We start from the raw sequence: 115,343 nt of genomic DNA, 5'->3' as shown, positions 1-115,343 counted from the left end.
TTTCAGCGAAATCGAGTTCACGATGCTCTTGCCCTGCACGCACTTCAGGCCGGCCTCCAGCACGCTCCACTTCGAGGAGTCAATCATCAGCGGCACCCGCGAAATGTCGGGCTCCGAGGCAATCAGGTTCAGGAAAGTCGTCATGGCCTGCTCCGAGTCGAGCATGCCCTCGTCCATGTTGATGTCGAGCACCTGGGCCCCGCCCTCCACCTGGGCGCGGGCCACGGCCAGGGCCTCCTCGTAGGCCCCCGTGCGAATGAGCCGCGCGAAGGCCCGCGAGCCCGTCACGTTGCACCGCTCGCCCACGTTCACAAACAGCGTTTCCCGGGTGATGCCGAAGGGCTCCAAGCCGCTCAGGCGCGTAGCCGGTACAATTTCGGGCAGCGGGCGCGGCCGGTACTGCCGGGCCAGGCGGCTCAGCTCGGCGATGTGCTGGGGCGTGGTGCCGCAGCAGCCGCCCACCACCGTCACGATGCCGTCCTTCAGGTAATCCTCCACCAGGGCCGCAAACTCCTGGGCCGACTCGTCGTAGCCGCCGAAGGCGTTGGGCAGGCCGGCGTTGGGGTAGGCCGAAATATGCACGTCGGAAATGCGGCTCAGCTCCTCCACGTACTGCTTGAGCTGGTTGGCCCCCAGGGCGCAGTTCAGGCCCACGCTCAGCAGCGGCAGGTGGCGGATGGAGTTCCAGAACGCCCCCACCGTTTGGCCCGAGAGCGTGCGGCCCGAGGCGTCGGTGATGGTGCCCGAAATCATGATGGGCACCTGGCGTCCGCCGTCGTCAAAGAATTTCTGCACCGCGTACAGTGCGGCCTTGGCGTTGAGCGTGTCGAAGATGGTTTCGATGAGCAGCGTGTCCACGCCGCCGTCCACGAGCCCGCGCACCTGCTCCAGGTAGGCGGCGGCCAGCTCGTCAAACGTCACGGCGCGGTAGCCGGGCCGGTTCACGTCGGGCGAGAGCGAGGCGGTGCGGTTGGTGGGCCCCACGGCCCCGGCCACGAAGCGCGGCTGCTCGGGCGTCAGCGCCGAATACTCGTCGGCCGCGTCGCGGGCCAGCCGCGCCGACTCGTAGTTCAACTCATACACCACGTGCTCCAGGCCGTAGTCGGCCTGGGCGATGGTGGTGCCCGAGAACGTATTGGTTTCCACCATGTCGGCCCCGGCGGCAAAATACTCGGCGTGGATGCCGCGAATAATATCGGGCCGCGTCAGGCTCAGCAGGTCGTTGTTGCCGCGCAGGGGCTTGGGGTGGTCGGCGAAGCGGGCCCCGCGGAAGTCCTCCTCCGTGAGCGGGTGGCGCTGAATCATGGTGCCCATGGCGCCGTCGAGCACCAGCAGGCGCTGGCGCAAAATGGCGGGCAACGGGCTACAACCCGTGGCGTCGGCCACGGTCGTTTCGGGAGCGGTAAGGGCGGTAGCAGACATTCTAACCAGATAAAAAACGACGGAAACCCGTGCCTATCCAGAAAGAAACCCGGGCCCCAGGGGCGCGGTTCCGGCTGTCATCTTCTTCGGCCAAACGCGTTGGCAGAACGGGAGTTGGCACCTACTCAAAGCAGGTTGCCAAGACGTCACAGGGCCCAGTCCCTCGGTCTTTCTGGATAGCAGCTACGGCGAAGATACGCACGAAAAAGAAGTGCTGGCCTTGGGGGCCGCGCTACAACGGCCAAGCCGGCCACGCGGTGCCGGGGGCAAAGTCCGTCAGCTCGGCCGGCAATTCCAGAAACGCATCGGCCCCGAGCAGGCCGGCCAAATCGCCGGAGCCGCCCACAACCACCGGCGTGGCGCGGCGCACGCCCAGCGCGTCCACGGCAATGGCCACCGGCAGCAGGTGCGCCAGCGCGGGCCGGAACTGCACGGCCGCCGTGAGCACGGCCGGCGTGGGGCCCGGGGGCCCGGCCGCCGGCTGCTGGCGGGCCAGCAGCCAGGGCCGCACGTAGCGGGCGGCGGTGAGCAGCGTCGAGACCGGGTTGCCGGGCAGGCCGAACACCACGGGGCCCCCGCCGGCCCGGGCCCCAAACCACATGGGCTTGCCGGGGCGCTGGTTCACTTCGTGGAAAATTTCTTCCACGCCCAACTCGCGCAGCAGCGTGGGCAGGTGGTCGGCGCGGCCCTTGCTCACGGCCCCGCTCAGCACCACGGCATCGAAGCCGGCGGCGAGGATGTTCGTCAGGCCCTGGCGCAGCGTGGGCAGGTCGTCGGGCAAATGAAACAGGTGCACGTCGGCCCCGGCGGGGGCCAGCAGGGCCTGCACGGCGTAGGCGTTGGAGCGCCGGATTTGGTGGGGCAGGGGCGTGGCGGCCACCTCCACCAGCTCGTCGCCGGTGCTCACCACCGCCACCCGGGCGAGGCGCGCCACGCGCACTTCGGCGGCCCCCACGGTGGCGGCCACGGCCAGGGCGGCGGGCGTGAGGCGGGTGCCGGCGGGCAGCAGCAGGTCGCCGCGGCGGCGGTCGGTGGCCCGGGCGTGGATGTTCACGCCGGCCCGGGCGGCTGGCTGTATGTTAATGGTCGCCTGGTGGTTATCGATGGTAACGTCCTCGTAGCGCACCACCGCGTCGGCCCCGGGGGGCAGCACGGCGCCGGTCATCACCTCCACGGCCACGCCCGGGCCGGGCAGCGGCCGGGCGGGGGCCCCGGCAAACTGCGCGTGCGCCACCGGAAACACCGTTTGGCCGCCGGCCCAGGCGGCGTGGGCCACGGCGATGCCGTCCATCGCCACCCGGTCGAAGGGCGGGAAGTCGCGGTCGGCGGCCAGGTCTTCGGCCAGGACACGGCCGGCGGCTTCGGGCAGGGGCAGGGTTTCGGGCGGCAGCGGGCGGGCGGTGGCCAGCACGCGGGCGTAGGCTTCGGCGACGGAAATCATTTTATTTAACATTTATCAGTTAACATTTAGCACCAGTACGGCTTTTTTGGAGCACCAGGAGCCACTTGCTGGGGCCCCTGGTCGCGGCATTCTGGGGGATATTAACTGATGTTACGCAGCGCTCCGTAGCGCGAACTACAAAGTTCGCGCTACTCCCCTGGGCCCCCTTGGCTGAAGAACTGCGTAACATCAGATAATTAAGTACGGGATGCTACTGGCGTTACCCCCGCCGCAAAGAACCTGACTGCGGGCAATCCGTTCTTCGCGTTGCAAGAACAACCCGCTGCGGATTGTTAAATGTTAATTGATAATTGCTAAATGACCAGAATGGACTTCACCCACGTCAACGCCGCCAACCAGCCCACGATGGTCGACGTCGGCCAGAAAGCGCCCACCCGCCGCCTGGCCCGCGCCCACTGCCGCGTGGTGCTGGGCGCCGAGCTGCTGGGCCGCGTGCGGGCCGGCGAGCTGCCCAGCCACAAGGGCCCCGTCATGCATACGGCCATCCTGGCGGGCATCATGGGGGCCAAAAAAACGGCCGACCTCATCCCGCTCTGTCACCCGCTGGGCCTGGATGATTGCCAAATCACCATCGAGCCCGACGGCCCCGACGCCCTGCGCGTGGTGTGCACGGCCGTCGTCACGGGCCGCACCGGCGTCGAAATGGAGGCCCTGACCGGCGCCAGCGTGGCCGCCCTCACCATCTACGACATGTGCAAGGCCTTCTCGCACGACATCACCATCACGGGCGTGCAGCTGATTGAAAAAACCGGCGGCAAGCGCGACTTTCTGCGGTCCACCAATTCGTAATCCCCATGGAAACCCAACCCGACAACGCCCCGAAGCGCCCCAAGCACGCCGCCCTGGCCCGCCCCGACGTGGGTGAATTCAGCCGGCACGAGCTGGCCATCCTGGGGGCCCCCTGCGCCGACATTCAAGCCCTGGTGGCGCGGCTGCTGCCCCACCTGGCCCCGGCCCTGCGCGTGGCCTACGTGGACGCCGACCACGCCGCCGGCGACGCGGCCCTGGCCGCCGGGGCCCCGGCGGGGCTGGTGCCGGCGGGGCTGGTGCCGGCGCGGGGCGAGAACGGCCTGTTCAGCGTGTTGACGGATAAAATAACGTATACCCAGCTGAACACCAGCCGGGCCCTGGACAAGTTTTCGCAGCCCGAGCTGCTGGCCCACAACAGCCTGGTGCTGGTGAACGGCAACCATTTCCGCGCCCGCCAGCAAATCGTCGTCGTCGACCCGCGCAAGCCGCTGGACAAGAAGCTCGACCGCCTCACCGACGTGCGCCTCGTGCTGCTGGCCGACGGCCAAACCGAGTTGCCACCGGTGCTGCTGGCGCACCTGGCCGGGGCCCCGCTGCCGCTTGTGCTGCCGCTGGCCGATGCGGCCGGCATCACCGCTTTCGTGCAAAAATGGTACGCCGCGGCGCGGCCCGTGCTGCGCGGCCTGGTGCTGGCCGGCGGCCGCAGCGAGCGGATGCGCACCGACAAAGGGGCCCTGCGCTACCACGGCGCGGCCGACCAGCGCCAGCACACCGCCGCGCTGCTGCACGAGTTTTGCGCCGGCGTGCGCGTGTCCGTCCGCCCCGACCAGGCCGATGAATTGCCCGCCGGGCTGGTGCCGCTGCCCGACACTTTTCTGGGCCTGGGGCCCCTGGGCGGGCTGCTCTCGGCGTTCCGGGCCGACCCCGACGCCGCGTGGCTGGTATTGGCCTGCGACCTGCCGCTGCTCACCCGTACCACGCTGGAGTTTCTGGTAGCAAACCGCCAGCCCGGCCGCTTCGCCACCGCCCTGCAAAGCCCCTGGAACGACTTCCCCGAGCCGCTCGTCACCATCTGGGAGCCCAGGGCCTACGGCGAGCTGCTGCGCTTCCTCAGCCTCGGCTACTCGTGCCCGCGCAAGGCCCTCATCAACTCCGACACCGCCGTGCTGGCCCCGCCGGTGCCCGAGGAGTTGCGCAACGTGAACACGCCCCAGGAGCGGGCCGAGGCCGAGGCCGCCCTCAAAGCGTAGCCGCGCGGCTGCGGGTGGCGTGGGGCGGTGGGGTGAAAAGCAAGCCAAAGCTGGGCCGCAACAGGCCGGAAGTTTTACCTTGCGCGGCGGGTTGGCTTTCCGGAAAGGGCTCCTGCCCGCGTCCCCATCCGGGGCCCTCGCTGCTTCTTCTCCCACCCGCCCCATGCTCAACTCCTTTGCCGCGTGTGCCCTGCTGGCCCTGGCCGCCGGCTCCGCGGTGGCGCAAGCCCCCGCCGCTACCGCCGCCGACCTCGACCCCGTGCAGTGGGTGAACCCGCTCATGGGCACCGATTCCAAGCCCAGCCTGTCGAACGGCAACACCTACCCGGCCATTTGCCGGCCCTGGGGCATGAACTGCTGGCTGCCGCAAACCGGTAAGATGGGCGACGGCTGGGCCTACCAGTACGGGGCCGACAAAATCCGGGGCTTCAAGCAGACGCACCAGCCTTCGCCGTGGATGAACGACTACGGCCAGTTTGCCCTGATGCCCACCACCGGCCGGCGCGTGTTCGCGGAAGACGACCGCGCCAGCTGGTACTCGCACAAGGCCGAAGTGGCCACGCCCTACTACTACCGCGTGTACCTGGCCGACTACGACGTGACGACGGAAATTGCGCCCACCGAGCGGGCGGCCCGCTTCCGCTTCACGTTCCCGAAAACCGACAGCGCCTACGTGGTGCTCGACGCCCTGGACAAGGGCTCCTGCGCCCGGGTGCTGCCCCGGGAGCGCAAAATCGTGGGCTACACCACCCGCAACAGCGGCGGCGTGCCGAAGAACTTCCGCAACTACTTCGTGGTCGAGTTCGACCACGACTTCGCCAGCACGGCCATCTACCAAAACAACACCCTGGTCGCCGGGGCCCTGGAGGCCACGGCCGACCACGCCGGGGCCGTGGTGGGCTTCCGCACCCGCAAGGGCGAGCAGGTGAACGCGCGGGTGGCCTCGTCGTTCATCAGCCCCGAGCAGGCCGAACTGAACCTGAAGGAAATCGGCGGGAGCGACTTTGAGGCCGTGCAGCAGCAGGGCCGCGCCGCCTGGAACCGGGCCCTGGGCCGCGTGGAGGTGGCGGGCGGCACCGCCGACCAGCGCCGCACGTTCTACTCCTGCCTGTACCGGACGCTGCTGTTCCCGCGCAAGCTCTACGAGCTGGACGCCGCCGGTAAGGTCGTGCACTACAGCCCGTTCAACGGGCAGACGCTGCCGGGCTTTATGTACACCGACACCGGGTTTTGGGACACCTTCCGGGCCTTGTTTCCGTTCCTGAACCTGCTCTACCCCGACGTGAACGCCGAGATGCAGCAGGGCTTGGTGAACGACTATAAAGAAAGTGGCTGGCTGCCCGAGTGGGCCAGCCCGGGCTTGCGCAACGTGATGGTGGGCAACAACTCGGCCGCGGTGGTGGCCGACGCCTACCTCAAGGGCGTGCGCGGCCAGGACATGCAGGTGCTCTACGAAGCCCTGTTGCACGGGGCCAACAACGCGGGGCCCCTCGACGCGGTGGGCCGCACCGGGGTGCAGTACTACAACCGGCTGGGCTACGTGCCCTACGACGTGAAAATCAACGAAAACGCGGCCCGCACGCTGGAGTACGCCTACGACGACTTTGCCATCTACCAGCTGGCCAAGGCCCTGAAGCGGCCGAAGCAGGAAATTGCCCTGTACGCCCGGCGCAGCCAGAATTACCGCAAGCTGTTCGATAAGGAAACCGGCCTAATGCGGGGCCGCAACCAGGACGGCACGTTTCAGCGGCCCTTCAATCCCTTCAAGTGGGGCGATGCCTTCACCGAAGGCAACGGCTGGCACTACACCTGGTCGGTGTTCCACGACGTGCAGGGGCTGGTGGATTTGATGGGCGGCCGGCAAAAATTCGTGGCCGCGCTCGACACGGTGTTCACGCTGCCGCCGGTGTTCGACGCGTCGTACTACGGCTCGGTCATCCACGAAATCCGGGAGATGCAGCTTGCCCACATGGGCCAGTACGCCCACGGCAACCAGCCCGTCCAGCACATGATTTACCTGTACAACTACGCCGGCCAGCCCTGGAAAGCGCAGTACTGGGTGCGCGAAGTGCTGGACCGCCTCTACCTGCCCACGCCCGACGGCTACTGCGGCGACGAAGACAACGGCCAAACCTCGGCCTGGTACGTGTTTTCGGCCCTGGGCTTCTACCCCGTGTGCCCCGCCACCGACCAGTACGTGCTCGGGGCCCCGCTCTTCCCCAAGGCCACCCTGCACCTGCCCTCGGGCAAAGACATCGTGCTGAACGCGCCCCAAAACTCGGCCGCCAACCGCTACGTGCACGGCTTAACCCTCAACGGCCAGGCCTACGACAAGAACTGGCTCAGCCACGAGGAACTGCTGAAAGGTGCCGTGCTCGATTTTGACATGAGTGCCATACCTAACAAACAGCGCGGCACGGCGGCGGATGCCGCGCCGTACTCGTTTTCCAAAGCCAAATAGCGCAACCCCTACCCTGGCCCCTACGGGTGGGCGGCCACCCATTCGGTGCCGTCCTCGTACTCCTCGCGCTTCCAAATGGTGACGACCTGCTTGAGCGTGTCGATGATGAACTGGCAGGCGGCGAAGCTCTCGGCGCGGTGGGGCGTGGCCACGGCCACCACCACGGCCACGTCGCCGAGGGCCAGGGTGCCCTTGCGGTGCACCACGGCCACCTTTTCCAGCATCGGCCATTTGGCGTAGGCCTGCGCCACCACGTGGCCCAGCTGCGTGAGGGCCATGCTGTCGTACGATTCGTAGTGCAGCCGGCGCACCCGCCGGCCCCCGCTCTGGTTGCGCACCGTGCCAATGAACGAGTTGACGGCCCCGGCGGCCTCGGTTTGCACCGCGGCCAGGGCGGCGGCCACGTCAATGGGCTGGTCGGTGATGGAAAGGTGGGGCGTCATTCTTCGGTTAGCAGTTAGCAGTGGGCAGTTAATATTCATTGAAGCTGTTTAGAAAGGATAAGTGAACGTCATGCTGAGCGCAGCCGAAGCAGCTCTACTGCTTCGTTGAATCGCCCAAACGGCGCGGTAGAGCTGCTTCGGCTGCGCTCAGCATGACGTTCTACTTAATTTCGACGACTTCCCAAACAGCTCCAATAAATATTAATTGCTTACTGATAACTGTTCACCGAGACGTTACCCGCCGGCTACGGGCGGAATCAGGGCAATTTCGTCGTTGGGGCCCAGGGCCTGGTCGGCGGGGGCGTATTCGTTGTTCACGGCCACGGCGCAGCTGCGCAACTGGCCCAGGGCCGGGTAGTTGGCCCGCAGGTGGTCGAGCAGGGCCCCCACGGTGGCGGGGGCGGGCGCGGGCAGCTCCAGCGTGGGCTGGCCCACGATGTCGCGCGTGATGCCAAAGAGTGCGATTTTCAAAGCCATAATTTTCGGTAAATTTACCCCAGCGGAAGCGCCCGCCGGGGCCGCCCTTACGGCCGCCCTGGAACACCCGCCGCCGATTGGAGGTTTAGCGAAACCCGGCCGGCTTACGTACCCACGGGCAAATCTAGGGATTGAATATGCTAACTTCCGCGCTTTTGCCGGCCCCCGCCGCGCCCGCCGCCACCCTCCTCGACCAGCACGGCCGGCCGTTGGAGTACGTGCGCCTGGCCGTGACGGACCGCTGCAACCTGCGCTGCTTCTACTGCATGCCCGAGCAAGGCATCCAGTACATGCCCAAGCACGAGCTGCTCAGCTACGAAGAAATGCTGCGCCTGGTGGGCGTGCTGGCCGGCCTGGGCGTGCGCAAGGTGCGCCTCACCGGCGGCGAGCCCTTCGTGCGGCGTGACTTGGTGCCCTTTATGGAGCGCCTGGCCCAGCTGCCCGGCATCGACGACATTAGCCTGACCACCAACGGCGTGCTCACCGCGCCCCACGTGCCGGCCCTGGCCCGGATGGGCGTCAAGGCCGTCAACCTAAGCCTGGACACGCTGGACCGGGAGCGGTTTTTCGCCATCACCCGGCGCGACGAGCTGCCGCGGGTGATGGAAACGTTTTACGCCCTGCTCGACGCCGGCATTCAGGTGAAAATCAACGCCGTGGTGATGGACGGCCGCAACATCGACGACCTGGTGCCGCTGGCCGACCTCAGCCGCGAGCTGCCCGTGGACGTGCGCTTCATCGAGGAGATGCCCTTTAACGGCGGCAGCCACGTGGCCACGCCGGCCTCGCTGCCCTGGCACCACGGCCGCATCCGCCAGCACCTGGAGGCCCACTTCGGGGCCCTCGCGCCGGTGGCCACGGCGGCCGGGGCCACGGCCTCGGAGTACCGCGTGGCCGGGCACCGGGGCACGGTGGGCATCATCGCGGCGTATTCGCGCACCTTCTGCGGCACCTGCAACCGCCTGCGCCTCACGGCCGAAGGCGGCATCAAAACCTGCCTCTACGACCAGGGCGTGCTCGACGTGCGGGCCCTGCTGCGCGGCGGAGCCACCGACGCCGACGTGGCAGCCGCCCTGGCCCACGCCTTCCGCCACCGCGCCGCCAACGGCTTCGAGGCCGAAAGCCAGCGCCCGCTGCACCAGCTCAGCTTCGAGAGCATGGCCACCATTGGGGGGTAATTTTTTGAATGAGGAATTGTCAATGAGGAATGAGGAATTTCAGTTTTGAGCCAATTCTTCATTCCTCATTGATAATTCCTCATTATCCTCATTCCTCATTCCTCATTCCTCATTAATTAAGCTCGTCTTCGTGCAGCGCCACCAAGTTGGCCAGCAACTGCTCCAGTAGCAGCCGGCCTTTCCAGACGGACTTGAGCCGGGCCCGAATCTGGGCGGCGGTTTGCACGAATTCCTGCTCCTCGGCCGTCTCGTGGCCTTCGAACCGCAGGAGCTGCTCCACCATTTCGCGGGTCATTTCGGGGTGGAATTGCAGGCCGATGAGGCCGTCGCCCCACACGAAGCCCTGCGCCGCGCACCCCGCCGACATGCCCACCCGCAGGGCCCCCGGCGGCACCGTGAACGTGTCGTGGTGCCAGTGCAGCACGGCGGCCTTCGCGGGCCAGCCGCGCAGCAGCGGGTGCGCAAGGGCCTTGGCCGAAAAGCGCACCGTCCAGAACCCGATTTCCGGGGCGGGGTTGGGGCGCACCTCGCCGCCCAGGGCCAGGGCCAGCAGCTGGGCCCCCAGGCAAATGGCCAGCGTGAGCTTGCCTGCCCGTATCGCCTCGCGCAGAAAGGCCTTCTCGTCGCGCAGCCACGGAAACACGGCCTCGTCGTGCACGCCCATGGCCCCGCCCAAAATCAGCAAGCCGTCGAACTCTTCCAGCGCGGGCAGCGCGGGGTCGGGATCAAAGAAGCGCGTGTAGCGCAGCGCGTGGCCGTGCGCGGCCAGCCAGTCGGCCGCGTGGCCGGGCCCCTCGTCGGGCAAGTGTTGGAGGCAGTGCCAGCGCATGGGCTAGAATTTGGGCAGAACAAGGTGGTGGTAAAAGTATGGTTGCCGGTGCAGGCAGTAAGTAACAGCCACCAAATGGCAGCGGGTATTTGAAGTCAATCTACGGAGTCTTCTGTACCAAAAAACGTGCACCAAGTTTATTATTTGTAAAGTTTATTTTACATTGAAGCTGTTTAAGAAGTCGTCAGAACGTCATGCTGAGCGCAGCCGAAGCATCTCTACCGCAGCAGTAATCTTGATTAGTTGAGCAGTAGAGATGCTTCGGCTGCGCTCAGCATGACGGACAATTTTGAATTTTCAGAATTCTTAAACAGCTTCATTAAGTAAAATTTACTGTGCATTTGCTTTTGTTCTCTCACCAACTTTTTCACCGTGATGACCTACGCTATGTTTGCGCCGCTGCTGCTGTTCATGCTACGGTTTCACCTGGCGCTGCGGAGCGGAGCCAAAACCGCGGCCCATGCGGAATAACTTGCGGGTGGAACGGGCCGTGCTCCGCCTCACGCAGGACGAGCTGGCCCGCCGCATCGGCGTGAGCCGCCAGACCATCAACGCGATGGAAGCCGGCAAATACGTGCCCTCCACCGCGTTGGCGCTCAAGCTGGCCCAGGTGTTTGGCAAACCAGTAGAGCAGCTATTTGCGCTGGAAGAAGGCGACTAAGCCGCGCCCCTTTAGTTCGGGCCGGGTGCGCCGGAGCAGGGCCCCGGGCGGCCCCGGGGAGGGGTTGGGGGCGGGGGCCGCTTCGGCTGCCGCGGGTGGCCGATGGCCGGCCGGTAAGGGGCTTGCCCGCAGTCGATAATAGCTGGGCAGAATCCTCTATTACGCGAAGGTTTTATTCTAATATATTATCAGATAAACCATGTTTAATTTATATTTAACTGCAAGAATCTAAGGGGGTTAGGTCGACGTATTATTGTGTAGTTATTTGTACAAAATTGGCTACCCGATTTTACTATTTTATGTTTATTTCCTCCAAAAATTTGGCTTCGCCGGTGCCGTCCACCCTTCAGCCAGACAACCCGGAAACTGGCGTAAAAAGCGAGGACCGCGTGCCCGCCGCCAAACAGATTGCCGAATTGCAGCGGGCCCTGGCCACGGCCCAGACAGAGATGCAGGCGTTGCGTGCCGGGTTTGCGGCGCTGGTCGACGGGCTGCCGGGGGGCGCAGTGCTCGCCACCTCCGAAGGCCAGCCGCTGACCCGCCAAGGCTACCGCGACCTGTTCGGGCTGGGCCCGGGGGCCACCGACGCTCCGCCGCCGGGCGCGGCGGCCGTCCAGCACCGGTTCCGGGACCCCGCCGCCCTGCTGGCCGACCAGAAGGATTTTTACGAAACCGTGCTCCACGAGCTGCGGGAGGAAGTGGTGGTGTTCGACGCCGACCACCGCTACCGGTTCGTCAACGCGCTGTGCTTCCGCGACCCCGTGGTGCGGGCGTGGGTCATCGGCAAAGACGATTTCGAGTACTGCGCCCACCGGCAGCGGCCCCGGGAGCTGGCCGTGGAGCGCCGGCGGCTGTTCGAGCAGGCGGTGCAGACGCGCGCCGAATCCTCGTGGGAGGAAACCCTGGCGGGGGCCGACGGGCCGCGGTACGTGCTGCGGCGCTTCCTGCCCGTGTTCGCGGCCGACGGCTCGCTGCGCTTCGTGGTGGGCACGGGCACCGACATCACCGAGCGCCGGCGGGCGGAAGAAAAGCTGGCCGAGCAGCGCGCCTTTTACGAGTTCACGCTCAACCAGATGCCCTGCGACGTGGCCGTGTTCGACGCCCAGCACCGCTACCTGTTCGTGAACGAGAGCGGCATCAAGGACCCGGCCGTGCGGGCCTGGGTCATCGGCAAAGACAACTTCGACTACTGCGAACGCTACCACCACCCGCGGGCCCTGGCCGAGGAGCGCCAGGCCCGCCTGGAGCAGGCCGTGCGCGAGCGCCGCCTGGTGACGTTCGAGGAAGCGTTTGTGCGGCCCGAAGGCACCCGCCACCAGTTCCGGTGCTTTCAGCCCGTGTTCCACCCCGACGGCCGCCCGTACCTCGTCGTGGCCTACAGCCTCGACATCACCGAGCGGGTGGTAATGGAGCAGGACCTGCGCCACGCCAAGCTGGCGGCCGAGTCGGCGGTGCACGCCCGCGAGCTGTTTCTGGCCAACATGAGCCACGAAATCCGCACGCCCATGAACGCCATCCTGGGCATGAGCCAGCTGCTGGCCAAAACGGCGCTCGACGCCGAGCAGGGCAACTACCGGCAGGCCATTACGGCCTCGGCCGAGCACCTGCTCGTCATCATCAACGACATCCTCGACCTCTCGAAGCTCGAAGCCGGCAAGATGAGCCTGGAGCACGTGGGCTTCGAGCCCGCGCAGCTGCTGGCCGAAGTGGAGCAAACCCTGCACTACAAGGCCGTGGAGAAAGGCCTGAGCCTGGCCACGCGGGTGGCCCCGGGCGTGCCGGCCGTGCTGCTCGGCGACCCCTACCGCATCCGGCAGGTGCTGCTGAACCTGGCCGGCAACGCCATCAAGTTCACCGAAACCGGGGGCGTCACCGTCGTGTGCGACCTGGGCGGCGCGGCGGGCACCGGCCAGGTGGTGTTCCGCGTGGTGGACACCGGCGTGGGCATCGAGCCCGAATTTCTGCACAAGATTTTCACCGAGTTCAGCCAGGAAGACTCGTCGGTCACGCGCAAGTTTGGGGGCACGGGTCTCGGGCTGAGCATCTGCCGCAACCTGCTGCAGCTGATGGGCAGCGAGGTGCAGCTGACGAGCGAAAAGAACCGGGGCACCGCCATGTACTTCGGGCTCGACCTGCCGGTGGGCGGGCCCCGCGACCTGGTGCCGACGGCCGTGCTGCCGCCCGACAGCCCCCTGCGCGAGGACCTGCGCAACAAGCACGTGCTGCTGGTGGAAGACAACCGCTTCAACCGGCAGATTGCCCAAACCTTCCTTGTCCACGCCCACGTGCGGGTAACCGAGGCCGAAAACGGGGCCGTGGCCGTGGCGCTGGCCCGCCACCAGCGCTTCGACCTGATTCTGATGGACATCCAGATGCCCGTGATGGACGGCTACGCCGCCACGGCCCTGCTGCGCCAGCAGGTGGGCCTGGACACCCCCATTGTGGCCCTCACCGCCAACGCCATCAACGGCGAGCGGGAGAAGTGCCTGGCGGCGGGCATGAACGGCTACCTGGCCAAGCCCTTCCGGGAAGAAGAGCTGCTGAAAATAGTGAGCCAGTGGGTATTGCCGCCCCAGGCGGCGGGGCCGGCCGCGCCCGAACCGGCCCCGGTGCGGGCCCCAATGCCGGTAACGGGGCCTGCGCCCGGGGCCCCGCTCTACCGGGTCGATGAGCTGCTGAAGGTGGGGCAAGGCGACCCCGCCTTCGTGGCGTTCATGCTGGAAACTTTCGTGGAAAGCTGCGGGGAAGCCGTGCAGGCCCTGGCCGACGGCATGCGGGCGGGCGACGCCGCGCTGCTGAAAACGGCGGCGCACACCCTGCGGCCCGGCCTGGTGCACCTGGGGGCCCTGCACGCGCTGCCCCCGGTCGAAGCGCTCGACCAATGGGAAGGCGGTTTCCAGCCGGAAGCGCTGGGTCCGCTGGTAGCGGCCATCACCGAGCGGCTGCGGGCCGTCAGCGCCCAAATTGCAATGGATGCGCAGGCATAGCGCCCGAGCGCCCGGCCGGCGCGGCCTCCCGGGTGGGGCCCCGCGGTGCAACAGGATAGGCCCCGGTTCGGGGGTTGCGCTTGTGGCGCGCCGGGAAAGCAGGCAGAAACCAAGTAGCGTGCCGCGCAGCGTTCCGGAGCATTTCATTACGCCCTTTGGAACACTTGCCCTGTGGAACGGCACGGGGCCCTGTTTCAGCGGGGCCCGCTACGAAGCGAAAAAGGAAAAGCGGCTGGCAAAGAGCGGCGGCGCGGCCCCGTTTCCGCCGCATGCCTCGTGGCGCGTGCCAGCGCCCGAACGGCGGGCCGCGCCGCGCGGCCGCAGCCTGGGCGGGCGGCTCCGCGGCCCCAGAGCCGCCGGTAAAACCGTAGGGCCCCGGCGGGGCACAACCCCCGGGCCCAAACGGGCGTTTGGGTTTTGAAGGCCAGCGGCCGGGCCGAGCGCAGCTTGCTGGGCCCCTCGCGGCTCCCGTGTATGATGCCACTAGCCGTTTCGCCCGATTTTGTTTCCCGCAAAAAGCACCGGGCGGCAGTAGGGGCCCTGTTTTTTCTGCTGGGACTGTGCTTTGCCAGTTGGGCCTCGCGCATCCCCAGCATCCAGCAGCGCATGGGCGTGAGCGATGCCCAGCTGGGCGGGGTGCTGTTTTCCATCCCGGCGGGGCAGCTGCTGTCGCTGCCGCTGGCGGGGTGGCTGGTGGCCAAGCAGGGCAGCCGCCGGGTGGTGCTGGCGGGCGTGCTGCTCTACGCCGGGGCCCTGGTGGCGCTGGGCTGGGCCGCCAACCTCTACCAACTGGTGCCGCTGCTGATGGTGTTCGGCATCGGGGCCAACTTCACCAACATCGCCGTCAACACCCAGGCCGTCAACGTGGAGCGCCTCTACGCCAACCCCATCATGGCCTCGTTCCACGGGCTCTGGAGCCTGGCGGGGTTTGCCGGGGCGGCCGTCGGCACGGTGATGATCGGGGCGCGGGTGCCGCCGGGGCTGCACTTTTTGCTCATCGCGCTGCTCATCACCGTGGGCTTGGTTGTGAGCGCCGGCCACGTGGTGCGCCACGACAGCGGCGTGGACCCCGGCCAGCCAGCCTTCGTGCGGCCCGACCGCCACTTGCTGGGCCTGGGGGCCATTGCCTTCTGCGCCCTCATCTGCGAAGGGGCCATGTTCGACTGGAGCGGGGTGTACTTCAAAAAGGTGCTGCAAGTCGATAAAAACTGGGTGGGCGCGGGCTACACGGCCTTCATGAGCACCATGGCCCTGGGCCGCTTCGGGGCCGACGCCCTGGCCGCCCGCTTCGGGCCGAAGCGCGTCATCCAGGGCAGCGGGCTGCTCACGGCCACGGGGCTGGCCATCGCGGTGGCGTTCCCGGTTCTGCCGGCGGCGCTGCTGGGCTTTTTGCTGGTGGGCTTCGGCACCTCGTCGGTGGTGCCGTTGGTGTACAGCGCGGCGGGGCGCTCCAAAACCATGTCGGCGGGCATGGCGCTGGCGGCGGTGTCCACCATTGGGTTTGTGGGCTTTTTGCTGGGCCCCCCGGTCATCGGCCTCGTCGCCGGGGCCAGCAGCCTGCGCGTGTCGCTGGCCCTGATTGCCGTGATGGGCGTGTGCGTATCGGCCGTGGCCACGGCGGTGATGAAGGGCGGGAGGATGGAGGTGGAAATGTGATGGAATGTGAGGATGTGGGAAGTGTAAGAATGTGGGGATGATTGAGAAAGCCTCTACCCATTTCCACATTCGCACATCTCCGCATCCTTTACTTACTTGTGCCCCCTGAGCCACGCCGTGGCTTCTTTGTACGACGGGGCCGCGTGGTCGCCGCCGGCCACCACCATCTGGAAGTAGCGCCTGGTGCCGCCGAGGTCGGCATCGGCTTCGGCCAACTTGGCCAGGTTGAAGGCCGCGCCCTGGTAGTAGCCGCCGCTGGTGTTGGCCACCGTTTCCGAAAACACGATGCAGCGCTGGTAGTAGTCGCGGGCGTCGGTCATGCGGTGGTAGCGGTACTGCATCAGGAAGCCCAGGAAGTAGGTGGCGTAGCGCCCCGAGTAGCCCTCGTAGCCGGGCATGCCCTCGTTGAGCTTGCGCAGGATGGAGCGGCTGGCCTTCTCGCACCCCGCCCAGTCGCCCTCGCGGAAGCAGAGCATGGCGTAGTTGCGCTCGAAGTAGCTGTTGTCGGGGAAGTCGGTGATGAGCTGGGTGGCCACGGCGAGGGCCGCCGTTTCCTCGTGTTCCCGCTCGCTGCCCAAGATGCGCATCAGAAAAAACCGGGCCTCCGTGGCCGTGTAGAAGCCGGTCTGGCCCACTTGGCGCAGCTGCGCGATGCCGGTGTCGCGGTTGCCCTTCGGGAAGAAAAACAGCACCGGGCGCAGCCACGGGTACTCGTCGGCAATCCACACGGCGTAATAGTTGAACAGGCCCTGGCCGAATAGAAATTCCGGGCTCAGGCCGTTGGCTTCTTTGCTTTTGTCGAGGTAGTCGAGGGCCCGCTTGCTGCTCACCGTGGCCTTGCGCCAGTCGTGGCGCTCGGCGTGCAGGCGGGCGTCGAAGGCGTAGGCGGCCGAGAGAAAAAAGCAGGCTTCGTAGTTGTGCTTGTCAGCGTCGTACATCGCCTTGGCCTTGGTGGTGGCCGTGTCCATGTAGGCAAAAAAGGTGCGGTCGTACTGGGTGGCGCTCATGTTGGTGGGCAGGATTTTCCACCACGTGCTCAGGCCCATCAGGAAGTAGGCCATGGGGTGCTGCGGGTAGCGCCGGCGCAGGGAGCGGAACTGCCGGTCGGCGCGGTCGAACTTGAAGTTGTAGAGGTTGTGCACGGCCCCGTTCAACTCCTGCTGCACGTCCTGGTCGAGCAGCAGCCAGCCCTTGGTGTCGACGGCCTGCGGGGCCACCTCCACGTCGGTCAGCTCCACCTCTTTGATGCCGCCCAAGTGCCGGGCCGTGTCGGCGACCTGGGCGGCCGCCGAAAAAAACGTCACCAAGAGCGCCAACGTTAGAAACAACCGCCGGCTGCTTGCTAAGAATTGGACAATATTCATAAAATAAGTGTATAAAGAATTATTTAAGCTATTCTGGCTTGTTATGGCCTTAAAAGTAAGATTTTAGGTTGATTTCCAACGCGTGTCGGCCCAGTTTTTACGGCCGTTCTTCTTAGAAATATTCTAAAGCCTTGCTTGCCTGCCCCGCGCGGCGGCCGGGGCCGGCGCGGCAACCGTTGGGGCGGCTGGCCAGTACATAGGCGCTTACCGGCTTTTTATTCTTCCCTTGTTTTGACCGACGCCCTCACCCACCGCCAGAAAATGCTCACGTTCGGCGGCATCCTGCTCGCCATGTTCCTGGGGTCGCTCGACCAAACCATTGTTTCCACGGCCCTGCCGCGCATCGTAGCCGACCTGCACGGCCTGGACCGCTTCACCTGGGTGGCCACGGCCTACCTGGTGGCCAGCACGGCGCTGGTGCCCATCTACGGCAAGCTCGCCGACATGTACTCGCGCCGCACCATCGAGGTGGTGGCCGTCAGCGTGTTCCTGCTGGGCTCGGGGCTGTGCGGGCTGGCCGGCGAGTTCGGGCCCCTGCCCGTGCTCGGCGACGGCATGAACCAGCTCGTGGTGTTCCGGGCGGTGCAGGGGCTGGGCGGCGCGGGGCTGTTTGCCATGGCCTTCATCATCATCGCCGACCTGTTTCCGCCCGCCGAGCGGGGGCGCTACCAGGGCTTCACGGGGGCCGTGTTCGGCGTATCGTCGGTGCTGGGGCCCCTGCTGGGCGGGTTCTTGACGGACCGGGGCAGCAACTTCCTGCCGGGCGTGGCGGGCTGGCGGCTGGTGTTCTACGTGAACCTGCCGCTGGGCCTGGTGGCCCTCTGGTTCATCCTCAGCCAGATGCCGCCGCTGCGCCCGCGCACCGCGCCCAAGCCGTTCGATTTTGTGTCGGCTCTGCTGCTGATGGTTGGCCTGGGGCCCGTGGTGGTGGCCTTGCAGCTCAACAAAGCCGTGTACGGCTGGTCCTCGCCGCTCACGCTGGGCCTGCTGGGCGGGGGGCTGGCGGCCCTGGCGCTGTTCGTGGCCCGCAGCCTGCGCCACGAAAACCCGATTCTCAACTTCGGCTTGTTCCAAAACAAGGTGTTTCGTACGGCCAACGCGGCGCTGTTTCTGATGGGCGGGGCCTTCTTGGGCGTCATCATCTTCGAGCCCCTGTTCATGGTGAACGTGCTGGGCGAGTCGGCCACGCGGGCCGGGGCCAGCCTCATCCCGCTCTCGCTGGGCGTGGTCACGGGCTCGCTGCTGGCCGGCCAGATGGTGTCGCGCTTCGGCCACTACAAGCGCTGGATGCTCGGGGGCCTGGCCCTGCTGCTCGGCGGGCTGTCGCTGCTGGCCACCATGCCGCCCACCGTGCCCTACTACCGGGTGCTGCTGTACCTGGGCACCTGCGGCCTGGGCCTGGGGCCCACCATGCCCCTGTACACCCTGGCCGTGCAGAATGCCACCGCGCCGCAGCTCATGGGCCAGGCCACCTCGGCCAGCCAGTTTTTCCGGCAAATCGGCGGGGCCATCGCGGCCTCGGTGCTGGGCGCGGTGCTCACCCTCACGCTGGCGCAAAACATGCCCGCCGCGGCCGCCCCCGTCGCCCACCAAGCCACGCTGGCCGAAGGCCCGGCGCTCGCCGCGGCCTCCACTCGGCCCACACCCGCCGTGCGCGCGGCGTTTTCCAAGGCCATCTCGCGGGTCTATCTATTCAATATTTTTCTAGTCGTGGGCGGCCTGGTGATGACGCTCTTCATTCCTGAGTTGCCGCTGCGCAAAAGCAACGACGGACCGCCGGTAAAAATAGCTGAGTAACATTGCCTGCTGCGCAACCCATTGATATTTAAGGGGGGCAGGGCGGTAGTGGTTGGGGTCGCACGGCGAATTATCTGCGGGTGGGTACTGCCGCTTCCAACACTTCTAGGTAGCGCTGGGCAATCAGGTCGGGGTGGTGAGCGGCTAAATGACCGGGCGTTTTATCGCGCAAAGCCTGCTCCAGTTCGGGATTCTTCAGCACGTGCCGAATACACTTAACCAGTGCATCGACGTCGTTGCGTTGGAAAAGCAGTCCCGCGGGGCCAATTGCATCGGCAAGCCCGCCGCCGTCCGACGCTATGGGTAGGCAGCCGCAAGCCATGCCTTCCAAAGCCACGTTGCCAAAAGGTTCTTCCCAAGCCGACGGCACGAGCAAAAATCGGTGCTGATTGAGGCATTCTGCTAACGCTTCACCGCGTAGTGCGCCTGTAAAATGAACCTGCTCTTCTAACCCTAGCTCTACCACACATTGCGCAAGGGCCCCGGCCTCGGGGCCAGTACCGATGATGGTGAGCGAGGGCTTTCGCAGTGCGAACAATTCCTCGTCCTGGCTACGCGTCAATTGGTAAAGGGCCTTTATCGCTTGGTCTGCTCCTTTGTCGGAAACAAGGCGCCCTAAAAATACGAAGTCTTTGGTTCGCTCAACGCTAGAAATCAGTCGAAACTGTCCTATTTGGTAAGGGTTTTCTATTACGGTAGCCGCCGGCCAGCTCCTGTTGCGAAGGGCCCTGCTGACGGCAATAACCCTGCGGGCTCGCTTCAGCCACCAAAGCTTTAATCGGTCTTGGTACGCGATGCTGCCGTCGAGGCGGGTAACCCATGTATTGAGTGCGATAACGGAAGGCCGGCCGATAAAAAAATTTGGCCAAGACATTCTAAGGCAAGGATTATTTTCGAATACAACATCTGCCCACAAGCAATTACTTACGAGCTGCTGAGTCGTTGGATTGCGAATAATTACATACGGTCGGTCCTCATCAACAACGTTTTTTGTCCAAGTCAGCAAGTGTACGACGTGGCCCGCTTTAGTAAAAGCCAGGGCTAGAACTTCAGAATTGCTTTCTATCCCGCCAATGTCTGGATAAAACTTATGCGACAGAAAAGATATTTTTAAAGCCATTTCAAAAAGGTGTAGTGTCTGGAGAAGAATAAATTCGAAACTAAATTTTGTGTTTAGAAATAGATGATACAATTTTTTTATAATTCGAATTATTTTCGCAAAAAGGCATGCATAAGATTGCTCTTAATAGCTGTCTGGTGCTTTTTATTGTCGCGTACGACAAGTATGGGTAGTACTATGCTGTATGTGTGCTTTTCGACAACTCAAAAATTCTAATGTATTTCTCAGCAGCCCGGCTCACGCTATAGTTATCGGAAAAGGTGTTTTCCTGGTTGATATATTGGCTCAGGTTGCCTACCTTATAGATTTCTTCAACCCAATCAATCTTTCGACCATTGGCAACGAATGAATCCCGCAGTAAGAGCACGGGCAAGCCATTGTTTAACATGGCGGCGATGCTGCCACTCTTTTCGAATAGTGCCTTGGGATAGGTGCTCAGGCCCACGTCTGAACGGCAAAAAAAGTCAGCAATATCTTGGTCATTGCATTCGCCGAATATGTGCGTTTCTAAATTAAGTAGCTCACTTAATTTAGAAAAAAAGTCGTTCACGCCAGTGGCTCTCCCCACGTGCGTAACAAAGAGAGTTTTATTTGTGCTGCAGGATAAAAACTTCAGGTTTGCGATATTTAAGTTAGAATTTTGGTCGCTAAAGGTGCCAAAAAATACTGCAAGTAAGTATTGGCTTCTATTTTGGCGCACTTTCTCGGGTAATTGGTCGTACAAATACGTCTGGAGTCCATTACCAGCCGGTAAATTGCTGAAGATATTTATTTGTCCCGCGTCAACGCCGATTTCTGCTAAACAAGTTTGGTAGAACGAATTGCTAGTTGAAATAGCGTCGAATGATAATTTATTCAATAGTAAACGAATGGATACCTTCTGGAGCCAACCTAATACGTGTTCTTTTGAGAAAAAATTGGTATCTTCGCCGGCCCACAATTCATGAGCCATGACGTGCAGTTTCCTTCCCCTACTGATAAGATTTAGGTATTTATGTAAATTAAAAATCAACCCTTTGGGGTGAAATGAAAAGCAAACAAATTGAAAGCTAATCCACTCAGGATCGAACCGGTCAATCCATTCCTTGGCAATTTTGCTTCGCTTTTGCAGGGGCCAGGCGTAAGGTAGCCGGAGAACGGCGATGCTGTTGCCCTCTAGGTGTTGCGTTTCGGCCAACTGTTGCCCCGTGTAGCCGTCGGCAAAGGCCACGGCAGCTACCTGGTGCCCCCGGTCAAGTAATTTCCCAATGAGCCGCCTAGTGTAATCGCCTACGCCGTCGCGGCCCGGCTCCATTTCACCACAAAGAAAAATGATTCTCATAAGCTAACGAAACCGGCAAAGCTGTGCAAATTGGCAATGCCGGCATGGTCTCAGGCAAAAGGTGTTTTGTAGAATCGGTAAATATACCATTTGTCAAGACAGGTAATTTTTGTCAAGACAGGTAATTTGCTTGCGAGATGCTTGCAGGATGGGCTCTCGGCCACCCATCGAATCGGAGCGAAGATAATTAACAGTGCGAAGGTTAGATACATCTTTTCGATGGACTGCCCATTTTTATCGCTCAGAGTGCATAAATTTTTGCAAAAGTAAGATTATCAAAAAGTTAACGGCCTGCCCGATGAGTCGTTTCGACTCATCGGGCAGGCCGTTAACTTTTTTAGCGCACGAACAGGGTTGCTGGTGGCTAAGGGTGAGGCTAAAGAACTGCCTTCACCTGGCAGTAGCCAAAACACAAAAAATTGTTAACCAGCAGTTTGTGCTGGTAGCAGTTGTCAGCGGTAGGCGCGGCTTTTTACGCGGGTACTCGCACCAGGCGCAGGCGCAGCACTTGGCGCACCCAGCGGGCGGGTCGCTTTTCCTGGGGTACGATGATTTGGCAGGGGCCGGCTTCCGCGGGCAAGGGCTGGCCGTCGCGGCCGGTGGCGAGAACGACGGTTTGGGTGGCGAAGGCCGCGTCCAGCTCGGGCAAGGCGAACACGACGCGGTAGCCGTCGGCGGCCTCGGCCACCAGGACCTGGGCCAGCACCGGCCCGTGGATGGCCTTGCCCTGGGGGCCCCCCACGAGGGCGAGCAAATCGGTGAGGGCCACGCCCTGGTAGGTGTGGGCGTGGCCGTCGTGGCCAGTGGCCCGCACCTCCCGGCGGGGCAGGGCGGCGAGGTCGGCGGCGGTGAGGGTACGGGCCTGCCCGTCGAGGCCGTCGAGGCGAAGGACGGTGGAGGGCGCCGCGGTTGGGGCGGGGCGGGCCCCAGGGGCCTGCGCCCGGGCCGGGGCCGCCAAGGCCAGCCAGCCGCCGAGCAGCGGCAAAACCAACCGGCCGTGAACGAGGGAGGCAGCGAAAGACATGAAAAAAAGTGATGTATTTGAACAAATATAACGGTTCGGACGCCGGAGATTGGCGGCCCGCTGGGTCCGGGGGCCAGCGGTGCCCGGCCCAGCAGGCCTGGCGGCAAGCCGGCAGGTGTTTTACCGGAAATAATGAGAGATTGTATCTTTTTAAGGGGTTGCCGTGGCGTTTCTCCGGCTTATTCGCTAAAAATGGTACCTTGCCAGGGCAAGGTTGTGCGTTTTGGATGGTTCGGGCGATGGCGCAGAAACCCAGAAAAGCAGGTGCTTTAAAAAAATTGCTAATAAAAAGCGTTTATGACAACCAGCTTCACCTCGTTTGAGCACGACGGCGCGGTGGATTACCTCGGGCAAGAGCTGCAGGTGCTGCAACAGTCGGGCGGCACGGTCCTGGATTTCATTTGGGAGTCGGCGCTGGACGGGGTTTGGTACTGGGACCTGGACGAGGCGGCGCATAAGTGGGGAAACGATAATTTCTGGCGCACGCTGGGTTACGACCCGGCGGCCCTGCCCAACCAAACCGAGGCCTGGCCCGCCGTGATAAGCCCGGACGAGGTGGCCGCGGTTCAGCGGGGCATCGCGGCGGGCGTGGCCGACGGCTCCCATACCTACCACCAGCTGGTGCAGTGCGCCCACCGGAATGGCTCGGTGGTGTGCCTGCACTGCCGGGGGCTGGTGGTGTGCGACGGGGCCGGCCGGCCCCGCCGGGCGCTCGGAGTGCTGGTGGACATCACCCAGCGGCGCAACGCGGAAGTGTACGCCCGGGAAGTGGCCGGCCACTACAGTGCCATTCTCAGCAACCAGTCGGTGTACATCGTCAAGACCGATGCCCAGGGCCTGTACACCTACGTGAACGACTTTTTTTTCGAGCGGTTCGGTGCGGATAGCAAAATCATTGGTACGCCGTCGCTGCTCACCATCGTGGAAGAAGACCGGCCGAAGTGCCTGGCGGTGGTGGGCCAGTGCTTTTTGGAGCCCGAAGTGCCCCACCAGGTGGTACTGCGCAAGCCCTGTAAAGACCACCAGGTGCGGTCCAACCACTGGGAGTTCAAGGGCTTGCTGGGGGCCGACGGGCAAGTGGCCGAAATCCTGTGCGTGGGCTACGACGTCACCCTGCTCATCGACCAGCTGGAGCAATCCAAGCGCCTGCTGACCACCACCACCCAGCAGAACGCCCGGCTCCAGAACTTCGCCTACATCATCTCCCACAACATCCGCTCGCACTCGGCCAACCTGACGGCCCTGGTGACGCTGATGCAGGCCGCTCCCGACGCGGAAAACGCCGCGCTATTTTTGCAAATGCTGAAAACCAGCACCGACAAGCTGGCCGAAACCATTGTGAACCTCAACGAAATAGTAACGGCCGACGGCCCGGTCCAGCACCTGCGGGAACCGCGCGAGTTGCGCCGGGAAGTGGACAGAACCCTCGAAGCGCTGAACGTGTTCATTTACCAGAGCGGGGTGGCCGTGGCCGTGGACATTCCGGCCGGCCTTACGGTGCCCGTCGTGCCCGCTTACCTGGACAGCATCCTGCTCAACCTGCTCAGCAACGCCATCAAGTACCGCGCCGCCGACGCGCCGCGGGTGGCCCTGGGCGGCTACCGCGAAGGCGGCTACGTGGTGCTCACCGTCGGCGACAACGGCCTGGGCATCGACCTGGCGCGGCACCGCGACAAGGTGTTCGGGATGTACAAGACGTTCCACGCCAACGCGGATGCCCGCGGGCTGGGGCTGTTCATCGCCAAAAGCCAGGTGGAGGCGATGGGGGGAAGAATTGAGCTGGAAAGCGCGGTGGGCGTCGGCTCTACTTTTAAAGTATATTTCAATGAAAGCGTTTGAGTTGGTTTACGTTGTGGAAGACGACTGGATTGCGTCCGTCGTCACGGAAATGCTGCTCGAACAGAACGAGGCTTTTGGCACGGTGCGGAAGTTTACGAACGGGCAATCCGCCCTCAACGCCCTCCGGCAGGCCACGGAAATCCCCGACTTGATTCTGCTGGACCTCAACATGCCGGTGATGGACGGCTGGGAATTTTTGGAAGGTTTTTCGGCGCTGCTGCTGCCCAAGCGGGTGCCCGTGTGCGTGCTCACGTCGTCCATCCACCCCAACGACATCGCCAAGTCGAAGTCGTACAAAGAGGTGGCTGCTTACTTTTCCAAGCCCCTCGACGACGACACGCTGGTGCAAATCGTGCGGCTGCTCGGGTAGGGGCCCCGAACCGCCGGGGCGCTTCGGCGGTTTCACGCCCACCTCCCCCTCTCGCCCATGGAACCCGCCATCCTGTTGCCCGCCGCCAGCTACGAGTACGCCACCGTACAAAAGGTGCGCGGCGAGGGCCCCGCCGAGGTGGCCTCCGACCAGCTGGCCGCCGAGGAGCCGCTGGAAATCCGGTTGGGCTACGAAGTGGAAGGCAAACGGACGCACCGCACGCTGTCCGTCACGATGCGCACGCCGGGGCAGGACGAGGAGCTGGCCGCCGGCTTTTTGCTGACGGAGGGCATCATCCAGGGCAAAGCCGACCTGCTGGGCGTGCGCCCCTGCCCCGACGTGCAGAAGCCCGAGGAAGCCGGCAACGTGGTGCGCGCCGAGCTGGCCGCCCACGTGCCCGTTGATTTCCAGGGCCTGGAGCGGCACTTTTATACCAGCTCGAGCTGCGGGGTGTGCGGCAAAACCAGCATCGACGCCATCCAAACCACCTCCTGCCCGGTGCTGCCCGCCCAGGGCCCCCACCTGGCCTACGCCACCGTGCACCAGCTGCCCGCGCGCCTGCGCGCCGCCCAGGCCGGCTTCGAGCAAACCGGCGGGCAGCACGCGGCGGCCCTGTTCTCGCCGGCCGGCGAGCTGCTGCTGCTGCGCGAAGACGTGGGCCGCCACAACGCGCTCGACAAGCTCATCGGCGCCGCGCTGCTGCAAGATTGGCTGCCGCTGCACCAGCACGTGCTGCTGGTGAGCGGCCGCGCCAGCTTCGAGCTGGTGCAGAAAGCGGCCGCCGCGGGCCTCGGCATTCTGGCCGCCGTGGGGGCCCCCAGCAGCTTGGCGGTGCAGGCCGCCGAGCGGTTTGGGATGACGGTGCTGGGCTTCGTGCGCAACGACCGGTTCAACGTCTACTCGCACCCGTGGCGGGTGGGGCCCGCGGGCGAATAGCTGGGGCCCCCGGAGCCGCCTTACAAAGCCGGTTTCACCTCGAAGGTGAAGCCGGCGCTGCCGGCCTGCCCGTTGGCGGCCACGCCCTGCACCACCACCCGGTAGCGCCCCACTTGGTCGGAGGTGTAAAACGTGGGCGCGGGGCCCGCGCCGGGGCTGATTTCCGGGTTCCAGTAGAGCAGGTTGCGGAAATCCGGCAGCCGGCTTTGACGCTGCTGGGGCGTTTCGTAGCGGGGGGCGTAAAACTCCCGCTCGCCTTGCAAGCCCTCGTATTCCTGCAACAGCGCGTGCGCGTCGAGGGGAAAGCCGGCCAGGTCGCCCTTGTAAGTGGTGTAGCTCACGATGCCGTTGAACACCTGGGGCCCCAGGACGTAGCGCTTGGTGATGACGTCCAGCTGTTGGATTTTCAGCGGGTCGAAGGCCATGATGCGGTTGGTGTTGAAAATGGGCAGGCCGTCCAGCAGCACCAGCGGGTCGTCCAGCACGCCCCGGCCGTCGTCGTTGGCCACCAAGAAATGGAAGCCGTCCTTGCGAATGCGCACCAGCACGCCCGGTACGTATTCGCGCATCACCTCCTCCAGCACCTTGAAGCGGGTGTAGTCGTCGAGGCGGTAGTGCTCGTCGGGCTTGCCGTAAAACGCCAGGCTGTCGAGGCGGGGGAGGCGGTACGCCGCGGGCGGGCCCCGGAAAAACTGGCGCTGCACTTCGGCCTGCACGTGCCGCCGCAGCAGGGCGGGGGCCAGGGCCTCGGGCAGCCCGGGGGGGCCGGGCCGCGGGGCCGCGTACTGCTGCGAAAACGGACTAAAAATTTCCACCTGGTAGAGGCTGTCGCGCCGGGTACCGGCCTGCGCCACCAGCTGCTGGGGGCCGTGCAAGTCGCCCGCTTCAAACTGCACGCTGCCATCGGCCTTGCTGATGGAATTGTAGAGCTGGATGCGGCGGCTGGGGGCGCTGAGGTAGGCCGCGACGCCCGCCGCCGGGGCCCCCGTGGCGCGGCTCACCACCCGGCCCCGCACCAGCTGGCCGCGCAGTTCGGGCAGGTAGGCCAGCGAGTCGGGCCCGTCGGCCAGCACGGCGGGCCACCGGAACCGGCTCCAGCCCTGGGTCAGCATCAGGTCGTCGGCCGCGGCGGCGGCTTCGGGGCCGGCGGCCAAGTAGTAGTCCGGGCGTTCCACGGGGCCCCGTAGGTCGGCGGTGAGCCACAGGTAGCTGGCCACGTCGGGCCCGCCGGCGGCCGACAGCGAATCGAGCTGTTCGACGGCCACCGACAGGCTGGCGGGTAGCGGGGCCCCCGCCGGCCCGGCGGCCAGCTGCAAGGTCACCTTCTGGCGGGGGCCGTACTGGGGCTGGTCGGCGCGGGCCGTCAGGGCCAGCGGGGCGGCCGGCGGCCGGAAGTACAGCCGCTCGCACACCGGCTGCCGGTGGCCGTCGAACAGCGTAAAATGCGAAACGCCGTCGGCCAGCCGTTGCTTGTCCACCACGAAGCTGGCCTGGCCGTCGCGCAGCCGGGCCCCGGCCGCCACGCCGATGTGCTGCCCGGTGTGGCCCAGCAAAAAGAGGTCCTCGTCGGCCAGGGCCGCGCCGCTGGCCTGCACCACCACGCGCAGCTGCGCGGGGCTGGCCTCCTCCAGGCGCAGCACGTAGCCCTGCTCGCGGGCCGGCGGCAGCGGGCAGGTAAGGGTTTGCCCGTTGGCGGTGATGACGGCCGTGTAGGCCGCGCCGGCCCGCGCCGGCGTGAAGGCGAAGCTGCCCAGGCCAAAGCGCCGCGTTTGGAAGCGCGCCACCACGGCCCCCGCCGCGTCCTGCACGGTGCCTTCAGCGGCCACGCCCCGGCCGGTGCCGTCCGTAATTTTGAACCCCACCCGGCTGCTGAGGCCCCGCACCAGGTAGCCGCCTTCGGGGAAAAACTGCGGGTCATAGGCCACGGCCGGGCGGGCCGGTGGGGCCCCCGCTGGCACGTTGGTGTTCACGACGGCAATGCTGGTTTGGAAGTACAGCCCGGGGTCAAAGTTGCGCATCCAGCTGGTGTAGGCCCGCACCGTGTAGCGGCCCGATGCCAGGGCCGCGGGCAGCACCAGCGCGCCGTGCCCGGTGGCGTGCCGCAGGCCAATGGCCGCTTGCAGCACGGGCTGCTGCGCGCCGTCCAGCACCTCCACGTAGGCCACCTGGCTGGCCGGAAGGGGCCGGTGGTCGGTGCCCTCCACGGCGTAAATCTTAAACCACAGCGTTTCGCCGCTCACGTAGCAGGGGCGGTCCAGGTGCAGGAACAGCTTTTCGGTGGGCGTGCGCCGGGCGTAGCGGGCCAGGCGCTGGGCGGGGCTCCGGAGCGAGTCGGCCTGCCCGAACGCCGGGCCAGCGCCCAGCAGCCCGGCCAGCCCCAGCGCAGGCAGGGTGGCCCGCCGCAGCCAGCGGCCCAGCGAAGCGGCAATCAGCAAACGACGAATGAGCATGGGGAACGCGGAGTAAAGTGCACGGTTGGAAAACAGGGCCCCCGGCCGGCTAAGGCCAAAAGCTGGGCTTTACGTTGGTGCCCCGTAAGCGGCAATCCGTGCAGCCTGCCGAGCCCCCGGCGTATCCTATCACGGCCCCGCTGCCGGGATCGTACAGCGCGTAGAGGGGCAGCGACGTGGGGTTGGTGAAGTAAGACCGAACATCGCTTAGGAGCACTTTGTCGGGCGGGGCGCACGTTTCGTAGCCGGTTTGGAACCGAATGGAGCTGGGCAGCGAATGGTTGTCGATGAACAAGCGCCGCTCCGTGACGGCGCCCGCCCCCACGTAGCCCAGCACCGGCTCGGCGGCGTCCTGGAGGCAGTGCACGTTGCCGGTGAGCTGCGTGGGCAGCGGGTCGAACAGGGTGCCAATTTCCTCGGTGTTCTTTTTCAGCTTTTCCCAGTAGGCGTATTCTTCCGGGGTCTGGGCGTACTGCTGCACCAGCACGCTGTACCCGATGCTCAGCTTTACAGAGTTTTCCGGCAACGAAATCACGGGGAAATTGGCCACTACGTCCTGGCTCAGCGCCGTGGTTTTACTCAGCGGAATGGCTGTGGAGTTGGCCGAGACCCAGCAAAGATTGATATTTTCCGTCCGCGGCTCCATGACCCCGGTGGTCCGGTTGTATACGTAAGCCGAGGGATAGGCCGACCGGAACTCCCAGGTTTCGGCGTAGGTCCAGCGGTAGTAGCGCGTGGCATTGGTGGCGTCGTGGGCGCTCACGTACACGTGCACGCCGGCATAGTCCCGGTCCCAGGTCAGGTTATCGATGGGCGGGGCTGGCTTGGCCGCCACCGGGTCCGAGTCGTAGTCGCGGCCGGCGGCGGTGTGCAGGTGCAGCTGGTACTGGCGGGCGGGGCTCAGGGTCAGAAAAGCCGAAGCGTAGGTGCCGCCCCCCACCTCGTAGAGCGGGTAGCGGGCCCCGGCGTCGTCCTGGATGTAGCCGGTAGCCCGCGTCTCGGCCGGCGGCGGCACGGGTTCGTTCAGGTTTTTGGTGCGCGAGAGCCGGATGGTGCTGACGCCCTGGAGGTTGATGTAGCCATCGACCACCAGGTAGCGGTTGGGCGCGCTGATGACGTCGGGCGCGTAGGGCTCGACGCACCCCGCCAGCCCCGCCCCCAGCGCCACGGCCAGGGCCCCCGAAAAATACTTGGTGAAACGCAGCATGGCGGCAGTTAAAACTTGAAGTTGTAGGTGACCGACGGAATGGGCTGGCCGAAGAGCGAGAGCTGGTAGCCCGAAATCTTGCCGTCCACCGATTTGAAATACACGGAGTACGGGTTCTTGCGGCCGGTCAGGTTGTACACCGAAACCGTCCAGGAGCTGCGGGCCAGCCGCTTCACCTTGTGGCCGCCTTCGATGTTGAGCCCCAAATCGACCCGGTAGAAATCGGGTACCCGGTAAGCGTTGCGGTCGGAGTAGTACACCCGCTCGGCCCCGCCGATGACGTAGGTGGCCAGCGGCAGCGTAATGGGCCGCCCCGTGGAGTAGTTGAAGTTGAGCGACGTGCTGAAGCGCTTGCTGAAGCGGTAGTTGCCCACCAGCGTCACGTCGTGCGGCTTGTCGAAGTTGCTCGGGTAGTATTCGCCCCCGTTGATGCGGTCGGCCGGCGTGCCGGGGTTCACCCGCACCAGCGAGCGGGCGTAGGTGTAGCTCAGCCAGCCGTTGATTTTGCCCGTTATCTTTTTGATGGACAGCTCCACCCCGTAGGCCTTGCCCTCGGCGTTCACCAGGTCGGTTTCGAGGTGGTGGTTGAGCAGCAGCGAGGCCCCGCTTTTGTAGTCCACGAAGTCGTGCACGGCCTTGTAGTAGGTCTCAACCGACGTCTCAATGGTGTTGTGTTTGAAGTTGTGGTAGTAGCCCAGCGCCACCTGGTCGCCCACCTGGGGCCGGATGTAGGCGTCGCTCAGCTTCCAGATGTCGGTGGGCGACACCGTGGCCGTGTTCGACAACTGGCTGATGTACTGGCGCGTGCGGTTGTAGCTGGCCTTCACCGAGGCGTTGTCGGCCAGTGCGTACCGCACCGACACCCGGTACTCGGGGCCGTGGTAGGTGGCCACGGCGGCCCCCGCGCCGTAGTGCAGCGTGTCGCGGGCCCCGCCGGGCGAGGGCGGCTCGCCGGGGGCGTACTGGGCCACGTCGCGGGGGCCCAGCGCCTGGTAGAGCGAGTAGCGCAGGCCCAGGTACACGGCCAGCCGGGGCGTCAAATTGATTTGGTCCGAGGCGTAAAGCGCGCTTTCCTGGGCCTGCTCGCGGGGCAGCGCGTCGGGCACCACCAGCGAGGCGCTGCCCAGCGGGGCCAGCGTGCCGGGCGCGGTGCGGTAGCGCAGGGTGCTGCCCCCAAACTCGACGGTGTGCGTGGCGTTGTGGAAGTAGCTGAAATCGGCCTGGAGGCCCACCTGCCCGATGCCAAAGGTCAGGGCCGAGGCGTTTACCGGGTTCTTGTCGTTGGTGATGCGGTACTGGTACTCGCTGCCGGTACCGGTGAGCACGCCGTACAGCTTGTTGCCAAAAATGTGCTTCCACTTCAGGCTGGCGGCCCGGTTGTCGTAGGCATACGCCGTGTCGGTGGCCAGCTTAAACCGGTCGTGGCTGAGGTAGCCGGTGGCGTACACGGTGTTGTGCTCGTTGAACTCGTGCGTGATGTGGGCGCTCAGGTCGTAAAACGAAGCCGCGCTCTGGCGCAGCGCCTGGCTCGGCAGCGTGTGCAGCAGCCAGTCGGAGTACGAGGTGCGGCCCCCGACGAGGAACGAGCTTTTGCCTTTGGCCAGGGGCCCCTCCAAGGTGAGGTGGCTGGTGAGCAGCCCGATGCCGCCCGTGCCGGCAAACTGCTTGTTGTTGCCGTCGCGGGTGGCAATGTCGAGCACCGACGAGATGCGCCCGCCGTAGCGGGCCGGAATGGCACTTTTGTACAGCTCCACCGATTTGAGCAGGTCGGAGTTGAAGGCCGAGAAGAAGCCAAACAAGTGCGAGGGGTTGTAAATCGTCGCGTCGTTGAAGAGAATCAGGTTCTGGTCGGTGGCCCCGCCGCGCACGCTAATGCCGGTGCTGCCCTCGCCGATGGTTTTCACGCCGGGCAGCAGCATCACCACCCGCAGCACGTCGGTTTCGCCGAAGGCCGTGGGCACCTGGCGCAGGGTTTTGAGGTCGAGCCGCTCCAGGCCCATCTGCATACCGGCCACGTTCTTGTCTTTTTCCGCCTCAATCAGCACTTCCTTCAGGGCGGTGATGTCCTCGGCCACCTCCACGTCCAGTTGGCCGTCGGCATGCAGCACAATCCGGCGCTGGGTATTTTTGATGCCAATGCCCCGGATGTTGAGCACGTGGGGCCCCACGGGCAGCGTAAGGGCGTAGTACCCAAACTGGTCGGTAGAAGCCCCGATGGCCGGCGACTCGATGTACACCGCCGCGCCCAGCACCGGTTCGCCCGATTTGGCCTCCCGGACGTGGCCCGCCAGGGTGGCCCGGCCGGTGCCCGCCGCGCCCGCCGCCCCAATTTCGTAGAGCCGCGCCGGGCTGTCGGTTCCGCGGGCCGCGGCCGGGGCAGCGGGGCCCACCGGCCCAGCGGCGGGGGCGTTGCCGGCCGCGGCGGCCCCCGGGGCCCCGCGGAAGTAGCTCTCCAGCAGGGCGGTGGACACGGCCGTGCCGGCCGTGATGAACACGTTGTGCTCCTCGTCGATGGCGAACCGCAGCGCCGTGGGTGCCAGGGCCTGCTGCAACACGCTGGCCAGCGGCTGGCCCTGCGCCTGCACCGTCAGCAGCACGCCCCGCACGGCCACCGAATCGAAGAAAAAGCGGTACGGGGTCTGGGCTTCGAGCCGCCGCGCAAACGCTTCTACGCTCAGGCCCTGGAAGTTACCGCTGACCAAGGGCTCCGGGGCCTGGCCGTAGCTACGGAAGCTGCTGGCCCCCAACAGGACCAGCAGGATAAGCGCATAGAAGTGTTTCATGCAAGCAAACCGGGTAGAGGATGCTGGGGGGCGGTGGGCGAATTAGGGGGTGTTGGCCGCGGGGGGCGGGGCCAGGGTGGCGTAGTAGCGCACCACAGCCGCGATGGAAGGCTCGCGGCTGGCGGCTTTAAATGTGAGCTTCTGCGCTCTAATATAGGCCCGCAGGGCCCCCTTGCTCTCCGGAAACAAGCGCAGCAATTCCTTGGCATTGCCGACGAGGTAGTATTGGCGGTCCTTGTAAATAAAGACCTCGTTTATCTGCGATATTTCGCCCTGCATGCCCTCGAAGGTGGCGCGCGTCTGCACGTTTTTGCGGCGGGCGGCCAACACCCGCACGGGGCCCTCCACCAGCAGGTCGTAGAAGCCCGTCGGCACGGACGCGCCGGCGGAGTCGGTTACCAGGCGAATGAATGTGTGGCCCGCCAGGGTAAAACGCGCCACCTTTTCGTTCAGCAGGTGCATTTCCGTGAAGCCCGGCGGTACCTGTAGCACCAGCTGGCCCAGTACCAGGTCGTAGTGCAGGGGCACGCCGGTGTACGTGTGGCCGTCGTAGTCCACGGTGGCCGGCTGCGCCGCACTGGACTCAAAAAACGGCTGCCCTTTCACAAAAGGCTCGATGTGGCCCGCGTAGGCGGGGCCGTTGTACAGGCGCGACTCGGCCCCCCGGGCCGCCGCATAGCGCTGGCCCAGGGCCGCCAGGGCGCTGGAATCGGGGCCCACGGCTTGGCCCAAGGCCTTGTTGCTCAGCAGCAATGCGAAACACAGGCAGCAAAGCAGCGGGGTTTTCATGCGAAATAGCTGGGCCGGGCCCGTGGGTTGAAATGTGGGCGCAAGCCCTCAAAACTATATCAATGCCGGAATATACAGGATGCCCACGGTGCAGCTATGGTTGCACGGGCCCGGGCCGTTGGTAAAATGGTAAAATTCAAATGCCGGGAATCTTCAAACCTCCGCTACCGCTTGGGGCTTATTGCCTTGCCCAGGCGAACGAGGGCTGGAAAGCCGGCGGAAATTTGTGCGGGCCACCAAGGCGTCGTATGGGCCCCGGGGGCAAATATTTTTGTCCCGCGGGTTATTTTCTGTGCGTGCCCGCTGTTCGTTCTGTTCCGAAGCCCGTAGAATCAAGTCATTATCTTTAAACCACCCCATGAAGCTCCGCATCGAAGACGACACCCTCCGCCTGCGCTTGTCCGATGCCGAAGTGCGGGAATTCGCCGATACGGGCCGGGTGGGGGGGGCGGTGCATTTCGGGGCCAGCATTGGGCAGCAGCTCACCTACAGCCTCGAGCGCCTGGCCACCGACGAGGCGGCCCCGGCCGTGCGGGTGCGCTACGCCCCGGGGGCCCTCACGGTGCTGGTGCCCGGGGCCCTGGCCGACGCCTGGACCGGGACCGACCAGAACGGATTTTCGGAGCATGTGGCCTTGGCTGATGCCCGGCAGCTGCGTATCTTGGTCGAGAAAGATTTGGATTGCCGCCACTAGAAAAATAGGCTTGGCACCCGGGAAAGCCGGCCTCGCCTTTGGGCCCCGGCCGGTAAAAAATTCGGGTCGCTGCCCGTTTTTCCCCAGCGCTTGCTTCGAAACCCGCATATTTTTATACCATAACTCATTCGCAATTCCCACCACCGCATGGAAGATTCCCCCGTAGCCGACGACAGCAAAGCCGGCAAGCTCCACCAGCAGAAAGCCGCCCAGGCCCCCGTGAGCGGCACCCGGCCCGACCAGGGCGAGGCCCCGGTGGCCGATTATGAGATTCCGGCCGCCGCCCACCCCACCAAGGCCGGCCACGAGGCCAACGCCGGGGCCCCGCCCGCCCACGCGCACATTCCGGCCCCGCCCACGGCCGAGGCCAAGTACCTGCACCCGGTGCTGGCCCAGCCGCCCGAAGCCCTCACCGGCCTCCGGCTGGAGGCCCGCGCCAAGGTTGCGGCCGGCGTCACGGCCGTCATCAAGTCCATGCAGTTCAGCTGGGGCGAGGACGGCGTGGGCCGCGGCACCAAGGCCCTGCTGGGCCTCAACCAGAAGGACGGCTTCGACTGCTCGAGCTGCGCCTGGCCCGACCCCGACGAGCACCGCTCGGTGGCCGAGTTCTGCGAGAACGGGGCCAAGGCCACGGCCTCCGATGCCGACGACAAGGCCGCTGGCCCCGAGTTCTTCGCCCAGCACAGCCTGGCCGAGCTGTCGCGCATGACCGACCGCGACCAGAACAACGCCGGCCGCCTCACGCACCCGCTGGTGAAGCGCCCCGGCGGCACCCACTACGAGCCCATTTCCTGGCCCGACGCCTTCCAGGTGGTGGCCGACGAGCTGAACGCGCTGGCCTCGCCCGACGAGGCCGTGTTCTACACCTCGGGCAAGGTGCCCAATGAGCCGGCCTTTTTGTTCCAGCTCTTCGTGCGCCAGTTCGGTACCAACAACCTGCCCGACTGCTCCAACATGTGCCACGAGAGCAGCGGCTCGGCGTTGAGTCCTACTTTGGGTTTGGGCAAGGGCTCGGTCACGCTCAACGACTTTTACGAGGCCGAGGTCATCCTCATCATCGGCCAGAACCCGGGCACCAACCACCCGCGGATGCTCTCGGCCCTGCAAAAGGCCAAGCGCAACGGGGCCAAAATCATCAGCGTGAACCCGCTGCTGGAGGCCGGCCTCAACCACTTCAAGAACCCGCAGGACTTCATGAACCCGCTGCGGGCCCTGGGGGCCCTGCTCGGCGACGGCACCCCGATTACCGACGTGTTCCTGCAAGTGCGCGTGGACGGCGACATGGCCGTGCTGCGCGGCATCATGAAGCACTTGCTGGAGGCCGAAAAGCTGAACCCCGGCCAGGTGCTCGACCAGGCGTTCATCGGCGAATTCACCACCGGCTACGACGCCGTGGTGGAAACGCTGCACAACACGAGCTGGGAGGACATCGAGGAAATCAGCGGCCTCAGCCGCGCCCAGCTGCTGGAGGCCGCCAACCTCCTCGCCCACAAGCAGAAAATCATCACCTGCTGGGCCATGGGCGTTACGCAGCAGCGCCAGGGCGTGCAGACGATTCAGGAAATCGTGAACCTGCACCTGCTGAAGGGGGCCATCGGCAAGCCCGGCGCGGGCACCTGCCCGGTGCGCGGCCACTCCAACGTGCAGGGCGACCGCACGATGGGCATCTGGGAGCGGATGCACGCGCCCTTCCTCGACGCGCTGGACAAGGAATTCGCCTTCAAGTCGCCCCGCAAGGACGGCTTCGACGTGGTGGAGAGCCTGAAGATGATGAACGCCGGCAAAACCAAGGTGTACTTCAGCCTGGGCGGCAATCTGCTGGCCGCCGGCCCCGACACTGAGTTCATCGCCGAGGGCATGCGCAAGCAGAAGCTCACCGTGTTCGTGGGCACCAAGCTGAACCGCGGCCACCTCGTGACCGGCGAAACCAGCCTGCTGCTGCCCTGCTTCGCGCACGTGGACATCGACCGGCAAAAATCGGGGCACCAGATGACCAGCTGCGAGAACTCGATGGGCGTGGTGAGCCAGAACAAGGGCATCCTGGTGCCGCTGGCGGGCGAAATGCTGAGCGAGGTGGCCATCATCAGCGGCGTGGCCATTGCCACGCTGGGCCCCGACCGCACCAACGTGGCCGACTGGGTGGCCATGACGGAGAACTACGACGTCATCCGCGACCACATTGCGCGGGTGATTCCGGGGTTCGAGAAGTTCAACGAGGGGCTGCGGCAGCCCGGCGGCTTCTACCTGCCCAACGGGCCCCGCGAGCGCAAGTTCACGACCGCCAACGGCAAAGCCAACTTCACCGCTACCACCCTGGAGAAGTACCCGCTGGAGCCGGGCCAGCTCGTGATGATGACCGTGCGCAGCCACGACCAGTTCAACACGACCATCTACGAGTACAACGACCGGTACCGCGGCATCCACAACGAGCGCCGGGTGCTGTTCATGCACCCGGCCGACATGGCCGAGCGCGGCCTCAAGGCCAAGGACCTGCTCGACATCACGAGCCACTACGAGGGCGAGCAGCGCACGGTGGAGAAGTTCGTGGCCGTGCCCTACGAGATTCCGAAGGGCAACGTGGCCGCCTACTTCCCCGAGGCCAACCCGCTGGTGCCCATCACGAGCGTGGCCAAGGTGAGCAACACGCCCACCTCGAAGTACGTGGTGGTGACGGTGGTGCCCGCCAAGGTGGGTGCCGCGCCGCAGGCGCAAAAGCAGCGCGCAGAAGCCGTACCCGCGTAACTTTTTGAGCCCTTAGCTGCTGGCTGTTAGCCGTTAGCTTTTAGCTTCTGACTAGACGCAAAAGGGGCCTGCTACACCGGTAGCAGGCCCCTTTTGCGTTACGAACGACTGTAATTGAACGTGGGCTAACAGCTAATGGCCAGCAGCTAACAGCTCAAAACGGGTAGCCGATGGCCAGGTTCAGGCGGCCGGTGCGGCTGGGGTTGCCGGCGTCGTCGGTGGGGGTGCCGTAGCCGGCGCGGAGGGGCACGGCGTAGTCGAAGCGGATGACGAAGAACTGCACGTCGATGCGGATGCCGGCCCCGGCCCCTACGGCCAGCTGGTTGAGGAAGGAGCCGGCCTTGAACTGCCCGCCGGGCCGGGCGGGGTCGTCGTTCACGAGCCAGATGTTGCCCGCGTCCATGAACAGGGCCCCCTTCACGTAGGGAAACAGGTCCTGGCGGTACTCCACGTTGCCCTCCAGGCGGATGTCGCCCACCTGGTCGTAGAAGCTGTTGGCGACGTCGGCCCCGGTGGGCTTGTACGTGCCCGGGCCGATGCCCCGGGCGGCGAAGGCCCGGACGGAGTTGGGGCCCCCAATGCCGTACTGCTTGATGTAGGGCAGCACGTCGGAGTTGCCGTAGGGGCGGCCCACGCCGGCCAGTAGGCGGCCCACGAGGCGGTTGCCCTTGGCGGGGTCGTCGGAGAGGCGGTAGTACTCGCGAATTTCCAGGTCGAGCTTGGCGTACTGGCTGAACACCTGGTTGCCGATGGTGTACTTGCCGTCGTCGTTCTTGGTGCCCACCTTGCTGGAAACCAGCGCGGCCAGGTTGCCGCTGGTTTCGAGGCCGCCCTGGAAATAGATTTGCTGGCGGCGCTGCTCCAGCACCTGCTGGTTGTAGGTGTAGCGGTAGCTGCTGGCCAGGATGAACTGCTCGCGGAAGGAGTTCTGCAGAAACGTCTTCTGAGCCAGCAGCGCGGTAAACGCGTCGCTGACGTTCGAAAGCCGCACGTAGGACACGTCGATGGGCGTAATCTGCTGCTCGTTGGTAATCTTGGTTTTGAAGCTGTAGCCGTAGTTCGCGTTGAAGAGCTGCTCGCTGAAAAAGCCCGCCCGCGTCACCAGCTTGGCCCCCGCCCCGAAGGTGGTGCGGGGCTGGAAATCGGAGTTCACCAGGCGCGGGTTGAAGAACGGCAGGTTGGGCACGATGAGGCGCGGCACCAGTAGCTGGGCGTCCAGGCCCAGCTCGTAGCTGGTCAGGCCCAGGGCCCCCTCGCCGCCGGACTGGCTCTGCGTTTCGGTCGAGGCCACGGCGTTCAGCAGCAGCTGCTCGGCCCCGTGGAAGGCCGAGTGGTTGCGGTACGTCACCTTCAGGCCGGGGCCCACGAAGCCGTTGCTCTTGCTCACCAAGCCCAGCTCGGCCCGCAGGCTTTTCTTTTTGAGCTGGGTCATGAGCACGTCGGCGTCGAGGCGGCCCAGGCCCGGGGGCCCGCTCAGGGCCGGGAAGGGCAGGGTAGTGCCCAGGGCGGTGGAGTCGGCCCGCAGGCTGGCCGGGGCGTTGGCGCGGTAGCGGGCCGTGGGGCCCGCCGAGTCGCCGGCGGCCACGGGCCGGAAGCGAATCTCGACGAACTTGAACGTGCCCAGGCTCATGAGGCGGCTCAGGGTCTGGTCGCGCCGCTTGCGCCGGTACAGGCTGTCGGGGAACAGGAACGTGGCCCGGGTAATGGCCTTGGCCCGGAACATGGTTTCGTCGGGGAAGTACCGGAAGCCGTCGGCCATGATGGGGGGCCGGCTGGTGGTGTCGGTGAGCACGTAGTTGGTGTTCAGCGTCACCTGGCGCAGCTTGTAGGGCTGGCGCGAGCGGGCCGGGGTGCTGCCCTTCACCGTTACGAACACGTTCAGCTCCTTGTGGTAGGTGCTGTCCACCTGAAACAGCAGGGCGTCGGCCGAGAAGTAGTAGTAGCCCTGGTTCTTGAGGGCCTCGTCGATGCGCAGCCGCTCGTTGGTGAGCACGTTGAGGTCGTAGGGGTCGCCCACCTTCAGCAGCGTGCCCGGCTGGGTGGCCCGGATGGCGGCGTTGAGCAGCGTGTCGCCGGGCGGAAACGTGAGGCTGCGGATGGTGTAGGCCCGGCTCACGGTGGCGGTGTAGTTCACCTGGGCCGTCTTTTCCTGCTCCTTCACCTCGTGGGCCACCTTGCCTTCAAAAAAGCCGTGGTTGTAGAGGCGGTTGAGCATCAGGTTTTCGGTGGCCGGAATCTTCACCTGCGAGAGCAGCACCGGGGCCTCGCCCAGCTTGCCGGCCAAAAAGTGGCCGAACCCCTTGGTTTTGCCCACCCCCAGGTGCCAGAAAAACAGCTTGGGCCGCAGCCCCAGAAACGAGAAGTTGGGCTTGGGCCGCACCACCGACTCCAGCTCGGTTTGCAGGGCCGATTCGTTCTTGGGCTTTTGCTGAGCCTCAATTTTCACCGTCGAGCCGGTGTAAAGCTTCTCTTTGGCTGGCACGTACTTCAGCCCCGAGCAGGCCGACAGCAGCAGGAGCAGCGCCAGGGCACTGGCGTGTGGCAGGGAAAGAAAAGGGGTGTGGTAGGCTTTCAAGCGGAGGACTTTCGCAGTGGTGGAGGAAACGGGGGGCAAACTGCCCGGGGGCAACCTCACGAGACCCCCACGGGGCGGCCCCTCTCCTGCGGAGGGGGCCGCCCCGTGGGGGTCTCGTGAGGTTGCCCATTGACGCGGCATGTTATTCAAAGCGGCCCTCATTTCACACGGGCGCTGTCGGCCCGCGGGGCCGTGGTTTTCACCGAGTCGCGGGCGGCTTTCTTGTCGGCTTTCTGCTGCTGGCGGCTGTTTTTGCGCTGCTGCTTCACGCTCTCGCTCACCTTGGCAAACAGGTCGGCGAGGTTGTTATAGTCGCGCTGGAACACCAGGGCGGCCCCCGTGCGGATGATGGCCCCGTCGATGTCTTCGTAGCCGTTCTGGCGGTAGGCCCGCAGGCGCAGGCGGCCGTCGGCCAGCAGCGAGTACTCCAGGCTCACGTCGCCCACCAGGTTGCTGGGGGCGTTGGAGCCGGTGGTGGACTGCGTGCCGTTGCCGCCCGAAAGGGCAATGTCGGTGCCCACGCGCACGGTGAGGCGGTTGTTGAGCAGCTGGCGGCGCACGGCCACGTTCAGGTCGGTGCGGCTGCCCTGGCTGCCGTCGGTGCCGTAGGTGGCCTGGTTGGTCACGCCCAGGTCGAGGCCCAGGCCGGAGAGGTACTTGCCGGTCAGGCTCTGGAGCTGGTCGGTGAGCACGGCGCTGGCCGAGCCGCGCAGCTGCCCGGCCACGAAGCCTTCGCCGCTGCTGCTCTGGAAGGGGTTCTGGGCCACGAAGCGCCCCAGAATGAGCAGCGAAAACACCTGCTTGCTCAGCTCCGAAGTTTGGTTGGGCTGGCGCAGGGCCGCCAGGCGGGCCTCCACCTGCCCGCCCAGGGCCCCGCGCTGGTCCTCGGGCAGCGTGATGTCGAAGCCGATGGTGGGCTTGCTGAGCTGGTCGGTCACGTTCAGCAGCACGCTAAAGGGCAGCGGGTTGCGGGCAATGCTGTTGTTGGCCGGGTCGTCGGTTCCCTGGCCGGCAATCAGCTCCGAGGGCGGGGCCTTCACCTTGTACACGGCCGTGATGTTGAGGTCGGCGTTGTAGGGGTCGCCGGTCCAGTTGATGGTCGAGCCCCGGCGGATGAGGAAGTCGCGGGTGGCCAGGTCGTAGAGCGAGAGGTGGTACTTGCCCCGGGCCACGGCCAGCCGCCCGCTCAGGGTAATGGTGCCGGCCGGGTCAATCTCGGTGTCGAGGGTGCCGGCGGCCCGCACCTGCAGGTTGTCGCCGCTCACCGGGTCGATGACGATGGTGAACGGGGTGCGGTCGGTGATGGTGACCTGGGCCTTGATGTCATAGCCCGAGGTAGTGGTTTGCACGGTGTCGAGCCGCACCTTGCGGGCCAGGGCCGGGTCGAGCCGGGCCCGCTTGTCCACGAACTGCACGATGCCGTCGCGGGCCACCGCGGCCGGGTCGTCGGACGGCGACTCCACCGTGAGGCGCGAGCCGTCGGCCACGGTCACCTTCGTGTTCACGGCAATCAGCGACAGGGGCCCCGTGATGCGGGTGTCCGAATCCAGAATCAGCTTGCCGTAGAACAGCTGGCTGTCCTTGCGGGTGTTGTTCACGGCCACGAAGTCGTTGGTGGTGGCCCGCAGGTCGAAGGTGTAGTCGGTGAAGTTCTTGGTGCGCAGGTAGCCGTTGGCCACCGCCTTGTTGGAGGCCGAGTCCAGCACCGTGAAGTTGTCGAACTTGATGCCCTGGTCGTCAAACGTCAGCGCCTGGCCGGGCAGGCGGTAGGGGGCCCCCAGGATGGGCACCACGAAGCTGGCGTCGTCGGTGGTCGTCAGCCGGCCGCGCACCACCGGCGCGGCGGGCGTGCCCGCCACCGTGAGCTGCCCGGTGAGGGCCCCGGTGGCTTTGCGCACCTGCCCGACCGAGAACGGCTCCACTAGCTTCAGGTTGAGGCGCTGGGCATCGAGCGTAAAGTTGAGCGGGCTGGTGCTGCCCGTGGTGGTGAGGTAGTAGCCGCTCAGGCGCACGTCGTTGGGCGCGGCCCCGGGCGTGCCGCCGGTCAGGCGGGCGTCCACGTCGTAGCGGTCGGCGCTGGGGTTGGTGGCCCGCACGGTCAGGTCGCCCAAGTTAGCTTTCTGGAACACGAGGCCCTTCACGTTGGCGTCGGCCACGAAGGCCAGGCGCGGGGTGCCCAGCCCGCGCAGCTCGGCGGTGCCGTTGAGGGTGCCGGCCACCAGCGAGTCCTGCTGCTGCACGGCCTTGGCCAGCTCGGCCAGGTCGAAGTTGGTGAAGGTGACGTCGAGCGGCGAGGCGGGCTGGGCGGGGTCGCGGCTCTGCACGGCCAGGGCGCTGCGGCCGTTGGTGAGGTTGAGCTTGTCGGCCACCACGGCCCCGCTGGGGTAGTAGCGCACGAAGTTGCCCGCGCCCGCCGTCCAGTTTTCGTAGTTGAGGATCTGGGCCGGCGCGGCTTCGAACTGGTAAACGACGGCCCCCGGGGCCTGCCCGCGGCGGGCCGGGGCGTCCAGCGTTTGCAGGACGCCGGCCAGGGCCAGCCGCTCGCGGTTGGCCGAGTCGCCAAGAATAGAGGCGCGGGCGTGCACCTTGTTGTCGTTGATGAAGCCCGCGATGGTGGGCCGGCGCAGGCGCAGCGTCGAGTCCTGCCGGGCCTGGGCCAGCTTCAGCGAGTAGTCCAGCCCGCGCGGGTCCGAGCCCACGAGCAGGTTCAGCGAATCGAGCCGGTAGTTCTGGTAGCGGATGACGGGGATGCTGGTGGTGGCCGTCAGCTTGGCCTGCGGGCGGCTGTACTCGCCGGCCAGCGTGAAGGGCGAAATCTCCTTTAGGCCCGGCACCAGCTTGGTGGCCAGCTTGGGGTCTTTCAGCACCAGCGAGTAGGTGAAGTGGCGGTCGGCCCCGGTGGCCACGTAGCGCACCCCGGGCAGCTTGAGGTAGCGGGCCAGGTGCTGCTGCAACTCGGGGGCCAGGTTGCCGAGGTGAACATTGCCATCGAGCTGCACCCCCACCAAGTCCGAATCAAACGTTACCGCCGTGCGCGCCGCCGTCTGCACGATGCGGCCCTGCAAGGTTTTGAAGGCAAACGGCTGGTTGTCGCGCACCACCACCACGTTGTCGCCCCCAAACGTGCCCTGAATCGTGTTCAGGCTGTTACCGCTCAGGTCGGCTTTCAGGTCGCCCTGGAGGCGCAGGTCGCCGGCGTACAGCTTCAGGGCTTTCAGGTTCACGCTTTTTAAGTTGACGTCGAAGGCGTAGGCCGGCACGTTGGCGTTGCGCAGGTTCACCACGCCGTTCAGGCCAAAGGCCAGGTTGGGGTCCTGCCGGCTGTCGGCCCGGATGGTGTACTTATTGCGGTCGATGTCCACCGTCGCGGCGATGCCGTGGTAGCGGTAGCCGCCGTAGTCGGCGCGCTGCACGGTGGCGTTCACGCGGCCCACCAGCGTGGCGGGGTCTTGCAAATTGCCGCGGGCATTGATGCGGCCCGTGGCCGTGAGCAGGCCCAGGGAAGGGTTTTTCAGCAGCTTGCGCAGGTTCAGGTCCGAGGCGGCGAAGGTGCCCACCAGCGGCTGCCGGCCCTGGGCCACCGCCGGCCCCAGGTCGCCGCTGAAGGCCACGTCGCCGTAGGTCGAGCGCAGCTTCAGGTTGGTGGCGAACTGCAAGGTCGTGGGCCGCCCCCGGAAGGTGCCGCTCAGCGCCAGGCTCGGCGGCAGGCCGATGCTGGCCGGCAAAGTGCCCTTGGGCAGGATGCTGTTTAAGTCGGCGGCGGTGGTGCTGAACTGCTGCAGGTCCACGTCGGTGTACAGCCGCCCGTCCACGTTGGGCAGGCCGGTGATGCGGGCCCGCCGCGCCTTGAGCACGGTGCCGCGCAGGGCCACCGCGTCGAGGTCGCGAATGGTCAGGTCGTCCACCCGCCCGTTCACCCGCCCGCTAATCAGCAGCGACTGGGTGGGCCCCGTGTTGAAGGGCGGCGTGCCGGCCAGGCTCGGCACCAGGTACAGGATGTCGCGGAAGCCCAGGCGCACGTTGCGCAAGTCGCCTTCCACGCGCATCTTGGCCAGCTGCTTGGGGTCGCTCAGCCCGCCCAGGCTCTGGAAGCCGATGGCCAGCGTGCGCCGGATGCGGGTGTAGGGCGTGATGAGGTCGAGGCTGTCGAGGCGCACCTGCACCGAGTCGTAGACGACGTTGGCCCGCCACGAGTCGATGCGGAAGCCGCTCTGCTCCCGGCCGGCCAGGTTGTCGACCTGGGCCGTGGTGCGGTTGGCGGAGTACGCCAGGTTGTGCGTGTTCAGCACCAGGTCCGTGAAGTGCAGGTGGTTGTAGTCCAGGGCCGGCAGCCGGGTCTTCTGCTTGGCCTCGTTGAAGTTGTCGAAGGCCACGTCCAGGCCGCTGATGTCGGACTCGCCCAGGCTCACGCGCCAGCTCAGCGGGGCGCTGGCGGGGGCCTGGGCCAGCTGGTTTTTGGCGGCGGCCTCGTTGATTTTGCGCACCGCCTCGGCCGGGTTCACCACGCGGTCTGCCACGGGCGTTTGGGCGTTCTGGGCGTAGGCGAAGTGCGTGTTTTTCAGCGTCAGCTTGGTCAGGTCCACGCGCTCCTTTTGCAGGTCGATGTTGCGGGCCGTTACGTCGGCCAGCCCGATGCGGGTGTCGATAAACTGCGCCGAGGGCCCGTTCTTGTACACGAAGCTCACGCTGTCGAGCAAAGCGTGTTTCAGGCCGAATTGCAGCGTGAGCGGTTTGGTGGGGGCGGGGTTGTCCACCTCGGGGGCCGTCTTGGTTTGGTTAATGGAAATCGACGCCCGCCGCAGCGTGGCCTCGTCCACCTTATAAATAGAGTGGTCCACGTCCACCTCGTCCATGTTCACGGCCACCTCGCCCAGCCGGGCCCGCAGGTCGGAGCCCGTAATCTGGTCGTCCTGGGTGAAGTAGATGTTGGTGAGCCGCGCCTTGCCGATGTTGTACTTCAGGCCCGACGCGGTGGTGTCCACCGGGGCCGTGGGGTCGGTGAAGGCCTTAATGATGAAGTCGTAGTTGTTCGCCGAGTCGGGCGCGGTGCGCGTCAGGCGCACGCGGCCGTCGTTCAGCTCCACGGCGCTGATGTTAATCTGCTTCTTGGCCAGCGCAAAAATATCGATGCTCACGCCCAGGTGGCCCACCGCCACCAGCGTGTCGTTTTTTTGGTCGGCCAGGTACACGTCGTCCAGGTTGAGGGCGTGCCGGAAATCGGTGCGAAACTTCCCGATGCGCACGGTAGTGTGCAGCTTGCCTTGCAGGTAGCCTTCGGCCCGCCGGGCCACAAAGTCCTGGGTGGCCGGGAATTGCAGGGCCACCACCACCACGAGCAGGAGCAGCAGGACGAGGCCAATCAGCCCCAGCAGGGCGTAAAGGGCACGGCGCAGGTAGGTAGAAACGGGGCTGATGGCGCGAACAAAAAGGGGTGAAGGTCTTCCAAACGCAAATTTACGGGCCCGGGTTGGGCCGGCCGGCGCGGAAAGGGGGCCCGCCCGCGCCGGCCCGGCCCGGCCCGCGAATTATCTTTCGCGGCCAATTCCTATGCTTTTGCTATGACGATACACTTTTCCGTGCCCTACCGCACCGCCTGGGGCCAGCGCCTGGCCGTGTGCGGGGCCGGCCCCGCGCTGGGCAACTGGCACGCCGCCGCCGCCTTCGCCCTCGACTACGACGATGTAGCCGGCTGCTGGTCCGGCGACCTGGCCGCCCCCGCCCCCGCCGGCGAGCTGGCCTACAAGTACGTGCTGCTCGACGGCGACGCCCCCACCTGGGAGGCGGGCCCCAACCGCACCCAGGCCTACGACGCCGCCCGGGCCCCCCGCCTGCACCTGGCCGACTACTGGCGCACCCCCGCCCGCCCCGAAAACGAGCTGCTCACCGCTGCCTTCACCCAGGCCCTGTTCCGCCGCCCGGCCGGGGCCCCGGGGGCCCCCAAGGCCAAGGCCCAAGCCGCCGCGCCCGCCGCCGGCGACACCGAGTTCCGGCTGCTGGCCCCGCGCGTGGCCCCGCACCTGGGCCTGTGCGTGCTGGGCTCCGACCCCGCCCTGGGGGCCTGGGACAACCGCACGTGCCTGGTGCTGTCCGACGCCGACTACCCCACCTGGGCCGGCCGCGTGCAGCTGCAAAACCCCGGCGAAGACTGCCTCTATAAATACGCCGTGTGGGACGCCGCCGCCGGGCATGCGCTGGACATGGAAGGCGGCGAGAACCGCGTGGTGCCCGCCAGCGCCGACGCCGACGCCGCCCGCGTGTTCAGCGACGAGGACTACCGCTACGCCAGCGCTTGGCGCGGGGCCGGGGTGGCCCTGCCCGTGTTTGCCCTGCGCAGCGAAAGCGGCCTGGGCGTGGGCGAGTTCGCCGACCTGAAGCTGCTCACCGACTGGGCTGTGGCCACCGGCCTGCAGCTGGTGCAGGTGCTGCCCATCAACGACACGGTGGCCACCCACACCTGGGTCGATTCGTACCCCTACGCTGCCATTTCGGTGTACGCGCTGCACCCGCAGTTCGTGCACCTTGAGGGCATCGCGAAGCTGAAGGACAAGAAAGCCGCCGCCGAGCTGGCCCGCCTCAAGCAGGAGCTGAACGCCCGCGACTTCGTGGACTACGAGCCGGTGATGGCCGCCAAGTGGAAGTTCCTGCGCCTGCTGTACAAGCAGGAGAAAAAAGCCTTCCTGGCCGACGCCGGCTACCGGCAGTTCCTGACCGAGCAGAGCAGCTGGCTGATACCCTACGCCGTGTTTTCGGCCCTGCGCGACCGGTTCGGCACCGCCGACTTTACCCAGTGGCCGGCCGACTTCCGGGCCCCGCACGCCCTGGCGGCCCTCACCGCCGAAACCGCCGCCGACTACGACGACTACGGCCTGTTTTTCTTCCTGCAATTTCACCTCGATAAGCAGCTGCGCGCGGCCGTGGCCTACGCCCGCAGCAAAGGCGTGGTGCTGAAAGGCGACCTGCCCATCGGCATCTACCGCCACTCAGTGGAGGCCTGGACGCAGCCCGAGCTGTTCCACCTGGACCAGCAGGCCGGGGCCCCGCCCGACGATTTCTCGACCACCGGCCAGAACTGGCGCTTCCCCACCTACAACTGGCCCCGCATGGCCGAGGACGGCTACGCCTGGTGGCAGCAGCGCCTGGGCCACCTGGCCCGCTACTTCGACGCCCTGCGCGTCGACCACATCCTGGGCTTCTTCCGCATCTGGGAGATGCCCGCGCACTCGGTGGAGGGCCTACTCGGGCACTTTTCGCCCGCCCTGCCCCTGCACCGCCACGAGATTGAGCAGCGCCTGGGCTGGTTCGACCACGGCCGCCTCTGCGAGCCCTACATCCGCTGGCACGTGCTGGAGGCCATTTTTGGGAAGGAAGCCCAGGGCGTGTTCGAGGAGTACCTCGACGACGCCGGCCACGGCACCTACCGCTTCAAGGCCGGCCTGGGCACCCAGCGGGAGTTGGAGGCCCACGTGGTCGAAAAGTTAAAAGTTAAAAGTGAAGAGTTAAGAGCCGGAGCCGACCCGTTAACTCTTGACGCTTCACTTGCGGAACTCACCGACTACTTCGCCTGGCTGCTGCCGGGCCTCTACCAGCTGGTGAGCGAGGTGCTGCTGGTGCCCGCCGCCACGGCCGATTTCTACCACCCGCGCATCACGCTCAACAAAACCTGGTCGTTCCGCGAGCTGGACGGCGACGAGGCCCGCCGCCGGCTCTACGACGGCATCTACGTGGACTTCTTCTTCCACCGCCACGAGGAGTTCTGGCGGCAGCAGGGCCTCACCAAGCTACCGGCCGTGCGCTACGCCACCAACCTGCTCATTTGCGGCGAAGACCTGGGCATGGTGCCCGCCGCGGTGCCCGGCGTGCTGCGGCAGCTCGGCATCCTGGGCCTGCACATCCAGCGCATGCCCGCCACGCCGGGCCTCGAATTCAGCCACCCCAACGACGCGCCCTACCTGAGCGTGGTCACGACCAGCAGCCACGACATGAGCACGCTGCGCGGCTGGTGGCAGGAAAACCGGGTGGCCACCCAGCGCTACTTCGAAACGCTGCTGGGCCACTGGCGCGAGGTGGCCCCGTACTACTGCGAGCCCTGGGTGGTGCGCGAAATCGTGGCGCAGCACCTGCATTCGCCGGCCATGTGGGCTATTTTCCCGCTACAAGACCTGCTGGGCATCGACGGCCACCTGCGCCGCCCCAACCCCGCCGACGAGCAAATCAACGTGCCCGGCAACCCCCACCACTTCTGGAAGTACCGCCTGCACCTGCCCCTCGAAGAGCTGGTGGACGCCGTGGGCTTCAACGAGCCGCTGCGGGCCCTGGTGGAAGGCAGCGGCCGCGGCTGAACTGATAAGTAAGCGCTGGCGCGATCGAAACGGGGCCCGGCCACCGGCACCGCGCCCGACCTGCGGCACCGCGCCCGACCTGCGCCTGCTACCCGCCAGCGCGTACACCAGCACGTACACCGCGAGCCTGCCTGACGTGACCGGCCAGACGGTGCTGACCAGCAAAAGCTACCCGGTGCGGGGGCGCGGCACGGCTCCCAACGGCACGGCCGTCAGCCTTACTCAGCGGTTGGCGAAAGAATAAATCTTCCGGCCCCGGCCGCCGTCGCGGCCAGCCCAAAGGCCCTTCCCCGCCCGGGGAAGGGCCTTTGGGCGTTCGGGGCCCCCGCGTGCCGGTGCGGGGGCGGCGCAGCTCGCACGCGCCAGCCCCGGCAAGGCGCCTTTCCCGCGTCTTGCCGGGGCTGGAAGGCGCTCGTTTGCTGCCTGCCCTGCCCGTTGGGCGTCAATAAATGGTATTAGGCAAAGCGAATAACAATAAATTCATAATTAGAAAATAATTTTTTTAATAATTTTGTCAACTTTGAATTGAATTATTTTTATTATTTGCATGGGGGGATTTTATAATTATTCGGGTTGTATAATGTTTCATCCAGCTTAAAAAAGCCTGTTTTAAGCGCTTTGAAAGGTTTTAGTCGTGTCTATAGCCTCTTTTATGGGGTAAATCCGGTCGTCAGTCGCGAGCGTAGGTACCCGGGTCTGGGTAATAGGAATTTGTATTAAATATTGAATTTGAAAACTATATTTGTTCATAGTTTTCCCAAAAGGACTGGAATAGTCACATTTTTTCCTGCAAAAATATTCTCCGAACCTTTTCAGCTCAACACCCTATTTTATGAGACCAATCCTACGATTATTCCTGCTCCTGCTGGCGTGGGGGGCCCTGGGCAGGGCCAGTGCCTGGGCGCAGGCCTGTACTACAGCCACCAGTACGCTTGACTACTCCGCAGCTACCAACGGCGACCGAAAGGCCACCACCGAAACGGTGGGGGGAGCCACTACCGCTACTACCAGTGCCTACAGCACCACGGTAACCGGGGGCAGGACCAATACTTTCGCGGTAGGCACCAACGGCAACATCTACCAGAAGTCGCTGGTCTGGCAGCTGAACACCCAAAGCAACGGGTCGACGGCGGGTGCAAGTTCGGGGACGGCCACTGTGACGTACACTTTCAGCCGGCCCGTTTCCAACCTGGTCATTATCGTGAACGATATCGACCAGAGCACTACGGGCGGGAGCAATTTCACCGACCGGATGACTTTCGACGGATACGTGAACGCCGCAGATGCCACCCCGATTACCCTGACTACTGCAAACGTAACGGCGGGTAGTACCAACGTTTTTGTGGGCAGTGGCTCAACCGGACTGGGGACCGTTGCGGGCAAAAACAACGCTTTCACGGGCACCACTTCCGGTAACAACACACAGAATACCAACGTCACGGTCAGGTTTCCGCAGCCTGTTACCAAGCTGGTGCTGAGCTACGAGAACATTTTGCCCTTTGTGACTGGCGTAGACCGGACGCAAACCGTTGGCATCATCAGCATGAGCCTGTGCCGGGCGGCCCCCGTGGCCGATACCAAAACCAACACCGCCACCATTCCCACCAACGCCGGGCAGGTCAATATCGATGACCTGACCAGCACCGTGGACGGCACGGTGCAACGCTACACTGTAACCGCCATTCCGCCCGCCGCGCAGGGCGTGCTTTACTATAACTCGACGGGCAGCACCTACGCGGCCGTGACCAACGGCCAAACCCTGACGCCGGCCCAGGCCACCAGCCTGCGCTTCGACCCCGCGGCCGGCGCTACCGGCACCAGCACCGCGTTCAGCTACACCGTCACCGACGACGCCAACTTAGTATCGAGCGCGGCCATTTTCACCATTCCCCTCCAGGTGGTAACCCCCTGCGTGGCCACGGCCGCGCTCGACTTTAGCACCCGCCCTGCCAACGAAGACTGGAAGGCCCATGCGGCCATCGGCGTGCCGACCGGCTCCACATTGACCACCATTGGCACCAACGGCTACGTCTCAACGGGCAACCCCAGCGTGTCGACCCTGCAGGTAAAGACGCAGAACGGTGTGCAAACGCTGGCCTGGGACAACACCTATCCAGCTGCCGGGGCTAACGACAAAGCGACGGTTACCTTCAACTTCAGCCGCCCTTTGTCCAACTTCACGATACAGGTGCAGGACATCGACTACGGCAACGACTTTACGGACCAGGTGACCTTTGTGGGCAACAACGGCGGCACGACGGTAACGCCCGTGCTAAGCCCGGTGGTCCCCAACGCCGCGTACATCTCCATCAATGGGAACGTCGCCACCGGGACAGCGGCAGGGGGTAGCAACACCAGTGCTACCGATGCCACTGTAAATGCTTATTTCGGGTCGCCCATTACGAGCCTGACAATAACGTACGCCAACGTCACTACCAGTACTGCCAGACCCACCAACAATCAGACCGTCGGCATCAACCTGATGAACTTCTGCCGGTTGGCTCCGGTGGCCAACCCCATCACCAACAACAGCGTGCCCGACGCGGCCGGCCAGACCCCGGTCAACGGCTTAAGCTCTTCCGTGGACGGCACGGTGCAGTCGTACACGCTCACCACGCTGCCCGCGGCTTCGCAGGGCGTGCTGTACGTGAACGGCACGGCCGCCACTGCTGGCCAGACCCTGACGGCCCTGCAAGCCTCGCAGCTCACGTTTGACCCGGCCGTTGGGGGCACTTCGGCGAACTTCACCTACACTGTCACGGACGACGCCGGGCAGCAGAGCGCCACGACGACCTACAACGTGCCCATAACGGCGACCGGCGGGGCCGGCACGGTGGCCGCCTGCGCCAACCCCGGCCGCGACGGCTCGCCCACGGGCCTGACCACCAACCCCAACACCTACTACCCCAGCACGGCCACCCAAACGGTGCCGGCCGGGGCTACCTCCATTGCGGTGGGCGCGGCCACGGGCACGGGCAACATTGCCGCCGGCGACCTGCTGCTGGTCATCCAGATGCAGGGGGCCGACATCGACGCCACCAACACCGATAGCTACGGCGACGGGGTGGCGGGCGGCGGAGCCAACGGCAACCTGAGCAACGCCAACTTCACGGCCGGCACCTACGAGTACGTGGTGGCCAACAGCGCCATTACGGCCACGGCCGGCGGCACCATCACGCTGGCCACCGCCCTGAAAAACGGCTACGTGAACGCGGCGGCCACTGCAACGGCCGGCCAGCGCCGCTTCCAGGTGGTGCGGGTGCCGCAGTTCGGCAACCTGACCCTGGGCGGCAACATCACCCCCACGGCCTGGAACGGCAGCGTGGGCGGCATCATCGCCATCGACGTGGCCAAGCAAACCAACCTCGCCGGCTTCACTATTGATGCCAGCGGCGCGGGCTTCCGCGGCGGCGGGGGCCGGCTGCTGTCCGGCAACAACACGGCCACCGGCACCGACTACCGTTTTTTCTCCGGTGCGGACAACCAGACGACGAGCGCCCACGGCTCAAAAGGCGAAGGCACGGCCGGCACCCCGAAGTACGTCAACATCCTGAACAGCGCCGGCACCGACGACCTTAACACGGGCTCGGACTACCCCAACGGCAGCAACGGCCGCGGGGCCCCCGGCAACGCCGGCGGCGGCGGCACCGATAACCTGGCCAGCAGCAACAACTCGCAGAACTCGGGCGGGGCCGGCGGGGCCAACGGCGGCAACGGCGGCCGCGGCGGCAACACCTGGAGCACCAACCTGGCCATCGGCGGCGAGCCGGGCGCGGCCTTCGCGGTAGCCAGCAGCAGCCGGCTGGTGCTGGGCGGCGGCGGCGGCGCGGGCTCGACCAATAACGGTTCGGGCACCCCCAACAACGGCTTTGCCAGCAGCGGCGCCACCGGCGGCGGCCTGGTGCTGCTGCGCACGGGCACCGTGAGCGGCACGGGCACCATCCTGGCCAACGGGGCGAATGCCAACAACACGGTGGCCAACGACGGCAGCGGCGGCGGCGGGGCCGGGGGCTCCATCCTGGTGACGGCCGCCACCCCGGCCGGCCTGGCCAACCTGACCCTGACCGCTAACGGCGGCACGGGCGGCACCAACACCGGCGGCGGCGTGCCCCACGGCCCCGGCGGCGGCGGCGGCGGCGGCATTATTCTAACGAATGGCTCAACGGCAACCGCTTCGGCGGCGGGCGCGGCCGCTGGTACTACCAACGGCGGTACTTCGTTCGGCGCGAACCCCGGCCTGACGGGCGACGCTAACAACCAAATCAGCAACAGCGTGGCCAACAGCGTGAGCGGGGCCAGCTGCCCGGCCGACGTGACGACCACCGTCACCGGCCCGACTACGCTGAGTGTGGGGCAGCCTGGCGGCTCTTATCCGAACTATACGGCCACGTTCACCAACAACGGCTCGGGCACGGCTTCTAACGTAACGCAAACCGTGACGCTGCCCGCCGGGGCCACCGTGACAGCTGCCAACCTGCCAAACGGCGCGACCTTCTCCACGACGGGCACTGGCGCTACGGCCGTAACGACCGTCAACTTCGGCACGGCCACGACGCTGGCCAACGGCGCAACCAACACGTTCTCGTTCAGCTTCACGGCCCCGACCACGGCTGGCTCTTACCCGCTGACCACCAACGTGGGCACGGATGCCAACCAAGGCACTACCGCGGCCCCGGACATGGCCACGCTCACCATCCAGGTGAATAATGCGCCCCCCGGTTGCGGTGTCTCCTACTACGACAATACCAATTCCTACAGCGGCTTGTCGGCATTCTACTACCAGGGAGATTATAACAACACCCCGGCTTTCTTCAGTGGTAAAACCCCCACGGATAAGGGCATCGCCTCGACCGTTAACTACCTCCGCACGGTTGCGAATACGGGTGGAACATTCCCGGTCACCACGGCTACGGTTAACGGGACCAACAACGTGTTCAGCGCCCAATACAAAGGCAACGTTTACATTACCACGGCCGGCTCTTATACATTCTCAATCAGCAACCCGGCCGTAGGCGTCGTGGATGACCGGGCTCAGCTATACCTGGACGGCAAGGCCGTGCCGGCCTCGGGTACGCCGGCAGTTGCGGACGCGAGTATCAGCGTTATCAGCTTCGGCAATGGTGCCCCCACCGTGACACTGAACTTGTCGAAGGGTACTCATAACATTTTGCTGCAATACAGCGCTACTGGTCAGCCCGATCGGATTAGCCTGAGCTACTCGGGCCCCGACAGCCCCACGCTGACGGTTATCCCAAACTCGGTGCTCTGCGCTGGCCTGGGTAACGTGCCGCCCATCGCCACCATCAACCTGAGTAACTCGCCCTCCCTGGCCAGCAACGGTGGTGCGAAGACCATTACTTCTCTAGCCGGCACCGACCAGGACGGCACAGTGACCAACTACGTCATCACCACGCTGCCCTTGGCATCGCAGGGCGTGCTGAGCCTGGGTGGAAGCCCGGTGACGGCCGGCCAGGTGATTACCGCCGCCCAGGCGGCCCAGCTCCAGTTCAACCCGGTGGCCACGTTCAGCGGCAACGCCACGTTCACCTTCCAGGCCGTCGACAACACCGGCCAGTACTCGAACGACGCGGCCACCTACACCATTCCGGTGACCCTGGCAACGAGCATTGCCGGTACCGTGTTTGAAGACGCCAACTACGGCGGCGGCAACGGCCGCAACCTGGGCACCACCGGCACGGTGGGCCGCCCCGGGGCCACGGTGGAGCTGTACGACGCGAGCGGCAACTTCGTCTCCTCGACCACCACGGCCGCCAACGGCACTTACTCCCTGGTTGGGGCTACCGCTGCTGGCAACTACACCGTGCGGGTAGTGAACTCGACGGTGACCAGCGCCCGCACGGGTGCTGTAGCCGGCCTGTTACCGGTGCAAACCTTCGTGCGCAACGGCACCGCCGACAACGTGAACCGCGTGGGCGGCGAAGCTCCTGAAAAGCAGGACGCCGCCGCCAACACCGGCAGCCAGACCCTGGCGGCCCTCACGGCCGGCACCCTCACGCCCGAGTCCATCACGACGGTGAGCGTGGCCAACACCAGCACCCCGGTTTCGACCGTGGACTTCGGCTACAACTTCGACGTGGTGACCAACACCAACGACGCGGGTCAGGGCTCGCTGCGCCAGTTCATCACGAACAGCAACGCGTTGGGTGGCGAGGGTAGCTTGGCGCAGAGCGGCTCCCGCGTGAACGGGGCCGGGGCCACGGTGGCCTTGCCCGCGGGCCAGGAAACGAGCATCTTCATGATTCCGTCGGGCGCGGCGGTGGCCGGCCAGCGGGCGGGCTTAGTGAGCGGCCTCACCAACGGCGTGGCCGTGATTACGACCACTTCGACCCTGCCGGCCCTGACGGGCGCCAATGGCACCAACACCATCATCGACGGCTCGACCCAGACGGCCAATGTGGGCAACACCGCCACGGGTACCGTGACGGGCACCAGCACCGGTACGGTGGGCACGGATGGCTTGGCCATAGCCGCGCTGAACGTGCCGGAAGTGGAAATCAGTGGCAGCAACGTAAACAACGTGCTGGACGTGGAAGCGGCTAACACCACGATACGCGGGCTGGCCATTCACGGCGGCACCAACCAAACGATATCCATCGGCAACACGGCCTCGGCTACCGGGTACGTGATTGAGAACACGCTGGTGGGCGTGGTGGCGGCCGGCACCCGGCCCACAGTAGCGAACACCATCAGCAGTGGCTACGGCGTGCTTGCCTCCACTAACGCCGGTGCGGGCACGGTGCAGAACTCGTTCGTAGCCTACACGGGCATTTCGGGCCTCAGCATCAACAACGGTAAGACGACGACGGGCATTACCCAAATTCTGGGCAATCAGTTCCTGCAAAACGGCTACACCAACATCGGGGGCGACGCCATCACCTTCGGGGATACGCCCCAGGGTAGCGGCCCGGCCTTGGTGCAGGGCAACCTCATCACCAATCCCAACGCTACCGGCGTGCAATTCGAGACGGGCTCGACCAGCGCCACCCAGGTGCTGAACAACACCATCACCGGGGCCGGCACCGGCGGGGCCAGCGGCTCGATGGGCACCATCGAGGGCGCGGGCATTGGCTACTTGCAGCGCGACGGCACCAAGCGGGGCTCACAGCTCGACGTACTTAGCAAAAACGTCATCACCGGCTCGCAAGCGGCCGGGGTGGTCATCGCCTACGGGCAGCAGAACGTGGCCATCAGCCAGAACAGCATCTCGAACAACGGCGGCCTCGCTATTGACCTGATCAGCAACGCCAACTACTACGTGGGCGGCCCTGGCGGCGGCGCTGCTGACTACGGCAACGGCGACGGCGTGACGGTGGACGACGGCAACAACCCCGCCACCGCCGCCAATACCCTGCCCAACCGCGGCGTGGACTTCCCGGTCATCACTTCCTCCACCATTGTGGGCACGAACCTGGTGGTGCAGGGCTACTCGCGGCCGGGTGCGGCTATCGAGTTCTATAGCCCCGGTGCCACGGGCGACCCCACGGGCTTCGGCGAAGGCCAGACCTATCTGGGCACGTACACCGAGGGCAGCGCGGCCGACACCAACACCGGCACCGGCTCGTTTGCGCCCAACGTGAACGGCCTCAACCAGGGTACGGATCCCGCCGCCAGCCGCTTCACCTTCACAATCCCGCTCACCGGCAAATTTGCCGGGGTGGCGGCGGGCTCGCTGCTGAGCAGCACGGCTACGCTGAACAACTCCACCTCGGAGTTCTCGGGCAACGTGGCCGTGAACTCGGCCCCCCTGCCCCAGGACGTGACCAACGTGGCCGTGCCCAGCAACAGCGGCCCGGTGGTGCTGAACCCCAACCTGAAAGCGACGGCCAGCGGCACCGCCAACGGCGTGGCCAACACCATCGTGAGCTACACGGTGAGCCCGGCCAGCACGGGCACCCTGTACTACAACAACGTGGCCGTAACAGTCGCCACGGTAATACCAGCTGCCAACCTGGGCTTGCTGACGTACCAGCCGGTACTGGGCTCGACCACGACCGCGACCTTCACCTACACGGCCACGGACGCCAACGGCACCGCCAGCGTAGCGCACCTCGACGCCGCCGGCACGACTACGACGACGGGCCCCGCCACCTACACCATCCCGGTGACGGCGGCGGCCGACGTGACGACGACCATCGCGGGCCCGACCGTGCTGAACCCCGGCCAGCCCTCGGGCACTTACACGGCCACGTTCACCAACAACGGCCCGAACCAGGGCGCGAACGTGACCCAGCGGGTGACCCTGCCCGCCGGTGTGACCAGCGTCGTGTTCCCGACCGGGGCGACGTATAACGCCGCGACGCGCGTTATCGACTTCGGTAATGCCGCGGTGCTGAACAGCGGCGCGACCAACACGTTCACTTTCAGCTTCACGGCTCCCACCACGCCGGGCAGCGTGGCCCTGACCAGCAACGTAACCACGGCCACCGGCCAGGGCGCCGACACCGCCCCGAATTCGGCCACGCTGAACGCCACGGTGAACAGCCCCGCCGATGTGGTGGCTACCATCACCGCCGGGACTAACCCGGTGATAGCCGGCCAGTCGGCCACGTTCAACGTGAACTTCAGCAATGCGGGGCCGGCGACGGCCGCCGGGGTAGTGGCTTCGGTGCAGCTGCCCGCCGGCCTGGTGGGCGTATCGGCCACGAACGGGGGCACGTACAACAGCACGACGGGCGTGGTAACCTACGCGGGCATCACCTCGTTCGCCAGCGGCGGCAGCACGGCTTCGGTCATCACCTTCACCGCGCCGGCTTCCGGCCCGGTCACGGCCACGGCCAGCATCAGCACGACCACCAACGAAGCCGGCCAGACGGCCAACAACACGCAGAGCATCTCCCTCGCCGTCACCCCGGCCTACGACGTGGCCACCACCATCACTGGCCCGACGACGACGGCCGTGGGCGGGCAGACGACGTTCAGCGTGATGACCATCAACAACGGGCCTTCGACGGCCCCGAGCGTGGTGCAAACGGTGCAGCTGCCCACGGGCCTGACGAACGTGTACGTCTCGAACGGCGGCACTTACGACCCGACCACGGGCGTGGTGACCTTCCCGGCCCTGGCCGCGCTGGCCAACGGGGCGAAGGTGGACAACACCATCAGCTTCACGCCGGTGGCAACCACCGGCTTCACGGCTTCGGCCACGGCCACGGCCGGCGCCAACAACGCGGGCGACTCGAACACGGCCAACAACTCGGCTTTGGCCGCGGCCACGACCGTGAACGCCGCCCCGGCCGCCGCGACCAACGCGAACATCTACACGACCATCACCTCGCCGAGCGCCAACGTGGCCCCGGGCGCGACGACGACCTTCACGGTGACCTCGGGCAACCGCGGGCCCGCGACGGCCGCCGCCGTGGCCCAGCAAACGACGCTGCCCGCCGGCCTGAGCAACGTGGTGGTGAAGGACGCCAACGGCACCGTGGTGCCCAACACCACCACCACCGGCTACAACGCCGCCACTGGCGTGGTCATCGTGCCGGCCGTGGGCAGCGTGGTAAGCGGGGCCACTACCTCGTACACCATCTCGCTGACGGCCCCGGCCGCGGGCGTGGTGGCGGCCGTGGCCACCATCTCCTCGAACAACGCCGACCCGATGCCGAGCGACAACATTGCCACGGCCGACGTGACGGTGAGCCCGGCCACGGACGTAGCCATTGCCTTGACGGGCCCGACCGCGGCCCTGGCCGGCCAGAGCCTGACCTACACCGCCACCACCACCAACTACGGCCCGGTAACGGCCACCAACGTGGTGCAGACGGTCGCCATTCCGGCGGGCCTGACGGGCGTGGTGGTGAGGGACGGCAACGGCAACGTGGTGGCCAACACCGCCACTACGGGCTACAACAGCGCCACCGGCGTGGTGACCTTCCCGACCATCGCCAGCCAGGCCGTGGGCAACTCGGTGTCGAACACCATTACGTACACCGCCCCCGCCAGCGGAACCCTGCTGAACGTGGCCTCGGTGGCCTCGGCTACCCTGGAAACGAATGCGGCCAACAACGGCTCGACGGTGACGACGGCCGTGCAGCGCAGCTCCGACGTGGTGGTGTACCTGAACGGCCCGGCTACCCAGGTGGCCGGCAACACCGCCACCTACACCGTGACGACGACCAACAACGGGCCCTCGCCGGCCGCCAGCGAAACCACGACGGTGCAACTGGTCCCCGGCCTGGCGAACGTAGTGGTGCGCGACGCCAGCGGCAACGCCATTGCCAACGCCTACAACGCTACCACCGGCGTGGTAACGCTGGCCACCCTGACCGACCAATTGCCCGGCGCGGCCGGCACGGTGTCGAACACCATCACGTACACCGTGCCCGCGGGCACGGCGGAGCTGACGGCTTCGGCCAACGCCGCCGTCTCGGGGGCTACCAACGACTCCAACCTGGCCAACAACTCGGCCGTGGCCGTGGCCATGGTGAGCCCGGCCACGACGAGCACGACCGACGAGCAGACGACGGTGACGTCGAACGTGGCCACGCAGGCGGCCGGCTCGCCGGTGGTCTTCACGGTGAGCAGCATCAACAGCGGCCCCAACGCGGCGGCCAACGTGGTGCAGACCCTGACGCTGCCCGCCGGCCTGACCGGCGTGACGGTGAGCAACAGCGGTACCTACGATGCCAACACTGGCCTCGTGACCTTCCCGACGGTAGCCAGCCAGGCCAGCGGCAACACCACGCCTTATACGGTGACGGTGAACGCCCCCGGCGCGGGCCCCCTGACGGCGGTGGCCAGCGTATCGTCGGCCACCAGCGACCCCACCCCGGCCAACAATTTGAATAGCGTGAGCGTGGCCGTGACGACCCGGACGGACGTGGCCGTGACGCTCGCCGGCCCCACCACGGTGGTGGGCGGCCAGTCGGCCACCTACGCGGTGTCGGTCATCAACAACGGCCCCTCGCTGGCGACGAGCACCACCACGGTGCAGTTCCCGGCCGGCCTGACGGTGGTGAGCGTATCGAACGGCGGCACGTATAATTCCGGCACCGGCGTGGTGACCTTCCCGGCCATTACCAACCAGCCGAGCGGAGCCGCCGGCGAAGTCACGTACTCCATCACGGCGCAAGCCCCGGCGACTATTCCAAATGGCGCCAGCTTCAACCTGGTGGCAACGACGACGCCCACTGCCGGCACCAATGACCAGGTGACCGCCAACAACTCGGCCAGCCTATTGGTGAGCAAAGGCAACCTGGCCCCGGTGGCCAACGCCGTGACCAACGTGCTGACAGGGCCGCAGGGCAACACGGCCAACCCGCTGACCATCTCGCCGCTGAGCGGGACGGATGCCGATGGCAACCTTGCTTCGTATACCATCACCGGCATCCCCGACGCCACCAGCCAAGGGGTACTGGCCCTGAACGGCGTTGCCGTAAAGGTTGGGGATTCCCTCACGCCCGCCCAGGCGGCGCAGCTCACCTTCGATCCGGTGGCCACCTTCGTGGGCAACGCCTTCTTCACCTACACGGCCACGGATGCCGCGGGTGCTGTTTCGACCCCGGCCATCTACACCATCCCGGTGGGCCAGGACCTGGACGCGGTGTACACGCTGACGGCCCCCAAAGGCGGGGTGAACCCCTACCAGAACGGTGACGTCATCGCCAACGTGTTCGACGCCAACAGCGGGGTGTACAACAACGCCGCGCCGCAGGCCGTGACCGACACCGGGGTGCGCACCGCCACCCTGGTGAGCGGCCCGCTGCCCGCCGGCACCAGCCTCAACCCCGTGACGGGCGTCATCACGGTGACCGACCGCACGAAGCTGGTGAGCGGCAGCTACCCCGTAACCATCACGACGGTGGACGCCAACGGCGGGGTGACCACGAAAACCTTCACCATCACCATCGGGGCCCTCCCGCTGCCGGTGGAGCTGGTGGCCTTCACGGCCAAAGCCGTAGCCAACCGCGACGCCCTGCTGAACTGGGCCACGGCCTCGGAGAAAAACAGCGCCTACTTCGACGTGGAGCGCAGCTTCGACGGCACGGCCGGCAGCTTTGCGAAGATTGGGCAAGTGGCCGGCCAAGGCAGCAAGACCAGCCGCACGGACTACGCCCTGACCGACGCCAACGTGGCCCCGAAAGCGACGGGCCCGGTGTACTACCGCCTCAAGCAGGTGGACGCCGACGGCACGACGAGCTACTCGCCCGTGCAGAGTGTGGCCTTCACCAAGGTGACGGTGGCGGCCGAGGCCACGCTGTACCCCAACCCGGCCACCACGGCCAGCGGCACCACGCTCGACCTGAGCATGCTGCCCGCCGGTACCTACCAGGTGAACCTGGTGGACGCTACGGGCCGCTCCGTGGCCACCTACCAGCTGGCCGGGGGCCAGGCGCACAAGCTCGATTTGCAGTACTTCGCTTCGGGCACCTACGTGGTGCTGGTGCACGGCACCAACCTGCACCAGAACCTGCGCTTGGTGAAAGAATAGCGCAACCCGCTCCTTCCTGAAAAAGCCCCGCCGGAATCCGGCGGGGCTTTTTTTATGCCCGGGGCGCGGGCCCGGCGCGGGCGTGGCCGCCCCCCGGCAAGCCGGGCAGAAGCATGGCCGGCCCCGCGCGAAGCGTAGCCGGGGTCGCTTGCCCGGCCCAGAGCTGCCCGGTGCCTTGCTGCTTCCAGGAGCATACCCGAATGGGCGCAAAAAAGAACGGTCATGCTCATCTGGCGTCTGCGTAGCCGAATCATCTCTCCCGCGTAGCTGATCCAATCGGCTGGGTTACCGGCGCGGGAGAAATGCTCCCACCACGCAAACGCTAGATGAGTACGACCGCCCGTTCAAATAGGCGCTAAGGGGAAAGTTAAGCCGAAATTTTTATTAATCTTGTTATAATACAAATAAAGGATTTATAAAAATACTTGCTTAGGTGCTAAAATGATTCCCAAATTGGGAATGGTAATTGGACAAAACATCTTTGGCTACCCGTGTATAATTAATGAAAAAACGTTGCAAGCCGGTGAAATAATGACAAATGGACATAATTTAAGCGGTATTATCTGATTGCTGTCGGAATTCCCAAACCGAGACGAAATTTCCCAATTTGATTTTTTTACGTCGTGCCATTTTCATTTGTTCACCGGGCAATAAGGGAGTTTTACCGAGAAAGTACTAATTGATTTCAGGATGCAGATTAGGTTTGGGGTACCGTTCGGCTGAATTAGGACGGATTGCCTTTCCACTATCTGCTCTATTCCATGAAACCATTATTACGATTATTTATCCTGGGGTGGCTGCTGCTCGGGGCCCTCGGGGCCCGGGCCCAAACGCGGTTGTCGTACAACTGCGACGGCACCTTCTATCAGACCCGGCAGGTGGGCACCACTTCCCACCTGTACCGCGTGAACCGCAACACGACGCCTTATACCACCACGGATTTGAGGGATTTGGGCGTGCTGGTGAACTCGCTGGCCTATAACCCGCTTGACGCTTACCTGTACGCGTTGTCGTACGTGCCGGACGCGGGCCCCGGGGCTCCCGTCCATATGTACAAGATTGGCCAGGATGGCTTTCTGGACCTGGGGGTGACCAACCTGCCCCAGGTTCAGTTCGCCGGGGGCGCCATCGACCGGCTGGGCCACTACTACGTGACGGTGCAGGGTACCAACAACGGCAACATCGCCAACAGCACGAGCTACAACAACAACCTCTACCGGTTCGACCTGGCCAAAACGGGGGCGGCCCAGCTCAATGCCCTGACGCTGACTTACCAAAACCGGCCCACCGCCAACGGGCAGGGCCTGTTTTTCGATATTGCCATCAACCCGGTTGACCAAGCAATCTACGGCGTGGAGGTACCGGGCCTGCTCTACAAAATAGTGCCGGACGCCGCGGTTGCCCCCGCTACCGACCCGGCCACGGCCACCGTGACGACGCTCACCAGCGGCACCGTGCAGGCTTCAGAAGTTTTGGGTACGGCGTTTTTTGACTTCACGGGCAACTTGTTTGCCTATTCCAACGGGGCCACCAACACGGCCGGCTCGGGTAAATTTTACCAGCTGAACGCGGCTACCGGGGCTTACTTGCCAATAGGCACCGTGGACCCGGCCCCCATCAGCGACGGGGCCAGCTGCGTGGACCCCGACCAGCGCATCGACATCCTGAAAACGGTGGGAACAGTGGCCTCGGTGACGACGGGCAACACCACGGTGGCGTTCGACGTGCCCTACACTATTCAGATTCGTAACACGGGCACCATCCTGGACCCCCGCGTGCAAATCAGCGAGTTCCTGACCGGCAGCACCACGGGCAACGACGCCAACGATACTGGCACTTCCTTCCCAACGGCTCAGTCGATTACGATACGCAACCCGGCACTGACCAACAACGGCGGCGCGGCGCTGGTCCTGAACGGCGGCTTCACGGGCGTGAACACCGGCACGGGCACCGCCACCAATCTGCTCAGCGGCTTGGTGGACCTGGTCGCGGGCCAAGGGGCCACCATTACTTTCACCGCCCGGGTGGTGTACGCCAACGCGGGAGCCGTGCCCAGCACCATCCAAAACAACACGGCCTACGCCACCGGCGTGAGCACCCCGATGGCCGGCGTGGCCAACCCGGGCTACTTGCTGGTAAGCGGTACCCTGGTACCCCCCGGCGACATGGTGGCCGAAGACCGGTCGAACAACAGCTCAGATTTTCCCCCCATCGCGGAGAGCGACGCGGCGGTGCCCACGCCCGTCCAGCTGCAACCGGCCATCCAGGGCACGGTGTACGAAGACGTGAACTACGGCGGCGGCACGGGCCGCAGCTTCGGCACGGCCAACGGCGTAGGGCGCGGCGGGGCCCGGGTCGAGCTGTACAACTCGACCACCGGCATGTATGTAAGCGCCACCACCACGGCTACAGACGGCACGTATTCGTTTACGGGCCTCAACAGCGCCACTACCTACGCCGTGCGCGTAGTGAACAACTCGGTGACCAGCAGCCGCAGCGGCTACGTGAGCACCCTGGTGCCCGTGCAGACCTACGTGAACGGCAACGGCAGCCGCGTGGGTGGCCAAAATCCGAAGCTGCCGGACGCGGGCCCCAACACCGCCAGCGCTTTGCTGACCGTGCTTCAGGCGAGCACCACCAGTACGCCGCAGTCCATCGCGACGGTGGCCCTGAACGGCGCGGGCGATGCCGGCGTAGACTTCGGCTACAACTTCGACACCGTGGTGAATACTAACGATAGCGGCCAGGGCTCGCTCCGGCAGTTTGTGCTCAACGCCAATGCCCTGGGCGACGAGGCGACCCTGGCCCAGGCCGGCTTCAACCGCTCGACGGTGGGCACCACCAACACGGCCCTGCCCGCCGGGCAGGAAACGTCCATCTTTATGATTGCCGACGGCCAGGCTCACCCCGGCCTTACGGCCAGCGCCAACGGCGGCCCCGCCAGCCAGCTCACCGCCCAGGGCGGCCAGAGCATTGCCGCCATCAACCTGGCCTCGACCCTCACGCTGTCGGGCCCGAAAACGAGCATCGACGCCACCACCCAGACGGTGAACATCGGCGACACCAACGCCCCGCAGCTGGGCACCGGCGGCACGGTGGGCACGGCCAGCACCCTCGACAAAGTGAACGGCCCGGAAGTGCAGCTCAAGGGCACCAGCGCCGTGGCGATAGGCATTAAAGTGAACGACGTAGCCACCAACAACGTCCTCCGCGGCCTGGCCATTTACGGCTTCGGCAACGCCGCGAACGACGACAACAACGCCGACATCCTGGTGGCCAGCCCGAACACCGAAATCAGCCAGAACGTCGTCGGCACGACGGCCACCAGCTTTACCGACCCCAGCGCTACCACGAACCGCTCCAACGCCGACCACATCCGCATCACCGCCAACACGGCCTCGGTGAGCACGGGCTCGCTCATCGCCAACAACCTCATCGGCTTCGGCAACGGCAACGGCATCTCGGTAGGTAACCAGGTTAACAAGCTCACCATCAGCGACAACGAAATTGCCGGCAACGCCCTCAGCACCAATGGGAGCTACGACGGCATCGCCATCAAGGGCAACACCGTGGCCGTGACCGGCAACCTGGTGGCCAACAACACCGGCAACGGCATCGACGGCTTTGCCGGCACGGGCGGCAACGCCCTCAGCGGCAACACCATCCGCGGCAACGGCACCAGTAACGTGGAAACTTCCGGGGTGCGCCTCAGCGGGGCCGGCAACACGGTGGGTATGAACGTCATCAGCGGCAACTACGGGGCCGGCATCCTGGCCACTTCGGGTACCACCAACTCGGTGTTCAGCCAGAACTCCATCTTCGGCAACGGCGCGGTGCCCACCAGCACCGGCGGCGCGGCCAGCGGCGAAGTCGGCATCGACCTGCAAGCCAGCGGCGAGAGCCAGACCACGGGCACCGGCCCGTTCGTGACGCTGAACGACAGCGGCGACGGCGACAACGGGGCCAACGGCCTGACCAACATGCCCGTGCTTCAGGGCGCGACCGTGCGCAACGGCAACCTGCTGCTCACGGGCTTCGCCAAGGCCGGGGCCCTGCTGGAATTCTTCATCGCCGCGCCCAACCCGGCCAGCCCGAACGCCACGGGGGCCAACTTCGGCCAGGGCCAGACCTACCTGTTCAACCGCACCGAAGGCAGCAGCACCAGCGGCAGCGCCGACCTCGACGGCACCACTGGCACGTACAGCACCAACGTCAACGGCTTCAACCAGGGCACGGAAACGGGCCAGAACCGCTTCTCGTTCTCCATTCCGCTCGCGTCGCTGACGGCGGCCCAGCTCGCGGCCATCAACGCCACCGGCGCTAAGCTGACGGCCACGGCCACCCTGGCCACGGCCTCGGGCAACAACCAGGGCACGTCCGAATTCTCGGGCAACGCCCCGGTACTGGCCGCGCCGGTGGCTGTGAACGACCTCACCACGACCGCCCCCGGCACGGCCGTTACGCAAACCGTAACCACGAACGACACGCCCCTGAGCACGCTCGACCTGGGCTCCGTCAGCCTGAACGGGCTGGCCCCGGGCAGCACCACGGCCGTGGCCGTGACGGGCGGCAGCTTCGCCTTCACCAGCAACGGGATGGTGGTATTTACCCCCACGGCGGGCTTCGTGGGCATCGCCACGGTGCCGTACACGGTGAGCAACACCTCGGGCACGACGTCCAACACGGCCTTCATCTCGGTGGAAGTCAAGGGCACGACCTTTGACCTGGCCACGGCCATCAGCTCGCCCGCCAACGGCTCGACCGTGCTGGCCGGCGACCCGGTAACCTACGCCCTGACGGCTTCCAACCCCGGCGTGGTGGCCGCCACCAACGTGGTGGAAACGCTCCAGCTCCCCGCCGGCCTCACCAACAACGGCGGCACGGTCACCCTCACGATGGGCGGCGCGGCCAGCCCCACGTCCAGTTACAACAACGCCACCGGCCTGGTGACCTTCGCCAGCACGTCGCTGGCAGCGGGCGCTTCGCAGGCCTACGGCGTGGCCATCAGCAAAACGCCCGGCACGGGGCCCCTGACGGCCACGGCCGTGGTGAGCGGCAGCGGCGGCACCGAAACGGTGACCGCCAACAACGTGGCCGTGAACACCGTGAACCTGACGCCCCGCTACGACGTGGCCACCACCCTCACGGGCCCCATCACGGGCTCCACTGCTACCGTGACCCGGGGCAACGAGGTGACCTACACCGTGACGACCGCCAACCTGAGCACGACCGCCAACTCGGTGTCGCCGGCCCTCAACGTGGTGCAAACCGTGTCGCTGTCCGGCAACCTGACCGGCCTGTTTGTGACGAACGGCGGCACCTACGCCTACAATTCCAGCACCGGTAAGACGGTGGTGACCTTCCCGGCCCTGCCGGCCCTGCCCGTGGGGCAGTCGGTGACGAACACCATCAGCTTCGTGGCCCCGGGCGCCGACTACACCGCCCCCGTGGCGACCGTAACGGCCGGCACCGCCAGCGACAACGCCGGCGACCTGAACTCGCCCACCGCGGGCACCAACAACAACACGGCCCAGCTAAACGGCGGGGCTGCTAACACTACGGTAACCACCGCTGCCGGCATTGGCACGGCTGCCGCCGGCACCGCCACCAACGTGTACACCACCATCACCACTACCAGTGGCGCGACGGTGGCACCGGGCGGCAGTATCACGCTCACCATCACGGCCGCCAACGCGGGCCCGGTGGCAGCCGCCGGGGTGCAGGAAACCGTGGCCCTGCCCACGGGCCTGACGTTTAGCAACCAGGGCGGCGGCAGCTACAATGCCACCACGGGCGTGCTCACCTTCCCGGCCCTCAGCGGCACCCTGGCTTCGGGCGCTAGCCAGCCCTACACGATTACGTTCACGGCCCCGCAGCAAGGCTTCGTGCCGGCCACGGCTACGGTCACGACGACGACCACCGACCTGGTGCCCGCCGACAACATCGCCCAACTGAAAGTGGACGTGGGCCCCCTCACCGACGTGGCCACCACGCTGGCCGGCCCGGCCGTCGTGCTGCCCGGCGAAACTGCTACTTATACTGTGACCACGGTCGCCAACGGCCCGGCCCCCGCCGCCGGCGTGGTGCAGAAAGTGAGCCTGCCGGCCGGCCTGACGGGCGTGACGGTGAGCAACGGCGGCACCTACGACGCCACCACCGGCGTCGTGACCTTCGCCTTCGCCGGGACGCTGGCCCAGGGCTTCAGCCAGACCAGCACCATCAGCTTCGCGGCCCCGGCCGGCGCCGGCAGCTTCAGCCCGGTGGCCAGCGTGAGCACCGCCACCAACGAGACGAGCACGGCCAACAACACCGCCGCGCTGACGACCACCGTGACGCCCGCCGCCGACCTGGTGGTGCGCGCCACGGGCCCCGCCACGGCCGCCGTCGGCAACCCGGTGCTGTACGTGGTGAGTACGACCAACAACGGCCCCGCGGCCGCCAGCGGCGTGGTGCCCACCTTGCAACTGCCGGCCGGCCTCACGGTGGGCTTCCCCGGCGGCAGCGGCGCGTACAACAGCACTTCCGGCCTGGTGACCTTCGCCACCGTGGCCACCCTGGCCAGCGGGGCTAGTGTGGCCAACGAAGTAGTCGTCGCCATGCCCGACGCGGCCCGACTGACGGCCCTGGCCCAGGTGACGAGCACCGGCTACGAAACCAACTTCGACAACAACACCGCCAACGTGGTGACCATGCCCGACCAGGCGACTACCGCTTTGGCCGACCTGCAAACGACCCTGACGCCCGCCACCAGCACCGTGAACGCCGGCGCGGCCGTGGTCCTGACCGCCACCTTCACCAACGCCGGCCCGGCCGCGGCCACCAACGTGGTGCCCCAGCTGGTGTTGCAGCCCGGCCTGACGGGCGTGGTGGTGAGCGATGGCGGCACGACCAGCAACGCCGATTACGACGCCACCACCGGCGTTGTCACCTTCAAAGCCACGACGGCGGCCCTGGCCTCGCTGGCCAGCGGCGCGTCGCTGCCCGGTACCTACTCGGTGACCTTCAACGCGCCGGCTACCGGCCCGGTGGTGGGCGTGGCCAGCATCAGCTCGGCTGTTTCCGACCCGGCGCTGGCCAACAACACCGCCAAGGCCACCGTGACCGTGACGGCCCAGGCCGACGTGACCACCAGCCTCAGCGGGCCCGCCGTGGCCGCGCCCGGCGCGAAAGTGACCTACGCGGTGACGACGCTGAACAGCGCCGCCTCGGCCTCGCCGGCCACCAGCGTGGGGCAGACCCTGACCCTCCCCGGCTCGCCAGCCAACCTGAGCGTGCCCGCCGGCAGCACCACGGCCACGGTGGGCGGCAACACGGTCGTCACCTTCCCCCCCATCGCCAGCATGGCCCCGGGTGCGGCCGGTGAAGTGACCAACTACGTGTCGTTCACGGCCCCCGGCTCGGGTGCGTCCCTGGTGCTGACCGCCAGCGTGACGGCCGCCGCCGAAACCAACGCGGGCAACAACAGCGCTACCATTACCACGGTGCTCGACAACGCCCCCGTGGCCTACGACGCGGTGAACAGCCTGCAAGCCCCCACGGGCAACAGCGCCGGCCCGATGCCCATCTCGCCGCTAATCGCCACCGACGCCGACGCCGGCCAGACCCTGACCTACACCATTGACGGAACTTCGCTGCCCACGCCCGCGCAGGGCACGCTCTACGTGTACAACGGCACCGCCAACGTGGCCCTGACCACCGCCAGCTTCCCCGGCCTGGTGCTGACGGCCGCCCAGGCCCAGAACCTGCGCTTCGACCCCGCCGCGGGCTTCGTGGGCAACGCCTTCTTCCGCTACACGGCCACCGACAACGCCGCCACGCCGCTGACTTCGGTGCCGGCCCTGTACACGCTGCCCGTGGGGGCCGACAACAACTCGGCTTACAAGCAGGTGGCCCACGTCGCCGGCTATTCCTACCAAAACACCAACGTCGTGGCCAACGTCTTCGACTTGAACGGCGGCACCTACGACGCCAACGGCGCGGTGGTTAAGAACGGCCTGCCCACGACCGGCACCAACGCCGTGGTCAGCACGGCCGATGCCACCACCCTGGCCGCTAATGGCCTGTTGCTGGACGCCGCCACCGGTCAGCTTACCGTCGGCGACCGCACGAAGCTCAAGAGCGGCACCATCAGCATCAGCGTGGTGACCACCGATCTGAACGGCGGCACCAACTCCGTGCCGGTCAGCATCGTGCTGCTGAACCCGCTGCCAGTGGAGCTGGTGGCCTTCACGGCCAAGGCGGTGGCCAACCGCGACGCGGCGCTGGCCTGGGCCACGGCTTCGGAGAAAAACAGCGCCTACTTCGCCGTGGAGCGCAGCTTCGACGGGGCGGCCGGCAGCTTCGCGCAGATCGGGCAGGTGAAAGGGCAGGGCACCACGAGCAGCCGCACGGCCTACGCCCTGACCGACGCCAACGTGGCGGCCCAGGCGACGGGCCCGGTGTACTACCGCCTCCGGCAGGTGGACGCCGACGGCACCGTGGCCTACTCGCCCGTGCAGGCCGTCACGTTTGCCAAAGCGGCGACGGCCCCCGCCATTGCCCTGTACCCGAACCCGGCCGCCGGTAGCACCCGGCTCGACTTGAGCCAGCTGCCGGCCGGTACCTACCAGGTGGCGGTGCTGGACATGACGGGCCGCGCGGTGCTGACGCAAACCCTGGCGGCGGGCCTGGCCCACGGCCTGGACCTCACCGGGCTGGCCAGCGGCGGCTACCTGGTGCAGGTGCGCGGCACGGCAACTGACGGCACGGCCGTCGGCCTGACCAAGCGCCTGGTGAAGGAATAAGCGCCCGCGGGCCTTCCCCAACGGGGGCTCCGGTTAAAAAGCCCTTTCTCCCGCCGGGAGGAAGGGCTTTTTTGCAGGCGGGCGAAGTAAATCCGGGGGCGGGCCATCCCTGGGAGGCCGTCTGCCGTATGCCGGGCCATGCCTACTACCGCTGTTTCTGCCGTTCTGGCCCTGCACTACTGGGCCGGGGCCGGCCACGAGTTCGACGCCGTGCGCCCGCTGCTGCCCGCCGGCACCCAGCTTTTCGCGCCCGACTTGCCCGGCTTCGGCGGGCAACGGGCCCCGGCGGGGTTCGACTACTCGGTGGGGGCCTACGCCGACTGGGTGGCGGGCTTCATCGCCGACAACCAGCTGACCGACTACGTGCTCGTGGGCCACAGCCTGGGCGGCAAAGTGGCGCTGGCGCTGGCCGCCACCCGCCCGGCGGGCCTGCGCCGCCTGGTGCTGCTCGCGCCTTCGCCGCCCAGCCCCGAGCCCATTGCCGACGACGACCGCGCCGCCGCGCTGGCCGCCTACGGCCGGCCCGCCGAGGCCGAAGAGACGTTCCACAAAATCACCCGGGCCCCCTTGGCCGACGCCGTGCGCCAGCAGGTGGTGGCCGACAACCTCCGCAGCGACCAAGTGGCCTGGGACGCCTGGCTGCTGGGCGGCTCCCTGGAAGACCTGACGGCCCTGATGGGCGAAATCGCCGTGCCCTGCCACCTGCTGGCGGGCACCGCCGACGCGGCCATCCCGCTGGCCGCCCAGCGGGCCCAAACCCTGCCGCTGCTGCCCCCCGGCACGCCCCTCACCGAGGTGCCCGGGGCCGGCCACCTGCTGCCCTACGAGGCCCCCGCGGCCGTGGCCGCGGCCATCAGGGGGTAGGCCCAGGGGCGTATCAGAACGGTACGCCCGGCGGCCGGGCCGTAGCGCGAGCGTTGTGGTTCGCGTCGCTCGCTTTGTCCTGCCGATTGTTCGTTGGGCCACCCTGTAGCGACTCAAGCAACGGGGTTCGCGCTGTGCATCGACTTGCGAACCGCCTGTAGTACGCACTAAAAAAGGCCCCGCCGAACGCCGGCGGGGCCTTTTTTAGCGGCAACAGCGGGCCGGCTATTCCAACGCCCGGCCGCGGAAGAGCAGGTAGCCCAGGTGAGCGTACACGCCGAAGTGCTCGGCGGGGTCGTCGTAGTAGCGGGCGTGCAGGGCCAGGGGCCCTACGGGCGTCATGATAACGAAGCCCGTGCTGGCCGTCAGGCGGGGGCGGTCGAAGCCGTTGGTGCGGATGGCCGTTTGGTCAGCGGCTTGCTCAAAGGGCTGGAAGTTGAGGTGCACGTACACCTCCGAGCGCCACAGCAGGCTGCCCACCACCGGCTGGCTGTAGCGCAGGCCCCCGGCCACGTAGCGCCCCGAGCGGTACTTATCGAGGAACAAGGTGCGCGCATCGGGCAGCGGCACAAACACCGGCGCGATGGCCTGCGAGGCGCGGAAGTTGCTGAACGTGCCCTGCCCCGTGGCCATCAGCTCGCCGAAGTAGCCCCAGGCGCGGCGGTCGCCCCTTAGGGCGTGGTACTGCTCCAGGGTGGCCCGGAACTGCAGCCACTGGTGGTGGCGGTCGTCGGCCGCCACCAACGACGTGGAGCCCGGCGTGTATTCCGACGAGCCCGTGACGCCGCGCAGCGTAAAAGAATAGTGGTGGCCGCCGGTAGGGTACTGCTTCTCGTTCAGGGTGTTGCGGTTGAGGCGCAGGGCCACCGTGCCGCCGTGGAAAACGGTTTTGTCGAGTACGTCGCTGCTGTTGATGTCGGTGCCGTTCGTGTAGTCGTCGCGCAGCGTGAACAGGCCCGCGTCGAGCAGCAAGCGGCTGCGGTAGTTCGGCGTCACGCCCACCTGGAAGCCGATTTTGGTGTCCTGCTGCCGGATCTGGGTGCTCAGCACGTTGCGCCCCAGCAGGCCGCCCGTGTTCTGGTAGTCCCACTGGTTGTAGGTAACGCCCGGCTCCACGTAAAACGGCACGCGGCCCGGCACGCTGACGCGAAACGAGCCGTGGGCCCCGTTGTAGAAGCGCCCCAGGCTCACGTCGGCCGACGTGGTGTAGAGCAGCCGCCGCAGCCGCCGGTATTCTACGCCCAGGTAAAAGTTGTCGACGGGCCGGCTGCTGAGCACGAAGCCCACCTCGGCCGTCACGTTGTTGTTGCGCTGCGCGTCGAGGCTGAAAATGTAGCCCTTGCGGGCCGCGTCGTAGCGGATGCGCGGGTAGATGTTCTTGAAGTAGTCGTCCGACGCCAGCCGGTAGTAGCCCTCCTCGATGTCGTCGAGGCTGTACTCGCGGCCCTTGCGCTGGAAAAACTTGGCCGCGTACTCGTTCTGGTCGGCGCGCAGGCCGTGCACCTCCACCTCCAGGAAGCGCGGCGCGGGGGCCCCTTCCTGAAACGCCCGCCGCCGCGCCAGCAGGGCCGTCGAATCCTGGCGGCGCGCGATGCGCTGCTTAATAAGGGGCATTTTGAGCAGGGTGGCCGTGTCGCCCTCGGCCACCAGGTCCTTCACCCGGGCAAAGTCGCCGGCCCCGAGCGTGCCCAGCCGCGGCTGGATGAAGACGCCGTTGCGGCCCACGCTGTTGGTGTCGGCCACGCTGGTGCCCAGCGAAAGCACCGTGCCCGCCAGCAGCGCGTCGTCCTTCTTAAACGGGTAGCTTTTATACGCCACGTCGCCCACGTTCACCCCGATGATGATGTCGGGTGCGAACTCCGTTTTCATGGCCGTCGTGGGGAAGTTGTCGAACACCGCCCCGTCGTAGTAGTACTTGCCGTCGGGGTTGCGGATGGGCCGGAACGCCAGCGGGAACGTCATCGAGTTGCGCACCGCGTCGCTCAGGTTGCCCTTGCGCTGCACCACTTCCTTGCGCGTGAACACCTCCGACGTCATGCACCGAAACGGCACGAACAGCCGGTCGAAGTCGTAGCCCGCCTCGGCCCCCGCCGGGGCCATGAGCTTGGCCAGGGCCAGGTTCAGGTTCAGGTCGTTCACCAGGTTCGAGCTCACCTGCGCGTGCAGCGTCGAGTCCAGGGCCACGCCCAGGCGCAGGGCCGAGGGCGAAGGCTCGCTCGTGACGTAGTTGAACGTTTTGCTTTCCAGGGTTTTGCCCGAGGTCCAGTTTTGAAATTCCGGGCTCAGCACGATTTGCTCGATCTCGGCCGGCGAGTAGCCCGCGGCGTACATGCCCCCAATCACGGCCCCCATGCTGGTGCCCACGATGTAGTCGATGGGGATGTGGTTCTTTTCCAGCTCCTTGAGCACGCCCACGTGGGCGAGGCCCTTGGCCCCGCCGCCGCTCAGCACCAGGCCCACCCGCTGGGCGTGCGCGGCGGCAGCGGGCAGCACCAGGCCGGCCAGCAGCGCGCCCCGGCACAGTAAGTTTTTAATCATCGAATAGTATAAAATAGGTGCTGGGTAGCCCGGCGGATAACAACGGTACGCAAGGTACGGTCCAATGCGAATTGTAACCGCCCGGCCCCCGGCGCACGCCGGCGGGGCCCAAAAAAACGGTTAGGGCCGGAAGCTTCGCCCCCGGCCCTAACCGCTAAAAGTACCAGAACCGGGCCGCTACGGGGCCAGCCAGGCCCCTGCGGGCCCGGGCAGGTTGCGCAGCACCGCGAAGGCCAGCGTAAGGCCCACCGTGCCCCAGCCCAGCCAGGGCCGGTACAGCAGGGCCAGCCGCCGCGGCCGCCCCGTGAGCCAGGCCACGGCCCCGTCGGCCCCGCCCGCGGCCAGCACCGGCGCGTAGGCCACGGCCAGCAGGTTCAGGCCGGCGGCCCGGCCCACGTGCCCGTGCAGCAGCGCATGAAACGCCCGCTGCGAGCCGCACCCCGGGCAGTACAGCCCCGTGAGCCACTGCCACGGGCAGCGCGGAAACGGGTGCCGGGCCGGGTCGAAAGCGAAGTACACCGCGGCCAGGCCCAGGCCCAGCCCCAGGGCCCCCAGCAACCGCCCCGCCCCGCCGGGGCTATTGGGCACCGCGCATCCCGTTCATCATACCGGCTCCTACGCCCAGTATCATCATCAGGATGTAGAAGGCCACGACTACGCCGCCCGCGATGAGGCCGTACTTCACCCACTTGCCGGCTTCCTTGGAAGCGGCCTGGGCCCCGGCGTAGTCGCCCACGGCCAAGGAGGAATTTACTTTGGAGGCGTTGATGATGCCCACGATGCCCAGCGGCAAGCAGCAGAAAAGCGTGACTAAAATCGATTCGACCAACCAGTTTTTGGGGGGCGGGCCCATTGGGGCCGGGCCGCCGTAGGGCGGCCCGGGGGTGTACGACTGTTCTATGCGGTGGGGAGAAAATAAGGAAAGGAAAATAGAGAAAAATTGCGGTGCTAAGATTACGCCAAGCAGCGCCTCGTCCCAAATTATATTTTCCTATGCAGGTGAGACCGTGCGGGTCGGGCAGCGTGGCCACCGCCCTTGCCCGGCGGCTGCAAAGCCCGGACCCGTGCCCTAGCCCTGGAAGCAGCCGGGCCAGGCAGTAGCCCTTCCTGGTCGCCCAGGGGCTTATTTGGTGCTCGCCACTGCCTGGGGCCGCGTGCACGGCAGCCGCAACCAGGCCCCGGCGAGTATTTTTCGCCTTTCCTTCCCTCAACCCTCCCCGCATGGCTTCGCTCGACCCCGGCATTGGCGAAAAATTCTCGCAGCGCACCCAGCGGGCCATCAACCACGACGGCACGTTCAACGTGCGGCGGCGCGGCGGCCCGCCCACCCACGACCCCTACCAGCGGCTGATTCTGATGCCGTGGGGCCGGTTTTTCGGCGAAGTCAGCGTGCTGTTCCTGCTGCTGAACGGGGCGTTTGCGCTGGCCTACATGGCCCTGGGCCTGGAGAACCTGCCCGGTGTGGCGGCCCCCCACGGCTGGTGGCAGGATTTTTTGAGCGCCCTGTTTTTTTCGGTGCAGACCTTCACCAGCGTGGGCTACGGGCACGTGTACCCGGGCAGCAACGGCGCGGGGGCCCTCTCCAGCCTGGAGGCCCTGGTGGGCGTGCTCACCTTCGCCCTGGCCACGGGCTTGCTCTACGGGCGGTTTTCGCGGCCCACGGCCCGCATTTTGTTCAGCCGCGTGGCCGTTGTCAGCCGGCGGCCCGACGGCACGCCGAGCCTGCAGTTCCGGGTGGCCAACCGCCGGGCCAACATCCTGATTGAGCTGTCGGCGCAAGTCCTCGTCAAGTTCACCGACGCCGCCACCAAAAACGTGTCCTACGCCGCCCTGCCCCTCGAGCGCGAGTCCGTCAGCTTCCTGCCCCTGACCTGGACGCTGGTGCACGACCTGGGGCCCGGCAGCCCCTTGCACGGCCTGAGCGCCGCCGACTACGCCGCCCGCGACACGGAAATCATCGTCACGCTAAAAGGCTACGACGACACCTTTGCCCAGAACGTGTACTCGCGCAACTCCTACGTAGCCAGCGAAATCGCCTGGTACCACCGCTTCCGGCAAGCCTACAACGTGGGCGAGGACGGCATTGCCGAGGTGGACCTCGACGCCCTCGACGCCACGGAACCGCTGTAGCGCGGCCGGCCGCCCGCTAGTCGTTGCCAAAAAACAGGCCCCCTGGGATGGCCGTTCAGCGCTTGCCGTTTTACGATTACCGGGCCGCCGGCGAAAAGCCGGGCGCCCGGGCCGGGCCGCGGCGCTATTCCTCGTGCCCCGGCACGCTGCCCACCGCCGGGGCCGCGGCGGCATCGGCGGCTTCGCGGGCCAGGCGCAGTTCATCCACGGCCGAAGTGGTGCGGGGCAGCTTGTCCAGGTCGGGGGCCCCGGCATCGACCCAGCACGTGTACCAAAAGGCGCCGATGAGGCGGCTGGCGTAGCGCAGCTGCCGCTCCACCTGCCCGCCCAGCCGGGCGTGGTAGGCCCGGCTGAAGTCGCGCGAGTACACCCGCACCGTGGTGGCGCCGCGGGCCTCGTAGCCGTACTTGCGGTCGGCGGGGAACCTGGCCGTCAGCTCTTTCTCGAACCGCAGCACCGAATCGACGGCGGCGTGGGAGCGGGCCAGGGCCCCCCAGGCGGCGTCGCCGGGGTGCTCCAGGTACGGCGCGGGGCCCGTGAAGAGGTCGTAGTCAGCGGCCAGTAGTTCGGGCAGGCGGCTCTCCCACAGCCCGTGGATGCCGCGCTGGCCCGTCAGCTGGCCGTTGTAGTTCTGGGTGGCGTGCAGTGGCACGCAGGCGTCGGCCACGTAGTGCCCCAGGTCGGCCGAGAGGCGCAGGATGGCGTCGGCGTCCTGGCGCTGGAAGGCGGCGGTGAGCCGGTTTTTCATCTGGGCGATGTTCCAGGGCACGGTGCCGTGGCGCAGCAGCGAGTCCTCGCCGTAGCGGGCCACGGCGTCTTCGTAGCGGCGGGGCAGGCCCCGGCCGTGGGTGGTGAGGCAGCTGTCGCCGTAGCGGTCCACGTCCATGAAGTGCTTGGCCGCCTCGCCGGGCACCACCGTGCGGCGCGCGTCGGGCCGGGTGGCGTTGGCCGTCAGGTAGTCGATGTGGGCTTTATAAAAGCCCACCATCTTCGGCGGCAGCGTGTACACGGCCAGCCGGTTCAGCAGCCGGTGCCCAAAAAAGCCCCAGGCCCGCGCCGGCCGGGGGCCCAGCGCTAGCAGGAGCAGGAATAGGAATAGCGCGTAGCGTTTGGGCATGGCGAAAAAAATAGCAACCGTGGACCAAACGGTGCTTAGCCGCGGCTAAGCACTTCCACCAATTGCCTGTTGCTGTACAAATGGTATTTGCCCAACACGCTGGCCTTCACCAATCCCAACTCAACCAATTGGTTTAAATACTTGGTAGCGGTGGTGTAATGCACGCCCAGTGCCCGGGCTGCTTGGCTGGGCGTGATGATGGGCTGAGTGAATATTGCTTCAATTATTTCCTGCGGAATCTTGCGCCCGCTTTGCCGCACGGTTTCCCGAAATTGTTGTAGCAACGCCATGCTCTCGACCAAGGTGTTCTTGGTTTCGCGGGCCTGCTGGTAAAAGCCTTCCAGCATAAACAAAATAAAGGGCTCCCATTCGCCCGCGGCCGATACCTGGGCCAGCAGGTGGTAGTAGGCCGGCCGGTTGCGGTTGCTGTAGCCGCTGAGGTAGAGCGCAGGCAAATTCAGCAACTCGTGGTGCACCAGGTACAACACCATTAGTATACGCCCGGTGCGCCCGTTGCCATCGCCAAAGGGGTGGATGGCCTCGAACTGGTAGTGCATGATGGCGCAAGCCACGAGCGGATCGATGCGCTCGTCCGGGTAATGCACAAAGTTTTCCCAATTGCCCAGCAGGCGGGAGACGTCGTGCGCGGCGGGTGGCGTGTACACGGCTTGGCCAGTGGCCGAATTTACAATCTTGTTGGGGGTTTGGCGGTAGCCAGCGTAGCCCCCGGGCAGCAGCCGTTGCTGAATGCCCACGATGAGGCGCGATGATAACGACAAGGTGGGCAGTTGTTCGAAGCCCCAACGCATGGCCTGTCCGTAACGCAACACTTCTTTGTCGGCGGGCCGCTGCTCGGCTTCTGGAAATAGCTGCTGTTGGAGGGCCTGCTCCACCGTGGTGTTCACGTTTTCAATATCCGAACTGGCAATGGATTCGCGCAGGATGGCCGGTGAAAGCAATAGCAGTGGGTTGGGAAGCGCCGCAGAATAGCCTTTTAATTCGCCCAGTTCGGTGCGCGCCTTGGCTACTAACTTGCTGAATCGCACATCATCGAAATTGAGCTTGGGCGGCAGTTCGGGAAGCGCAAAAGGGTGGGCAGCAGCGAAAGGCATTGTAACAGAAAAAATTGATATGTCAAAAAAAACGAAAGAAACTGACATATCCTAGTGGATATATCAGTTTCGCCGTCATATCAATTTGAAGAACTCCGGGCTCCTACCGCCGCCCGGCGCCCGCGAACTTCATCCGGTACTCGTGGGCCACGTCGCCCTTGCCGATGCGGGCCAGCTTGCCCTTGAGCAACTGCTTTTTAAAAGACGAAAGCTTGTCGGTGAACAGGATGCCTTCCAGGTGGTCGTACTCGTGCTGGATGATGCGGGCCGCCATGCCCGAGAAGCCTTCCTCGCGCGGCTGGCGGTTTTCGTCCTCGTAGCGCAGCACGATGTCGGGGCAGCGCTGCACCAGCTCGCGCACCCCGGGAATGCTCAGGCAGCCCTCTTCGAAGCCCCACAGCTCGCCGGTTTCGCGCACCAGCACGGGGTTGAGGAAGGCCCGCTTCACGGCCGGCTCGGCCGCCACGCCCTCGGCAATGTCTTCCTCGTCCAGCTCCACCATGGGGCCCGAGTCCATCACAAACAGGCGCACGCTCTTGCCAATTTGCGGGGCGGCTAGGCCCACGCCGTGGGCGAAGTACATGGTTTCGTACATGTCGGCCACGAGCTGGGCCAGGTCGGCGGCGGGCAGGTCGGGGGGCAGGTTTTTGGCGCGGGCCTTCAGCACGGGGTCGCCGATGGCAACGATGGGGTGTATCATCTGGGGTAAAACGTTGATAAAGAAGTAAGGCAAACAGGGGCGGGGCCCCCAGGGGTTCCGGCTAGGCCACGGCCCGCCCCGCCGGCGACTCCAGAAACGACTGGAGGATGATGGCCGCGCTCACCCGGTCCACGGTGGCCTTGTCGCGGCGGGCCTTCTGGCCCAGGCCCCCGGCCAGCATGGCCGCGTGGGCCATGCGCGAGGTGAAGCGCTCGTCGATTTCGTGGACGGGCACCTCGGGCAGCTCCTTGCGCAGGCGGCGCAGCAGGCCCACCACGGCGCTCGTCACGTCGGTGGGCTCGTTGAGCAGCGTGCGGGGCATGCCCACCACGACGGCCGCCAGCGGCTCGCGCCGGTGGTAGGCCAGCACGTAGGCCAGCAGGTCCTGGCTGTGCACGGTGTCGAGCGGCGAGGCGATGAGGCGGCCGGGGTCCGTCACGGCCAGCCCCACGCGCTTGTTGCCGTAATCGATGGCGAGGATGCGGCCCACGGGAAACAATTTAAAACGAAAGCGAAAAAAGCAGCCCCCGCGCCGGGCCCGCCGCAAAGATACGGCCGGTAGCAGGGGCCGCGCCCGCGCCGTTGGGCGGGGCCCCGGCGGGCGGCTCCGCTCGCGGAACGGACGCGGCAGCGCGGAATATTGCCGACTATAATTTATTGTAAAAATTACATCCGCTTACCATCACTATTTTAGTTATTTCAATAAAAATATTCCTAAAAATATCATTTAAATCAGCTTTAAATAGGCGAAATAAGGGATTTTAGCTCGTTTGCTGGTTAAGTAGGATTGTTCGGATAATCCATTGAAACGCAGGTATTTTTCGCGGAAAAATTTAATTAGTTTTGAAAAAGTAATACGTTTCGACTGCTGATTAAATCACCATAATCTTCGCCGCCATGGCTTTCCCGTCGCTCTTCCGTGCTTCTTCGCGCCCCGCCGGGGGCCGCCGCGCCGGGCTGCGCGGGGTGGTGCTGGCCGCCCTGGCCTTCGGCAGCGGCCTGCTGGTTTCCAACAACCCGTTCCGGCCCTCCAGCACCAACCCCGACGCCACGGCCCGCGGCTACCTGCGCTTCAAGGAAGTGCTCAGCTACGTGGACCGCGACTACGTGGACTCGGTGAACACGGAGGGCCTGGCCGACTACGCCACGACCCAGATGCTGGAGCGCCTCGACCCGCACTCGGTGTACATTCCGGCCCTGGAGCGCGAGCAGAACGACGCCTTTTTGCAGGGCGACTTCGACGGCGTGGGTATTGAGTTCAACCTCTTTCGCGACACCATGACGGTGGTGGCCCCGCTCGGCGGCGGCGCGGCGGCCCAGGCCGGCCTGCTGCCCGGCGACCAGGTGCTGCGCGTGGGCGGCGCGCCCGTGTCGGGGGCCGGCCTGGCCACCGCCCGCATCACGCAGCTGCTGCGCGGGCCCCGGGGCAGCACCGTGGCCCTCGAAGTGCGCCGGCCCCAACCCACCAAAACCTTCACGCTGAACCTGGTGCGGGCCCGGGTGGCCAACTCGTCCATCGACGCCGCGTACCTGGTGGACGAGCAGACGGGCTACATCAAGCTGAGCCGTTTCGCGGCCAACACCGCCGACGAGTTCCGGGCGGCGCTGGCCGACCTGCGCCGCCAGGGCATGGCCCGCCTCGTGCTGGACCTGCGCGGCAACCCCGGCGGCTACCTCGACCGCGCCACCCGCGTGGCCGACGAGTTCGTGGCCGGCTCCCGCAAAATCGTGTCCGTGGACGGCAAGGGCGATACCTACGACGCGCAGACATACGCCAAAGTGCCCGGCGAGTTCGAGGAAGGCCCCCTGGTGGTGCTCATCGACGAGGGCAGCGCCTCGGCGGCCGAAGTGGTGGCCGGGGCCCTGCAAGACCACGACCGGGCCCTGCTGGTGGGCCGCCGCACCTTCGGCAAGGGCCTGGTGCAGCAGCCCATTGCCCTGAGCGACGGCGGCGAGCTGCGCCTCACCATTGCCCGCTACTACACGCCCAGCGGCCGCTCCATTCAGAAGCCCTACGGCGGCAGCCGCGCCGCCTACCGCCGCGAGCTAAGCGAGCGGGCCGCCCGCGGCGAGCTGGCCTCGGCCGACAGCAACCACGTGGCGGCGGGCCCGCGCTTCCGCACCGACAGCGGCCGGCCCGTGTACGGCGGCGGCGGCATCATGCCCGACGTGTTCGTGGCCCGCGACACGCTGGCTTGTTCGGCGTACTTCACCCGCTTGCAGGCCCACCACGTGCCCCGCGCCCTGGCCCTGGCGTTCTACCAGGCCCACAAAACCGAGCTGGAAGGCCTGCGCTTCGCGCAGTTTAACGCCACGTTCCGCGTGAGCGACGCGCAGCTAACGGCCCTGGCCGCCGCCGCCGCCCGCGACGGCGTGGCCCCCGACGCGGCCGCCCTGCGCCGCTGCGCCCCGCTGCTGCGCAACCAGCTCAAGGCCTACATCGCCCAGAGCGCCTACGGCACCGTGCCCTACTACACGGTGCTGCGCGAGCAGGACGCCGAGCTGCAGCGGGCCCTGCACTCCCTCGGCGACGGCAACACCCAACTCGCGCTGGCCGGCAATAAGTAACCGCCGGGGCGCGTTGGGGCCCGCGGGGCCGGCCCCGACAACCACTCAAAAAAACCGAGCACACTTGGTAATGTGCAATTATTGCTTAAATTCGCCGCCTGAATTCACCAAGCGGCTACCCCCGGGATACCGCGTATTCTCTTTCTTAATTATTTACTTACGCGCTTGTTATGCAAAAAAATATTAAACTTTTGTTCTTGCTACCGGTCCTGGCGGGTGCCTTGCTGCTGGCCGGGGGGTGCAAAAAAATCCTGGGCCTCATCCACTTCACAGTCAGCGACACCCAGAGCTTTACAGTGCCGTCGGCCTACCCGTTCGGCACGGCCCCCGGGGCGGTTCCCACCACGCTGCCGGCCGTAACGGTCAATTCGACCGCGACCACCACCTACGCCAACAACAACACCAAGGCCCAGTACGTGCAGGACGTGACCTTGCAGCAGCTCACGCTGACGGCCACCAGCCCCGCCGGCCAGACCTTTGACATCGTACAAAGTGTGCAACTGTTTATCAGCAGCGACGCCGCCGGCACCAACAAAGTGCTGCTGGCCTCGCAGGACCAGGTGCCCGCCGGGGCCACCTCCATCCAGCTCAACCCCGCCCCGGACACCAAGCTCGATATGTACCTGCAAGGCAGCAGCTACGCCCTCACCAGCGTCGTGAAGCTCAAGCAGCAGCCCAGCCAGGACGTGGTGATTCGCGTGGACAGCAAGTTCAACGTGGCCGCCAGCCTGCCGTAGCTTTCTGTTAGCTGTTAGCTGTTAGCTGTTAGCTTTCAGCTTCTGTAAGCCCTGTTCAACGAAGAAGGTCGTCTATTGGGGCGACCTTCTTCGTTGAACAGGGCTTCTTGCCATAATATAGATTGAATACCAACGAAAAAAGCTAGCAGCTAGCAGCTAACGGCTGAAAGCTAACAGCTAAAAGAAAGCTATCGGTTGCGGCCGTACTGCTCGTGGCTGCTCACCCAGTCAGAGCTGCTGATGGCGGCGGCCAGGCTCAGCTCGCCGGCCAGCACCACGCCGGCCACGATTTCGGCGAGCTTGTACACCGTGCCGGGGCCCACGCAGCCCAGCATCCGCAGGCACTCATTTTGGGTGGCCAGGCCGGTGCCGCCGCCGTGGGTGGCCACAATCAGGCTCGGGATGGTGATGTTGAGGTACAGGTCGCCCGCCGGCGTCACCTCCGAGTACAGCACCCCGGCGCTCGACTCGCTCACGTTGGCCACGTCCTGCCCGGTGGCGATGAACAGCGCCGTGATGCCGTTGGCCGAGTGGGCCCCGTTGTTGTTGGCCCCCGACAGGAAGGCCCCCACGTTGCTCACCTGCCCGTGGTAGGCCAGCTGCTCGGGCGTCACGCGCATGCGCTGCTGCAACACGTCGCGCTTCACCACGGCCTCCGCCGTTACGCGCTTGCCCCGGGTGCGCATCACGTTGATTTGCGAGGCCTTTTTGTCGGTGGCGAAGTTCGATTCGAGGTAGAAGCGTTCAATCTTGGGCCCGTCGTAGTTCGCCAAAATCCAGGAGCAGGCGGCGAAGGTGGCGCGGCCCACCATGTTCTGGCCCGCCGCGTCGCCGGTCGAGAAATTGAAGCGCAGGTAGGCGAACTTATTGGCCAGGTACGTGTCGATGTACTGGAGCTTGGCGATGCGCGAGGTGCTTTCGGCCTCCGGCCGGATGCGCTCCAGGTTGGCGGCCACCCACTGGCCAAAGTCGCGGGCCCCGCGCGCGTCGCTGAACACGAACACCGGGGCCCGCTGCATGGCGTCGCCAATCACGGTGCACTTCACGCCGCCGCACAGGTTCAGCACCTGCATGCCGCGGTTGTAGCTGGCCACGAGCGTGCCCTCGGTGGTGGCCATCGGGATGAGGAAGTCGCCCTGGGCGTGCTCGCCGTTCACGGTTAGGGGCCCCGCCAGGCCCACCGGCACCTGCGCCACGCCCACAAAATGCTCGCAGTTGCCCCGCAAGTCGTGCGCGTCGAACGAATACGCCTTCAGGTGCTTGAAGTGCTGCTGGGTGAACTCCTCGGCAAACCGCTGCCGGGCCTGGATGGCGGCCGCCGAGTAATCGTCGTCGTCGGCGCGCGGGATGCGGGCCCGGCCGGCGGCCGCGCCCGCAATGGCGTCTTCCACTTCCACGTGCAGGTCGCCGAGCGCATCGGTCGAAAACCACACCTGCACCGCGTACATGCCCTCGGGCAGCGGCGGCGTGGCCAGCGCAAACGTGAGGGCCCGGCCCACGGGCAGCGCCAGGGCCTGGCCCTCGGCGGGCCCCAGGCCGGCGGCGGGGCGGGTTTCGCCGTTGCCCAAATCGAGGGTGACCTGCGCGGCCGGCACCACCACGTCGCCCACCTGCACCTGCCGCAAGCCCGTGATGTTCACGGTGTCCAGCCGGTTCTTGATGCTGAAGGCCACGCCCTGGCCGTCGGGCAGGTTGTGCAGGCTGCCACGGGTGTAGAGCAGCTTCAGCAGCATCGGGCTGGGAGTAAAAACCATCGGGAATCGGGGTTAATAAAAGTAAGGTGCCGCTTGTACTCCAATCAGGGCCCCGGCGAAGGTGCAGGATTATGGGGTGGAAGGCTTGGGTTTTTGAAAGTAATCGGCAAGGTGTACGGTATGGCAACTGGCCGACCGCGGCTCATTCCGGGCGTAAATCCATCCATTGCCTTTATTACCCGAAGAACTTCGGCATCGGCGGCTGGCGACAAACCTTTGACTACAATAGGTTGCTGCACAAGGCCAGCCGTGTCGACGGTAAAAGTGACGAAGACTTTTCCGTCGGGGAAATTTGGTTGGTACTGAATGTTGCGCTGGATGTAATCTACTATGCCAGAACTGCCACTGTTGAACCCTTGCTTTTTGAATGTAGGCATTTGTTCTATGTAGTGCCTAGGGTAGTTCCTGGGCACTGGTTCGGTAATCTCGCCCATGGTATAAACCTGTCCATCCGCAGCGTATTGTTTCGGCTGCAGTTCTTCTAAATCTGTTGAAGATGGTTCACTGGGCTGTTTTCTATTGGGTAACTCTTTAGCATCGCCCAATAACTCCGCTGACTTCACCGCCTTCCCCCGCGCCCCCTGCCGCACCTGCGCCAGCGCCTCCTGCGCGCTCAACCCCTGGGCCACCACCAGCACCAACGCCACCACAAACCAGCGCAGCCGCCGCGTGAGGGGCGGGGGGGGCTGCACCTGGGCCCCGGCGAAGTGGCCGCACACGCGCCCGTCGGGTGCCGCGGCGCGGGCGGCGGCCAGGTCGGCGGTGGGGTTCGTGGACTGGCTGAAATCGTGCACCACGCGCTGGCAGCGGGCGCAGTGGCGGCCCTGGGCCTGGGGCGTCAGGGCGTCCCAGCTTTCGGAGCACGGCAGCAGGCGGGCGTGGAAGGCGGGCAGGAGCAACATGTTGGGCGGCGCGGTGGGGCTCGAAAAGGTACTGATTTTCCGGCCGGGGGCCGCGCAGGCAATTGATTATTGTGCGTGCCGCATAAACCGCGCTTATGGCCCGGGGCCGCCGGGCCCCGGCGCGTGCGGCCCGTCCGGCGCGGCTTGCCCCGCCCCCCCAACGGGGCGGCCCGCCGGGGCATGAGCCTATAAACGGCTGATTGGCAGCGGCCTGGTCGTTGGCCCGCGCGGCCGCGCGCCGGCGCTGCCCGGCGGCCGGTAAGCGGCCACAGGTCTTCATCTGTTTGGTTACGCCTTGCGTAAATAGCCGGCCCGCGCCGATACCAGCGGCCGGTGTTGCGCCACAGGTGCGCACCGACCCCGGCCGGCCCTGTGTTACCTTTGTGTGCTGTTGGGCTGGGGCTGCCAGTCTACCGCTTCGTCTTCATTATGTCTTCATCGTCCGAATACCCCCGCTTCACCCTTGGTGCCACCCTCACCACGGAGCAGCGGGCTTTCTTCTCCAAACACGGCTTTCTGCACTTCCGGCCGTTTGCCACGGCGGCCCAGGTGCAGGACATCCTGCACGCTACCCAGGAAGTGCAGCGCCATTGGCTGGCCGAGGGCGTGGAGAAAGTGAACGGCGTGCCCATCAAGTACGGGCAGGACGTGGACGGCTCCCGCATCGTGCAGCGCTTTGCCTTCACCTCGCAGCACCACCCGTTGCTGCACGAGTTGCTGCAAGACCCGCGCTTCAAGGCGCTGTTTCCGTTGCTCGAAGCCGAAGGCGGCCGCGTGGGCGAAAACGAGAAGGATGGCCTCGTGATGAACCACTACGTGAACATTCCCGGCTCGGAGTTCAGCCAGATGGGCTGGCACACCGACTCGCTGCGCGACGTGTTCTACGGCAAGCGCATCGGGCCCATGCTGAACGTGGGCCTGCACCTCGACCACAACCCCGCCACCAACGGCGGCCTGCGCCTGCTGCCCGGCACCCACCGCCAGGGCCTGGGCAAGATGCTGTTCCGCAAAAAATACTACAAGGACGTGTTCGACGACCCCGACGAGGTGGCCGTGGAAACCGAAGCCGGCGACCTCACCGTGCACGACGGCCGCATGTGGCACCGCGTGGCCCAGTCGCCGCTGGTGGGCGAAGCGTCGCGCCGCCGCGTGATGTACGTGCCCATCATCTCGGGCAAGTACCAGCCCAAGAGCGAAGACAGCCCCACGCCGTTCTACCTGCGCTTTTTGCACTTGGTAAAATAGATTGTTTAATGGCTTAATTGTTAAATGGTTGGCTAGGTAAGTTGCCCGGCAGCTTGCCGCGGGCCGCCACGAGGAATATTAGCAGTCCTGTTCCGCCGAAAAGCCCGGGGCCCCGAAAGCAGCTTTTGCTCTCGGGGCCCCGGGCTTTTCGGCAGAACGAATTAGTCCCGCGCCGGCGGCCATACCCGGCCCGCCAGCCAGTAGGCCAGCCAGGCGAAGAGCGGGGCCCCCAGCACGTCGTAGATATAATGCACGTGCTGCACCAGCACCAGCACGCCGACGGCCGCGGCCACCAGGCCGAGCACCAGCCGCCCCCAGCGGCCGCGCACGGCCAGCGCCAGCAGCACCACGGTGGCCGTGTGGCCCGAAAAAAACAGGTCCTTGGTGATGGGAATGGCGGTGGACACGTGGAACAGGTGCTCCGTGAACGGGTCGGGGAAGGGCAGGATGCCCGCGGGCGGCTCCAGCGGCAGTACCCAGATGGTGGCCATGCGCAGCAGCTGCAAAAACAGGTAGGCCCACACGCCGCGCACCAGCAGCTGGGGCCGCGCCAGCAGCCAGCCCACGGCCGCGATGCAGCTGCCGTACATCAGCAGGAAGATGGGGCTGGCCACGTCGTGGGCCGGCACGCGGGCCAGCAGCGGGTCGGGCAGGGGGTGGCCCGCCCGGTGCTGGATGAACTGGTAGAACGGGGCGCAGGCCGGCACCAGGGCCCCAAAAATGAGCAGCAGCGCCAGCAGCAGCCGCCCGCGGTAGCCCGGCTGGGCCCAGGCCCCGGGCCAGGTGTAGGCCGGGGCTTCGGCGGAAGTGGAGACGGCGGCGGGCAACGAAACACGCATGGTAAACGGCCGGAATAACGGAGTGTTGAGCTTGACGGAATAACAAAAATACGGCGCAAACGTGCCCCCCACCTTACATTGCCGTAACATTGGCCCCGCGCCGTAACCTCTTCGTCACAAGCTGCCATGACCTTTTTGCTACTCCACCGCCCCGCCTTGCGCGGGGCCGCTCTCGGGTTGGGGGCCCTGTTGGGGCCCCTGGCCGCCACGGCCCAAAACGCCGCCCTCGACGCCCGCATCGCCCAGCTGGCCAAGGCCGAAGAAGCCAAGGTCATTGCCTGGCGGCGCGACATCCACGAGCACCCCGAGCTGGGCAACGAGGAAACCCGCACCGCCGCCCTGGTGGCCGCGCACCTCAAAAAGCTGGGCCTGGAGGTGACCACCGGCGTGGCCCGCACCGGCGTGGTGGGCATTTTGCGCGGCGGCAAGCCGGGGCCCGTGGTGGCCCTGCGGGCCGACATGGACGGCCTGCCCCTGGTGGAAACCAGCGGCCTGGCCTTTGCCTCCACCGCGAAAACCACCTACCTGGGCCAGCCCGTGGGCGTGATGCACGCCTGCGGCCACGACACCCACGTGGCCATGCTCATGGGCACGGCCGAGGTGCTGGCCCAGGTGAAAAAAGACCTGCCCGGCACCGTCAAGTTCATCTTCCAGCCCGCCGAGGAAGGCTCGGTGCCCGGCACCGAGGGCGGGGCCAAGCTGATGGTGAAGGAAGGCGTGATGGAAAACCCCAAGGTGGACGCCGTGTTCGGCGTGCACATCAACGCCCAGACCGAGGTGGGCAAGCTGACGTACCGCCCGGGCGGCGAAATGGCCAGCTCCGACCGCTTCACCATCAAGGTGCACGGCAAGGGGGCGCACGGGGCCGCCCCCTGGAACAGCGTGGACCCGGTGGTGACGGCCGCCCAAATCATCCTGGGCCTGCAAACCATCGTGAGCCGCCAGGTGAAGCTGATCGACGACGCGGCCGTGGTGACGGTGGGCACCGTCAACGGCGGCGTGCGCTACAACGTCATCCCGCCCGACGTGGAGCTGAGCGGCACCATCCGGGCCCTGAGCCCGGCGGTGCAGCAGCAAATCTGGGCCTCGGTGCGCCGCATCGCCACCAACATCGCCGAAAGCGCCGGGGCCACGGCCGACGTCACCATCGAGCCCTACGTGCCCATCACCGTCAACAGCCCCGCCCTGACGGCCCAGATGCTGCCCACGCTGCAAGCCGTGGCGGGCGCGGCCAACGTGCGCGAAATCAAGGCCGTGACCGGGGCCGAGGACTTTTCCTTCTACGAGGAGAAGGTGCCCGGCCTGTTCCTGTTCGTGGGCGGCATGACGCCCGGCACCGACCCGGCCACCACCGCCGACCACCACACCGCCGGCTTCAAAATTGACGAGAGCGGCCTGGAATTGGGCGTAAAAACCCTGTCCACGCTGGCCGCGGATTACCTCAGCCGCAAAGTGAAATAGTTGCCTTGTAATCAAGGACTTGAATAAAGCTATAATTTTTCTGGATTCTGTATCATAATATGATATGAGCAGATTAAGATAAAATTGTATTCATGGTAACAATATTTTGTCATTGCTAAGTTTTTTACTGTCAAGGTGAAGTTAAAATTAGGAAATGGCATAAGTTGCGGATTCTTACGGCTTAACGGCCGCCTTCCCACAACCCCTTTTTCCAAACTAACCCTGCCTTACATGAGGAAAAACTACGCTGCCAAAGCAATGCTTTTGCTTGGCTCCTTCGCGGCCGCTACCGCCGCGCAGGCCCAGGACGCCCCGCGCGTCCAAAACAAAGTGGTGGGCCCCCACGGTCAGCCCGAACTGGTGCAGTTTAGCGCCGCTGGCAAGGCGGCCTACCGCGGCACCGCCGACGGCGAGCAGGTGCTGCGCCAGCAGCTGGCCCTGGGCGTGGACGACAAGATGCTGCCCACCCGCGTGGAAACCGACGCGCTGGGCTTCACCCACCAGAAGTACGCGCAGTACTACAAGGGCATTCGGGTGGAGCACGCCGCCTACACGGTGCACGCCCGGGGCGGCGCGGTGGAAAGCATCAGCGGCGACTACGAGCAGCTGGCCGGGCTGAACACCACGCCCGTGCTGGGCGTGGCCGCGGCCCTCGACAACGCCCTGGCCCGCGTGGGGGCCGCCAAGTACATGTGGCAGGACGCCGCCGCCGAGGCCGGCCTGCAAGCCGCGCAGGGCGACCCCCGCGCCACCTACCGCCCCCAGGGCGAGCTGGTAATTGTGCGCGACCTGCAAACCGACCAGCCGGTGCTGGCCTACAAGTTCAACATCTACGCCCAGCAGCCGGTGAGCCGCGCCTACGTGTACGTGGACGCCCGCAGCGGCAAAGTGGTGCTGCAAGACGCCATCATCAAGCACGCCACCGGGGCCACGGCCACCTTTGCCACCGCCTACAGCGGCACCCGCGCGCTGCCCGACGAAACGGCCACCGGCGGCTACCACCTGCGCGAGTACACCCGCGGCAACGGCATCGAAACCTACAACTGCAAGAAGAGCAACAGCTACACGTCGGCCACCGATTTCATCGACGCCGACAACAGCTGGACCGCCACGGAGTACAACAACGCCAACTACGACAACGTGGCCGGCGACGCCCACTTCGGGGCCCAGAGCACCTACGACTACTGGAAGGCCGTGCACGCCCGCAACAGCTACGACAACGCGGGCGCCAAAATCAAGAGCTACGTGCACTTCGACGACACGCCCGGCGACGGCAAGGGCTACGAAAACGCCTACTGGGACGGCACGGAGATGACCTACGGCGACGGCTACACCACCTTCAAGCCGCTGGCGGCCCTCGACGTGTGCGGCCACGAAATCGGCCACGCCGTGTGCGAAAACACCGCTAACCTCACCTACGCCAACGAGTCGGGGGCCATGAACGAGGGCCTGTCCGACATCTGGGGGGCCAGCATCGAGAAGTACACCTGCGACAAGCTGGGCCTCACCAAATCGACCTGGGACATCGGCGAGGACATCATGAAGCAGGGCGGGGCCCTGCGCTCGATGAGCAACCCCAACCTGTACGGCCAGCCGGCGCTCTACAAGGGCAAGTACTGGGTGGCCAGCACCACGTCGCCGTCCAACGCCAACGACCAGGGCGGCGTGCACACCAACTCGGGCGTGCTCAACTACTGGTACTACCTGGTGGCCGTGGGCAAGTCGGGCACCAACGAGGCCGGCACGGCCTACAGCGTGACGGGCATTGGCCTGGACGCCACGGCCAAAATCACCTTCCGCATGGAAGACGTGTACATGACGGCTTCCTCGACCTACGCCCAGGCCCGCACCTACTCCATCCAGGCGGCCACCGATTTGTACGGGGCCACGTCTGCCCAAACCACGGCCGTAACCAACGCCTGGACGGCCGTGGGCGTGGGCACCACCACCGCCCCGCCGCCCACCGGCACTTACTGCACCATCAAGGGCAGCAGCCAGGCCTACGAGTGGGTGGATTTGGTGAAGCTCGGCACGATTAACCGCACCTCGGGGGCCGACGGCGGCTACTACAACGGCACGGCCACCAGCACCACCGTGGCGGCCGGTTCCAGCCAGACCATCAGCTTCTCGGCCGGCTTCAAAAGCTCGGCCTACACCGAGTACTGGAAAATCTACATCGACTACAACCAGGACGGCGACTTTGCCGACACCGGCGAGCTGGTGGTGAGCGGCAGCAGCAGCAGCGCCGGCACCCTCACCAGCACGTTCACGGTGCCCGCCACGGCCAAAACCGGCAGCACCCGCCTGCGCGTCATCATGAGCGACGCCAGTGCCACCACCAGCTGCGGCAGCTACAGCTACGGCGAAACCGAGGACTACACCCTGAAAATCAGCGGCGGCGCGGCCATCGCCGCCGAGCCGGCCACCCTCACCGGCACCCCCCTCGGCAACGAAGTGGCCCAGACGCTCCAGGTGTACCCCAACCCGGCCACCGACGCCCTGCGCCTGGTGCTGCCCGGCCGCGCCGTGGCCGTCTCCGTGCAGGTCACCGACGTGCGCGGGGCCCGGCAGGCCGTGCCCTACGCCGACGGCGTACTGAACGTGGCGGGCCTGGCCAACGGCCTTTACACCCTCACCGTGAGCGACGGCCAGAAGGTGTTCCACGAGCGGTTCGTGAAACGCTAAGCCCGCTTGGCCCATTGGCCGGAACAACAAAGGGGCCCCCAGCACTGCTGGGGGCCCCTTTGTTGTTCCGGCCGTTGCCGGACTCAGTGCCCGAGGGCGTAGTCCAGCTTCAGCATGAGCGTGCCGAAACCGTCTTTCTGGTTGGGGTTGCCGCGTTGGCTGATGTCGTCGAGGTAGTCGGTGGAGGTGAGGTAATAATTGCCCTCCAGGGTGAGGTTGAGCTGGTCGGTGAGGGGCACCACCACGCCCGCCCCGATGGGCAGCACCGCCGCCAGGCCCGGGTAGTCGTTGCGCTCGGTGGGCAGGTACTGGGTGTTCGAGTCGGGCGACTGGGTGCCCTGGTAGGCCCGCGGGTCGTAGAGCAGCGCCCCCAGCCCGGCCTGCACAAAGGGCTGCACCCGCCGGGTAGTGCCGGGCGTGGCGTACACCGATGGGTCGCCGAGCAGGTCGTAGCGGAAAAATACCGTGCCCAGGCCGTTGTTGCTGTGGAAGGCCAGGCCCCGGCTCGGCAGGTAGTCGCGGGCCCCCATGCTGAAGTAGCCCAGCTCGCCGCCCACCCGCCAGTGGGGCCCCAGGCCGTAGAGCACGCCCAGGTTCAGGGCCGGGCCCAGGAAATCGTCGCCCAGGCTGTTGCCCAGGTCGCCGTTGTAGAAGGCCGTGCCCACCCCGGCGCTCACGCGCAGCGGCCCCAGGTAGTAGGCCCGGCCGTAGTGGTCGTGGTGCCGGCGGCGGGCCACGGCGTGCGACCGGGACGCGTCCTGGGCGTCGGCCGCCGGGCTACCGGCCAGCAAAGTCAAACCAAACAGGCCAGCGGCCAGGCAATTGCGCAAAACGGGAAGCATGAAACGGACGAATGGTGACGAAGAAACCGGCTGGTTGCCGGCGGTTAGCGGCCATGTACGGCATTGGCGGCCGCTGCGGGCGGGCGGCGGAACAGCGCCGCCGCCTTAAACGCCGGGCCGGGCCTTGTAGCCGCTGCGTAGCTTGGCGTAAATCAGCTATTTGCTGCGCCCCGTTCTGTTAGTTCAGGGCCTTTTGATGCGCTCGGAGCGGCTGCTTTTTTGTGGTTGTGGCCCCGCTGCCGGTGGCCCGGGGCCCGTTACTTGAACGTGCCTTGCGGGTCGGGCTGCTTGGCGAGCAGGTCGCTCACGAGGCTGAAATCGAGGCTGCTGGTGCTCAGGGCCTGGCCTTTGTGCACGGCTTCCCAGGCCTGGGGGTATTTTTCCTGGTAGTAGTAGCCGCGGGCCAGCTGCTGCCAGGCCACGGCGTTGGTGGCGTCGGCGGCCACGGCCCGCTGGAGCGTTTCCGTGCCCACAGCCAGGTCTTTCTTTTTCTTGCCGGTGCCGTAGCGGATGAGGTAGCTCGTGCCCAGGTCGCTCAGCACCAGGGCGTTGGTGGGGGCCAGGGCCAGGGCTTGCAGCAGCAGGGCAATGGAGGCGTCGGGGGTGGGCTGGCTGCTGGCCACCACGCCCAGGCCCCGGTAGGCGTCGGCGTTGCGGGGGTTGAGGAGCCAGGCCAGGTTGAAGCGGTACGCCGCCGTATCGGGCTGGTTTTCGGAGAGGTACTCGTAGCCTTTGGTGGCGAAAAATGCGCTGGCTTCCTCCTTCGAGGCGAAGCTTTTGGCAATGGCCGCCACCTTGTCGGCCCCGTAGGCCGCCGTGGCCTGGGCCGGCGTGAGGCCCCCGAACAGCGGCTGCAGGCGGGCGGGGCGGGCGGCCGCGGCGGGCTGCCCGCCGTCGGTGGGCTGGCGCACTTTCTGGGCGTGGGCGGCGCGGGGCGGGCCGGCCAGCAGGGCCAGCACGCAGGCGGCCGTCGTAAGCAAACGGGTTGTTGTCATAACCAATCCAATAAAAAATGCGGCCGGGGCCCGGAAGCGCAAAGGTAGCCGCCGCCCGGGGCAAACTGCGCACCCCCGGCCGGCGTAGGTAGGCGCGGCCGGCGGGCCCCGCCCGCCGCCCCGTACTTTGCTTCCCACATGAAAATTAGCCGTTTATTGCTGGTGCCCGCGGGGGCCCTGCTGGTGCTGGCCGCCGTGCTTTGCGCCACCGAATACGCCGTGGCCTACCCCAGCCGCCGCACCGCCGACGTGCCCTACGTGCCCGCCACCACGCCCGGCTTCGATGCCAAGTACAACCTGCTGGACGTGTACGCGCCCAAAAAAGCGGGCCCCGCCGCCGGCTACCCGGTGGTGCTGTTCATCCACGGCGGCAGCTGGAACAGCGGCGACAAAGACTTCTACTCCTTCGTGGGGCGGCGGCTGGCCAAGCAGGGCGTGGTGGGCGTCGTCATTAGCTACCGCCTCTCGCCGAAAGTGCACGTGCCCGAGCAGGCCGCCGACTGCGCCCGGGCCCTGGCCTGGACGGTGGCCAACATCCACGGCTACGGCGGCGACCCGGCCCGGGTGTTCGTGATGGGCCACTCGGCCGGCGGCGGCCTGGCCGCCCTGCTCGCCACCGACGACGCACTGCTGGCCCGCAACGGCCTGCCCACCAACCCCGTGCGCGGCGCCATCCTCGACGACCCCGCCGGGCTGGACATGTACGACTACCTGAAAAAGATGCAGTACCCCGGCGACGACCAGTACCTCATCCCCTTCACGAAAGACCCGGCCGTGTGGCGCGAAAACTCCGCCATCTACAAAATCCGCCCCGGCCTGCCGCCGTTCCTGTTCTTCATCGGCGGCGAAACCTACCCCAGCATCAGCAGCAGCTCGGCCCGTTTCCGCGCCAAGCTCACGGCCCTGGGGGCCCCGCCCCGCTACACCATCGAGCCCGGCAAGCACCACGTGCCCATGGTGTTGCAGCTCTACTGGCAGCACAACATCATCTACCAGGAGCTGCTGAAGCTGGTGGGCGCGTAAGCTACGGCTTCCCAAGCACTGCTTTAACGACTCACAATTCGGGTAATATGGTCTGAGTGCTCGGTGGATACGCCCCCATTTCTAGAAAGTAGCAATAGCGGCGCAAGTCCATTTCCGCTTCTCCATTTAGGTAATCAACGTAGTATTTGGTCTGCCCATCATTCATATCAATCACTTCTTTTCTGGTTAAGTCCCGAAGTAATTCGGCGCGATTCCGCCACCATTGTTTGCAAGAATCATAAGTCCAATAATCGTTTCCGTTCGATGAATAACTATCAAATACCTCTACGGCCGCCGCATTAATTACACACAGTAACTCGTAGTAGCTGGTCGGTTGCTTGAAGATGTATTCGCAGCAATAAGCATCGTTCGCCACATTAGCCGGCGCTTGTGCGATTCCCGTACCGCACGTATCAGATTCGCCGGTGTATAAGGGTCCAGGAAAGTTGAATAGGTGCTTTTTGGACCAATGGTTATGGTCTAAGAAGTTCTTGTTTTCTGTGTCTGGCTCCCAGAAAAGCAAGACTTGCTTGCGCAAAAAGAGGTCAAAATCAAGCCGGTGGAAGAAACCAGGGAATTCTCCGTATTGCTGCTCAAACTGCTGACTCGCTACTTCAGCCTGCTTGAAATCTTCCGCTAAGCGTGCATTAAAAGGTGCCATGTACGCATCGATATCAAAAGCAGACGCTTGCGCAGCAGGGATAGGGGTGGGGCTTGCTGGGCTACCGCCTCGAAAAAAGGCTTTAAGCGTTGTGAGAATACCCATTAAATTTTTGCTTTCGCACTAAAAATCACCCAAACAGCCCGCCCTGCGCCGGCTGCTCAAACGCCAGCAGCCAGCGCTTGCGCACCAGGCCGCCCGCGTAGCCGGTGAGGCTGCCGTTGGCCCCGATGACGCGGTGGCAAGGGCAGACGATGGCGATGGGGTTTTGGCCGTTGGCGGCGCCCACGGCGCGCACGGCCCCGGGGTTGCCCAGCAGCTTGGCTACTTCGAGGTACGAGGCGGTGCGGCCGTGGCCGATGCCGGCCAGGGCCCCCCACACCTGCCGCTGGAAGGCGGTGCCGGTGAGGGGCGCACACACGAGGTCGAAGTCGCGCAGCTCGCCCGCGAAGTAGGCGGCGAGCTGCGCGTGGGCCGGGCGCAGGCATGCGGCCACGTCGGCCGGGGCGGTGGGCGCGGCCGCGTCGGGGCCCTCCAGGAAGCGCACGGCGTGCAGGCCCGCATCGGAGCCGGTGAGGGCCAGCAGGCCGATGGGCGAATACAGGTGGGCGGTGGCGGGCGCGGCGGGCATGGGCAAGGTGCAGATTCGACACAAGAAACGAATTTTTACAACGTTTCTCAAGCCAGCCCATAAAGCGAGTTAAAAGTTGAGAGTTAAAAGTTAAAATCCATAGTAGACAGGATTTTAACTCTCAACTTTTAACTCGACATATGCTCGACATATGGCCTGGGCCCCGCCGGGCCACTACACCAGCGCCGGGGCCCGGCGGGGCCGTGCGGCGTTCACCACGGCCTGGGCGTCGAGCAGGGCGTCGGCGCTGGGCTGGTGCAGCACGCGGGCGGGGCCGGGGCGGCCCAGGTCGGCGTCCCACAGGCCCGAGCGGTGCCACTGGTCGAGGTGGTCCCAGTCGGGGCGGTCCACCACGGGGTAGAGGCAGGCGCCCCACAGCGGCAGGCCCTCGGCGAGCACGGCGGCGCACTCCTGGCCAATCATGCGGAGCCAGATGGGGCGGTCTTCGGCCGGGTGGCTGGTTTCGGTGATGGCGAAGGGGCGCTCGTAGCGGCGGTAGGCCTCGCGCAGCAGCTGGCGCAGGGGCCGCAGGCGCGGGTCGGGCGCGGCGTCGTTCCAGCCCATAATCCAGTGCGGGTTCAGCTGCCACTGGTTGTCGTAGTAGTAGTTAAAGCCCACAATGTCGAGCAGCGCGGGGTGGCCGCCCAACTCGGGGCACATTCGGCCGCAGAGGATGTCGGTGGCCTGAAACTGGTTGTTGTGGGCGTCGCGGGCCTCGCGGATTTCGCGGGCCGAGGCCCCAAACCGCGGCGCAATGGCAATTAGCGGCTCGGTGGTGAGGAGGCGGATGCTGGGGTCGGCCTCGCGCAGGGCGTTGGCCCCCTCGATGTAGGCGCGCATCAGCTCGTACTTCACCTGCCAGCCGTTGCCGTGGCAGTAGGGCGAGGTGCCGCGGGCGTCGCCGCCAAGCCACGAAATGAAGCTCACCTCGTTGATGGGCGTGACGATGAGGGTGCCCGTGGGCCGCTGGCTGCGGTAAAAATCCACAAACGCCCGGCACAGGGCCGCAAACCGCCGCGCAAACATGGGGTGCAGCGGCGTCAGGTCGTCGGGGTAGCCGAAGTGGCACAGGTCCCACACCTGCTGGATGCCGTGGCGCTGCCCGGCATCGAGCATGGCCTGCACGGTACTGAAATCGTACTGGTAGGGCGTTTTCTCGATGTGGGCCCAGCGGATGCCCTCGCGCACGGTGCCGATGTTGAACGGCGCCAGGGCCGCGTAGTCCTCGTCAATTAGGGGCAGGTGGCCGGTGAGGGGCAGGAAATCGACGCGGTTGCCGAAGGCGTTCAGCTGGTCGGTGCATTCGAAGCCGCCCCACCAAAAAGACTGAAACGGGCTGGCATTAAGCGTAGTAAAATCCATCGCGAAAGGGGATAGGTGCAACAAAACGGCCGCCCCCGGCCGCCGCGAGCGGGGCCGGGGCGGCCTCCTTGTACCCGGAAACTGCCGTTGAGGTTCGAAATGGGGCCCCGATGCGTTGGCTATAGTGCTGCCAAACAAGGCACTAGATTGGTTTGGGGCCCCTTGAGCGGACACCTCACCCCCGGCCCCTCTCCTGCGGAAAGGGGTGTCAGTACCTGATCGTTGTAAACTGAACGGGTATATTGAACGCACCCTTCTCCGCAGGAGAGGGGCCGGGGGTGAGGTTCCAGGGGTGAGGTTCCGGCAACCCAGCCTACGCCCCCGCCTTTAGCGACGTGGCCTCCACGAAAATACGCTTCATTTCGGGGTGCTCGGCCCGGATTTCCTCCTGGAGCTTGTCGATGGATTGCTCCACTTCGTCGGCCGTCAGCGTGTCGGCAAAGTCCACGTCGAAGGCCAGCACCACGTCGGTGGGGCCCAGGTACATGGTCAGGGGCGAGCGGATGGTTTCGACGTGGGGCTGGCGGCGGGCAATGGCTTCGAGGCTGGCCAGCGTCTCGGCGTCCACGCCCTGGCCCACGAGCAGGCCCTTGGTGCGGTACACCATGAACACGGCCACGCCCATCAGCAGCAGCCCGATGGCCACCGATGCGGCCCCGTCGAGGTAAGGGTTGTTCAGCCAATGCCCAAAAAATACGCCCAGCCCGGCAAACACCAGGCCCACCAGCGCGGCCGTATTCTCCAGCACCTGGGCAAAGGCCGAGGGGTCTTTGCTGGTGCGCAGGGCGTGGAACAGGCCGTCGGTATGGGTTTCCATGAAGGCCTTGATGGACAGGTACGCCGCGATGCCCTCGAACACCACCGAGAAGCCCAGCACGATGTAGTTCCACTTCGCGTCCTCCATCGGCTCGGGGTGGAGCATGTGCTTGATGCCCTCGTAGAACGACATGCCGCCGCCGATGGAAAACACCAGCATGGCCACAATCAACGACCAGAAGTACAGCTCTTTGCTGCGGCCAAATGGGTACTCGGGGCTGGGCGGCAGCTGGCTCTGGGCCGTGCCGTAGAGCAGCAGCCCGCCGTTGCCGGTGTCCACCAGCGAGTGGATGCCCTCGGAAAGCATGGCCGACGAGCCGGTGAAATACGCCGCCACGAACTTGCTCAGCGCGATGGCCACGTTGGTGGCGATGCCCCCGTAGAGGGAAATTTTGGAAGAATTGGAAGCCGACATGCCAGGAAAAAGTAGCTGGGGCCCCGCGCCTTCGCTCGCGAACAACTCCCGAACAACCGCCGGCCCCGCCCCAAAGAACGTGAAATGCGGGTGAACCGTTGGAGCCTGGCCAGCGGCCAGCCGAGGCCCCAGGAGCCCGCAGCGCACCCGCCAAGGGCCGGGGCCCTACTTTCGCGGCCTATGTCCCAACCCACCCTTCAGCGCCGCCTGGGCCTTGTGCAGGCCACCGCCCTCAACATGATTGACATGGTGGGCATCGGGCCCTTCGTGACGCTGCCGCTGGTGATGGGTTTCATGGGGCCCAACTTCCTGCTGGCCTGGCTGGTGGGCGCCGCCCTGGCCGCCGTGGATGGCCTGATTTGGAGCGAGCTGGGCGCGGCCTATCCCGAAGCCGGCGGCAGCTACCGCTTCCTCAAGCTGGCCTACGGCGAGCAGAAGTGGGGCCGCTACATGTCGTTCCTCTACGTGTGGCAGACGCTCATTCAGTCGCCGCTGGTGCTGGCCTCGGGGGCCATCGGCTTCGCCCAGTACTTCGGCTACCTCGTGCCGATGACCGAGTGGTGGCAGCCCAAGCTGGTGGCCGGCACGGTGGTGCTGCTGCTCATCGCGCTGCTCTACCGCCGCATCGAAGACATTGGCAAGCTGGGCGTGGCCCTGTGGGTGGGCGTGCTGAGCTTGATGGCCTGGCTGATATTTGGGGGCCTCACCCACGCCAACCACCCGGTGGCCATCCTGCCCGCGGGCGGCGTGGGGGCCCTGCCGGGCCTCCTTATTTCGGCGGCCATGGGCCAGGCGGCCGTCAAAACCATCTACTCCTACCTCGGCTACTACAACGTGTGTCACCTCGGCGCCGAAATCAAGGGCCCCGAAAAGGTCATTCCGCGCAGCATTTTCCTGAGCATCCTGGGCATCGCGGCCCTGTATCTATTGCTGAACTGGAGCGTGGGCACCGTCATCGGCTGGGAAGAGGTGCGGGGCTGGCAGGCGGGCACCTCCGACAAGTCGCAGTTCATCATCAGCGTGTTCATGGAGCGGCTGTACGGACCCGCGGCGGCCAACCTGGCCACGGGCATGGTGCTGCTGGTGGCGTTTGCCTCGCTGTTTGCGGTGCTGCTGGGCTACTCGCGCATCCCCTACGCGGCGGCGGCCGACGGCGAGTTTCTGCCCGTGTTCGCCAAGCTGCACCCCACCAAGCACTTCCCCTACGTGTCGCTGCTGCTGCTGGGCGGTGTGGGCTTCGTGTTCAGCCTGCTGTTTCGGCTGGGCGAGGTCATTTCGGCCATCCTGGCCATGCGCATTCTGGTGCAGTTTGTGGGGCAGGCCGTGGGGCTGGTGCTGCTGCGCCGCCGGCGCGGCACGGGGGCCCTGCCGTTCAAAATGCCGCTCTACCCGCTGCCCGTCGTCCTGGCCATCGTCGTGTGGCTCTTCGTGTTCGCCGGCATCGCCCCGGTGGCGGTTAGCGTGGGCGGCGTGGCGTTCAAGCTCTACTTCCAGGTGGCCGCCGTGGGCATGATGGCCCTGGGCACGGGGGCGTTTCTGCTGTGGAGCAAGCAGCAGGGCAAGTGGCCCTACGAGCGGCCGCAGTAGCCAGCCGGGCTGCCCGCCACCGCCCTAGCCCAACCACTGCATCAACCCGCCCGCCACCAGGGCCCCCGTCAGGGTGTTGAGGAAGTTGACGGCGTTGTTGCCGAGGTAGCCGCGCCGCTCCAGCGTGGCGCCCAGCACCGAGTCGGCCAGGTTGCCGGCCGTGCCCGCCGCCAGCAGCCACCCAAACGCAGGGCCCCAACCAAACCCCAGGCAGTACGCGGCCGCCAGCGCAGCGCTGCCCGCCAGCCCCAGGGCCGTGCCTTCCAGGCTCACCACGCCGTTGCGGCCGCGCGCGTCGGGCCGCCCGGTGAGGATGTTGTAGTAGCGGCGGCCGTACACATTGCCCAGCTCCGAGGCCAGCGTGTCGGCCGCGGCGGCGGCGAAGCTGCCGGCCAGCATCAGGCGGGCCAGCGGCGCGTGGGGCGGCAGCTGCCAGGCCAGCAGGCCCAGCAAGCCCGCCACGCCGGCGTTGGCCACCACCTGGCCGGCCGTGCGGCGGCCCCGGTTTTCCTCGGCCAACCCGAGGCGGCGCTTGTCGGCCACGCGCCAGCTGGACGCGGCGGTGCCTAAGCCAAAAAACAGCGCCAGCAGTGCCAGGCCAGCAAAGCCGCTGCCCAGGTAAATGAGTAGCCCCAGTCCGCCGCCCGTCCACACGGCGGCCGTGGTCAGCTTGTCCGCCCGCGCACTGTACCCCATCCCCGCGCCGAGCAGTAGCACGACCCCACCCAAGCGTACCCAATCAATCATGGCGGCAAAATACGGAGCTTGCAGGCGTTCGGGAAACGACCCGCCGCGCCCACTCACCCCAGCCACTTCTCGTAGCAAAAGAACCGTAGCCCCGGCCGAAACGCCAGCGTGATTTCGCCCGCAAACCGGTAGCCCAGCTTCGGAAACAGCCGCTGCGTGGCGGCGTTTTCCGAATTGGTGTCCACGCGCATCGTGCGCAGGCCCAGGGCCCGGGCTTCGTGCTCGGCCTGCGCCAGTAGGGCCCCGGCCACGCCGCGGCCCTGGGCTTCGGGGGCCACGGCGAGGCGGTGCACGACGAGGGCCGGCTCGGCAGCGTCCCAGTCGGCTTGGGCGTATTCGGGGTCCTGGTCCTGGGTGAGGGCCGCTGCGCCGGCCAGCTGTGGGTGGCCGAGCAGCTCGGCCACCCACAGCTGGCCGCGGGCCAGGTCGGTTTCGAAAACCGCGGCGTTGGGGTAGTCGGCCGACCACTGGAAATTGCCGGCTGCGCGCATCAGCGGCACCACCCGGTGCACGAGGGCCAGAACGGCGGGCAGGTCGGAAGCGGTGGCGCGGCGGACGGTGGGCATGAGCGGCAGGGAAAAGCAGGGAAGCAGGCGAAGAAAAGCAGGGGGATACAAAAGAAGGCCCTGGCATCGTTTGGGTCCGTGCCCGGCCCGTCGGCGGCTTACCTTGCCGCCCGCCGGCCGGGCTCCACGGGCGCGGAATCCGCTTATCGTTCAGCCCTTTTCCCTTCAATGGCTGCCAACTTCGTTTCGTCCATCCTGGCGCGGGCCGCCGCCCAGCCGCAGCAGACGCTGCTCGCCTGGCCCGCCGCTGCGGGGCCGGCGCGCACCTACACCGGCCACGACCTGGCGCAGCGCGTGGCCGGCTACCGGCAGGCGCTGGCGGGCCAGGGGGTGCGGCCCGGGCAGCGGGTGCTGCTGCTGCTGCCCGTCGGCTTCGAGCTGATTTGCGCCCTGCTGGCCGTGCTGGCGCAGGGCGGCGCGGCGGTGCTGCCGCCGGCCGGCGTTTCGGCGGGGGGCCTGCTGCGGCTGGTGCGCCGGGGGCGGGTGGCGGTGGCCATCGGCCCCCGGCCGCTGCGGGGCCCCCTGGGCTGGCTGGTGCGGGGCCTGGGGCCGAAGTGGCTGGCGGCCAGCCGCCTGCCGGCGGGCCCCTTCCCGCTGCAACCGCCGCAGCTGGTGCCCCCCGGGCAGGCCGCGCTTATCTCGCACAGTTCCGGCTCCACGGGCCCGCCCAAGCAGGTGGTGCGCAGCCACCAGGTGCTGCTGGCGCAGCACGCCGTGCTCAAGCAGATTTTTCCGCCCCGGGCCGGCCAGCGCGATTTCCCTTTGTTTCCCAACGTGCTGCTGCACAACCTTTCGGCGGGCATCGCCAGCGTGCTGCCGGCGCTGTCCTGGGCCGACCTGCCCGGCCTCGACCCGGCGCGGCTCGTGCGGCAGCTGGCCGCCGAGCAGGTGCACACGCTCACCGGCAACGTGTTCTACTTCCAGCGGCTGCTGCCCGCGCTGCGGGCCTGGCCCGGCGGCTTTCCGGCCGTGGCGGGCCTGGGCGTGGGCGGCTCGCCGGTGCCGGAGCGGCTGCTGCGCGACTTGCAGCAGGTGTTTGCGGGCGCGGCGGTGCACGCCATCTACGGCTCCTCCGAGGCCGAGCCCATCGCGGTGCGCCAGTTCACGGCCGGGGCCCCGGCAGATCCGCGCGGCGGTTACCGCGTGGGCCCGGTGCAGCCGTCGCTGGCGTGCCGGCTGCTGCCCTGCGGCGAGCTGCTACTGCCCGGCCCGCTGCGGGCCGCGGTGGGCGAAATCACCGTGCGGGGCCCCCACGTGGCCACGGCCGCCGCCGATGGCTGGCTGCGCACCGGCGACTTCGGCTACTTCGACGCGGCCGGGGAGCTGTGGCTCACCGGCCGCCAGGGCAACGCCGCCCTCCACCAGGGCGTGCAGCACTACCAGCTTGAGCACGTGTTGCAGCACCTGCCGGGCATCGGGCGGGTGGCGGCCCGGGCGGCGGTGGGCGGCTTCGTCGTGTACTTCGAGGGCCCGGCCACCGAAGCGGCCATCCGGCAAGTGCTGGCCGCGCAGTTCCCGCCGGGGCTGGTGACGGCCATTCACCGGCGGCCCCGGCTGCCCGTGGACCAGCGCCACCACTCCAAAATTCGCTACGACCAGCTTCGCTAATTCCCCGCTTTATGAAGTCAGAATTTCAGGCCCTGGTGCTGGACAGCCTGCGCTACGCGCTGGTGTGGGAGAGCAGCGCCACCTTGCACGGGGCCCTGCGCCTGGGCCCGGCCGACCACGCCCTCGTCGTCACCGGGGCGGGCTGCAACGTGCTGAACGCGCTGCTGACGCCGGCGGCCCGCGTCACGGCCATCGACCTGAACCCGGCCCAGAACGCGCTGCTGCGCCTCAAGCAGCACGTGGTTGCGCTCCACCCGTACCCGGTGTTTCGGGGGCTGCTGGGCCTGGACGGGCCCGGGGCCGTGGCGGCGGCCTGGCCGCCGGTGCGGGCCACGCTGCCCGCCCCGGAGCAAGAATACTGGGGCGCGTTTTTTGCGGCCAACCCGGCTGGTATTTTCCCGGCCGGGCGGCTGGAAAGCTACGTCACGGCCTTCCTGCCCACCCTGGCCCCGGCCCGGCAGGCGGCGCTGCGCCAGTTGCTGGCGTTCGACGCGGTGGGGGCCCAGGCGGCGTTTTTCCGGGCCGAGTTGGAGCCGACCGATTTCCGCGAGCAGTTCATTCAGTACTTCGACGACGCCAACCTGAGCAAGGGCCGCGACGCCCGGCTGTTTGCCCACGCCACGGAGTCGGGCGGGGCGGCGTTCTACGAGCGGCTGCGCCGGCACCTGGGGGCCCAGCTGGCCCGCGACAACTTCTTCTTCCGCTTCTTTTTCTTCGGCCCCGAAGGCCTGCCCCAGGCCGTGCTGCCGCCCTGCTACCAGGCGGCCAACTACTTGCGCCTGCGCGCCCGGCTGCCGGCCCTGCGCATCCGCACCGGCGAGGCCACCGATTTTTTGCTTTCGCTGGCGGGGCAGGATGTCACCAAAGCCAGCTTGTCCAACATCTTCGAGTACGTGAGCGCGGCCGAGTTCGCGCGGGTATGCCGGGCGCTGGGCCAGCGCCCGGGGCCCCTGCGGCTGGTGTTCTGGAACCTGCTGCAAGCGCAGGCCGGGGCCCCCGCGCCGGGCGTGCCGCTGCAAGCGGCGGAGTCGGCGCGGCTGTCGGCCGCCGAAGGCTGCTTCTATTTTCGGGACGTGCGCGTGCTGGCGTGGGAAGCGGCGGCAGTGCCGACGGGTGCTACGGGCGGCTAAATGAAGCCCAAAATGGTAAGGTTCTGGGAAATTAAAAAGTCTGATTATTTCCGCAACAGCAGCTTTTTTTTATTTGTCAAAATATTGATTTAAAATATGTTGGAAAAATACTGACTCATCTTTAAGCCTTAAAAAAAAGTCCTTAAAAGTAAAATATTGGCTGGTAATACTGCTATGCGCGGTGGTAGCATTGGGAAGAAATCCACTTTCCATTCCTCAACCCCCGCCCCATGCCCCGGCCCGACTACTTCTGCCCCGCTTTCCTGGAAGCCATTATGCAGCGCCACGCCCCGCAGCGGCGCATCCGGGTGGAGGCGGTGGTGCCGTTTCCCCTCGACAGCTCGGCCAGCATCCTGACGGCCCTCACGGCCGGGCGCTCCGATAAGCCGGTGGGCCTCTTCGGGTTGGCCGTGACGCTGCACGCCGACGGCCAGCGCCAGACCCGGCGGCTGGTAATGAAAATTAAGCCGGCGGGCTCCGAAATTTCCGCCATGCTGGCGGGCCTGGCCCGGGCCTGCGGGGGCGACGTGGCCGCCGTGTACCCGCAGTTCCAGGCCCTCACCGGCTTCGAGCACACCCACTGGCGCGAGCTGCACGCCTACCGGCAGGCGGGGGCCGGCATCCTGCCCGAGGTGTGGGCCACCCACGCCGACGAGGCCCACCAGACCTACCTCGTGCTGCTCGAATGCCTCGACGACGTGGAGCTGCTCAACTCCGTGATGGCCCCCGGGCAGTGGACCGACGGCCACATCCGCACGGCGCTGTTCCAGCTCGCCGGCTGGCACGCCCAGCACCTGGTGGGGCCCCAGGACCAGCCCCCGGCCCACGGGGCCGACGTGCCGTCGGGCGCGTTCATGGCGCGGCTGGCCCCGCTGTGGGCCGCGCTGCTGGCCAACGCGGCGGCCCGCTTTCCGGGCCTGTACCCGCCGGCGCGGGCGGCCCGGCTGCACGCCGCCATTGCCGAAATACCCGCGTATTGGGCGACGTTGGCCGCCATGCCCAAAACCCTGGTGCACAACGACCTGAACCCGCGCAACACCTGCTTCAAGCGCCGCGCCGATGGCCGCCTGCAATTTTGCGCCTACGACTGGGAGCTGGCCACCTACCACGTGCCCCAGTACGACGTGGTGGAGCTGCTGTGCTTCGTGCTCGACGCTGACCGCTACCACCTGCGGGCCGCGTACTTGGAGTATTACCGCCAGTGCCTGCACGCCCGCACCGGCCGCTTCGCCGACCGCGCCGCCTTCCGCACCGGCTTCGACCTGGCCGCCCTCGACTTCGGCCTGCACCGCCTGGGCCTGTACCTGATGGCCCATTCCGTGAGCGAATACCCCTACCTGCCCCGGGTGGTCAACAGCTATTTCGACACGCTGGAACACGCCGGAGAAGCGCCCGCCACGGCAGTTGAGCAGGTGCTGGAAATTGGCGGGGCCCTACGCGGCAAATCAAGCTTGGTACTGGCCTAGCCTCAGTTTTACTCACGCGCAACTAAAAAACACTTTCTTCAACCACGCCGCCCAACCGAGCCTTTCCACTTTCCCCATGAAAATCTATCCATTAGCCAGCTTAATGATTTTGTTGGGCCTGGCAGCCTGCAAAAAGGATGACCCCGAAGCCAGCTTGCCGGCCGCTACGCAGGAGGGCGAAAACACGGCTGGGTGCTTGGTAAACGGACAAGCTTTGGTGGCCCACTCGTATGGCGGCGGCATCCTGAGCGCCCCCGTGCCCGCGCTGCAAGGCGGCTTTGCCTTTGACCACAGCTACTATTTGCTTATGGATGGACAGCTTGACGGGAAGGGGGTAGAGGTAATGCTTTTTCTACAAGGCCCGCAGCCGGGAATTTACCCCGCAATGGGCACTTACCTGCTGAATATGAATACGCAATATTATCCGCGAGGCGTTTCGTCTTCTGTTCTTAACCACGCCACTTACCGCACAAATGACAGCCCAGAAGTGTATGTGACCAATGCCAGGCATACGGGCCGAGTGACACTAACCGCGACCAACAAAGCTCAGGGCTTATCGGCTGGCACCTTTGAATTCACTGCGGTCGGAACACAGGACTCCACTAAAACTATTACCATCACCAACGGCCGATTTGACCGACGTAATTAATTAATTTCTCGTCTTTAATTCCTCTACAAACAATACATTAACAAGCAAAATGCTTGTGATGCATTTCTTGGCGATACAGGCGGGCCGGGATGAGTTCCGCCAGTTCGCCTACTCTACAACAAGTGCTTTTGAAACAGCGCGTAGTGCGCCGTTTCCACCGGCATTCCCGCCGTGAATTGCAGGGAGAAATTGTCGGCCCGCATCAGGCAGAACAGCACTTCCTCGTACCAGTCGCGGAAGCCCTGCATGGCGTAGGCCGCCAGTAGCGACATGAGGCCCTGCCGCCGGAAATCGGGGTGGACGCCGACGGTTTTGGCAAGCAGCGTTTTGCGGGGCAGCCGGGCATAGTCGCGGGTAAAAACCGGGGCCTGGCCGGCGGGTAGTTGCAGGGCCGCGTAGTTGGGCTGGCACAGGCTCAGGGCCGCGAGCCGGCCCGAGTGCCGGTCGCGGAACAGCACTGAGGAGTGCGGGCAAAGCCGGGCGGCATACTCCCGGTTATACAACTGCCGGAACTGCGCCCGCGACACCGGCTTGTACGCCGGGTTTGCGCCGAATATTTGCTGAATTAAGGCGAATAGCTCGTCCTCCAGCGCGTCCCAGCTCGCGGCCGTTACGGGGATAAAATCGTAGGGAATGCGCCCCAGGTTTTCCAGCACCGGGTTTTTCTGGCGGTACACCTCGGGCACCGTAGCGGCCCGCAGCAGCCGGCTCTCGAAGGCCAGGGTGGGCGCGAAGCCGGCGCGGGCCAGCAGGGCCGGGTAGTAGGGCGGGTTCACCGGCTCGCGGTCGAACTGCTGCCAGGAGGGCCGCCCGGTGAGGCGCAGGCGGTAGCGCTGAAAAGTGTTGAAGTGGTAGGGGCCCGCCAGGGTGGCCTTGCCCCGCTGCCGCGCGTCGGCGGCCAGCAGGGCAAATGCGGCTTCGTTGAGTGGGGCATCGTCGGTGGTTTCCCAAAAGCCAAAATAGGCATCGGGCCCCGCGTGCGGGAAAATGCCCACCAGCCGCAGGTGGGCGTGGTCGGTATAGGTAATGATTTCGTGGTTAGCGGCTTGCAGCGCAAACAGCTCCCGCGTGAGGCCGGGGTTTTCCTTGGGCCGGTAGGGCAGGCCGGCGTAAATGGCGGCCGGGATGGCGAAAAACGAGGCCGGCAGCTGGCCGGCGTAGGGCAGGCGCTCAAGCGTTGTCATCGGGTGCGGCATCGGGTAGTAAAGTGATTTCGCCGGTGGCCCCGTCCATGCGCACGCGCTGGCCGGAGCGCAGCCGCGCGGGCAGGCCCGGCACGTTGATGATGGTGGGAATGCCCAGCTCGCGCAGCAGAATGACCGAGTGCGACAGCGCCGAGCCCCGCTCGATGAGCACGCCCCGGCAGGCCGGGAACAGCACCGCCCAGCCCGGGTCGGTGCGGGCGGCCACCACGATTTTGCCCGCCACCGCCAGGCTGTCGTCGGGCCCGCTGATGCACAGCACCTCGCCCGTTACCTGGCCCGCGTAGCAGCCCGTGCCCTGCCAGTGGCCGGGCGGCCGGGCCCCCGGAGCGGGGGCCGCCGGGGGCCGGGCCGGGACGGTTATCCGCGCGGGCCCCGGCTCGTGCTCGTACTGCGCGAACTCCTGCCGGCGGCCGGCGGCCCGGGCCGCCCAGGCCGGGCCGGGCGCGGCCACGGCGGCGGCTACCTCGTCTTCGGTGAGGTAGAACACGTCGGCCGCGGCGGCCAGCGCGCCCGCGCGGGCCAGGCGCTGGCCCAGCTCGCGGTACAGGGCCCGGTACATGCCGAAAAGCCGGGTGCGCTCCAGCCGCAGCTCCTCGCGCCGGCCCACGGCCGCTTGCAGCTGCCGCAAGCGCCGCCGCACGGTCCGCCGGAACCAGGCGGAGCGGGGGCGAAGCCGGGCGGCCAGCTCGGCTCCGGCCCCGGCGCGTAGGGCAGTAGTGGCCGGGGCGGCGGTTTCCTCCACCTCCTCTAGCAGATAATTGCGCAGGTAGCGGAAAAACAGCAGCGGGTCGGTGCGCATGGTGGCGGTTTCGAGCTTTAGCTCGCCGATGCTGCGGTCGCCGTAAGCGGCCAGGTAGCGCTGGATGTCCTGGTGCAGCGCGGGGGCCTGCTGTTGCACCTGCGCGGGCAAATCGGGGGGCAGGGCGAGCAGCAGCGGGCGCAGCGCCGGAAACTCCCGCCGCACCCGCTGGGCCAGCGCTTGCAGCGCGTAGGCGGGGCGGGCGCTGGCCAGCTGCTGGTCGCCGGAGAGGTAACGGCTCAGGAACTCCTCGGCGTCGGCGATACCGGCGGCGGCCAGGCGGCGCTGGGCGGCCCCGTTGGCCATCATCACCCGGAAATCGTTGACGATGGGCGTGGTCCAGTTCAGCAGCAGGCCGGCGTCGAGCCGCGCTTTTTCGGCCAGCAGCGCGGGGGCCGATAACTCATTCAGCGGTAGCTGGTAGAACCGCTCAAAATGCCCCCGGAAGTGCGCGTGGAAGGCCGCCGTGCGGCGCGGCAGCTGCCCGAAGGCCGCCAGCAGCCGCGCCAGGTTCAGGAGCAGGCGCGGGAGCAGCACGAGCTTTTCGCGGGCCGTTTTTTCGTGGCTCTGCACCAGGTCCACGGGCTCGGTCAGGCCCATCATGCGCTCCAGGTCGGCCTTGTTTTGGCGGAAGGCGGGCAGCAGCAGCAGGCCCCGGTACCAGTGGTTGACGTGGTAGTACACCCGGCCCCGCACCAGGGCCAAGAGGTTGGCCACCACGGCCTCGTGGGCCCTAATGGTGGCGGCGGGCAGGCCCAGCACCTGCATCGTTTGCCGGTACACGGTGGCGTAGGCGCGCTGCGCGAAGCTGAAGGTAAGGGGCGTCGTCACCCCGCAGTAGCTCTCCTGGATGTTGGCGTTGTCGTACACCACCACCGCCGGAATGGCCTGCGTGACGGGCCGGGCCTGCACCACCCACAGCCGCCCGGGCGTGGCCACGAACTCCACGTCCTGGGGCCCGCCGAGTTGCGCCTCGAGGCGGGCGGCCAGCGCCACCAGCTCGGCCAGCTGCGCCGGGCCCAGGCAGGGCTGCGCCTGCCGGGCGGCCGGCACCGGCGCTACGGCCGTGCCGCCGCCGGCGCCGGCCACCACCTGCTGGGTTTTCAGGGCGGTTTTCTGGTGCGTCGGGGCCCCGGTTTGCTTGTCGAAGTAAAACTCGTCGGGTTCGAGCAGGCCGCTTACCAGGCCCTCGCCGAAGCCCCACACCGCGTGGATGGCCAGCTCCTGCGGGTACTCGGGGAACGTGGTGAACAGCACGCCCGCCGCCGTGGCCGCCACCTGCCGCTGCACCACCAGGGCCGGCCGGGCCCCCAGCGCCAGGCCGTGCCGCCGCCGGTAGGCCAGGGCCCGCGCCGAGTAGGCGCTGGCCGCGCACTGCGCCACGGCCGCCCGCACCGCCGCCAGCGTGGTGAGGTGCAGCCGCGAATCCATCAGCCCCGGAAACGCCGCCGTGCGGCCGTCCTCGTCGGCCACCGAGGAGCGCACCACCACCGGCTGGCGCGGGAAATCCCAGGCCGCGAGGGTTTCGCTTAAGTGCGCTTCCACCGCCGCCGGCAGCGCGAAGGCCGCCAGCCGGCGCCGGCGCTCGGCCAGGCCCGCCGCGTCGGTGGGCAGGCCGGCCAGCAGCGGGTCGAACAGCTCGGCCGGCAGCACCGCGAAGTCGGGCACGGCCAGCCCCAGCGCCCGGAGCCGGAACAGCCCCGCCGCCTTGCCCCCGACGGTGGCCCCCGCCGGCCGCGCCGCCGCGCCGGACACCAGCCCGCTAGCGGCCGGGCGCGAATTGAATCTGGACAAGGAGGAAGAGGTAGCTGCTGAGGATGAAGAGGGAAACCAGGAGTTCGGCCCGGCGCAGGGTGGCCTCGCGGGGCCGGGCCAGGCCCGCGCCGTACAGGGCCAGCGTGGCCGCGTACAGGGCCCCCAGCCCCACGAAGGCCCAGGCCCCCGCCTGCACCTGCCGCAGCAGCCAGGCCTGCGCCGCGCCGCCGGCCAGCAGCACCAGCAGCACCGCCGCCACCGCCCGCCGCAGCCCCATGATTTGCGAGTAAGTAGCCAGGCCCGCCCGCTCGGCGGCGGGGGCGTGAATCTTGCGGGCCAGCTCGAAAGCGAAGCCGCCCAGCAAGCTCAGCAGCATCAGCAGGGGCAGCAGCGGGGAGCCCGGTGGCGCGTAGGCCAGCCACAGCCACAGAATGACCAGCGGCATAATCAGCATGTGGCTCACGGCGTACAGCACCAGCCGGGGCGCGAGGAAGGCCGGCACGAAAAACTCGCGGCGCATCAGCCCGCTGTAGGCCAGCGCCAGGGCCCAGCCGGCCAGCGCGGGCCCGCCCATCAGCCCCGCCCACGCCAGCTCCAGCGCCGCCCCTGCCCCCGCCAGCGCCCGGAGCTGCGGCAGCGTCACGCGCCCCGTTTGCAGCACCCGCCCCGGGTGGAAACGGGCGTCGCTGGCGTAGTCTTTCTGCTCGTCAAACACGCGCAGCCGGAAGAAGAACGACACCGTGGCCGCCACGCCCAGCGCCTCGCGCCAGCCCAGGTAGCGCAGCACCGGCCCGGCCCGGCCCGCCTGGTGCGCCACGGCAAACACGGTGAGGAAGAGAACGGCGAACAGCCCCATGTTCACGGGCGGAAACCGTTCCTGGAAGTAGGCGGCGAAGTGGCGGAGGTTCATGCCGTCAAAGAACGCGGGCCCCAGAGGCGCTAACCAACAGAATAGTTGCCTTTGTCGGACTTTAATAAAGCCGGAAACAAGGATATTTTATTTTGCAAATTATTGACAGATAACATTTTAACGAAAACTACTATGAGAATAAATCAGACTTAATACCGGAATGGCTATTGGCTTGAAAAAGAGCCGGATGCGCTGAGGGGGCGCGTACCTTGGCCGGCGCGCGGGCCAGGGCCCGGCCGCCGCCCGGCGGCGCACCATCGCCCACGCGGGGCCGGCCATCGTGCTCACCAGCGCCATCCTGTTCTTTGGCTACGCTTTCATGATGTTCGGCTCGCTGAAAACCGGGGCCCTGTTCGGGGCGCTCACCGCCGTGGCCATCGCCGGGGCCCTGTTCGGCGAGCTGGTCGTCTTCCCCATCGTGCTCGAACGCTTCGACCGGGAAGCACCCGCCCCGGCCGGCCGGGTGCCGGTGCCCGGTTAGGGCGGGCTAACCCTTGCGCAGCACCTCAGCCGCCTCTTTAGCGAAGTAGGTGAGGATGGCGTCGGCCCCGGCGCGCTTGATGCTCAGCAGCACTTCCATCATGGTGCGCTCGCCGTCCATCCAGCCGTTGAGGGCGGCGGCTTTCACCATGGCATACTCGCCCGATACGTTGTAGGCCGTCACGGGCAGGTGGGTGCGGTCCTTCACCTCGCGGATGATGTCGAGGTAGCTCAAAGCGGGCTTGATCATCACCATGTCCGCGCCTTCCGTCTCGTCGAGGGCCAGCTCGCGCAGGGCCTCGATGCGGTTGGCGGGGTTCATCTGGTAGCTCTTCTTGTCGCCCTTTTTGGGGGCCGAGTCCAGCGCGTCGCGGAAGGGGCCGTAGAACGCCGAGGCGTACTTGGCCGTGTAGCTCATGATGCTCACGTGCTGGAAGGCGTTGCTGTCCAGCACGTCCCGAATCCAGGCCACGCGGCCGTCCATCATGTCGGAGGGCCCGATGATGTCGGCCCCGGCGCGGGCCTGGGCCAGCGCCATCTGGCCCAGCACTTCCAGGCTGGCGTCGTTGAGGATTTCGCCCGAGTCCACGTCCACCACGCCGTCGTGGCCGTCGCTGCTGTAGGGGTCCATGGCCACGTCGGTCATCAGCACCACGTCCGGAAACTGCCGCTTGAGGTCGGCCACCGTCCTTAAGTACAGCCCGTCCATGTTGGCCGATTCGCGCGCCAGCCGGTCCTTGAGGCCGTCGCTGATGCTCGGAAACGGCGCGAACGCCTTGATGCCCAGCTCCACGCAACGCCCTACCTCTTCAATTACCGTATCGGCCGAGTAGCGGTAGATGCCGGGCATGGACTTCACCTCCAGCCGCTGGCTGTGGCCTTCGATGAGGAACAGGGGGAAGATAAAATCGTGGGCGGTGAGGCGGGTTTCCTGCACCATGTCGCGGATAACCTGCGATTTACGGTTGCGGCGGGGGCGGTCGACGGGGAGCATATTTGGGAAAATCTAAAAGCGTAATTTCAAATAAAACAGCAACGAACGAAACGGTAACAGCAGCTTGCGCGAAATGGCTTCCCGAGGACGAGCCAGCGCCGGCTCATGGGCCGATGGGTGCCTGCTCAGGCTGTGGCGGGGGGCCGGCCGTGGGGCCGAAGATCATGCCCGCCGCGCTGACCACTGCCCCCAGGCCCAGCGCCAGCAGCCCAACCCCAATTCCGACCAAGCCGCCCAAGTGCCAGCCCAGCGCCAGGCCGGCCACGGGCAGCCCCAGCCCCAGCAACGCCACGAGCGTGAACCGGGCGCGGGCCGGGCCTTGCAGGCCAATGCCAAAAGTGCCGACCATCAGCAGGAATAAACCGAGGGCCAGGCCGCCGAAGCCGGTCAGCAGGCCCCAGCCCCCGCCCAGGCCGAAGCCCAGCACCACCCCGCCCGCACCGCACAGGAGGCCGCCCAGCCAAAACAAGCGTACTGCGTTCATTTGAAGGGGGATGTTGGTAGAGCAGTCATTTGGTTGGGGGCGCAGGCACGCCCGCGCCGGGGCCCGGTTCCCCGGCCGGGGTAAGCGGGCTCGGGCAGCTAGTGCTCGTGGCGGCAAGTGCACTGGCCAACCAGCAGCGGAGTGGGCAGGAGCCAGTAGCGTTTGCCCGTGTGGTCGCGCTGGTAACAAGCCTGCCGAGCATGGTGGGTACCTGCCCCGGGAGCCGCTACCTCAGGCCTTTTTCTTCGGACTGAAAAGATTGTATAGCAGGTAGAGCACCACCAAGCCCGCCGCCGTGTAGCCCAGCGCGGTGAAGAAGCCCACTCCGAAAATCAGGTTCACCAGCGCGGCCAGGCCCGCCAGCACGCCCAGCACCACGCCCAAAATGAACAGCACCGTGCGCCCCAGCCCGGCCTCCGTGGTGCGCTGGGTGCGGGCCAGGGCCCCGGCGGCCCGGCGGTGGGACCGCAGTTGCGCCGGGGCTTCCGGCGCGGCTGCGGGTTGCTGCAAGGAACTTAGCGTCAGCAAGTGCTGCGCCTGCGCGCGTACCGAACGGCCAAAGCTTTTGCGCGGCGGGGCCCCCGTTGCAACTGCTGATTCTGGGGCCCCTGGGGCAACGGCAGTTACTTCAGCCAGGGTGGTGGTGACCAGTACTGCGGTGGGCGCGGCCGGCGCCGGCCGCGGGGTGCGCGCCCGGGCCCCGGGGCCCGCGCCAACCGGCGTACTAAAGTTGAAGGCGGTCCGCTCGCTCCGGCAGCCGGCCAGCAGGCTCAGCGTAAGTAAAAAGGCAACCGGGCGTAAGCGTACAGAAATCATGGGGGAGGGCCCCGGGCTAAAATTCCCGGATTACGTCCGCAATTACGTCGCAGGCTTCGTGTAGTTGTGCTTCGGTGATGACGAGCGGCGGCGCGAAGCGGATGATGTCGCCGTGGGTGGGCTTGGCCAGCACGCCGCGCTCCAACAGGCTCACGCACACGTCCCAGGCCGTGCGGCCGTCGGCGGCGGGCCGGATGACCACCGCGTTGAGCAGGCCCCGGCCGCGCACCAGCTCCACCGTGGCGGGGCATTCGGCCTGCACCTGGCGCATCCGCTGCCGGAAAATCTCGCCCAGCCGGGCGGCATTTTCCGCCAGCTTTTCGTCGATGAGCACGTCCAGCGCCGCCCGCAGCACGGCGCAGGCCAGCGGGTTGCCGCCAAACGTGGAGCCGTGCTGCCCGGGCTGAATCGTGAGCATGATTGCATCATCGGCCAGCACCGCCGACACGGGCAACACGCCGCCGCTCAGGGCCTTGCCCAGGATGAGAATGTCGCCGCGCACCGCCTCGTGGTCGGAGGCCAGCAGCTTGCCCGTGCGCCCCAGGCCGGTCTGGATTTCGTCGGTAATCAGCAGCACGTTGTGCTCCTTGCACAGCGCGGTGGCCTGCGCCAGGTAGCCCACGGCGGGCAGCACCACGCCGGCCTCGCCCTGGATGGGCTCAATCAGGAAGCCGCACACGTGCGGGTCTTGCAGGGCCGCGGCCAGGGCCTCGATGTCGTTGTAGGGCACCACCTGGTAGCCCGGCGCGAAGGGCCCGAAGCCGCCCGTGCTCTCGCCGTCGGTGCTGAAGGAGATGATGCCCGTGGTGCGCCCGTGGAAGTTGTGCTCGGCTACTATGATGCGTGCCTGGTTGGGCGCGATGCCTTTTTCCTGGTAGCCCCACTTGCGGGCCAGCTTGAGGGCCGTTTCCACGGCCTCGGCCCCGGAGTTCATCAGCAGCGCCTTGTCGTACTTAAACAGCTCGCACAGCTGCTGCTCGGCCGGTCCGAGTTGGTCGTTGAAAAATGCCCGCGAGGTCAGCGTCAGCGTTTGCGCCTGCGCCGCCAGGGCCCCGACGATGCGCGGGTGGCAGTGCCCCTGGTTCACAGCCGAGTAGGCGGAGAGGAAATCGTAGTAGCGCCGGCCGTCCACGTCCCACAGGTGCACGCCCTCGCCGCGGGCCAGCACCACGGGCAGCGGGTGGTAGTTGTGGGCCCCGTAGCGGTCTTCGAGGGCCATGAGCTGCTCGGCGCGGCTAGCGGTGGTGGGCAGGGCGGGGGCGGATAATTGCATGGGGGTGGGAGGGAATGAGCGGTGGGAATCTTACGAATTTCTAATTTATTTACTAGAAGAAACGCGCTGAGCAGGTGAAGTTTATTGGTTGCCGGCATCAATTAATTTCCCAACGAAGTTACCTTCCTCGGAGCCATCGGGACGGCTGATGGTCCAGTCGAATACGTCCGACGCAGAGAAAGTAATTAGTTGGTTTTGTTGGTAGGTTTTGACCACATCGAGCTGGCTGGCAATGAAGCCTTGTACCTGCGTTCCCTGCCATTGCTTAACACGCACGAATACTTGCTCGTAGGGGCCATTCGGGTCCGAGATGCGCGTGGTAACGTAAAAGGCTTGCCCGCTGGGCAGCCCTTGCAAGAAGCGTTTTTTGGCTTGGGGCAAGGTGGCCCGCGCCTTTTTTATGGCGGGGGCGATATGCTGCTCAAAGGCTGCCAAAGCAGCTTCTGCCTCCGAGTCATCGGCTACTGCTACGCTCACTGGCCGGTCGGCAGGGGCATTGGGGGCCAGCGGGGCTGAGTTGACGGGCGCATTTTGCTGGGCATTGGCCCGAAAAACGAGCAGTTGGGCAACCGAGGCAACCAATAAGAACAAGCGTAGCATGGTCCGTCAGGGTTATGCGTTAACTATCCGGCCTGCTTGGCGGGGCGGGGACGCCAGCAGGCCCGGCAAAAAGTGGTAAGCTGCTCAAAAATACAGCTAAAGCCGCGGCGGTTCGGGTGGGCGCGTCGGCTGCTTCTACCTTTGCCCCATGCAAGCCCTCCACCACCCCGACGCGCCCGCCGCCGTGGGGCCCTACGCGCAGGCCATCGTGGCCGGCGGCTTCGTGTTTTGCTCCGGCCAAACGCCGCTCGTGCCCGCCACCATGCGCATCGAGGCCCTCACCATCGAGGACCAGACCCGGCAAGTACTGGCCAACCTGGCCACGGTGCTCTCGGCCCAAGGCCTGGGCCTGGCCGACGTCGTGAAAACGTCGGTGTTCTTGAAAAACTTCGCCGACTTTGCCCGCATGAACGCCGTGTACGCCGATGTGTTCGGGGACCACCGCCCGGCCCGCACCACCGTCGAGGTGTCGCGCCTGCCACTGGAGGCCCTGGTTGAAATCGAGTGCATCGCCGTGCTGCCCCCCGATGCCCGCTGAGCCCAAGCGCCCCACCCTGGAAGAGTTTGCCGCCCGGCCCCTGCTGCCCGGCGACTACTACACCACGCCCGAGGGCTACCTCGTGTTCACGGCCCAGTACCACCAGCGGCGGGGCTACTGCTGCCGCAACGGCTGCCGCCATTGCCCCTGGAATTTTAAGCCCCCGGGGCCCGCGCCGGCAGGAAAATGAAACGGGTAGTTGGTAATTGGCAGACTTTTACCGATATTTGCGGCCCGTTTCCCTGCTTTGTAATTTCTAATCCCCCGATATCATGGCCCGAGTTTGTGATTTGACCGGCAAGCGCACCCGCGTTGGCAACAACGTGTCGCACGCTAATAACAAAACCAAGCGCAAGTTCTACCCGAATCTGCAGAAGAAGCGCTTCTATATTCCCGAGCAAGACGCCTGGGTGACGCTGAAAGTGGCCACTTCCACCCTCCGCACCATTAACAAAAACGGCATCATGGCCGTGTTGAAGAAAGCCAAAGAGCAGGGCTTCGTCGTCTATTAATCAACGATGCAATTGTGGGCCGGGCAGCCATTGTTCAACCCCGGGCCCGCCAATGCCAGCGCCGATGCACCAGCCCGCGGGCCGGGTATCGGCGCTGGCATTGGCGGGCCCGGGGGCGCCGGTGCTACGGCAACCCCCTGGCTGGCAAGTCTATAAAAAAGCAAAAGGTGCCTGGTTTTTTGCGGTTTCCCCAAAAGGCCGTACCTTTGCAATCCTAAAACCAAAAACAACCCCCGTCGAGATGGCCAAGAAAGGAAACCGGGTGCAGGTTATCATGGAATGCACCGAGCATAAAAACTCGGGGCTGCCGGGCACCTCGCGCTACATCACCACCAAGAACCGCAAGAATACCCCCGAGCGCATCGAGCTGAAGAAATTCAACCCGATCATGCGCAAAATGACTGTTCACAAAGAGATTAAATAACCTGCGTTATGGCTAAGAAAGTAGTAGCAACTCTGAAAACCACGGAGAACGCCAAGAACTGGGCAAAGGTCATTCGCGCCGTAAAATCGGAGAAGACCGGCGCTTACACCTTCAAAGAGGAAATGGTGCTCCTCGACAAAGTGCAGGAGTTCATCACCACCGGCAACAAGTAAGCCGCTGGCGCTTAGAAAGTGAAAAAGTCCCGCCTTCGTGGGACTTTTTTCGTGTAGTAGCCATCCGTTTGGCGGGGCCCCGGGGCCCCTTACCCCTTTCCTAACCGTTCCACGGGGCCCGGCCACCGCCCGGCCCCATCGCCGCACCGCATGGGCCTCTTCGATTTTTTTAAGAAAGACAAGGACAGCAAGGAACAGCAGGCCTCGCTCGACGCGGGCCTGGAAAAAACCAAAACCAGCTTTTTCAACCAGCTCAGCAAGGCCGTGGTGGGCAAAAGCACGGTGGACGAAGCCGTGCTCGACGACCTGGAGGCCCTGCTGGTGCACGCCGACGTGGGCATCGACACGACGGTGAAGGTGATTGAGCGCATCGAGCAGCGCGTGGCCCGCGACAAGTACGTGGGCACCAACGACCTCGACCGCATCCTGCGCGAAGAAATTGCCGCCTTACTCGAAGACAACAACACCGGCTCGACGGCCGTGCTCGAGCGCGGCGACGCGGCCCGTGGCGCGGGGCCCTTCGTGATTATGGTGGTGGGCGTGAACGGCGTGGGCAAAACCACGACCATTGGCAAGCTGGCCCACCGCTTCCACAGCGCCGGCAAAAAAGTGGTGCTGGGGGCCGCCGACACGTTCCGGGCCGCGGCCGTGGACCAGCTCATCATCTGGGGCCAGCGCGTGGGCGTGCCCGTGGTAAGCCACGGCATGAACACCGACCCCGCCTCCGTAGCCTACGACGCCGTGCGCAAGGGCGTGGAACTGGGGGCCGACGTGGTCATCATTGACACCGCCGGGCGCCTGCACAACAAGGTGAACCTGATGAACGAGCTCACCAAAATCAAGCGCGTGATGCAGAAAGTGATTCCCGACGCGCCCCACGAAGTGTTGCTGGTGCTGGACGGCAGCACGGGCCAGAACGCCTTTTTGCAAGCCAAGGAGTTTACCCGCGCCACGGAAGTAACGGCCTTGGCCATCACCAAGCTCGACGGTACGGCCAAGGGCGGGGTGGTGATTGGCATTTCGGACCAGTTCAGCATTCCGGTGCGCTACATCGGGGTGGGGGAGAAAATGAC

General features: G+C 66.1%; 77 protein-coding genes and 1 riboswitch (2 of these 78 only partly in view). Of the genes, 36 read left to right on the top strand and 41 right to left on the bottom strand.

What is annotated here, in order from left to right; all coding sequences use genetic code 11:
* Together metH and HNP98_RS07345 are read right to left on the bottom strand one after the other, a co-directional pair.
* Nucleotides 1–1,422 carry the start of a methionine synthase gene (metH, locus tag HNP98_RS07350; RefSeq protein WP_173809407.1) on the bottom strand. 2,304 nt of this gene lie to the left of the window's left edge, so the window shows 1,422 of its 3,726 coding nt (coding positions 1–1,422); its start codon is at nt 1,420–1,422; its stop codon lies off the left edge, out of view.
* Between the two features lie 74 nt (nt 1,423–1,496).
* Nucleotides 1,497–1,605, bottom strand: a riboswitch (SAM riboswitch).
* A gap of 49 nt (nt 1,606–1,654) precedes the next feature.
* The gene (locus HNP98_RS07345; RefSeq protein ID WP_173809406.1) at nt 1,655–2,863 is read right to left on the bottom strand and encodes a molybdopterin molybdotransferase MoeA; all 1,209 of its coding nucleotides are present in this window, start codon (nt 2,861–2,863) and stop codon (nt 1,655–1,657) included.
* 318 nt (nt 2,864–3,181) lie between these two features.
* On the opposite strand from HNP98_RS07345, the gene moaC reads away from it, so the two are divergent.
* From moaC to HNP98_RS07330, 3 genes are all read left to right on the top strand, one after another.
* Complete coding sequence (gene moaC, locus HNP98_RS07340; protein WP_173809405.1) at nt 3,182–3,673, top strand: cyclic pyranopterin monophosphate synthase MoaC; 492 nt, start codon at nt 3,182–3,184, stop codon at nt 3,671–3,673.
* Between the two features lie 5 nt (nt 3,674–3,678).
* Nucleotides 3,679–4,884 carry an NTP transferase domain-containing protein gene (locus HNP98_RS21520; RefSeq protein WP_217425687.1) on the top strand — a complete coding sequence of 402 codons (1,206 nt, stop codon included), beginning with the start codon at nt 3,679–3,681 and terminating at the stop codon, nt 4,882–4,884.
* Between the two features lie 163 nt (nt 4,885–5,047).
* A complete protein-coding gene (locus HNP98_RS07330) occupies nt 5,048–7,345 on the top strand; it encodes a GH92 family glycosyl hydrolase (protein WP_173809404.1) in 2,298 nt (765 codons plus the stop codon).
* A 20-nt stretch (nt 7,346–7,365) separates the two neighbouring features.
* Here HNP98_RS07330 and HNP98_RS07325 read toward each other — a convergent pair whose 3' ends face one another.
* Nucleotides 7,366–7,788, bottom strand: a complete 423-nt coding sequence (locus HNP98_RS07325) for a molybdenum cofactor biosynthesis protein MoaE (protein WP_173809403.1) — start codon at nt 7,786–7,788, stop codon at nt 7,366–7,368.
* A gap of 234 nt (nt 7,789–8,022) precedes the next feature.
* The gene (locus HNP98_RS07320) at nt 8,023–8,265 is read right to left on the bottom strand and encodes a MoaD/ThiS family protein (RefSeq protein WP_173809402.1); all 243 of its coding nucleotides are present in this window, start codon (nt 8,263–8,265) and stop codon (nt 8,023–8,025) included.
* 137 nt (nt 8,266–8,402) lie between these two features.
* Here HNP98_RS07320 and moaA point away from each other — a divergent pair, with 137 nt between their 5' ends.
* On the top strand, nt 8,403–9,443 hold the full coding sequence (gene moaA / locus HNP98_RS07315; RefSeq protein ID WP_173809401.1) for a GTP 3',8-cyclase MoaA: 1,041 nt from the start codon (nt 8,403–8,405) through the stop codon (nt 9,441–9,443).
* 112 nt (nt 9,444–9,555) lie between these two features.
* On the opposite strand, the gene HNP98_RS07310 is transcribed toward moaA, so the two are convergent.
* Nucleotides 9,556–10,272: a type 1 glutamine amidotransferase gene (locus HNP98_RS07310; protein WP_173809400.1), complete on the bottom strand. Its 717-nt coding sequence runs from the start codon at nt 10,270–10,272 to the stop codon at nt 9,556–9,558.
* A 460-nt stretch (nt 10,273–10,732) separates the two neighbouring features.
* Here HNP98_RS07310 and HNP98_RS07305 point away from each other — a divergent pair, with 460 nt between their 5' ends.
* The 3 genes from HNP98_RS07305 to HNP98_RS07295 all read left to right on the top strand — a co-directional run bounded on the left by HNP98_RS07305 (nt 10,733) and on the right by HNP98_RS07295 (nt 15,576).
* Entirely contained in the window at nt 10,733–10,933 is a 201-nt protein-coding gene (locus HNP98_RS07305; protein WP_173809399.1) for a helix-turn-helix transcriptional regulator, read from the top strand.
* A gap of 299 nt (nt 10,934–11,232) precedes the next feature.
* Nucleotides 11,233–13,920, top strand: a complete 2,688-nt coding sequence (locus HNP98_RS07300) for a PAS domain-containing hybrid sensor histidine kinase/response regulator (protein ID WP_173809398.1) — start codon at nt 11,233–11,235, stop codon at nt 13,918–13,920.
* Between the two features lie 474 nt (nt 13,921–14,394).
* Nucleotides 14,395–15,576: an MFS transporter gene (locus HNP98_RS07295; RefSeq protein WP_246275022.1), complete on the top strand. Its 1,182-nt coding sequence runs from the start codon at nt 14,395–14,397 to the stop codon at nt 15,574–15,576.
* A 92-nt stretch (nt 15,577–15,668) separates the two neighbouring features.
* Here the strand turns inward: HNP98_RS07295 and HNP98_RS07290 are convergent, their stop codons facing one another.
* The gene (locus HNP98_RS07290; protein WP_317171062.1) at nt 15,669–16,880 is read right to left on the bottom strand and encodes a tol-pal system protein YbgF; all 1,212 of its coding nucleotides are present in this window, start codon (nt 16,878–16,880) and stop codon (nt 15,669–15,671) included.
* 291 nt (nt 16,881–17,171) lie between these two features.
* Here HNP98_RS07290 and HNP98_RS07285 point away from each other — a divergent pair, with 291 nt between their 5' ends.
* Complete coding sequence (locus tag HNP98_RS07285) at nt 17,172–18,737, top strand: MDR family MFS transporter (protein WP_246275020.1); 1,566 nt, start codon at nt 17,172–17,174, stop codon at nt 18,735–18,737.
* Between the two features lie 70 nt (nt 18,738–18,807).
* On the opposite strand, the gene HNP98_RS07280 is transcribed toward HNP98_RS07285, so the two are convergent.
* The 3 genes from HNP98_RS07280 to HNP98_RS07270 form a co-directional block, all read right to left on the bottom strand.
* Nucleotides 18,808–19,929, bottom strand: coding sequence for a glycosyltransferase family 4 protein (locus HNP98_RS07280; protein WP_217425686.1), 1,122 nt, complete (start codon nt 19,927–19,929; stop codon nt 18,808–18,810).
* A gap of 103 nt (nt 19,930–20,032) precedes the next feature.
* Nucleotides 20,033–21,178 (bottom strand): glycosyltransferase, encoded by a 1,146-nt coding sequence (locus HNP98_RS07275; protein WP_173809396.1) that lies wholly within the window; start codon nt 21,176–21,178, stop codon nt 20,033–20,035.
* 472 nt (nt 21,179–21,650) lie between these two features.
* On the bottom strand, nt 21,651–22,202 hold the full coding sequence (locus HNP98_RS07270; protein WP_173809395.1) for a molybdopterin-dependent oxidoreductase: 552 nt from the start codon (nt 22,200–22,202) through the stop codon (nt 21,651–21,653).
* A 297-nt stretch (nt 22,203–22,499) separates the two neighbouring features.
* On the opposite strand from HNP98_RS07270, the gene HNP98_RS07265 reads away from it, so the two are divergent.
* The 3 genes from HNP98_RS07265 to fdhD are packed head-to-tail and all read left to right on the top strand — an operon-like array spanning nt 22,500 to nt 25,347.
* Nucleotides 22,500–24,041: a sensor histidine kinase gene (locus tag HNP98_RS07265; RefSeq protein WP_173809394.1), complete on the top strand. Its 1,542-nt coding sequence runs from the start codon at nt 22,500–22,502 to the stop codon at nt 24,039–24,041.
* Nucleotides 24,028–24,411: a response regulator gene (locus HNP98_RS07260; protein WP_173809393.1), complete on the top strand. Its 384-nt coding sequence runs from the start codon at nt 24,028–24,030 to the stop codon at nt 24,409–24,411. The genes HNP98_RS07265 and HNP98_RS07260 overlap by 14 nt, the downstream gene beginning before the upstream one ends.
* Nucleotides 24,412–24,468: 57 nt before the next feature.
* Nucleotides 24,469–25,347: a formate dehydrogenase accessory sulfurtransferase FdhD gene (fdhD, locus tag HNP98_RS07255; protein WP_173809392.1), complete on the top strand. Its 879-nt coding sequence runs from the start codon at nt 24,469–24,471 to the stop codon at nt 25,345–25,347.
* Nucleotides 25,348–25,367: 20 nt separating this feature from the next.
* Here fdhD and HNP98_RS07250 read toward each other — a convergent pair whose 3' ends face one another.
* The 4 genes from HNP98_RS07250 to HNP98_RS07235 are packed head-to-tail and all read right to left on the bottom strand — an operon-like array spanning nt 25,368 to nt 32,576.
* The gene (locus tag HNP98_RS07250) at nt 25,368–27,797 is read right to left on the bottom strand and encodes a hypothetical protein (protein ID WP_173809391.1); all 2,430 of its coding nucleotides are present in this window, start codon (nt 27,795–27,797) and stop codon (nt 25,368–25,370) included.
* 49 nt (nt 27,798–27,846) lie between these two features.
* On the bottom strand, nt 27,847–29,004 hold the full coding sequence (locus HNP98_RS07245; RefSeq protein WP_173809390.1) for a DUF4249 domain-containing protein: 1,158 nt from the start codon (nt 29,002–29,004) through the stop codon (nt 27,847–27,849).
* A gap of 8 nt (nt 29,005–29,012) precedes the next feature.
* On the bottom strand, nt 29,013–31,787 hold the full coding sequence (locus HNP98_RS07240) for a TonB-dependent receptor (RefSeq protein WP_173809389.1): 2,775 nt from the start codon (nt 31,785–31,787) through the stop codon (nt 29,013–29,015).
* A gap of 42 nt (nt 31,788–31,829) precedes the next feature.
* On the bottom strand, nt 31,830–32,576 hold the full coding sequence (locus HNP98_RS07235; protein WP_173809388.1) for a hypothetical protein: 747 nt from the start codon (nt 32,574–32,576) through the stop codon (nt 31,830–31,832).
* 358 nt (nt 32,577–32,934) lie between these two features.
* Between HNP98_RS07235 and HNP98_RS07230 the strand changes: the two genes are divergently transcribed.
* Nucleotides 32,935–33,270, top strand: coding sequence for a DUF7009 family protein (locus HNP98_RS07230; RefSeq protein WP_173809387.1), 336 nt, complete (start codon nt 32,935–32,937; stop codon nt 33,268–33,270).
* 147 nt (nt 33,271–33,417) lie between these two features.
* Nucleotides 33,418–36,012: an FdhF/YdeP family oxidoreductase gene (locus tag HNP98_RS07225; protein WP_173809386.1), complete on the top strand. Its 2,595-nt coding sequence runs from the start codon at nt 33,418–33,420 to the stop codon at nt 36,010–36,012.
* A 154-nt stretch (nt 36,013–36,166) separates the two neighbouring features.
* Here HNP98_RS07225 and tamL read toward each other — a convergent pair whose 3' ends face one another.
* Together tamL and HNP98_RS07215 are read right to left on the bottom strand one after the other, a co-directional pair.
* Nucleotides 36,167–38,587, bottom strand: coding sequence for a translocation and assembly module lipoprotein TamL (gene tamL / locus HNP98_RS07220; protein ID WP_173809385.1), 2,421 nt, complete (start codon nt 38,585–38,587; stop codon nt 36,167–36,169).
* A gap of 158 nt (nt 38,588–38,745) precedes the next feature.
* On the bottom strand, nt 38,746–43,911 hold the full coding sequence (locus HNP98_RS07215; protein WP_173809384.1) for a translocation/assembly module TamB domain-containing protein: 5,166 nt from the start codon (nt 43,909–43,911) through the stop codon (nt 38,746–38,748).
* Nucleotides 43,912–44,145: 234 nt separating this feature from the next.
* Here HNP98_RS07215 and HNP98_RS07210 point away from each other — a divergent pair, with 234 nt between their 5' ends.
* The 4 genes from HNP98_RS07210 (at nt 44,146) to HNP98_RS07195 (ending at nt 69,021) form a co-directional block, all read left to right on the top strand.
* Complete coding sequence (locus HNP98_RS07210; protein ID WP_173809383.1) at nt 44,146–46,926, top strand: 4-alpha-glucanotransferase; 2,781 nt, start codon at nt 44,146–44,148, stop codon at nt 46,924–46,926.
* 832 nt (nt 46,927–47,758) lie between these two features.
* Nucleotides 47,759–59,374 (top strand): T9SS type A sorting domain-containing protein, encoded by an 11,616-nt coding sequence (locus HNP98_RS07205; protein ID WP_173809382.1) that lies wholly within the window; start codon nt 47,759–47,761, stop codon nt 59,372–59,374.
* Between the two features lie 761 nt (nt 59,375–60,135).
* Nucleotides 60,136–68,157 carry a T9SS type A sorting domain-containing protein gene (locus HNP98_RS07200; protein WP_173809381.1) on the top strand — a complete coding sequence of 2,674 codons (8,022 nt, stop codon included), beginning with the start codon at nt 60,136–60,138 and terminating at the stop codon, nt 68,155–68,157.
* A 138-nt stretch (nt 68,158–68,295) separates the two neighbouring features.
* Nucleotides 68,296–69,021 carry an alpha/beta fold hydrolase gene (locus HNP98_RS07195; RefSeq protein ID WP_173809380.1) on the top strand — a complete coding sequence of 242 codons (726 nt, stop codon included), beginning with the start codon at nt 68,296–68,298 and terminating at the stop codon, nt 69,019–69,021.
* A gap of 225 nt (nt 69,022–69,246) precedes the next feature.
* On the opposite strand, the gene HNP98_RS07190 is transcribed toward HNP98_RS07195, so the two are convergent.
* From HNP98_RS07190 to HNP98_RS07180, 3 genes are all read right to left on the bottom strand, one after another.
* Nucleotides 69,247–71,559 carry a patatin-like phospholipase family protein gene (locus HNP98_RS07190; protein ID WP_173809379.1) on the bottom strand — a complete coding sequence of 771 codons (2,313 nt, stop codon included), beginning with the start codon at nt 71,557–71,559 and terminating at the stop codon, nt 69,247–69,249.
* A 177-nt stretch (nt 71,560–71,736) separates the two neighbouring features.
* A complete protein-coding gene (locus HNP98_RS07185; RefSeq protein WP_173809378.1) occupies nt 71,737–72,147 on the bottom strand; it encodes a DUF2752 domain-containing protein in 411 nt (136 codons plus the stop codon).
* Complete coding sequence (locus HNP98_RS07180) at nt 72,137–72,412, bottom strand: CD225/dispanin family protein (RefSeq protein ID WP_173809377.1); 276 nt, start codon at nt 72,410–72,412, stop codon at nt 72,137–72,139. The genes HNP98_RS07185 and HNP98_RS07180 overlap by 11 nt, the downstream gene beginning before the upstream one ends.
* 368 nt (nt 72,413–72,780) lie before the next feature.
* Between HNP98_RS07180 and HNP98_RS07175 the strand changes: the two genes are divergently transcribed.
* Nucleotides 72,781–73,689 (top strand): ion channel, encoded by a 909-nt coding sequence (locus HNP98_RS07175; protein WP_173809376.1) that lies wholly within the window; start codon nt 72,781–72,783, stop codon nt 73,687–73,689.
* Between the two features lie 124 nt (nt 73,690–73,813).
* Here the strand turns inward: HNP98_RS07175 and HNP98_RS07170 are convergent, their stop codons facing one another.
* From HNP98_RS07170 to ruvX, 4 genes are all read right to left on the bottom strand, one after another.
* Nucleotides 73,814–74,806 carry a zinc dependent phospholipase C family protein gene (locus HNP98_RS07170; protein ID WP_173809375.1) on the bottom strand — a complete coding sequence of 331 codons (993 nt, stop codon included), beginning with the start codon at nt 74,804–74,806 and terminating at the stop codon, nt 73,814–73,816.
* A gap of 35 nt (nt 74,807–74,841) precedes the next feature.
* Nucleotides 74,842–75,918, bottom strand: a complete 1,077-nt coding sequence (locus HNP98_RS07165) for a Fic family protein (protein ID WP_173809374.1) — start codon at nt 75,916–75,918, stop codon at nt 74,842–74,844.
* 103 nt (nt 75,919–76,021) lie between these two features.
* On the bottom strand, nt 76,022–76,618 hold the full coding sequence (gene def, locus HNP98_RS07160; RefSeq protein WP_173809373.1) for a peptide deformylase: 597 nt from the start codon (nt 76,616–76,618) through the stop codon (nt 76,022–76,024).
* Between the two features lie 61 nt (nt 76,619–76,679).
* A complete protein-coding gene (ruvX, locus tag HNP98_RS07155; RefSeq protein ID WP_173809372.1) occupies nt 76,680–77,108 on the bottom strand; it encodes a Holliday junction resolvase RuvX in 429 nt (142 codons plus the stop codon).
* A 407-nt stretch (nt 77,109–77,515) separates the two neighbouring features.
* Here ruvX and HNP98_RS07150 point away from each other — a divergent pair, with 407 nt between their 5' ends.
* Entirely contained in the window at nt 77,516–79,186 is a 1,671-nt protein-coding gene (locus tag HNP98_RS07150) for a S41 family peptidase (RefSeq protein WP_173809371.1), read from the top strand.
* Between the two features lie 197 nt (nt 79,187–79,383).
* A complete protein-coding gene (locus HNP98_RS07145; RefSeq protein ID WP_173809370.1) occupies nt 79,384–79,923 on the top strand; it encodes a hypothetical protein in 540 nt (179 codons plus the stop codon).
* Nucleotides 79,924–80,111: 188 nt separating this feature from the next.
* On the opposite strand, the gene HNP98_RS07140 is transcribed toward HNP98_RS07145, so the two are convergent.
* Nucleotides 80,112–81,677 (bottom strand): hydroxymethylglutaryl-CoA reductase, encoded by a 1,566-nt coding sequence (locus HNP98_RS07140; RefSeq protein ID WP_173809369.1) that lies wholly within the window; start codon nt 81,675–81,677, stop codon nt 80,112–80,114.
* A gap of 44 nt (nt 81,678–81,721) precedes the next feature.
* The gene (locus tag HNP98_RS07135) at nt 81,722–82,579 is read right to left on the bottom strand and encodes an energy transducer TonB (RefSeq protein WP_173809368.1); all 858 of its coding nucleotides are present in this window, start codon (nt 82,577–82,579) and stop codon (nt 81,722–81,724) included.
* A 429-nt stretch (nt 82,580–83,008) separates the two neighbouring features.
* On the opposite strand from HNP98_RS07135, the gene HNP98_RS07130 reads away from it, so the two are divergent.
* Nucleotides 83,009–83,824, top strand: coding sequence for a phytanoyl-CoA dioxygenase family protein (locus HNP98_RS07130; protein WP_173809367.1), 816 nt, complete (start codon nt 83,009–83,011; stop codon nt 83,822–83,824).
* A 161-nt stretch (nt 83,825–83,985) separates the two neighbouring features.
* Here HNP98_RS07130 and HNP98_RS07125 read toward each other — a convergent pair whose 3' ends face one another.
* Entirely contained in the window at nt 83,986–84,663 is a 678-nt protein-coding gene (locus HNP98_RS07125) for a phosphatase PAP2-related protein (RefSeq protein WP_173809366.1), read from the bottom strand.
* A gap of 126 nt (nt 84,664–84,789) precedes the next feature.
* Here HNP98_RS07125 and HNP98_RS07120 point away from each other — a divergent pair, with 126 nt between their 5' ends.
* A complete protein-coding gene (locus HNP98_RS07120; protein WP_173809365.1) occupies nt 84,790–86,124 on the top strand; it encodes an amidohydrolase in 1,335 nt (444 codons plus the stop codon).
* A gap of 258 nt (nt 86,125–86,382) precedes the next feature.
* Entirely contained in the window at nt 86,383–88,809 is a 2,427-nt protein-coding gene (locus HNP98_RS07115) for a M4 family metallopeptidase (RefSeq protein ID WP_217425684.1), read from the top strand.
* A gap of 83 nt (nt 88,810–88,892) precedes the next feature.
* Here HNP98_RS07115 and HNP98_RS07110 read toward each other — a convergent pair whose 3' ends face one another.
* Together HNP98_RS07110 and HNP98_RS07105 are read right to left on the bottom strand one after the other, a co-directional pair.
* Nucleotides 88,893–89,651, bottom strand: a complete 759-nt coding sequence (locus HNP98_RS07110) for an outer membrane beta-barrel protein (RefSeq protein WP_173809363.1) — start codon at nt 89,649–89,651, stop codon at nt 88,893–88,895.
* A gap of 257 nt (nt 89,652–89,908) precedes the next feature.
* A complete protein-coding gene (locus tag HNP98_RS07105; RefSeq protein ID WP_173809362.1) occupies nt 89,909–90,646 on the bottom strand; it encodes a tetratricopeptide repeat protein in 738 nt (245 codons plus the stop codon).
* A gap of 138 nt (nt 90,647–90,784) precedes the next feature.
* Here HNP98_RS07105 and HNP98_RS07100 point away from each other — a divergent pair, with 138 nt between their 5' ends.
* Nucleotides 90,785–91,669 (top strand): alpha/beta hydrolase, encoded by an 885-nt coding sequence (locus tag HNP98_RS07100; protein ID WP_173809361.1) that lies wholly within the window; start codon nt 90,785–90,787, stop codon nt 91,667–91,669.
* A gap of 31 nt (nt 91,670–91,700) precedes the next feature.
* Here HNP98_RS07100 and HNP98_RS07095 read toward each other — a convergent pair whose 3' ends face one another.
* The 4 genes from HNP98_RS07095 to HNP98_RS07080 form a co-directional block, all read right to left on the bottom strand.
* Nucleotides 91,701–92,435 carry a hypothetical protein gene (locus tag HNP98_RS07095; protein ID WP_173809360.1) on the bottom strand — a complete coding sequence of 245 codons (735 nt, stop codon included), beginning with the start codon at nt 92,433–92,435 and terminating at the stop codon, nt 91,701–91,703.
* A 25-nt stretch (nt 92,436–92,460) separates the two neighbouring features.
* On the bottom strand, nt 92,461–92,985 hold the full coding sequence (locus HNP98_RS07090; protein WP_317171057.1) for a methylated-DNA--[protein]-cysteine S-methyltransferase: 525 nt from the start codon (nt 92,983–92,985) through the stop codon (nt 92,461–92,463).
* Nucleotides 92,986–93,135: 150 nt separating this feature from the next.
* A complete protein-coding gene (locus tag HNP98_RS07085; protein WP_173809359.1) occupies nt 93,136–94,323 on the bottom strand; it encodes an amine oxidase in 1,188 nt (395 codons plus the stop codon).
* Between the two features lie 313 nt (nt 94,324–94,636).
* Nucleotides 94,637–95,554: a cation diffusion facilitator family transporter gene (locus tag HNP98_RS07080; RefSeq protein ID WP_173809358.1), complete on the bottom strand. Its 918-nt coding sequence runs from the start codon at nt 95,552–95,554 to the stop codon at nt 94,637–94,639.
* Between the two features lie 180 nt (nt 95,555–95,734).
* On the opposite strand from HNP98_RS07080, the gene HNP98_RS07075 reads away from it, so the two are divergent.
* Nucleotides 95,735–97,141, top strand: coding sequence for an APC family permease (locus tag HNP98_RS07075; protein WP_173809357.1), 1,407 nt, complete (start codon nt 95,735–95,737; stop codon nt 97,139–97,141).
* A 24-nt stretch (nt 97,142–97,165) separates the two neighbouring features.
* Here HNP98_RS07075 and HNP98_RS07070 read toward each other — a convergent pair whose 3' ends face one another.
* Together HNP98_RS07070 and HNP98_RS07065 are read right to left on the bottom strand one after the other, a co-directional pair.
* Nucleotides 97,166–97,888 carry a DUF92 domain-containing protein gene (locus HNP98_RS07070; RefSeq protein ID WP_217425683.1) on the bottom strand — a complete coding sequence of 241 codons (723 nt, stop codon included), beginning with the start codon at nt 97,886–97,888 and terminating at the stop codon, nt 97,166–97,168.
* Nucleotides 97,889–97,941: 53 nt separating this feature from the next.
* Nucleotides 97,942–98,454 carry a GNAT family N-acetyltransferase gene (locus HNP98_RS07065; protein WP_173809356.1) on the bottom strand — a complete coding sequence of 171 codons (513 nt, stop codon included), beginning with the start codon at nt 98,452–98,454 and terminating at the stop codon, nt 97,942–97,944.
* 168 nt (nt 98,455–98,622) lie between these two features.
* On the opposite strand from HNP98_RS07065, the gene HNP98_RS07060 reads away from it, so the two are divergent.
* The 4 genes from HNP98_RS07060 (at nt 98,623) to HNP98_RS07045 (ending at nt 103,307) form a co-directional block, all read left to right on the top strand.
* On the top strand, nt 98,623–100,062 hold the full coding sequence (locus HNP98_RS07060; RefSeq protein ID WP_173809355.1) for a class I adenylate-forming enzyme family protein: 1,440 nt from the start codon (nt 98,623–98,625) through the stop codon (nt 100,060–100,062).
* 11 nt (nt 100,063–100,073) lie between these two features.
* Nucleotides 100,074–101,192, top strand: a complete 1,119-nt coding sequence (locus tag HNP98_RS07055) for a DUF3419 family protein (RefSeq protein ID WP_173809354.1) — start codon at nt 100,074–100,076, stop codon at nt 101,190–101,192.
* A 230-nt stretch (nt 101,193–101,422) separates the two neighbouring features.
* On the top strand, nt 101,423–102,658 hold the full coding sequence (locus HNP98_RS07050) for a phosphotransferase (RefSeq protein WP_173809353.1): 1,236 nt from the start codon (nt 101,423–101,425) through the stop codon (nt 102,656–102,658).
* A 76-nt stretch (nt 102,659–102,734) separates the two neighbouring features.
* Nucleotides 102,735–103,307: a DUF6252 family protein gene (locus tag HNP98_RS07045; RefSeq protein ID WP_173809352.1), complete on the top strand. Its 573-nt coding sequence runs from the start codon at nt 102,735–102,737 to the stop codon at nt 103,305–103,307.
* Between the two features lie 113 nt (nt 103,308–103,420).
* Here HNP98_RS07045 and HNP98_RS07040 read toward each other — a convergent pair whose 3' ends face one another.
* The 3 genes from HNP98_RS07040 to HNP98_RS07030 are packed head-to-tail and all read right to left on the bottom strand — an operon-like array spanning nt 103,421 to nt 107,976.
* Nucleotides 103,421–104,491: a hypothetical protein gene (locus tag HNP98_RS07040; RefSeq protein WP_173809351.1), complete on the bottom strand. Its 1,071-nt coding sequence runs from the start codon at nt 104,489–104,491 to the stop codon at nt 103,421–103,423.
* Nucleotides 104,478–107,105, bottom strand: coding sequence for a PEP/pyruvate-binding domain-containing protein (locus HNP98_RS07035; protein WP_173809350.1), 2,628 nt, complete (start codon nt 107,103–107,105; stop codon nt 104,478–104,480). The genes HNP98_RS07040 and HNP98_RS07035 overlap by 14 nt, the downstream gene beginning before the upstream one ends.
* The gene (locus HNP98_RS07030; protein WP_173809349.1) at nt 107,074–107,976 is read right to left on the bottom strand and encodes a UbiA prenyltransferase family protein; all 903 of its coding nucleotides are present in this window, start codon (nt 107,974–107,976) and stop codon (nt 107,074–107,076) included. The genes HNP98_RS07035 and HNP98_RS07030 overlap by 32 nt, the downstream gene beginning before the upstream one ends.
* 280 nt (nt 107,977–108,256) lie before the next feature.
* Here HNP98_RS07030 and HNP98_RS07025 point away from each other — a divergent pair, with 280 nt between their 5' ends.
* On the top strand, nt 108,257–108,457 hold the full coding sequence (locus HNP98_RS07025) for a hypothetical protein (RefSeq protein ID WP_173809348.1): 201 nt from the start codon (nt 108,257–108,259) through the stop codon (nt 108,455–108,457).
* Between the two features lie 6 nt (nt 108,458–108,463).
* Here the strand turns inward: HNP98_RS07025 and hemB are convergent, their stop codons facing one another.
* From hemB to HNP98_RS07000, 5 genes are all read right to left on the bottom strand, one after another.
* Nucleotides 108,464–109,450 carry a porphobilinogen synthase gene (hemB, locus tag HNP98_RS07020; protein ID WP_173809347.1) on the bottom strand — a complete coding sequence of 329 codons (987 nt, stop codon included), beginning with the start codon at nt 109,448–109,450 and terminating at the stop codon, nt 108,464–108,466.
* Between the two features lie 103 nt (nt 109,451–109,553).
* On the bottom strand, nt 109,554–109,934 hold the full coding sequence (locus tag HNP98_RS07015; protein ID WP_173809346.1) for a hypothetical protein: 381 nt from the start codon (nt 109,932–109,934) through the stop codon (nt 109,554–109,556).
* A 231-nt stretch (nt 109,935–110,165) separates the two neighbouring features.
* The gene (locus tag HNP98_RS07010) at nt 110,166–110,444 is read right to left on the bottom strand and encodes a hypothetical protein (RefSeq protein WP_173809345.1); all 279 of its coding nucleotides are present in this window, start codon (nt 110,442–110,444) and stop codon (nt 110,166–110,168) included.
* 322 nt (nt 110,445–110,766) lie between these two features.
* Nucleotides 110,767–112,023 (bottom strand): ornithine--oxo-acid transaminase, encoded by a 1,257-nt coding sequence (gene rocD, locus HNP98_RS07005; RefSeq protein ID WP_173809344.1) that lies wholly within the window; start codon nt 112,021–112,023, stop codon nt 110,767–110,769.
* An 81-nt stretch (nt 112,024–112,104) separates the two neighbouring features.
* The gene (locus HNP98_RS07000; RefSeq protein WP_173809343.1) at nt 112,105–112,623 is read right to left on the bottom strand and encodes a DUF2314 domain-containing protein; all 519 of its coding nucleotides are present in this window, start codon (nt 112,621–112,623) and stop codon (nt 112,105–112,107) included.
* A 148-nt stretch (nt 112,624–112,771) separates the two neighbouring features.
* Between HNP98_RS07000 and HNP98_RS06995 the strand changes: the two genes are divergently transcribed.
* The 6 genes from HNP98_RS06995 to ftsY form a co-directional block, all read left to right on the top strand.
* On the top strand, nt 112,772–113,161 hold the full coding sequence (locus tag HNP98_RS06995; protein ID WP_173809342.1) for a RidA family protein: 390 nt from the start codon (nt 112,772–112,774) through the stop codon (nt 113,159–113,161).
* Nucleotides 113,151–113,351 (top strand): DUF5522 domain-containing protein, encoded by a 201-nt coding sequence (locus HNP98_RS06990; protein WP_173809341.1) that lies wholly within the window; start codon nt 113,151–113,153, stop codon nt 113,349–113,351. The genes HNP98_RS06995 and HNP98_RS06990 overlap by 11 nt, the downstream gene beginning before the upstream one ends.
* A gap of 82 nt (nt 113,352–113,433) precedes the next feature.
* Nucleotides 113,434–113,673, top strand: coding sequence for a 50S ribosomal protein L28 (gene rpmB / locus HNP98_RS06985; protein ID WP_173809340.1), 240 nt, complete (start codon nt 113,434–113,436; stop codon nt 113,671–113,673).
* 241 nt (nt 113,674–113,914) lie between these two features.
* A complete protein-coding gene (gene rpmG / locus HNP98_RS06980; protein WP_068227398.1) occupies nt 113,915–114,097 on the top strand; it encodes a 50S ribosomal protein L33 in 183 nt (60 codons plus the stop codon).
* 8 nt (nt 114,098–114,105) lie between these two features.
* Nucleotides 114,106–114,270, top strand: a complete 165-nt coding sequence (locus HNP98_RS06975; RefSeq protein ID WP_071889711.1) for a DUF4295 domain-containing protein — start codon at nt 114,106–114,108, stop codon at nt 114,268–114,270.
* 150 nt (nt 114,271–114,420) lie between these two features.
* Nucleotides 114,421–115,343: the 5' portion of a signal recognition particle-docking protein FtsY gene (gene ftsY, locus HNP98_RS06970; protein WP_173809339.1), read on the top strand. It continues 55 nt past the right edge of the window; the window shows 923 of its 978 coding nt (coding positions 1–923); it begins with the start codon at nt 114,421–114,423; the stop codon falls past the right edge of the window.

This window comes from Hymenobacter caeli, from assembly GCF_013294115.1.
Taxonomy (GTDB): domain Bacteria; phylum Bacteroidota; class Bacteroidia; order Cytophagales; family Hymenobacteraceae; genus Hymenobacter; species Hymenobacter caeli.
Note: the sequence above shows the minus strand (reverse complement) of the source record. Positions and strands in the feature narration are given on the sequence as shown.

Coding starts and splice junctions, on each gene's coding strand:
- HNP98_RS07345 (WP_173809406.1), bottom strand. CDS start 2,863: ATGATTTCCGTCGCCGAAGCCTACGCCCGCGTGCTGGCCACCGCCCGC.
- moaC (WP_173809405.1), top strand. CDS start 3,182: ATGACCAGAATGGACTTCACCCACGTCAACGCCGCCAACCAGCCCACG.
- HNP98_RS21520 (WP_217425687.1), top strand. CDS start 3,679: ATGGAAACCCAACCCGACAACGCCCCGAAGCGCCCCAAGCACGCCGCC.
- HNP98_RS07330 (WP_173809404.1), top strand. CDS start 5,048: ATGCTCAACTCCTTTGCCGCGTGTGCCCTGCTGGCCCTGGCCGCCGGC.
- HNP98_RS07325 (WP_173809403.1), bottom strand. CDS start 7,788: ATGACGCCCCACCTTTCCATCACCGACCAGCCCATTGACGTGGCCGCC.
- HNP98_RS07320 (WP_173809402.1), bottom strand. CDS start 8,265: ATGGCTTTGAAAATCGCACTCTTTGGCATCACGCGCGACATCGTGGGC.
- moaA (WP_173809401.1), top strand. CDS start 8,403: ATGCTAACTTCCGCGCTTTTGCCGGCCCCCGCCGCGCCCGCCGCCACC.
- HNP98_RS07310 (WP_173809400.1), bottom strand. CDS start 10,272: ATGCGCTGGCACTGCCTCCAACACTTGCCCGACGAGGGGCCCGGCCAC.
- HNP98_RS07305 (WP_173809399.1), top strand. CDS start 10,733: ATGCGGAATAACTTGCGGGTGGAACGGGCCGTGCTCCGCCTCACGCAG.
- HNP98_RS07300 (WP_173809398.1), top strand. CDS start 11,233: ATGTTTATTTCCTCCAAAAATTTGGCTTCGCCGGTGCCGTCCACCCTT.
- HNP98_RS07295 (WP_246275022.1), top strand. CDS start 14,395: ATGATGCCACTAGCCGTTTCGCCCGATTTTGTTTCCCGCAAAAAGCAC.
- HNP98_RS07275 (WP_173809396.1), bottom strand. CDS start 21,178: ATGAGAATCATTTTTCTTTGTGGTGAAATGGAGCCGGGCCGCGACGGC.
- HNP98_RS07270 (WP_173809395.1), bottom strand. CDS start 22,202: ATGTCTTTCGCTGCCTCCCTCGTTCACGGCCGGTTGGTTTTGCCGCTG.
- HNP98_RS07265 (WP_173809394.1), top strand. CDS start 22,500: ATGACAACCAGCTTCACCTCGTTTGAGCACGACGGCGCGGTGGATTAC.
- HNP98_RS07260 (WP_173809393.1), top strand. CDS start 24,028: ATGAAAGCGTTTGAGTTGGTTTACGTTGTGGAAGACGACTGGATTGCG.
- fdhD (WP_173809392.1), top strand. CDS start 24,469: ATGGAACCCGCCATCCTGTTGCCCGCCGCCAGCTACGAGTACGCCACC.
- HNP98_RS07250 (WP_173809391.1), bottom strand. CDS start 27,797: ATGCTCATTCGTCGTTTGCTGATTGCCGCTTCGCTGGGCCGCTGGCTG.
- HNP98_RS07245 (WP_173809390.1), bottom strand. CDS start 29,004: ATGCTGCGTTTCACCAAGTATTTTTCGGGGGCCCTGGCCGTGGCGCTG.
- HNP98_RS07240 (WP_173809389.1), bottom strand. CDS start 31,787: ATGAAACACTTCTATGCGCTTATCCTGCTGGTCCTGTTGGGGGCCAGC.
- HNP98_RS07235 (WP_173809388.1), bottom strand. CDS start 32,576: ATGAAAACCCCGCTGCTTTGCTGCCTGTGTTTCGCATTGCTGCTGAGC.
- HNP98_RS07230 (WP_173809387.1), top strand. CDS start 32,935: ATGAAGCTCCGCATCGAAGACGACACCCTCCGCCTGCGCTTGTCCGAT.
- HNP98_RS07225 (WP_173809386.1), top strand. CDS start 33,418: ATGGAAGATTCCCCCGTAGCCGACGACAGCAAAGCCGGCAAGCTCCAC.
- HNP98_RS07210 (WP_173809383.1), top strand. CDS start 44,146: ATGACGATACACTTTTCCGTGCCCTACCGCACCGCCTGGGGCCAGCGC.
- HNP98_RS07205 (WP_173809382.1), top strand. CDS start 47,759: ATGAGACCAATCCTACGATTATTCCTGCTCCTGCTGGCGTGGGGGGCC.
- HNP98_RS07200 (WP_173809381.1), top strand. CDS start 60,136: ATGAAACCATTATTACGATTATTTATCCTGGGGTGGCTGCTGCTCGGG.
- HNP98_RS07195 (WP_173809380.1), top strand. CDS start 68,296: ATGCCTACTACCGCTGTTTCTGCCGTTCTGGCCCTGCACTACTGGGCC.
- HNP98_RS07190 (WP_173809379.1), bottom strand. CDS start 71,559: ATGATTAAAAACTTACTGTGCCGGGGCGCGCTGCTGGCCGGCCTGGTG.
- HNP98_RS07180 (WP_173809377.1), bottom strand. CDS start 72,412: ATGGGCCCGCCCCCCAAAAACTGGTTGGTCGAATCGATTTTAGTCACG.
- HNP98_RS07175 (WP_173809376.1), top strand. CDS start 72,781: ATGGCTTCGCTCGACCCCGGCATTGGCGAAAAATTCTCGCAGCGCACC.
- HNP98_RS07170 (WP_173809375.1), bottom strand. CDS start 74,806: ATGCCCAAACGCTACGCGCTATTCCTATTCCTGCTCCTGCTAGCGCTG.
- HNP98_RS07165 (WP_173809374.1), bottom strand. CDS start 75,918: ATGCCTTTCGCTGCTGCCCACCCTTTTGCGCTTCCCGAACTGCCGCCC.
- def (WP_173809373.1), bottom strand. CDS start 76,618: ATGATACACCCCATCGTTGCCATCGGCGACCCCGTGCTGAAGGCCCGC.
- HNP98_RS07150 (WP_173809371.1), top strand. CDS start 77,516: ATGGCTTTCCCGTCGCTCTTCCGTGCTTCTTCGCGCCCCGCCGGGGGC.
- HNP98_RS07140 (WP_173809369.1), bottom strand. CDS start 81,677: ATGGTTTTTACTCCCAGCCCGATGCTGCTGAAGCTGCTCTACACCCGT.
- HNP98_RS07135 (WP_173809368.1), bottom strand. CDS start 82,579: ATGTTGCTCCTGCCCGCCTTCCACGCCCGCCTGCTGCCGTGCTCCGAA.
- HNP98_RS07130 (WP_173809367.1), top strand. CDS start 83,009: ATGTCTTCATCGTCCGAATACCCCCGCTTCACCCTTGGTGCCACCCTC.
- HNP98_RS07125 (WP_173809366.1), bottom strand. CDS start 84,663: ATGCGTGTTTCGTTGCCCGCCGCCGTCTCCACTTCCGCCGAAGCCCCG.
- HNP98_RS07120 (WP_173809365.1), top strand. CDS start 84,790: ATGACCTTTTTGCTACTCCACCGCCCCGCCTTGCGCGGGGCCGCTCTC.
- HNP98_RS07115 (WP_217425684.1), top strand. CDS start 86,383: ATGCTTTTGCTTGGCTCCTTCGCGGCCGCTACCGCCGCGCAGGCCCAG.
- HNP98_RS07110 (WP_173809363.1), bottom strand. CDS start 89,651: ATGCTTCCCGTTTTGCGCAATTGCCTGGCCGCTGGCCTGTTTGGTTTG.
- HNP98_RS07105 (WP_173809362.1), bottom strand. CDS start 90,646: ATGACAACAACCCGTTTGCTTACGACGGCCGCCTGCGTGCTGGCCCTG.
- HNP98_RS07100 (WP_173809361.1), top strand. CDS start 90,785: ATGAAAATTAGCCGTTTATTGCTGGTGCCCGCGGGGGCCCTGCTGGTG.
- HNP98_RS07095 (WP_173809360.1), bottom strand. CDS start 92,435: ATGGGTATTCTCACAACGCTTAAAGCCTTTTTTCGAGGCGGTAGCCCA.
- HNP98_RS07085 (WP_173809359.1), bottom strand. CDS start 94,323: ATGGATTTTACTACGCTTAATGCCAGCCCGTTTCAGTCTTTTTGGTGG.
- HNP98_RS07080 (WP_173809358.1), bottom strand. CDS start 95,554: ATGTCGGCTTCCAATTCTTCCAAAATTTCCCTCTACGGGGGCATCGCC.
- HNP98_RS07075 (WP_173809357.1), top strand. CDS start 95,735: ATGTCCCAACCCACCCTTCAGCGCCGCCTGGGCCTTGTGCAGGCCACC.
- HNP98_RS07070 (WP_217425683.1), bottom strand. CDS start 97,888: ATGATTGATTGGGTACGCTTGGGTGGGGTCGTGCTACTGCTCGGCGCG.
- HNP98_RS07065 (WP_173809356.1), bottom strand. CDS start 98,454: ATGCCCACCGTCCGCCGCGCCACCGCTTCCGACCTGCCCGCCGTTCTG.
- HNP98_RS07060 (WP_173809355.1), top strand. CDS start 98,623: ATGGCTGCCAACTTCGTTTCGTCCATCCTGGCGCGGGCCGCCGCCCAG.
- HNP98_RS07055 (WP_173809354.1), top strand. CDS start 100,074: ATGAAGTCAGAATTTCAGGCCCTGGTGCTGGACAGCCTGCGCTACGCG.
- HNP98_RS07050 (WP_173809353.1), top strand. CDS start 101,423: ATGCCCCGGCCCGACTACTTCTGCCCCGCTTTCCTGGAAGCCATTATG.
- HNP98_RS07045 (WP_173809352.1), top strand. CDS start 102,735: ATGAAAATCTATCCATTAGCCAGCTTAATGATTTTGTTGGGCCTGGCA.
- HNP98_RS07040 (WP_173809351.1), bottom strand. CDS start 104,491: ATGACAACGCTTGAGCGCCTGCCCTACGCCGGCCAGCTGCCGGCCTCG.
- HNP98_RS07030 (WP_173809349.1), bottom strand. CDS start 107,976: ATGAACCTCCGCCACTTCGCCGCCTACTTCCAGGAACGGTTTCCGCCC.
- hemB (WP_173809347.1), bottom strand. CDS start 109,450: ATGCTCCCCGTCGACCGCCCCCGCCGCAACCGTAAATCGCAGGTTATC.
- HNP98_RS07015 (WP_173809346.1), bottom strand. CDS start 109,934: ATGAACGCAGTACGCTTGTTTTGGCTGGGCGGCCTCCTGTGCGGTGCG.
- rocD (WP_173809344.1), bottom strand. CDS start 112,023: ATGCAATTATCCGCCCCCGCCCTGCCCACCACCGCTAGCCGCGCCGAG.
- HNP98_RS07000 (WP_173809343.1), bottom strand. CDS start 112,623: ATGCTACGCTTGTTCTTATTGGTTGCCTCGGTTGCCCAACTGCTCGTT.
- HNP98_RS06995 (WP_173809342.1), top strand. CDS start 112,772: ATGCAAGCCCTCCACCACCCCGACGCGCCCGCCGCCGTGGGGCCCTAC.
- HNP98_RS06990 (WP_173809341.1), top strand. CDS start 113,151: ATGCCCGCTGAGCCCAAGCGCCCCACCCTGGAAGAGTTTGCCGCCCGG.
- rpmB (WP_173809340.1), top strand. CDS start 113,434: ATGGCCCGAGTTTGTGATTTGACCGGCAAGCGCACCCGCGTTGGCAAC.
- rpmG (WP_068227398.1), top strand. CDS start 113,915: ATGGCCAAGAAAGGAAACCGGGTGCAGGTTATCATGGAATGCACCGAG.
- HNP98_RS06975 (WP_071889711.1), top strand. CDS start 114,106: ATGGCTAAGAAAGTAGTAGCAACTCTGAAAACCACGGAGAACGCCAAG.